This window comes from Chloroflexota bacterium (assembly GCA_026389585.1).
In the GTDB taxonomy this organism is placed as follows: domain Bacteria; phylum Chloroflexota; class Dehalococcoidia; order UBA2247; family RBG-13-53-26; genus JAPLHP01.
On sequence record JAPLHP010000036.1, the window covers coordinates 1 to 106,842 of the forward strand.

The 106,842-nt window shown below is 54.0% G+C and carries 105 protein-coding genes, 2 tRNA genes and 2 pseudogenes; 47 read left to right on the forward strand and 62 right to left on the reverse strand.

Annotated features, from left to right (window positions below; translation table 11 throughout):
* Nucleotides 1–141: 141 nt before the first annotated feature.
* From NTZ04_03095 to NTZ04_03130, 8 genes and pseudogenes are all read left to right on the forward strand, one after another.
* A pseudogene (locus tag NTZ04_03095) lies at nucleotides 142–444 on the forward strand (TIM barrel protein).
* Nucleotides 445–501: 57 nt separating this feature from the next.
* Nucleotides 502–1,269, forward strand: a complete 768-nt coding sequence (locus NTZ04_03100) for an SDR family oxidoreductase (protein MCX5991304.1) — start codon at nucleotides 502–504, stop codon at nucleotides 1,267–1,269.
* A gap of 29 nt (nucleotides 1,270–1,298) precedes the next feature.
* Nucleotides 1,299–2,930 carry an FGGY-family carbohydrate kinase gene (locus tag NTZ04_03105; GenBank protein ID MCX5991305.1) on the forward strand — a complete coding sequence of 544 codons (1,632 nt, stop codon included), beginning with the start codon at nucleotides 1,299–1,301 and terminating at the stop codon, nucleotides 2,928–2,930.
* 43 nt (nucleotides 2,931–2,973) lie between these two features.
* Nucleotides 2,974–3,393: a hypothetical protein gene (locus NTZ04_03110; protein MCX5991306.1), complete on the forward strand. Its 420-nt coding sequence runs from the start codon at nucleotides 2,974–2,976 to the stop codon at nucleotides 3,391–3,393.
* A complete protein-coding gene (locus NTZ04_03115; GenBank protein MCX5991307.1) occupies nucleotides 3,330–5,072 on the forward strand; it encodes a glycoside hydrolase family 3 C-terminal domain-containing protein in 1,743 nt (580 codons plus the stop codon). Before NTZ04_03110 ends, NTZ04_03115 begins: the two co-directional genes overlap by 64 nt.
* 183 nt (nucleotides 5,073–5,255) lie before the next feature.
* Nucleotides 5,256–5,645 carry a hypothetical protein gene (locus NTZ04_03120; protein ID MCX5991308.1) on the forward strand — a complete coding sequence of 130 codons (390 nt, stop codon included), beginning with the start codon at nucleotides 5,256–5,258 and terminating at the stop codon, nucleotides 5,643–5,645.
* 310 nt (nucleotides 5,646–5,955) lie between these two features.
* Complete coding sequence (locus NTZ04_03125) at nucleotides 5,956–6,228, forward strand: DUF4258 domain-containing protein (GenBank protein MCX5991309.1); 273 nt, start codon at nucleotides 5,956–5,958, stop codon at nucleotides 6,226–6,228.
* Complete coding sequence (locus NTZ04_03130; GenBank protein MCX5991310.1) at nucleotides 6,229–6,429, forward strand: DUF2283 domain-containing protein; 201 nt, start codon at nucleotides 6,229–6,231, stop codon at nucleotides 6,427–6,429.
* 112 nt (nucleotides 6,430–6,541) lie between these two features.
* Here the strand turns inward: NTZ04_03130 and NTZ04_03135 are convergent, their stop codons facing one another.
* A complete protein-coding gene (locus NTZ04_03135) occupies nucleotides 6,542–8,431 on the reverse strand; it encodes a GNAT family N-acetyltransferase (GenBank protein MCX5991311.1) in 1,890 nt (629 codons plus the stop codon).
* 856 nt (nucleotides 8,432–9,287) lie between these two features.
* On the opposite strand from NTZ04_03135, the gene NTZ04_03140 reads away from it, so the two are divergent.
* The 4 genes from NTZ04_03140 (at nucleotide 9,288) to rho (ending at nucleotide 14,340) form a co-directional block, all read left to right on the forward strand.
* A complete protein-coding gene (locus tag NTZ04_03140; GenBank protein MCX5991312.1) occupies nucleotides 9,288–10,550 on the forward strand; it encodes a pitrilysin family protein in 1,263 nt (420 codons plus the stop codon).
* Nucleotides 10,551–10,725: 175 nt separating this feature from the next.
* Nucleotides 10,726–12,411 carry a CTP synthase gene (locus tag NTZ04_03145; protein MCX5991313.1) on the forward strand — a complete coding sequence of 562 codons (1,686 nt, stop codon included), beginning with the start codon at nucleotides 10,726–10,728 and terminating at the stop codon, nucleotides 12,409–12,411.
* The gene (gene fsa, locus NTZ04_03150; GenBank protein MCX5991314.1) at nucleotides 12,411–13,064 is read left to right on the forward strand and encodes a fructose-6-phosphate aldolase; all 654 of its coding nucleotides are present in this window, start codon (nucleotides 12,411–12,413) and stop codon (nucleotides 13,062–13,064) included. The genes NTZ04_03145 and fsa overlap by 1 nt, the downstream gene beginning before the upstream one ends.
* A 13-nt stretch (nucleotides 13,065–13,077) precedes the next feature.
* Complete coding sequence (gene rho, locus NTZ04_03155; GenBank protein MCX5991315.1) at nucleotides 13,078–14,340, forward strand: transcription termination factor Rho; 1,263 nt, start codon at nucleotides 13,078–13,080, stop codon at nucleotides 14,338–14,340.
* Here the strand turns inward: rho and pyrE are convergent.
* Nucleotides 14,337–14,921, reverse strand: coding sequence for an orotate phosphoribosyltransferase (pyrE, locus tag NTZ04_03160; protein ID MCX5991316.1), 585 nt, complete (start codon nucleotides 14,919–14,921; stop codon nucleotides 14,337–14,339). The genes rho and pyrE overlap by 4 nt on opposite strands.
* Nucleotides 14,922–14,938: 17 nt before the next feature.
* Nucleotides 14,939–15,439: a signal peptidase I gene (gene lepB / locus NTZ04_03165; GenBank protein ID MCX5991317.1), complete on the reverse strand. Its 501-nt coding sequence runs from the start codon at nucleotides 15,437–15,439 to the stop codon at nucleotides 14,939–14,941.
* A 105-nt stretch (nucleotides 15,440–15,544) separates the two neighbouring features.
* Here lepB and NTZ04_03170 point away from each other — a divergent pair, with 105 nt between their 5' ends.
* The 6 genes from NTZ04_03170 to ribE all read left to right on the forward strand — a co-directional run bounded on the left by NTZ04_03170 (nucleotide 15,545) and on the right by ribE (nucleotide 20,457).
* Nucleotides 15,545–16,123 (forward strand): sigma-70 family RNA polymerase sigma factor, encoded by a 579-nt coding sequence (locus tag NTZ04_03170; GenBank protein ID MCX5991318.1) that lies wholly within the window; start codon nucleotides 15,545–15,547, stop codon nucleotides 16,121–16,123.
* A 12-nt stretch (nucleotides 16,124–16,135) separates the two neighbouring features.
* Nucleotides 16,136–16,771 (forward strand): zf-HC2 domain-containing protein, encoded by a 636-nt coding sequence (locus tag NTZ04_03175; protein ID MCX5991319.1) that lies wholly within the window; start codon nucleotides 16,136–16,138, stop codon nucleotides 16,769–16,771.
* A gap of 187 nt (nucleotides 16,772–16,958) precedes the next feature.
* On the forward strand, nucleotides 16,959–18,050 hold the full coding sequence (gene ribD / locus NTZ04_03180; GenBank protein MCX5991320.1) for a bifunctional diaminohydroxyphosphoribosylaminopyrimidine deaminase/5-amino-6-(5-phosphoribosylamino)uracil reductase RibD: 1,092 nt from the start codon (nucleotides 16,959–16,961) through the stop codon (nucleotides 18,048–18,050).
* Between the two features lie 58 nt (nucleotides 18,051–18,108).
* On the forward strand, nucleotides 18,109–18,747 hold the full coding sequence (locus tag NTZ04_03185) for a riboflavin synthase (GenBank protein ID MCX5991321.1): 639 nt from the start codon (nucleotides 18,109–18,111) through the stop codon (nucleotides 18,745–18,747).
* Nucleotides 18,748–18,768: 21 nt separating this feature from the next.
* Nucleotides 18,769–19,971: a bifunctional 3,4-dihydroxy-2-butanone-4-phosphate synthase/GTP cyclohydrolase II gene (locus NTZ04_03190; protein MCX5991322.1), complete on the forward strand. Its 1,203-nt coding sequence runs from the start codon at nucleotides 18,769–18,771 to the stop codon at nucleotides 19,969–19,971.
* Between the two features lie 15 nt (nucleotides 19,972–19,986).
* Complete coding sequence (gene ribE, locus NTZ04_03195) at nucleotides 19,987–20,457, forward strand: 6,7-dimethyl-8-ribityllumazine synthase (protein ID MCX5991323.1); 471 nt, start codon at nucleotides 19,987–19,989, stop codon at nucleotides 20,455–20,457.
* A gap of 5 nt (nucleotides 20,458–20,462) precedes the next feature.
* Here the strand turns inward: ribE and NTZ04_03200 are convergent, their stop codons facing one another.
* The 5 genes from NTZ04_03200 to NTZ04_03220 are packed head-to-tail and all read right to left on the reverse strand — an operon-like array spanning nucleotide 20,463 to nucleotide 23,296.
* The gene (locus NTZ04_03200) at nucleotides 20,463–20,720 is read right to left on the reverse strand and encodes a translation elongation factor-like protein (protein ID MCX5991324.1); all 258 of its coding nucleotides are present in this window, start codon (nucleotides 20,718–20,720) and stop codon (nucleotides 20,463–20,465) included.
* A gap of 27 nt (nucleotides 20,721–20,747) precedes the next feature.
* Nucleotides 20,748–20,939: a DUF951 domain-containing protein gene (locus NTZ04_03205; protein MCX5991325.1), complete on the reverse strand. Its 192-nt coding sequence runs from the start codon at nucleotides 20,937–20,939 to the stop codon at nucleotides 20,748–20,750.
* A 2-nt stretch (nucleotides 20,940–20,941) separates the two neighbouring features.
* On the reverse strand, nucleotides 20,942–21,772 hold the full coding sequence (gene pyrF / locus NTZ04_03210) for an orotidine-5'-phosphate decarboxylase (GenBank protein ID MCX5991326.1): 831 nt from the start codon (nucleotides 21,770–21,772) through the stop codon (nucleotides 20,942–20,944).
* A gap of 28 nt (nucleotides 21,773–21,800) precedes the next feature.
* Nucleotides 21,801–22,148, reverse strand: a complete 348-nt coding sequence (locus tag NTZ04_03215; GenBank protein ID MCX5991327.1) for a histidine triad nucleotide-binding protein — start codon at nucleotides 22,146–22,148, stop codon at nucleotides 21,801–21,803.
* A 17-nt stretch (nucleotides 22,149–22,165) separates the two neighbouring features.
* Nucleotides 22,166–23,296 (reverse strand): acyl-CoA/acyl-ACP dehydrogenase, encoded by a 1,131-nt coding sequence (locus NTZ04_03220; GenBank protein ID MCX5991328.1) that lies wholly within the window; start codon nucleotides 23,294–23,296, stop codon nucleotides 22,166–22,168.
* 635 nt (nucleotides 23,297–23,931) lie between these two features.
* On the opposite strand from NTZ04_03220, the gene hisS reads away from it, so the two are divergent.
* The 7 genes from hisS to NTZ04_03255 all read left to right on the forward strand — a co-directional run bounded on the left by hisS (nucleotide 23,932) and on the right by NTZ04_03255 (nucleotide 30,521).
* Complete coding sequence (gene hisS / locus NTZ04_03225) at nucleotides 23,932–25,188, forward strand: histidine--tRNA ligase (protein MCX5991329.1); 1,257 nt, start codon at nucleotides 23,932–23,934, stop codon at nucleotides 25,186–25,188.
* 303 nt (nucleotides 25,189–25,491) lie between these two features.
* Nucleotides 25,492–26,058: a bifunctional nuclease family protein gene (locus NTZ04_03230; GenBank protein ID MCX5991330.1), complete on the forward strand. Its 567-nt coding sequence runs from the start codon at nucleotides 25,492–25,494 to the stop codon at nucleotides 26,056–26,058.
* Nucleotides 26,051–26,371, forward strand: coding sequence for a hypothetical protein (locus tag NTZ04_03235; GenBank protein MCX5991331.1), 321 nt, complete (start codon nucleotides 26,051–26,053; stop codon nucleotides 26,369–26,371). The genes NTZ04_03230 and NTZ04_03235 overlap by 8 nt, the downstream gene beginning before the upstream one ends.
* Before the next feature lie 641 nt (nucleotides 26,372–27,012).
* Nucleotides 27,013–28,383 (forward strand): NAD(P)-binding protein, encoded by a 1,371-nt coding sequence (locus NTZ04_03240; protein MCX5991332.1) that lies wholly within the window; start codon nucleotides 27,013–27,015, stop codon nucleotides 28,381–28,383.
* 213 nt (nucleotides 28,384–28,596) lie between these two features.
* Nucleotides 28,597–29,310 (forward strand): restriction endonuclease, encoded by a 714-nt coding sequence (locus NTZ04_03245; GenBank protein MCX5991333.1) that lies wholly within the window; start codon nucleotides 28,597–28,599, stop codon nucleotides 29,308–29,310.
* A 4-nt stretch (nucleotides 29,311–29,314) separates the two neighbouring features.
* Entirely contained in the window at nucleotides 29,315–30,223 is a 909-nt protein-coding gene (locus tag NTZ04_03250) for a site-specific DNA-methyltransferase (GenBank protein ID MCX5991334.1), read from the forward strand.
* A gap of 52 nt (nucleotides 30,224–30,275) precedes the next feature.
* Nucleotides 30,276–30,521, forward strand: coding sequence for a ribbon-helix-helix domain-containing protein (locus NTZ04_03255; GenBank protein MCX5991335.1), 246 nt, complete (start codon nucleotides 30,276–30,278; stop codon nucleotides 30,519–30,521).
* A 56-nt stretch (nucleotides 30,522–30,577) separates the two neighbouring features.
* Here the strand turns inward: NTZ04_03255 and NTZ04_03260 are convergent, their stop codons facing one another.
* Nucleotides 30,578–31,336, reverse strand: a complete 759-nt coding sequence (locus tag NTZ04_03260; GenBank protein ID MCX5991336.1) for an SDR family oxidoreductase — start codon at nucleotides 31,334–31,336, stop codon at nucleotides 30,578–30,580.
* A gap of 249 nt (nucleotides 31,337–31,585) precedes the next feature.
* On the opposite strand from NTZ04_03260, the gene NTZ04_03265 reads away from it, so the two are divergent.
* From NTZ04_03265 to NTZ04_03295, 7 genes are all read left to right on the forward strand, one after another.
* On the forward strand, nucleotides 31,586–32,395 hold the full coding sequence (locus tag NTZ04_03265) for an SDR family NAD(P)-dependent oxidoreductase (protein MCX5991337.1): 810 nt from the start codon (nucleotides 31,586–31,588) through the stop codon (nucleotides 32,393–32,395).
* 71 nt (nucleotides 32,396–32,466) lie between these two features.
* Nucleotides 32,467–32,604 (forward strand): hypothetical protein, encoded by a 138-nt coding sequence (locus NTZ04_03270; protein MCX5991338.1) that lies wholly within the window; start codon nucleotides 32,467–32,469, stop codon nucleotides 32,602–32,604.
* 112 nt (nucleotides 32,605–32,716) lie between these two features.
* Complete coding sequence (locus tag NTZ04_03275; protein MCX5991339.1) at nucleotides 32,717–33,343, forward strand: TetR/AcrR family transcriptional regulator; 627 nt, start codon at nucleotides 32,717–32,719, stop codon at nucleotides 33,341–33,343.
* A 47-nt stretch (nucleotides 33,344–33,390) separates the two neighbouring features.
* Nucleotides 33,391–34,125, forward strand: a complete 735-nt coding sequence (locus NTZ04_03280) for an ABC transporter ATP-binding protein (GenBank protein ID MCX5991340.1) — start codon at nucleotides 33,391–33,393, stop codon at nucleotides 34,123–34,125.
* On the forward strand, nucleotides 34,122–35,264 hold the full coding sequence (locus tag NTZ04_03285) for an ABC transporter permease (GenBank protein MCX5991341.1): 1,143 nt from the start codon (nucleotides 34,122–34,124) through the stop codon (nucleotides 35,262–35,264). Before NTZ04_03280 ends, NTZ04_03285 begins: the two co-directional genes overlap by 4 nt.
* A gap of 383 nt (nucleotides 35,265–35,647) precedes the next feature.
* On the forward strand, nucleotides 35,648–37,222 hold the full coding sequence (locus NTZ04_03290; GenBank protein MCX5991342.1) for an MFS transporter: 1,575 nt from the start codon (nucleotides 35,648–35,650) through the stop codon (nucleotides 37,220–37,222).
* Nucleotides 37,223–37,260: 38 nt separating this feature from the next.
* Complete coding sequence (locus NTZ04_03295; protein MCX5991343.1) at nucleotides 37,261–37,785, forward strand: hypothetical protein; 525 nt, start codon at nucleotides 37,261–37,263, stop codon at nucleotides 37,783–37,785.
* Nucleotides 37,786–37,816: 31 nt separating this feature from the next.
* Here NTZ04_03295 and NTZ04_03300 read toward each other — a convergent pair whose 3' ends face one another.
* The 9 genes from NTZ04_03300 to NTZ04_03340 form a co-directional block, all read right to left on the reverse strand.
* A complete protein-coding gene (locus NTZ04_03300; GenBank protein ID MCX5991344.1) occupies nucleotides 37,817–38,671 on the reverse strand; it encodes a fumarate hydratase in 855 nt (284 codons plus the stop codon).
* 147 nt (nucleotides 38,672–38,818) lie between these two features.
* Nucleotides 38,819–40,378, reverse strand: a complete 1,560-nt coding sequence (locus NTZ04_03305; GenBank protein MCX5991345.1) for an acyl-CoA carboxylase subunit beta — start codon at nucleotides 40,376–40,378, stop codon at nucleotides 38,819–38,821.
* A gap of 48 nt (nucleotides 40,379–40,426) precedes the next feature.
* On the reverse strand, nucleotides 40,427–43,090 hold the full coding sequence (locus tag NTZ04_03310) for a valine--tRNA ligase (GenBank protein ID MCX5991346.1): 2,664 nt from the start codon (nucleotides 43,088–43,090) through the stop codon (nucleotides 40,427–40,429).
* A 245-nt stretch (nucleotides 43,091–43,335) separates the two neighbouring features.
* Complete coding sequence (locus NTZ04_03315) at nucleotides 43,336–43,821, reverse strand: transposase (protein MCX5991347.1); 486 nt, start codon at nucleotides 43,819–43,821, stop codon at nucleotides 43,336–43,338.
* A 138-nt stretch (nucleotides 43,822–43,959) separates the two neighbouring features.
* A complete protein-coding gene (gene coaBC / locus NTZ04_03320) occupies nucleotides 43,960–45,150 on the reverse strand; it encodes a bifunctional phosphopantothenoylcysteine decarboxylase/phosphopantothenate--cysteine ligase CoaBC (protein MCX5991348.1) in 1,191 nt (396 codons plus the stop codon).
* Between the two features lie 74 nt (nucleotides 45,151–45,224).
* Nucleotides 45,225–45,992 carry a type III pantothenate kinase gene (locus NTZ04_03325; protein MCX5991349.1) on the reverse strand — a complete coding sequence of 256 codons (768 nt, stop codon included), beginning with the start codon at nucleotides 45,990–45,992 and terminating at the stop codon, nucleotides 45,225–45,227.
* 25 nt (nucleotides 45,993–46,017) lie between these two features.
* Complete coding sequence (locus NTZ04_03330; GenBank protein ID MCX5991350.1) at nucleotides 46,018–47,577, reverse strand: NAD(P)H-hydrate dehydratase; 1,560 nt, start codon at nucleotides 47,575–47,577, stop codon at nucleotides 46,018–46,020.
* 166 nt (nucleotides 47,578–47,743) lie between these two features.
* Nucleotides 47,744–48,163 carry a DUF2283 domain-containing protein gene (locus NTZ04_03335; GenBank protein MCX5991351.1) on the reverse strand — a complete coding sequence of 140 codons (420 nt, stop codon included), beginning with the start codon at nucleotides 48,161–48,163 and terminating at the stop codon, nucleotides 47,744–47,746.
* Between the two features lie 8 nt (nucleotides 48,164–48,171).
* The gene (locus NTZ04_03340; GenBank protein MCX5991352.1) at nucleotides 48,172–48,372 is read right to left on the reverse strand and encodes a DUF4258 domain-containing protein; all 201 of its coding nucleotides are present in this window, start codon (nucleotides 48,370–48,372) and stop codon (nucleotides 48,172–48,174) included.
* A gap of 553 nt (nucleotides 48,373–48,925) precedes the next feature.
* Here NTZ04_03340 and NTZ04_03345 point away from each other — a divergent pair.
* Together NTZ04_03345 and metF are read left to right on the forward strand one after the other, a co-directional pair.
* Nucleotides 48,926–49,513 carry a hypothetical protein gene (locus NTZ04_03345; GenBank protein ID MCX5991353.1) on the forward strand — a complete coding sequence of 196 codons (588 nt, stop codon included), beginning with the start codon at nucleotides 48,926–48,928 and terminating at the stop codon, nucleotides 49,511–49,513.
* 166 nt (nucleotides 49,514–49,679) lie between these two features.
* Nucleotides 49,680–50,543 carry a methylenetetrahydrofolate reductase [NAD(P)H] gene (gene metF / locus NTZ04_03350; GenBank protein MCX5991354.1) on the forward strand — a complete coding sequence of 288 codons (864 nt, stop codon included), beginning with the start codon at nucleotides 49,680–49,682 and terminating at the stop codon, nucleotides 50,541–50,543.
* A gap of 29 nt (nucleotides 50,544–50,572) precedes the next feature.
* On the opposite strand, the gene NTZ04_03355 is transcribed toward metF, so the two are convergent.
* The 18 genes and pseudogenes from NTZ04_03355 to dnaA form a co-directional block, all read right to left on the reverse strand.
* A complete protein-coding gene (locus tag NTZ04_03355; GenBank protein ID MCX5991355.1) occupies nucleotides 50,573–51,418 on the reverse strand; it encodes a nitroreductase family protein in 846 nt (281 codons plus the stop codon).
* A 345-nt stretch (nucleotides 51,419–51,763) separates the two neighbouring features.
* Complete coding sequence (folE, locus tag NTZ04_03360; GenBank protein MCX5991356.1) at nucleotides 51,764–52,330, reverse strand: GTP cyclohydrolase I FolE; 567 nt, start codon at nucleotides 52,328–52,330, stop codon at nucleotides 51,764–51,766.
* A 17-nt stretch (nucleotides 52,331–52,347) separates the two neighbouring features.
* Nucleotides 52,348–53,022, reverse strand: coding sequence for an ABC transporter ATP-binding protein (locus NTZ04_03365; GenBank protein ID MCX5991357.1), 675 nt, complete (start codon nucleotides 53,020–53,022; stop codon nucleotides 52,348–52,350).
* Complete coding sequence (locus NTZ04_03370) at nucleotides 53,015–54,187, reverse strand: ABC transporter permease (GenBank protein MCX5991358.1); 1,173 nt, start codon at nucleotides 54,185–54,187, stop codon at nucleotides 53,015–53,017. Before NTZ04_03370 ends, NTZ04_03365 begins: the two co-directional genes overlap by 8 nt.
* A gap of 48 nt (nucleotides 54,188–54,235) precedes the next feature.
* Nucleotides 54,236–55,285: a threonine synthase gene (gene thrC / locus NTZ04_03375; GenBank protein MCX5991359.1), complete on the reverse strand. Its 1,050-nt coding sequence runs from the start codon at nucleotides 55,283–55,285 to the stop codon at nucleotides 54,236–54,238.
* A 12-nt stretch (nucleotides 55,286–55,297) separates the two neighbouring features.
* Nucleotides 55,298–55,504 carry a hypothetical protein gene (locus tag NTZ04_03380; protein ID MCX5991360.1) on the reverse strand — a complete coding sequence of 69 codons (207 nt, stop codon included), beginning with the start codon at nucleotides 55,502–55,504 and terminating at the stop codon, nucleotides 55,298–55,300.
* 11 nt (nucleotides 55,505–55,515) lie between these two features.
* The gene (locus NTZ04_03385; GenBank protein MCX5991361.1) at nucleotides 55,516–56,808 is read right to left on the reverse strand and encodes a homoserine dehydrogenase; all 1,293 of its coding nucleotides are present in this window, start codon (nucleotides 56,806–56,808) and stop codon (nucleotides 55,516–55,518) included.
* Between the two features lie 18 nt (nucleotides 56,809–56,826).
* Nucleotides 56,827–57,837 carry a hypothetical protein gene (locus tag NTZ04_03390; GenBank protein ID MCX5991362.1) on the reverse strand — a complete coding sequence of 337 codons (1,011 nt, stop codon included), beginning with the start codon at nucleotides 57,835–57,837 and terminating at the stop codon, nucleotides 56,827–56,829.
* A 94-nt stretch (nucleotides 57,838–57,931) separates the two neighbouring features.
* A pseudogene (gene rpsR / locus NTZ04_03395) lies at nucleotides 57,932–58,210 on the reverse strand (30S ribosomal protein S18).
* A 15-nt stretch (nucleotides 58,211–58,225) separates the two neighbouring features.
* Entirely contained in the window at nucleotides 58,226–58,639 is a 414-nt protein-coding gene (locus NTZ04_03400) for a single-stranded DNA-binding protein (GenBank protein ID MCX5991363.1), read from the reverse strand.
* A gap of 13 nt (nucleotides 58,640–58,652) precedes the next feature.
* The gene (gene rpsF, locus NTZ04_03405) at nucleotides 58,653–58,937 is read right to left on the reverse strand and encodes a 30S ribosomal protein S6 (GenBank protein ID MCX5991364.1); all 285 of its coding nucleotides are present in this window, start codon (nucleotides 58,935–58,937) and stop codon (nucleotides 58,653–58,655) included.
* Nucleotides 58,938–59,015: 78 nt separating this feature from the next.
* The gene (locus tag NTZ04_03410) at nucleotides 59,016–60,248 is read right to left on the reverse strand and encodes a serine hydroxymethyltransferase (protein MCX5991365.1); all 1,233 of its coding nucleotides are present in this window, start codon (nucleotides 60,246–60,248) and stop codon (nucleotides 59,016–59,018) included.
* 2 nt (nucleotides 60,249–60,250) lie between these two features.
* Nucleotides 60,251–60,973 carry a ComF family protein gene (locus NTZ04_03415; protein ID MCX5991366.1) on the reverse strand — a complete coding sequence of 241 codons (723 nt, stop codon included), beginning with the start codon at nucleotides 60,971–60,973 and terminating at the stop codon, nucleotides 60,251–60,253.
* Between the two features lie 6 nt (nucleotides 60,974–60,979).
* Nucleotides 60,980–61,192 (reverse strand): hypothetical protein, encoded by a 213-nt coding sequence (locus tag NTZ04_03420; GenBank protein ID MCX5991367.1) that lies wholly within the window; start codon nucleotides 61,190–61,192, stop codon nucleotides 60,980–60,982.
* 81 nt (nucleotides 61,193–61,273) lie between these two features.
* On the reverse strand, nucleotides 61,274–61,921 hold the full coding sequence (locus NTZ04_03425) for a thymidylate synthase (GenBank protein ID MCX5991368.1): 648 nt from the start codon (nucleotides 61,919–61,921) through the stop codon (nucleotides 61,274–61,276).
* Nucleotides 61,922–62,079: 158 nt separating this feature from the next.
* Nucleotides 62,080–62,535, reverse strand: a complete 456-nt coding sequence (dut, locus tag NTZ04_03430; protein ID MCX5991369.1) for a dUTP diphosphatase — start codon at nucleotides 62,533–62,535, stop codon at nucleotides 62,080–62,082.
* A 111-nt stretch (nucleotides 62,536–62,646) separates the two neighbouring features.
* Entirely contained in the window at nucleotides 62,647–63,261 is a 615-nt protein-coding gene (nadD, locus tag NTZ04_03435; protein ID MCX5991370.1) for a nicotinate-nucleotide adenylyltransferase, read from the reverse strand.
* A 197-nt stretch (nucleotides 63,262–63,458) separates the two neighbouring features.
* Entirely contained in the window at nucleotides 63,459–64,775 is a 1,317-nt protein-coding gene (gene dnaA / locus NTZ04_03440) for a chromosomal replication initiator protein DnaA (protein ID MCX5991371.1), read from the reverse strand.
* A gap of 631 nt (nucleotides 64,776–65,406) precedes the next feature.
* Between dnaA and NTZ04_03445 the strand changes: the two genes are divergently transcribed.
* The 3 genes from NTZ04_03445 to NTZ04_03455 are packed head-to-tail and all read left to right on the forward strand — an operon-like array spanning nucleotide 65,407 to nucleotide 67,677.
* A complete protein-coding gene (locus tag NTZ04_03445) occupies nucleotides 65,407–65,805 on the forward strand; it encodes a PadR family transcriptional regulator (GenBank protein MCX5991372.1) in 399 nt (132 codons plus the stop codon).
* On the forward strand, nucleotides 65,789–66,697 hold the full coding sequence (locus tag NTZ04_03450) for a sensor domain-containing protein (protein ID MCX5991373.1): 909 nt from the start codon (nucleotides 65,789–65,791) through the stop codon (nucleotides 66,695–66,697). The genes NTZ04_03445 and NTZ04_03450 overlap by 17 nt, the downstream gene beginning before the upstream one ends.
* A gap of 59 nt (nucleotides 66,698–66,756) precedes the next feature.
* The gene (locus NTZ04_03455) at nucleotides 66,757–67,677 is read left to right on the forward strand and encodes a DUF4097 family beta strand repeat-containing protein (protein MCX5991374.1); all 921 of its coding nucleotides are present in this window, start codon (nucleotides 66,757–66,759) and stop codon (nucleotides 67,675–67,677) included.
* Between the two features lie 736 nt (nucleotides 67,678–68,413).
* Here the strand turns inward: NTZ04_03455 and NTZ04_03460 are convergent.
* Nucleotides 68,414–68,490, reverse strand: a tRNA-Arg gene (locus tag NTZ04_03460).
* Nucleotides 68,491–68,567: transfer RNA gene (locus NTZ04_03465), tRNA-His, on the reverse strand.
* A 19-nt stretch (nucleotides 68,568–68,586) separates the two neighbouring features.
* On the opposite strand from NTZ04_03465, the gene ispD reads away from it, so the two are divergent.
* The 5 genes from ispD to NTZ04_03490 all read left to right on the forward strand — a co-directional run bounded on the left by ispD (nucleotide 68,587) and on the right by NTZ04_03490 (nucleotide 71,907).
* Complete coding sequence (gene ispD / locus NTZ04_03470) at nucleotides 68,587–69,315, forward strand: 2-C-methyl-D-erythritol 4-phosphate cytidylyltransferase (protein MCX5991375.1); 729 nt, start codon at nucleotides 68,587–68,589, stop codon at nucleotides 69,313–69,315.
* Complete coding sequence (ispF, locus tag NTZ04_03475) at nucleotides 69,293–69,784, forward strand: 2-C-methyl-D-erythritol 2,4-cyclodiphosphate synthase (protein MCX5991376.1); 492 nt, start codon at nucleotides 69,293–69,295, stop codon at nucleotides 69,782–69,784. Before ispD ends, ispF begins: the two co-directional genes overlap by 23 nt.
* A gap of 58 nt (nucleotides 69,785–69,842) precedes the next feature.
* Nucleotides 69,843–71,222, forward strand: coding sequence for a cysteine--tRNA ligase (gene cysS, locus NTZ04_03480; GenBank protein MCX5991377.1), 1,380 nt, complete (start codon nucleotides 69,843–69,845; stop codon nucleotides 71,220–71,222).
* 156 nt (nucleotides 71,223–71,378) lie between these two features.
* On the forward strand, nucleotides 71,379–71,522 hold the full coding sequence (locus tag NTZ04_03485) for a DUF5679 domain-containing protein (GenBank protein ID MCX5991378.1): 144 nt from the start codon (nucleotides 71,379–71,381) through the stop codon (nucleotides 71,520–71,522).
* A 202-nt stretch (nucleotides 71,523–71,724) separates the two neighbouring features.
* Nucleotides 71,725–71,907, forward strand: coding sequence for a hypothetical protein (locus tag NTZ04_03490; GenBank protein ID MCX5991379.1), 183 nt, complete (start codon nucleotides 71,725–71,727; stop codon nucleotides 71,905–71,907).
* Nucleotides 71,908–72,274: 367 nt separating this feature from the next.
* Here NTZ04_03490 and NTZ04_03495 read toward each other — a convergent pair whose 3' ends face one another.
* Nucleotides 72,275–73,657 (reverse strand): ATP-binding protein, encoded by a 1,383-nt coding sequence (locus NTZ04_03495; GenBank protein MCX5991380.1) that lies wholly within the window; start codon nucleotides 73,655–73,657, stop codon nucleotides 72,275–72,277.
* A gap of 4 nt (nucleotides 73,658–73,661) precedes the next feature.
* On the reverse strand, nucleotides 73,662–74,327 hold the full coding sequence (locus tag NTZ04_03500) for a response regulator transcription factor (GenBank protein MCX5991381.1): 666 nt from the start codon (nucleotides 74,325–74,327) through the stop codon (nucleotides 73,662–73,664).
* A 539-nt stretch (nucleotides 74,328–74,866) separates the two neighbouring features.
* Between NTZ04_03500 and NTZ04_03505 the strand changes: the two genes are divergently transcribed.
* Together NTZ04_03505 and NTZ04_03510 are read left to right on the forward strand one after the other, a co-directional pair.
* Complete coding sequence (locus tag NTZ04_03505) at nucleotides 74,867–75,124, forward strand: ribbon-helix-helix protein, CopG family (protein ID MCX5991382.1); 258 nt, start codon at nucleotides 74,867–74,869, stop codon at nucleotides 75,122–75,124.
* Nucleotides 75,121–75,435 carry a type II toxin-antitoxin system PemK/MazF family toxin gene (locus NTZ04_03510; protein ID MCX5991383.1) on the forward strand — a complete coding sequence of 105 codons (315 nt, stop codon included), beginning with the start codon at nucleotides 75,121–75,123 and terminating at the stop codon, nucleotides 75,433–75,435. Before NTZ04_03505 ends, NTZ04_03510 begins: the two co-directional genes overlap by 4 nt.
* Nucleotides 75,436–75,534: 99 nt before the next feature.
* Here NTZ04_03510 and NTZ04_03515 read toward each other — a convergent pair whose 3' ends face one another.
* The 8 genes from NTZ04_03515 to NTZ04_03550 form a co-directional block, all read right to left on the reverse strand.
* The gene (locus tag NTZ04_03515) at nucleotides 75,535–75,858 is read right to left on the reverse strand and encodes a hypothetical protein (protein MCX5991384.1); all 324 of its coding nucleotides are present in this window, start codon (nucleotides 75,856–75,858) and stop codon (nucleotides 75,535–75,537) included.
* Nucleotides 75,859–75,930: 72 nt separating this feature from the next.
* Nucleotides 75,931–76,551 carry a nucleotidyltransferase domain-containing protein gene (locus tag NTZ04_03520; GenBank protein ID MCX5991385.1) on the reverse strand — a complete coding sequence of 207 codons (621 nt, stop codon included), beginning with the start codon at nucleotides 76,549–76,551 and terminating at the stop codon, nucleotides 75,931–75,933.
* A gap of 887 nt (nucleotides 76,552–77,438) precedes the next feature.
* Entirely contained in the window at nucleotides 77,439–78,317 is an 879-nt protein-coding gene (locus NTZ04_03525; GenBank protein MCX5991386.1) for a hypothetical protein, read from the reverse strand.
* Nucleotides 78,307–80,223: a DUF262 domain-containing protein gene (locus tag NTZ04_03530; protein MCX5991387.1), complete on the reverse strand. Its 1,917-nt coding sequence runs from the start codon at nucleotides 80,221–80,223 to the stop codon at nucleotides 78,307–78,309. Before NTZ04_03530 ends, NTZ04_03525 begins: the two co-directional genes overlap by 11 nt.
* Before the next feature lie 352 nt (nucleotides 80,224–80,575).
* Entirely contained in the window at nucleotides 80,576–83,341 is a 2,766-nt protein-coding gene (locus NTZ04_03535) for a phospholipase D-like domain-containing protein (protein ID MCX5991388.1), read from the reverse strand.
* Nucleotides 83,342–83,348: 7 nt separating this feature from the next.
* The gene (locus tag NTZ04_03540; GenBank protein ID MCX5991389.1) at nucleotides 83,349–86,339 is read right to left on the reverse strand and encodes a DUF1156 domain-containing protein; all 2,991 of its coding nucleotides are present in this window, start codon (nucleotides 86,337–86,339) and stop codon (nucleotides 83,349–83,351) included.
* A 14-nt stretch (nucleotides 86,340–86,353) separates the two neighbouring features.
* The gene (locus tag NTZ04_03545) at nucleotides 86,354–87,097 is read right to left on the reverse strand and encodes a DUF3780 domain-containing protein (GenBank protein ID MCX5991390.1); all 744 of its coding nucleotides are present in this window, start codon (nucleotides 87,095–87,097) and stop codon (nucleotides 86,354–86,356) included.
* Complete coding sequence (locus NTZ04_03550) at nucleotides 87,097–90,192, reverse strand: DUF499 domain-containing protein (protein MCX5991391.1); 3,096 nt, start codon at nucleotides 90,190–90,192, stop codon at nucleotides 87,097–87,099. Before NTZ04_03550 ends, NTZ04_03545 begins: the two co-directional genes overlap by 1 nt.
* 420 nt (nucleotides 90,193–90,612) lie before the next feature.
* Between NTZ04_03550 and NTZ04_03555 the strand changes: the two genes are divergently transcribed.
* Nucleotides 90,613–91,965: an HD domain-containing protein gene (locus NTZ04_03555; protein ID MCX5991392.1), complete on the forward strand. Its 1,353-nt coding sequence runs from the start codon at nucleotides 90,613–90,615 to the stop codon at nucleotides 91,963–91,965.
* Nucleotides 91,962–92,561, forward strand: coding sequence for a hypothetical protein (locus NTZ04_03560; protein MCX5991393.1), 600 nt, complete (start codon nucleotides 91,962–91,964; stop codon nucleotides 92,559–92,561). The genes NTZ04_03555 and NTZ04_03560 overlap by 4 nt, the downstream gene beginning before the upstream one ends.
* A gap of 531 nt (nucleotides 92,562–93,092) precedes the next feature.
* On the opposite strand, the gene NTZ04_03565 is transcribed toward NTZ04_03560, so the two are convergent.
* The 14 genes from NTZ04_03565 to NTZ04_03630 all read right to left on the reverse strand — a co-directional run bounded on the left by NTZ04_03565 (nucleotide 93,093) and on the right by NTZ04_03630 (nucleotide 106,284).
* Nucleotides 93,093–93,593: a hypothetical protein gene (locus NTZ04_03565; GenBank protein ID MCX5991394.1), complete on the reverse strand. Its 501-nt coding sequence runs from the start codon at nucleotides 93,591–93,593 to the stop codon at nucleotides 93,093–93,095.
* Entirely contained in the window at nucleotides 93,594–94,742 is a 1,149-nt protein-coding gene (locus NTZ04_03570) for an XRE family transcriptional regulator (protein ID MCX5991395.1), read from the reverse strand.
* A gap of 126 nt (nucleotides 94,743–94,868) precedes the next feature.
* Entirely contained in the window at nucleotides 94,869–94,991 is a 123-nt protein-coding gene (locus NTZ04_03575) for a hypothetical protein (GenBank protein ID MCX5991396.1), read from the reverse strand.
* Between the two features lie 3 nt (nucleotides 94,992–94,994).
* On the reverse strand, nucleotides 94,995–95,888 hold the full coding sequence (locus NTZ04_03580; protein ID MCX5991397.1) for a hypothetical protein: 894 nt from the start codon (nucleotides 95,886–95,888) through the stop codon (nucleotides 94,995–94,997).
* Nucleotides 95,885–96,976, reverse strand: a complete 1,092-nt coding sequence (locus tag NTZ04_03585; protein MCX5991398.1) for a hypothetical protein — start codon at nucleotides 96,974–96,976, stop codon at nucleotides 95,885–95,887. The genes NTZ04_03580 and NTZ04_03585 overlap by 4 nt, the downstream gene beginning before the upstream one ends.
* A 380-nt stretch (nucleotides 96,977–97,356) precedes the next feature.
* A complete protein-coding gene (locus NTZ04_03590) occupies nucleotides 97,357–98,061 on the reverse strand; it encodes a hypothetical protein (GenBank protein MCX5991399.1) in 705 nt (234 codons plus the stop codon).
* A 185-nt stretch (nucleotides 98,062–98,246) separates the two neighbouring features.
* Nucleotides 98,247–99,389 (reverse strand): hypothetical protein, encoded by a 1,143-nt coding sequence (locus NTZ04_03595; protein ID MCX5991400.1) that lies wholly within the window; start codon nucleotides 99,387–99,389, stop codon nucleotides 98,247–98,249.
* Nucleotides 99,390–99,391: 2 nt separating this feature from the next.
* Nucleotides 99,392–100,024 carry a cobalamin-dependent protein gene (locus tag NTZ04_03600; GenBank protein ID MCX5991401.1) on the reverse strand — a complete coding sequence of 211 codons (633 nt, stop codon included), beginning with the start codon at nucleotides 100,022–100,024 and terminating at the stop codon, nucleotides 99,392–99,394.
* Nucleotides 100,025–100,058: 34 nt separating this feature from the next.
* Complete coding sequence (locus NTZ04_03605; protein MCX5991402.1) at nucleotides 100,059–100,601, reverse strand: AAA family ATPase; 543 nt, start codon at nucleotides 100,599–100,601, stop codon at nucleotides 100,059–100,061.
* A 3-nt stretch (nucleotides 100,602–100,604) separates the two neighbouring features.
* Nucleotides 100,605–101,171 carry a cytidine deaminase gene (locus tag NTZ04_03610; GenBank protein ID MCX5991403.1) on the reverse strand — a complete coding sequence of 189 codons (567 nt, stop codon included), beginning with the start codon at nucleotides 101,169–101,171 and terminating at the stop codon, nucleotides 100,605–100,607.
* 184 nt (nucleotides 101,172–101,355) lie between these two features.
* Complete coding sequence (locus NTZ04_03615; protein ID MCX5991404.1) at nucleotides 101,356–101,580, reverse strand: dodecin family protein; 225 nt, start codon at nucleotides 101,578–101,580, stop codon at nucleotides 101,356–101,358.
* A 100-nt stretch (nucleotides 101,581–101,680) separates the two neighbouring features.
* Nucleotides 101,681–102,166 (reverse strand): 4Fe-4S dicluster domain-containing protein, encoded by a 486-nt coding sequence (locus NTZ04_03620; GenBank protein MCX5991405.1) that lies wholly within the window; start codon nucleotides 102,164–102,166, stop codon nucleotides 101,681–101,683.
* A 116-nt stretch (nucleotides 102,167–102,282) separates the two neighbouring features.
* Nucleotides 102,283–104,166, reverse strand: coding sequence for an aldehyde ferredoxin oxidoreductase family protein (locus NTZ04_03625; protein ID MCX5991406.1), 1,884 nt, complete (start codon nucleotides 104,164–104,166; stop codon nucleotides 102,283–102,285).
* Nucleotides 104,167–104,259: 93 nt separating this feature from the next.
* Nucleotides 104,260–106,284 carry an anaerobic glycerol-3-phosphate dehydrogenase subunit C gene (locus tag NTZ04_03630; protein ID MCX5991407.1) on the reverse strand — a complete coding sequence of 675 codons (2,025 nt, stop codon included), beginning with the start codon at nucleotides 106,282–106,284 and terminating at the stop codon, nucleotides 104,260–104,262.
* Nucleotides 106,285–106,578: 294 nt separating this feature from the next.
* Between NTZ04_03630 and NTZ04_03635 the strand changes: the two genes are divergently transcribed.
* Nucleotides 106,579–106,842: CDGSH iron-sulfur domain-containing protein (locus NTZ04_03635; protein ID MCX5991408.1), on the forward strand; the 264-nt coding region annotated here is incomplete at its 3' end.

A 106,842-nucleotide genomic window follows, 5' to 3' on the forward strand; every position in this document is an offset into this window, starting at 1 on the left:
TGCCTTCCCCGGATCACCCTTGGAGGCATATGAGCTTGAGGTCTCTCAAACGCAAGGCTGCCTGGAACTATAGTTAGCAGGAACCAATATGGGACATTTCTAATGAGTCAAGAAAGAGGTCATTTCTAAAGAGTCTTGACAATACGAGAAGAGCAGAGCTTCACACAGGCGGTAGAAACGTGCGGAAATAAGTACCTGGGATACATCCATGCTTGCGAGAATAACCGTGGAATCCCCGGTACCGGACTCGTGCCGTGGGAGGAGTTCTTCGCAGCACTCAGGAAGATTGAGTACAAGGGCCCAATTGTCATTGAATCGTTCGACCCTGGTTTTGTGGAGTTGAACAGACTGTGCGCAATGTGGAGGAAGTTCGCTGAGACCGGAGAGGAGTTGGCACTCAAGGGACTGCAGAACTTGAAGGACATTGAGAAGAGACATACCTGATCAGCAGAAAGCCTGGAGTACCATTGAAGCCTGTATCACTGCAGAAAGGAGGGTATTGTGAGTTTGTTCAATCTCTTTGATGTGACAGGGCGCAAGGCGCTGGTGACCGGCGCTGGACGTGGTATTGGCCGAGTACTGGCATTGACTCTGGCTGAGGCTGGCTGTGATGTAGCTATCCTGGTGAGAAACATGAAGGAGGCTGAGTCCGTAGTCAAGGAAATTCAGCGGCTAGGCCGCAAAGGCATAGCAGTCCAGGCAGACGTGAGAAGGAAAGAACAGGTTGACAGAGCATTCGCTGAGACTGCGGAACAACTGGGTCGTCTGGACATCTGTGTGAACAACGCAGGAATCAGCATTCAGAAGCCAGCCGAGGAGATGCCAGAAGAGGACTGGAACAACATTCTGGACACCAACATGAAGGGCGTCTTTCTCTGTTGTCAAGCGGCGGCACGCATAATGATTCCCCGGCGGCAAGGGAGCATCATCAATATCGCTTCACTGTCAGGCAGTGCCGTGAATGTGCCCCAGAGACAAGCAGTCTACAACACCTCCAAGGCAGGTGTTGTCATGTTAACCAAGTCTCTGGCTGTAGAATGGGCACAGTATGGTATCCGAGTGAATTCGATCAGCCCGGGCTACATCAAGACAGAGATGACACTGTCAGCAATGAAACACCTGTTTCCAACATGGGAATCCCTGACTCCCATGGGGCGCCTGGGCGAGCCTGAAGAGCTACGGGGTGCGGTGTTGTATCTGGCATCAGACGCCTCGAGCTACATGACAGGGCATGACCTAGTGATAGACGGAGGGTATACGGCAAGGTAGCAGCCCGCCAATATGGAAGGGTTTAGGTAGTGGCAGCGAATCGAGCGGGGGAAGGCACCCTCTATGCCTTGGGGCTTGACTTCAGCACCCAGTCGGTCAAGGCCCTGGTCCTGGACGTCCGTGGCGCCAGGGTCGTGCATACGGACTCCTTCGACTACGACACCGCATTCCCGGACTACGGCACGACGGGTGGTGTGCTCCACAATGAGCGTCCGGCGATAAGACACACCTCGCCGTTCATGCTTCTCGAGGCGCTAGATCTGGTCTTCGGTAGACTGCAGAAGAGCGGTGTGGACCTGGGCCGCATTGGGGCGGTGAAGATCGATGCCATGCAGCATTGTACGGTGTATGCCGATGTGTTTCTTGAGGAACGGATGGCGTGTCTGGACGCCGGGCAGAACCTGATGCCCCAGCTTGGGCCGAGCATTACCAGGAGAACATCACCCATTTGGGAAGACCGGTCTCCCGTCAAAGAAGCGGAGTACCTGGCGAAGGAACTGGAGAAGCGTAGCTCCATACTGGCACTCACTGGAAACCAGGCGGAGCTGCGTTTCCCCGCAGCCCAGGTCCTGAAGTGGGCCAGCGAGTCCCCGGAGGAGAATGCCCGCACTGCCCACATATTCCTGTTGAGTGCCTTCTTGAGTTCCATCATGACCGGGAAGGTGGCCCCGGTGGATACCGGTGATGGCTGGGGCACCAACCTCAACACTCTGGATATCTGTCAGCCAGGCTGGAGTGATGCAGTGCTCAAGGTGGCAGATGAATACCTGGGAAACCCGAGTTCCGGCCTATCCTTGCGAGGCAGGCTGGGTGAAATGGTGCCCTACGATACGATGCTGGGGCCGATCGCCCCGTATTTCGTCCGGAGGTATGGGGTCAGTCCCAGCGCTGTGGTGCTCGCGGGGACTGGGGACAACCCGGCCACGCTGCTCGGGTGCGGGGGGCAGGCGGTGGTGTCTCTGGGTAGCAGCTACACCGTCAACGGCCAAATGAGAGAGATCGCCCCTTCTGCGAGCGGGCAATGCAACGTTTTCGGCTACACACCGGGCAACGCCATGGCTTTGACGGTCTTCACCAACGGGGCCAAGGTGCACGAGTTCTTCCTGGACAGATACGTTCCCGAAGGGACAACGGGCACTGAGGCTGATGACAGATGGGAAGCCTATGTCTCTGCGGCCGGGGAGGCCATCCTCCGAGAGGATGAGCCTCTTATGCTGCCCTATCTCAGGGATGAGTCGGTGCCTCTGAGGCCAGCCGGCATACTCCGTGATGGTTTCGATGATCGGGACGCGCGGGTGAACATTCGTTCCCTGCATGTCTCTCAGGTGCTCTCCTTGAAGTTCCACTCCGGCCATCTGAGCCGGACGGACGCGCTCTGTCTGGCAGGGGGTGCCAGCAGAAACCGTTTTCTCAGGCAACTGATCGCTGATGTCTTTGACTCAAACACATACAACATCCGACATGCCGCTTTCGCCGCAGCCCTGGGGTGTGCCATAAGTGGAGCCAGGGCAGTTCTCAACATATCCTATGAGGAAGCTGCCAGCAGATTCGTGCAAATCGACAAAGCTTCCTCTGCCAATCCCCTTGAGGTCAATCGTCACCCCGTTCGTACATTGCTGCGAAGATACGAAGCACTGGAAGAGATCACGGATACGCGATGAAGCCGAGAAAAGCGACTTTGCCGCCCAAAGGAGGACCGCGAAGATGGCACAACTCAAGGATTCGGGCGAGTCGGGAGGACTCAAGGAAAACGCGCCTCTCACGAAAGAGCAGGTTGATGAAAAGGCCAGACACCTGCTGAACCAGATGAGTCTCAGAGAAAAGATTCAGCAGATGTCCGGCAGTACGCCACTATTCCCCGGCCTATTTGAGGTTTGGTTGGCCTACAACATGCGCCCGTTGCCAGCAGGTGAAAATGTGCGGCTATCCGTCCCCGCGATCTGTTTCAGTGACGGCCCGAGGGGGGTGGTTATGAACCACTCCACCTGTTTCCCCGTCACTATGGCCCGCGGGGCTTCATGGGATACGGACCTTGAGGAGAGGAGCGGATCGGCGATGCCATGGGAGTCGAAGCCAAGTCCCTGGGGGGCAACTTCATGGGCAGCGTTTGCATCAACCTGCTGAGACACCCGGCCTGGGGCAGGGCTCAGGAGACATACGGAGAGGATCCCTGGCATCTGGGAGAAATGGGGGCAGCCCTGGTACGTGGTATTCAGCGCCATGCCATGGCCTGCGTCAAACACTTCGCCGCAAACAGCATCGAAAGCTCACGGTTCCACGTTGATGTGCGCATAAGCGAGAGGACGCTGCGTGAGATATACCTGCCGCACTTCAAACGCTGCGTCGACGAGGGTGTAGCCTCTGTCATGAGTGCCTACAACAAGGTGAACGGGCATTATTGCGGTCACAATTCCCATCTGCTGCGGGACATCCTCAAGAAAGAGTGGGGTTTTGATGGCCTAGTGATGTCTGATTTTGTTCTGGGCATCCGCAACGGAAGGGCGGCGAATGCTGGCATGGATGTCGAGATGCCCTTGACGATCCATTTCGGAAAGAGGCTGATGAGGCTGATACACAAAGGTGAGGTGTCAACGGAAGTAGTTGATGAAGCCGTGCTGCGCATACTGAGGCAGAAGATCAGATTCGCCCAGATCGGCCAGCCGGAACGCTACCGGCCGGAGGCAGTCGTCAGCTCGGAGCACAAGGCTCTGGCCCGCGAAGCGGCTCAGAAATCCGTGGTGCTGCTCAAGAATGAGCCTATTGGAGATGACCTTCACCGGGTACTGCCGGTTGACACAGCGCGGGTCAAGAGGATCGCGGTCATCGGCCGGCTTGCTGCTGTGGCAAACATCGGTGACAAAGGTAGCAGCATGGCCAGGCCACCCTACGTAGTCACCCCGCTTGAGGGAATCCGCGCGGCAGTGCCGCGGGACTGTGAGATCGTGTACAGTGACGGGAGAGCCGCCAACAAGGCCGTCGACATTGCGCGCACAGCAGACATGTCGGTCATAATTGTGGGATATACCCACAGGGACGAAGGCGAATACATGTTCACCAAGGGAGGTGACAGGGATTCCCTCACCCTCAAGGCCCATGATGAGACTCTGATCTTGAAGATTGTCGCGGTGAATCCAAATACGGCTGTGGTCCTCATAGGAGGCAGCGCCATAATCACCGAATCATGGCGTGAAAAGGTTCCGGCGCTCTTGATGGCCTGGTATCCCGGCATGGAAGGGGGGAATGCCTTGGCCGATGTCCTCTTCGGGAAAGCGAGCCCCTGTGCAAAGCTGCCATGTGTCTTCCCGAAATCCAAGAGCGAACTCCCATTCTTCGACAAACGAGCAAAATCTATCGAATACGGCTACTTTCACGGCTACCGGCTCATGGACAAGCAGGGGCAAGAGCCCGCCTTCCACTTCGGCTTTGGCCTCAGCTACACTACCTTTGCATATAAGAACCTTCAGATTGATCAGAGTGAAATCACTCCTGAAGGAGCCCTGAAGGTGAGTGTGGATGTCACCAATACGGGGAATGTCACTGGCGATGAGATAGTACAGCTCTACGCCGGATACGAATGTTCCCGTGTGGAGAGGCCAGCGAAAGAACTGAAGGGCTTCTCGAAGGTTCATCTCGAACCAGGACAAACGAAACGTGTTGATTTCTTGCTTGCGGCCAAACAGACGGCATACTATGACGAGCAGCAAGGTAAATGGATTGTGGAACCGCTCACTCACACCGTTTATGCAGGCCCATCTTCCAGGACAGAAGATTTGCTCAGCGTCAAATTCCGAATTCGCGCGTGACGTCCGGCTGACAGACCTCAGCGCAATAGTAGCAGTGACTTCCGACAAGGAGGCAGTCGATGGAAGAGAAGACCGGCCTGACGACCATCAGCAATGCCCGTGTGATGGTCAACATGATCAGGGAGTTCCTCCCGCATCCCTTTTCTGAAGGCCAGCGGTATGCTGGGGGAGGCCGAGCCCAATGTGTACTTCGGATACACGGATCATCCTCTGGACCAGGGATCGACGGCGCTTCTTACGCCCTACGGTTACCTGGGCAAACACTCTGGGAAGAAGGCTCAGTGCGTGCTACAGGTGACCTTCAGGGAACGGCAGGACAACTTCTTCGTCTTTGCGGCCCGGGGATATGACATCTACAAGATCGCCGATGTCATGGGAGACTACAGCCAGACCTACAGGATCACGCCGCAGACGCCGTATACCGAGATGACCCTGCGCCTGGACTTCCTTCGGGACGGCGTCTATCGGATCAGGTTAGCAGAAGGACCGGCCGTGCCCGAGAACAACACGCCGATGGTGGCCAAGGACATCCGCGACTCGGACCTCGCCGTGCAGATGCAGGAGTCGAACTAGGCCTTGTCAGACAGGCCGAAGACTAGCCGAAAAGTTCTGCCTATTGTAACCTCAGCCCCATTTTCTGCTTGAATCGACACACTGACTGGACATCTTCCCCCATCAGGGCTTGATACACCACACCGCTGGGGTAAGGGGGATTCACAGAGACCTACTGCTGTCTCTTCATGTTCCCATGACTTGTTCCGCCTACCCATGATTTGGCGAGGAGAACAGGAGTAGATGAGGGGCCTGATGCCTTTCTGACGTGCTATAATGTCGTCAGTACCAATCTATCGCACCCACGGACAGCGGAGGTGCCAGAGAGTTTATGACCCCATCCGTAATGACCGAACATGCTCGATTTGAAGCCCAACGCCGTGGGGTTGATCTGAAATTAGTGTTATCCACCATTGAAAATCCGCAGCAGAAAATAGCTTCCAAGAAGAACAGGTTCATCTTCCAGAGTAGATACTATGATAAGATTGAGAACAAGGAGATGCTCTTAAGAGTGATCACGGAGCCAGCGCAAGAAGCTCTCAAGGTGATTAGCGTGTATAAAACAAGTAAAATAGAGAAGTACTGGATAAGGGAGGTGGGTTAAATGAAAGTGATCTATGATCCGGAAACTAATACCATGGACCTTATCTTCAGGGAAGAGCCAGTGGCCGAAAGCGATGAAATCCGAGAGGGGATCATTATCGATTATGGTCGAGATGGCAGGCTCGTTTCCATCGAAGTGCTTGATGCCTCGGAGCATGTCCGTGAGCCTGGAACTATGGTCTACCAAGCCAAGAGTGTTTGAGCCTCTTTCCGAACAATATCTCCCTAATTGTATCATTCCCGCTTCTTACCCCATGTTACTGCTGCACGAGTGGTAATCCAAGCATCCCCTCTGGCAAAACGTCGTTCACGTCCTACCGGAACATCAGCTTCATTTCATAGACTCCGCCATCTTCGCTGATCGTTTGTATGTCGAAGCCCATTCTCTTGAAGAGCCTGATGATGGCGGTATTGGCGACCAGAACTTCTGCAGTGAAACCGACGAGACCATTCTTCTTGGCCAGGTAGGTGAGATATGAGAACAGCTCTCTACCTACTCCTTTGCTCTGATAATCATCCCTCACCACAATGGTTACCTCTGCAATGCGTTTATCAGGGGTTATGAAATATCGCGCCACCCCGATGATGTTCTGTTTTTCATCCTGTGATATGACAGCGACAAGCGCCATCTGTTGTGTATAGTCAATAGCCATCATCTCCTGCAAACGCTCGTGTGACATGTCCTTTCTTGCCGAGATAAAGCTGAGATACATGCTGCGGTCTGAGAGGTGGTACCAGAAGTCTTTGAGCAGCGGCTCGTCGCTAATCCTGATAGGCCTTATCAGCACTTCAACACCGCTTCCTGTGACTCTCTGTGTTTCCAGTTCTTCCGGATACTCTCCTGCTTTGCCATCCACGAAAACCTGGTCCTTGTATATCAGATTCATTTTCCTGGCTTCCTCAATGAGCCAGTTCCGGAATTTGGGGTGGGCTATCGATATCAGCTGCATCGCTCTGTGTCTGACACTCTGCCCGTGCAGATAAGCTATTCCATGCTCGGTAACGACATAATGAATATCACTCCGGCACAGAGTAACTCCGGCCCCTTCGCTGAGATAGGGCACAATCCGGGATATCGTGTCGTTTTGGGTGGTTGAATGGAGGGTGACAATCGTTCTTCCTCCGCGGGCCAGCATCGCACCTCTGGAGAAATCAGCCTGGCCGCCGATGCCCGCGTAGAATGTCTTTCCGATGGACTCGGCGGTCGCCTGACCGGTGAGGTCTACCTGTAGAGCGCTATTAATGGCGCTGATATTCTCGTGCTGGGCCACTACCAGGGGATTGTCCGTATAGTCGATGGTCCTGAAGTCTATTTTGGGATTATCATGAAGGTACTCATAGGTCTCCCTGCTGCCCATGCAGAAGCTGGCTACCGTCTTGCCGCGATTCAGGGTTTTCTTCGAGTTATTGACAGCGCCCTTCTTCATCAATTGGACGACACCATCAGTGAGGATTTCCGAATGCACGCCGAGGTCTTCTTTATCAGCCAGACTCTGTGCTACCGCGTTTGGTATTCTTCCGAATCCAACCTGAATGGTATCACCGTCGTGGACCAGACGTGCCACGTATTTCCCAATCCTCTGGGCAACCTCGTCGGCGGCCCGCGGCGTGATTTGCAGCAGGGGTTCATCATACGGAACTATGAAATCTAACTCTTCCAAGCTCAGGAAGCTGTCACCATGAACACGCGGCATGTTCTCGTTAACCTGGGCTATGACCGTTGAGGCGCACTCTGTTGCTGCCTTGGTGATGTCGACGTTTATGCCCAGGCTGACGTAGCCGTGCTCATCGGGGGTCGAAGTCTGTATCAGGGCTATGTCAACAGGAATCACTCCCCGGTAGAGCAGGCCCGGGAGTTGTGACAAGGCGATGGGGGTGTAGTCGGCCAGGCCTTCGTTCACGGCCTCCCTGGTACTATTCCCGACGAAGAAGGATGTATGCCGGAAGTTGCGCTTAAATCGCTCGTCGGTGTAGGGGGCAACCCCGACAGTCCACAGATGGATTACCTCGACATCAAAGAATGCATTGGGGTGGGACTCTACGTACTTCATGAGCGCCCGAATAAGATATTGAGGTTGTCCGCAGCCTGTGCCTATGAACAGCCTGTCACCCCGGTGGATATGGCTGAATATCTCCTCCTCCGAGGCGAACTTCTCAGGACACAGCGCTTTTACCTCAGCTAGTTTGCTATTGCTCTTCCGCATATCTGTCACCTCGCCGGAGCCACCAGTGGCTTTGGCACTAGGGAAGCAACTTCCAAAACTATTCGAGGAGCGGGAGTCCCGTTTATTTCCTAAGCGTCTCCCTGCTTCTTCTTCGGCTGGGGGGGAGCCAGGTCAGGAGGTACCGGGATCTTTCCCAGGCCACCACATATAGAGCAAACCTCGCCCGCTATATGGCCCTTACCCTTGCAACCATAGCAGGTCATGTAGGTAATTTCCTCCGTCATGATAGCATACCTAACAATGCGTTCTCTGAGATAAGAGAGTCCATTGCGACATTATATCACCCCGACCTCAGCCTGGATACAAACGAAGAAGGCCCATCCATGTGGATGGGCCTTCTCTTCAGCCAATAACCTCTTCTACCTCTTGGTTTTCTTGGTCTTTGTAGCGGTTGCCTTGGCAGCAACCTTGGGTTTTCCTACCTTTGCCTTAGTAGCCATAGACTCCACACCTCCTTCCGTTAGATGTGTTACACAACGGCTCAATTCTCCTCACTATCTCATGATTCGTAAAGCCCCAAATGGCCAAATATCATGAGCCAAAGCGCTCATATTCCAGGCTGATAACCTCATTGACTCTCACTGATACACCATTTATGGTCAGCGGTAGAGCGATTCTCATCTATTTGACTCGATACAATTGCTCTGCCATCAGAGTTCCGCCTCCTGATATCATGATCAAGGCTGAGTGTGGCCAAAACAGATGCGTCATCCCATTCACCAATGATGCAGCCGCCATAGCCACCTCTTGTCACCAGTCAAGCACTATCCGTGCGAGTAAGTCTATTTGACATGAGGCGCAGCCATCTTTAGAATGTGCTGAACAAGGAGGCCGTGTGTATCAGAAAAGCGTTCTTGACAACAAGTTGAGAGTGGTAACGTCTAGCATGCCTCACACGCGTTCTGTGTCTGTGGGCGTGTTTATCGGTGCTGGTTCCCGTTACGAGAAGGCTGAACAGGCAGGGATATCCCACTTCATTGAGCATCTCTGCTTCAAAGGCACCGAGCGCAGACGCACGGCCAAAGAGATATCGGAGTCAATTGAAGGTGTTGGCGGATTGCTTAACGGCGGTACTGACAAGGAACTGACCATCTACTGGTGCAAGGTTGCCCGTACACATTTTTCACTGGCTGTAGATATCCTGGCCGATATGCTGTCTTACTCCAGGTTTGATCCTGAAGAGATCGAGAAGGAGAGACAGGTAATTATCGAGGAGATCAACATGTGCCTCGATTCCCCTCAACAGCGGGTGGACTTGCTCATTGACGAAGTCATGTGGCCGAACCATCCCCTGGGGAGAGATATCGCTGGAACCAGGACCACGGTGGGCAAACTGATGCGGGAGGATATGCTCCGCCACTTTGACAGCCAGTATCTGGCCAACAATACAGTTGTGAGCGTTGCTGGTGACATCAGCCACCAGGAAGTGGTAGCCAGCATGGAAGAAACCTTTGGACATTGGAAAAAGGGCATACGGCAGGAGTGGTATGCGGCTGACAGCCCACAGCAGGAGCCACGATTGCGAGTCGAGCGGCGCGACACAGAGCAGGCTCATTTTTGCCTCGCCCTGCCGGGCCTGTCACTCCAACATCCCGACCGATTCGCCTTAGACCTGCTCAATGCTGTGCTCGGTGAGGGCATGAGCAGCCGCCTCTTTCTGGAGATCAGGGAGAATAGAGGGCTGGCCTATGCCATCCACAGCTATGCAGACCACTTCCTGGATACAGGCGCGCTGATCGTCTATGCCGGGATTGACCCCAGACAACTTCCGGGCTGTGTCGAAGCAGTACTGGCAGAACTGAATCAACTGAAAAGGGAGGAGGTGCCCAAAGACGAGTTGAAGAAGGCAAAGGAATTCTGTAAGGGACGCCTGTTGCTGCGTATGGAGGATACGCGGAGCGTGTCTGGCTGGTTGGGGGGACAGGAGTTTTTGCTAGGGAATATTCTCACCGTTGATGAGGTGGTATCCATAATCGACTCTATCCAGGTTGATGACATGATCCGGGTAGCCAGAGAACTGTTTGTGCCAGAGAGGCTTAACCTGGCGGTTGTTGGCCCTGTTGAAGAGAAGGACATCCAGGGGTTGCTCCACCTGTAGATGCCCCGTGACGCCATCAGGAGCTTTCCCGGCAAATGGTAGTCGGTGATCCTTCGCTTTGGACAGCGGACCGGCAAGGGGTCTTGCACCGCCACGTTGGCGCTTGATACTTTCCGCTTCTTGACAGACAGATCAAAGGTGTTATACTTATTTTCAGATCTAACTTTCCTCGCGAATTGTTTGTTTTCACCTTAAGGAGCCTACGGCGAAGTATATCTTTATTACTGGTGGTGTGGTCAGTTCTGTAGGGAAAGGGATCACTGCCGCTTCTATAGGCAGGCTAATTAAGAGTCGCAATATCGCCGTCACCATCCAAAAACTGGACCCCTATCTCAACGTCGATCCAGGGACTATGTCCCCATATCAACACGGTGAGGTCTTTGTCACCCGTGATGGTGCTGAAACAGACCTTGACCTGGGCCATTATGAGCGCTTTGTCGATATAGAGCTTACCACCGCGTCAAGCGTCACCACAGGCCAGATCTACAGCACAGTTATCGCCAAGGAAAGGCGAGGCGATTTCCTGGGCGGCACTATCCAGGTAGTGCCCCATGTTACCAATGAGATTAAAAGACGGATCCAAGAGGTGGGAGAGGAGAACGGGGCTTCAGTGGTAATCGTGGAGGTCGGTGGAACGGTGGGCGATATCGAGGGACTTCCATTCCTTGAAGCCATCCGCCAGATGCGTAGCGATGTAGGGCGAGACAATGTGCTCTATATCCATGTGACACTGCTGCCCTATATCTCATCAACCGGGGAGTTAAAGACCAAGCCCACACAACACAGCGTTAATGAGTTGCGTCGCATCGGTATCCAGCCCGATATTATTGTCTGCCGTAGCGACTACCCCGTACCTGAGGGAATGAAGGATAAGATATCCCTCTTCTGCAGCGTAGATAAGAGGGCAGTAATACCTCTCATGACTGTGCCAAATATTTATGAGGTTCCTATTATCCTTGAGGAGGCCGGGCTGGGTAACCTGATGATGGAAATGCTGGGGCTACCTTCCGGCGACGAGGATATGCGCGAATGGCGGGCCATGGTAGAAAAAATGAAGGCCCCCAAGCAACCACTGCCTATCGCCCTGGTGGGCAAATATGTGGAGCTTCGGGATGCGTATATGTCGGTGCGGGAGGCGCTTCGTCACGCTGCCACACGCCTCGATCAAGAGGTGGATATCCACTGGGTTCAATCTGAGGACATCGAAAAGGACGAGGGGTACCTGGACAGACTTCTCGGCTCTGTGCAGGGGATACTGATCCCTGGAGGCTTCGGCGACAGGGGTATAGAGGGCATGATCAAGGCAGCCAAGTATGCTCGGGAACACAAGGTGCCATACCTGGGCCTCTGCCTGGGGATGCAAGTCATGGTCGTAGAGTTTGCCCGCCATGTTTTCAATTCAGATGAGCCCAATTCTACTGAATTCTCTCCTCAGACTCCATACCCCGTTATCGATCTGCTGCCCGAACAGCGGGAGGTAAATGGGAAAGGGGGGACCATGAGGTTAGGGGCTTATCTCTGTTACCTCCAGAAAGGCAGCCGTGCCGCTGCTGCCTACGACGATCCGGTTGTCTACGAGCGTCACCGCCATCGATTTGAGTTTAATAACCAATTCCGCTATACTTTGGACGAGGCAGGGTTAACTGCCAGCGGTCTTTCCCCTGATGGCAAACTTGTCGAGATAGTTGAGCTCAGAGACCACCCCTGGATGATTGCTACTCAGTTTCATCCTGAATTCAAGTCAAGGCCTAATCGGCCTCATCCCCTTTTTAGTGACTTCATAAAAGCAGCAAAACAGACCATGCGAGAGGGAGCCCAGCATCCTCTGCCCTTGCGCCAGGGGGAGAAAGGGGAAATATAATGCGCCTTTTTCTGGACACGGCAGATATTGATCAAGTCCGCCAAGCAGTTAGACTGGGTGTTATAAGCGGGGTCACCACGAACCCCAGTCTGGTCTCAAAGGCAGGGTGGACCGATTATAAATCGGCTGTTCAGGAAATCTGCTCCCTGGTGAATGGCCCTGTTTCCGTGGAGGTTCTCAGTCAAGAAGCTAAATCCATGATTGAAGAGGCAAAGGCAATTGCTACCTGGTCGCCCCATGTGGTCATCAAAATCCCCGTCTGTGCTGCGGGCTTAGAGGCTACCTCCGTTCTATCAAAAGATAATGTCAGAGTAAATCTCACCCTCTGTTTCTCTCTTAACCAGGCACTCCTGGGGGCATTGTCAGGGGCCGCTTATGTCAGTCCTTTCGTGGGCAGGCTAGATGATGTAGGTCAGGATGGAATGGAGTTAGTAGCTGATATCGTGAAATGCTTTGATCACTATAAAAGGCCAACCCAGGTGATTGCTGCCAGCATTCGCCACCCGCTGCACTGTGTTGTTGCCGCTAAGGCAGGCGCACATATTGCGACAGTACCCTACAGTGTTTTGATGCAGATGATCAACCATCCGCTTACTACTACTGGTATCGCTCGATTCCTGGAAGACTCACAACGAGCTCTGGGCAAGGGTTAAGAGGAGAGGACATATGAATTTTGCCGAATTAGGTACCAAGAAGAGAGAAGACCTGCTGGAGATAGCCAAAGACCTGGGCATCTCCGGCTACAGCACTCTCAAGAAACACGAACTTATCGTTTCTCTTCTTCAAAATCAGGCAGAGAAGGAAGGCAATATCTTCGCCTGCGGCATATTGGAGATCACCTCCGAAGGTTACGGTTTTCTCCGGGGAGGGAATCTACTGCAGGGAGCCAACGACGTTTACGTTTCCTCGTCTCAAATTCGCCGCTTTGGCCTCCGCACTGGCGACTCCGTGACGGGACAGGCCAGGCCTCCTAAGGAGGGAGAGAGATATCAAAGCCTGCTCCGAGTGGAACTGGTCAATGACCAGGACCCTGAACAATCCAAAAGCCGACCTGCGTTCGAGTCTCTGACCCCCATCTTCCCGAATAAGATGTTCAATCTCGAGACCACCCCCGAGAACCTCGCTTGCAGGCTGATTAACCTTATTGCCCCCATTGGCAGGGGACAGCGCGGGTTGATTGTTTCCCCTCCCAAGGCAGGCAAGACGATCCTTCTCAAGCAGATCGCCAATGCCATCTCCACTAACTATGAAGATGTGCATATTATGATCTGTCTCATCGGTGAGAGACCTGAAGAGGTAACCGACATGAAACGTTCGGCCAGGGGTGAGGTGATCAGCGCCACATTTGACGAAATGGTGGAGAATCAGACCCATGTGGCTGAACTGGCCATGGAACGAGCGAAGCGTTTGGTTGAGGCAGGAACAGATGTCATCATCCTCCTGGACGGTATCACCCGCCTTACCAGGGCTTATAACCTGGGGGCTCCTTCCAGCGGAAGGACGCTCTCCGGTGGTATTGATCCGGCAGCCCTGTACCATCCAAAGCACTTCTTCGGCGCGGCTAGGAATATCGAGGAGGGCGGCAGTCTCACTATTCTGGCTACTTGCCTTATTGATACGGGCAGCCGTATGGACGACGTGATCTACGAAGAGTTCAAAGGCACCGGCAATATGGAGCTACACCTGGAGCGACGGCTCGCAGAGCGCCGCATCTTCCCTGCCATCGATATCCAGCGCAGTGGCACGAGACGCGAGGAACTGCTTGTAGATGAATTCACCTTGAAGCAGGCCTGGCTGCTGAGGCGCATGGCCCTCATGGTTTCGTCTGATTCATCCAGTTCGACAGATGCTACTCAACTTATTCTCGATCGCCTGGCAAAGACCAAGAACAATGCTGAGTTCCTGGCCACATTGAACAAAGAAATTTAAGCAGGCTGGCTTTCCCCGCTGCCGGGTTTTGACAAGGGTATTCCCTCCTTACACAAAGGACACTCATCCGGTTTGTAAGTGGGAACAAGCGTTCGATAGCAACAAAAAAGAGGGGCCCCAAACCCAAAATCCACCCCTTCCTGACTTCTGTCTATCAGAACCCCCACTCCTATCAACTGCCCACCCTTTCTCTTCACCTCGGCTATAACTTCACGGATAGAGCCCCCTGTGGTCAACACATCATCCACCACCAGAACTCTCTCCCCTGAAGTGATCTCAAACCCCCGGCGGAAGACCCGCGCAGTACCCTGCCTCTCAGCGAAGATATTGCGCACACCAAGCTGCCTCGCCACCTCATAAGCAATAATAACTCCTCCGGTCGTCGGCCCAGCCACCAGCCGGACCCCCTGACGTTGAAAATGACTCACAATCATCCCGCAGAGCCGCTCTGTGTAGCGGGGTTGTTCCAGCACCCGAAACTTCTCCCAATATATCGGCGAGTGCAGCCCTGAGGTGAGCTGGAAATGCCCCTCCATCACAGCACCTGCTTCCCTAAAGATTCTCTCTGCTTCGCTGGTCACAGATCTCCCTCCAGTTCCTATTTCGTCGTCGCGGCGTAGCTGGGCGAGAGCCCCCAATCACGCAGCGGCCAATAGGAAAGCCACGTCTTGCCCACTATGTTCTCGCGGGGCACGGGGCCAAAGATATGGGAACCACTAGTAGCCGTACGGTTATCTCCAACAACAAAATACTCACCCTGTGGAACCTCTTTCAGAAAATCGCGGTAAGGGATCCTGGCAAATTCAATTGGGGTCTCTTCCAGTTTATATCCATTTATGTAAATCTCGCCCCCCCTGATCTCCACCGTATCACCTGGCATCCCGACTATCCTTTTGATAAGAAGCCGGCTTGGAATCTCCGGGCTGTTCAAAACAACCACATCACCCCTATCCGGAGAGGTGAAGCGGTATGTCAGTTTATCTACTATAAGATACTCTCCATCGTCAAAGCTCGGCTCCATGCTCCATCCTTCAACCCTGAAACTTTGCATGCTGAATTGAACCGCAGCAAAGACGACCAGTATTATGAGAACAGTCAATATGACATGGGCGACATTGGTTTTCAGTCTTCAGCTCCTTCAGTAAACAGCAGATGTAGATTATAATCTATTCACCTCTTGTACTTCTACAGGAACCACAGAAAGATGAGCATGGACGACTCCGATCTTGCCCAGGGCAGTAAAGAGGGTAACCTCGACAGTTTTAACATGCTTGTCGAGCGTCACCAGAAGACAGTGTATAACGTTGCTTTGCGGATGTTAGGTGATCCCAGCGCTGCTGAAGATGCCGCCCAGGATGCCTTTTTCTCCGCCTGGAAGAACATCCGCAGCTTCAGGGGAGGCAATTTCAGGGCCTGGCTATTGTGCATCACCTCCAATGTCTGCCGAGACCAACTGCGCAAACGCAAGCGCCATCCTTCAATCTCACTGGAATCACTGCCATTTGAGCCCAAGGAATCGTCCTCCAGTGAATCTCCTGAGGATCACGTGCTGCGTCGGGAGATAAGAGATCAGATCCAGAACGGGCTGGCCAATCTCCCATCGGAGCAACGGCTGGCGGTCATTCTCTGCGATATCCAGGAGCTAAGCTACGAGGAGATCGCCCAGGTTATGAAGTGCTCCCTGGGAACAGTGAGATCACGCATCAGCCGAGGCAGAGCCCAGTTACGTGACTATCTTCTAAAGAGGGAACTTCTCCCTCCTGGATTTCGTTTAGATAAATAGAGGGATATAACTATGTGGCGAGGGTTTGGGCGATTCAAGAAAATTAATTTTGGGGAAACGAATAAAACGAATGAGAGGCTCTCTGCCTACATAGACGGGCGCTTGAACACTCAGGAGCGGATTCGTTTGGAGCAGCATCTCCAGACCTGTCAGCGCTGTCAGGACGAGCTTGATTCGTTTCGGGCCACGGTGGACCTGCTGCACCAGGTGCCCCAGGTATCACCCTCACGCAGCTTCAGGGTGGCCCAGGCTGAGCCAGCGCCGCGATGGGCAGCTTTGCCGGTGCTGCGGCTGGCTACAGGTGCAGCTGCTGTCTTGCTGGTGCTGGCGTTTACTGCCGATTTAACCAATCTCTTTGCAACAACCCCCCAACCAACAGAGCAAAGAGGCTCGTCATCCTCTCAATTGTCACCCGGAGAGAGCGATAATGAAAACTATTCATCCGATAAGGCAGGGCAGGACGACGGGGTAAACGGTGAAGGTGAGCTTAGCCTGTCAGCCGGGGAAGAGGGGCGCTGGCTGCGCCCGCTGGAGTACAGCCTGTCAGGAACAGTGGTTGTACTGGGAGGGGTGGCCATTATCATGTGGCAGAAGTCGAGGAGAGAAAGGGCAAGAGAGGTTTCCAGGAGCAGCGAGCTCATCAAATGATGGCTTGAGGGATGCGGCTCTGGAATGACTCCCGGTTGGAGAGCCTGGCCAAGGCTCTCTTTTGTTGGCTCCATTACGGGGCGTTATTTGCAGTTTGAATTACCAGGTGCTAGAATGGCGGCCAGGTGAAGCATTGCCAAGTTTGATGCTTGGATGACTGATGCTGTAACCCAGGAGTTATAATCCTATGGACTATATGGATCGTGCTCTTTCCCTGGCCAAGCTGGCTCTGGTACACGCCCGCCCCAACCCGTCCGTGGGGGCGGTGATAGTAAGGGATGGCGTGATAGTAGGAGAGGGTTGCACGCAACCACCGGGTTCAAGCCATGCTGAGGTGGTAGCCCTGCAGCAGGCAGGAGAAAAGGCCCGCGGAGCCACAATGTACGTTACCCTCGAGCCCTGCTGTCACCATGGCCGCACGCCTCCCTGCACCAAAGCTATCATTGAAGCCGGCATTGCCGAAGTCCACCTGTCTATAATCGATCCCAATCTTCAGGTCTGCGGCCGAGGAAAGGCTGAACTAGAGGCGGCGGGGATAAAAACACACGTCGGTGAACATGAGGAGGCCGCTCAGGAGCTTAACGAAGCCTATATCAAGTTTGTCGCCACAGGCTTGCCCTTTGTTCTTGCCAAATTCGCCATGAGCCTTGATGGGAAGATCGCTACCAAAACCGGCGATTCCAAATGGATAAGCGGGGAACAATCGAGGAGATATGTCCACAGCCTGCGAAGTCAGGTGGGTGCTATCATGGTGGGCGTCGATACTATCATTAAGGATGACCCCCAGCTGACAGCCCGGGCTGGTCTGGAAGGCGGGCAATTAGAGAAGCAGCCTTTGCGTGTGGTGGTGGACAGCACCGGTCGTACTCCGCCATCTGCGCGGGTGCTCCATCTACCCGGGAAGACCCTGATAGCAACAACCGAAGAGATAGAGCCAGCCAGGGCCAAGGTCCTTGCCCAGGCTGGTGCGGAGATTCTGAAACTGCCCTCAAAAGGTGGATTAGTAGACCTGCAAGAATTGCTGCAGGTCCTGGGCAAGAGGCAGGTCATCAGCCTGATGGTGGAGGGTGGCGCCGCTGTCTTTGGTTCACTGTTTGAACAAGGTCTGATAGACAAGGTACTTGCCTTTATCGCCCCTATCATTATCGGTGGAGAACAGGCAAAGAACCCGGTGGAAGGCAAGGGTGTCGAAAAGCTATCCCAGGCGACAAACCTGACCGGGATGAAGGTTGTGAAGGTGGGCAATGATATCCTGGTCAGCGGGTATGTTGCCCGGTAGATCGTCCCCGCGGCATGTTCCAGCACCATTTAATTGGGAGGGAGAGGGAAAGGACAATTTGTTTACCGGCATCGTTGAAGAAACAGGCACCTTAAAGGCAATGAGTTCGAGCAGGTTGACTATTTCTGCTGCCAGGGTGCTTGAGGGAACAAAGCCTGGTGACAGCATGGCCGTTAATGGAGCATGCCTCACAGTGAGTGCCATCGATGCTGCATCTTTCTCCGTGGACATCATGCCCGAGACCCTGAAGCGCACCAATCTGGGGTTGCTGCACCCCGGTTCCACGGTGAACCTGGAAAGGCCTCTATTGGTAGGCGGACGTCTGGGAGGACACCTGGTACAGGGGCATGTGGACGCAACAGGCAAGGTCATCTCACTAATACCGGAAGGAGGAGCTGTCATTGCCAGATTTGCCGTCCCTCCGGAGGTGTTGCGATACGTGGTGGAGAAGGGCTTTATTGCTGTTGATGGCGTCAGCCTTACAGTCACAGGTTACGACAAGACTTCATTAAGCGTTTCCCTGGTCGCTTATACACTCAAAAACACCATTATGGGCACCAAGCGCGTCGGAGACCTGGTGAATCTAGAGGTAGATATCATCGCCAAATATGTGGGAAAATGTGGAGAGGGACCTGGTGGGCTCACCCTGGATTTCCTCAACGAGCATGGTTTCTCAGCCACCGGGTCTCCTTCTTGAATTGAAGAGGTGATTTAGAATATGGGACTGGCCACGATTCCCGAGGCAATCGAGGATATTAAAGCTGGCAAGATACTCATCGTCGTTGATGATGAGAGCCGGGAGAACGAGGGCGATCTGGCTATAGCCGCAGAGAAGATTACCCCTGATGCCATCAATTTCATGTCCAAAGAGGCACGGGGGCTGATCTGCCTGCCCATTATGGGCGACAGGCTGGAAGAGCTCAGGATTCCCATGATGGTCCAAGACAACACATCCAGATTTTCCACTGCCTTCACGGTATCTATTGAGGCAAAACACGGCGTAACCACCGGCATCTCTGCCCAGGACCGGGCCACCACCATAAAAACGGTAATTAACCCGGCTACAAAGTCAGATGATATCGCCAGGCCGGGTCATGTTTTTCCGATAAAGGCCAGGCCGGGAGGGGTCTTAGTGCGCGCCGGCCATACGGAAGCCATAGTTGATCTGGCCAGATTAGCCGGGCTTTACCCCGCCGGGGTCATCTGTGAGATTATGAACGAGGATGGCTCCATGGCCCGTCTCCGTCAACTGGAGGAGATGGCTACCAAGTACAACATGAAGATGGTCAGTGTGGCCGACCTCATCACCTACCGCCGCCGTCACGAGAAGCTGGTGCATCGGGTAGCCGAGGCCAAGCTGCCCACAAAATACGGCGAGTTCACTATCATGGCCTACAGGAGCACTATCGATCCCGACGAGCATGTAGCCCTGGTTAAGGGCGATGTCTCCACTGAAGAACCGGTACTGGTGCGGGTGCACAGCGAGTGCCTCACCGGTGACGTTTTTGGCAGCCTCCGCTGCGACTGCGGCCAGCAGATGGCTATGGCGATGCAAGCCATGGCCAAGGAAGGGAGAGGGGTCTTTCTCTACATGCGGCAGGAAGGCAGGGGTATCGGACTCCACAACAAGCTGCGTGCCTATGCTCTCCAGGACCAGGGGGTAGACACTGTGGAAGCCAATGAGCTTCTGGGCTTCGCTGCCGACCTGCGTGATTATGGGATAGGAGCTCAGATTCTGACCGATATCGGCCTGGAACGCATTCGTTTGCTGACGAACAATCCCAGAAAGGTAGTGGGTTTGGAAGGGCACGGCCTCAAGGTAGTGGAAACGGTACCGATTGTGGTGCCACCAAATTCCTATAACGCCTCTTATCTGAAAACAAAGGGCGCGAAGCTGGGACATCATTTTGTGGCTGAATAAGAAGAGGAGGGCATGATGAAGAAGATTTATCAGGGGACACTGCTGGCACAGGGCCTGAAGTTCATGCTGATCAACTCACGGTTCAACGAGTTCATCTCGGTGAGGCTGCTCGAAGGAGCGCAGGATGCCTTGCTCCGCCACGGGGTCAAGGAAGAGGATATCGAGGTCGCCTGGACACCAGGTTCCTTTGAAATTCCGCTCATTGCCAAGAAAATGGCGGAGTCAAAAAGGTATAGCGCTGTTATCTGTCTCGGTGCCATCATTCGAGGGGGCACTCCTCACTTCGACTTCATTGCCGCCGAAGCGAGCAAGGGGATTGCCAAGGTGGCGCTGGACACCGGTGTCCCCGTTATTTTCGGGATAATCACTGCCGATACCCTGGAGCAGGCCATCGAGAGGGCCGGGGCAAAAGAGGGCAACATAGGCTTCAAAGCCGCTATGAGCGGCATCGAAATGGCGAACCTCATCAAGGCCATAGGGAAGTAGGGGCCCTACTCAACAACCTTATAGACCCTGTCTTCTCGCCGCACCCGATCAGGGACCTTGATCCCTATAGAATCTCCCGGCCTGGCCTCCGCCACGTCCTTGTTCTGAATCTGCATCGATTCAACAACAAGTTCAAGGTCCGTGGTATGTCCCTTGATATGGATCTTGTCACCACGCTTGAGGCCAGCCTTCAGATCAAGTCCTGCAACTACCGGCCGGGCAAAGAAGTCAGTCACCATGCCGATCTCTATTTCCTGTGTCATAGAAATCACCCCCCTAAGTAATCTTTCCTATTTTTCGGCTTTTGCCTTCTGAATTCCTCTTACCCGCCGCCTCAAAATCTCCCGCCCCACCCGGACTCTGCGATGGCACTTCAGGCACCGGATGCCGATATCAGCCCCCAGCCCCACCACCTCCCAATTGTTGCTGCCGCAAGGATGTGGTTTCTTTAGCTCCAGTGTATCGCCCAGATCAACTTCCATCACTACCCCGAGCAACCCGATGAACCCGGCAGAAGGGAATTGATCAGACGGCGCAGATCATCGGCTGCCTGCCGGGCCGCTCCGGCAAAATTATCTCCCTTCGAAGCATAGAGGATCTGCCTTGAGCTGCTGATGATGGCACTTCCCCCTTTGGAATCCGTTCCATAGCGGACTGCCCAATCAAGGCTGCCTCCCTGCGTTCCAATCCCCGGTATCAACAGCAGCATGTCCGGACAGAGCTGCCTGATCTCCCTCAGTTCCTCAGGATAAGTGGCCCCTACCACTAGGCCGACGTTGTTCCTCCTGTTCCACTCCCGGGCTTTACGGGCAACCAGCTGGTACAGGGGCTGCCGGGCCTTTTCTCCTTCGGGTGAGCAGGCCGCCTTCTGAAAGTCAACGGCCCCGGGATTTGAGGTGAGACACAGGATAAACACCGCCTTACCGGCATAGCTCATAAACGGCTCTATAGAGTCGTAGCCCAGATAGGGGTTGACAGTGACAGCATCAAAGCCAAGGACTTCAAATAGAGCTTTGGCGTAGGCCCGGGCCGTATGGCCGACGTCGCCACGTTTGGCATCCCCGATGATGGGGATATCTCCAGGGATATAATCTACAGTTCTCTGCAGTGCGGTCAGGCCTTCAGTGCCCAAAGCCTCGTAGAAAGCCAGGTTAGGTTTATAGGCGCAGACTATATCCGAGGTGGAATCAATGATGGCCTTGTTAAACTCAAAGATGCCTGTCTCAGGCATCAACGCGGGATCGGGGTCGAGCCCGAGACAGAGGAGGCTCTTGTTTTTGCGGACTGCCTGCAGCAGCTTCTCTGCGAAGTCCATTCAACACCAACCACAGCCGAGACCCATTCTAACCCATAACGCCGGATAATTCACGTCCTCCCAGGAGATGAAAATGAAGGTGAGGCACCAATTGCCCTCCGTCCCGGCCATAGTTCACCGTCACGCGATATCCCCTCTCGGCTAACCCCTCTTTCCCGGCCAGCTCATGAGCTACCTGAATCAGGTGACCGATGAGTTCCTTCTGTTCGGAACGAAGGTGAGCCAGCGAAGGGATATGCTCCCTGGGCATGATCAACAGATGCGTCGGCGCCTGGGGATTGATATCCCGTATAGCAATAACCCTGTCATCCTTATAGAGAATATCACCCGGTATCTGGCCGGCAATGATCTTGCAGAAGACGCAACCCTCTCCCATCTGGCACCCCTCGAAAACTAAAGACCCAACTGGCTGGCTATCTTTTCACGGTGGAAGCTGGCATCACCAAAGAGGGCCTGGGCCGCTTTCCCCCGCCTGTAATAGAGCTGGAGATCATGGTCCATGGTATAACCGACGCCGCCGTGGATCTGATGTCCCAGACGGACGACCCGGCCGATGGCTTCACTCACCCATGTCTTGGCCATGGCTATTTCGGTGGCAGCCGGAAGCCCTTGACTGAGCAGCCAGGCCGTTTCATAGGTAAGATACCTCATACCATCTATATCCAGCAGCATATTAGTGCAGTGATGCTGTATAGCCTGGAAACTGCCTATGGGGCGATCAAACTGCACTCTCTCCTTGGCATAGGCTACGCTCATCTCCAGAACCTGCTGGCCTGCGCCCACCATCTCGGCACACTTGGCTGTAGCTGCCAAACCCAGGGTCCTCTCGGCTATGGGCCATCCCTGATGAAGCTTACCGAGCAGGTTGCCCGCCGGCACTTTAACCTTATCAAAGGTGACCTCGAACTGCTTTTCGCTGGCAATGTTGCTCAGCGGCGTGCAGCTTATGCCGGGGCTTTTGGCATCCACTACGAAAAAGCTGAGTCCATCCTCCTTAGACGAGCCCGCTTTGGTCCTGACCAGGCACAAAATGCGGTCGGCAACATGAACATAGGGCACAAAAAGCTTGACGCCGTCGATGACATAGTCATCCCCATGACGAGCAGCCTTTGTCTGGATGGAAGCAGCACTATAGCTGCCATCCGCCTCCGTCAGGGCAAAGGTGAAGATATCTCCCCGGGATATCGCGGGCAGGAACTGCTGCTTCTGCTCCCCGGTACCCGCTTCCAGAATGGTCAAACCGCTGACTACCACACTGGGAAGGAATGGGCCCGGCAAGCAAGCCCGTCCCATCTCCTCCAGTAAAATCACGAGATCAAGGAAACTCCACCCGCCGCCGCCACAGCTTTCAGGGAAGGGCAGCCCCAGCCAGCCCAACTCAGCCATTTTGTGCCACAGATCCGGCGAGTAACCCTTCTCATCCCGCTCCATTTCCCGGACAAACTGCTTGGTGCACTCATTAGCCAGAAAGTCCCGGGCAGACTTCCGCAGCATTTTTTGGTCTTCAGAAAGATCAAGGTCCAACTTGCCCCCTTAACGCTTAGACAATTTTTGTGTTTCCCGTGTTTGGCGCCCGCCTTCACTTCAAACCGACTGCCACGGGGTTGGCGGGCCTCCCGATGGTGATAAAAGGATATCAGAACCAGGGAAGCAACGGCAACATTAGCTTTCAGTGTCACTATGGCAGGGAGATTGCTTCGCTACGCTCGCAATGACAATGGGGAGTAGAAGCCTCAATCCGTGTACCACTTCACGTTATTGTCATTCCCACGCCCTTCCTAAGAAGGGGGAATCCAGGTGGGGGACAGGGGAGGGAGAACGGCTGGGCCTCCGCCCCTACGACCCTGGATTCCCGCTTTCGCGGGAATGACATACGGGTCAGGTCATCCTTCTGCAGAAGGATGACACACACCTTTTCGCCTCCAGACCGAGAGTATCCGATTCACGGATTTCAGTGTCATGGTGAGGCACAAGGTGCCGAAGCAATCCCAAGAACAGTGTCACTATGGCAGGGGGATTGCTTCGCTACGCTCGCAATGACAAGAGGAAACAGCAACATTTGGAGCGCCGGGGGCCGCGACCATTTCAGGGGAGCAGCCGCCGCCCTGCTTGACTTACCGCTCTCACGAAGATATTCTACTTGACCAGGGAGCCATCGATTGTTCAAAGCACCGCGGGGCACCAAAGATATCCTGCCATCAGAGCAGCCCTACTGGAAACTGGTGACTGAAAAGGCCGGTGAAATCTGCCGGCTTTACGGATATCAACGCATAGACACGCCGGCCTTCGAGTCCACAGACCTGTTCCTCCACAGTGTTGGCGAAGAGACCGATATTGTAGAGAAGCAGATGTACACCTTCGATGACCGCGGTGGCGACAAGATCACCCTGCGCCCCGAGGGCACGGCGCCGGTATGCCGGGCCTACATCGAGCACGGGATGCATAACCTGCCTCAGCCGGTGAGACTGTACTACTTCGGCTCTATCTTCAGGTACGAAAGGCCTCAGGCCGGGAGATTCCGTCAGCATCAGCAATTCGGCTGTGAAGCCATCGGTGCGGCAGATCCTGCCCTGGATGCAGAGATTATTGATATGGCATGGCATCTTTACTCCTCACTGGGGCTGCGGGAACTGTCCCTTCAGCTCAACAGCATCGGGTGCCCTCTCTGCCACCGGGAGTACCTGCAGCGCCTGAAGCAATACTACTCAGATCACGGGCTGGCACTATGCGCAGATTGCAAGAGCCGGCTGTTGCGCAATCCTCTGCGCCTGCTGGACTGCAAGAATCCCGCCTGTCAGGAGATCGCCAGAGATGCCCCACATATACTGGAGTTCCTCTGCCCTGAATGCGGCAGCCACTTTGATGTACTGAAACGGTATCTGGAACACCTCCGTATACCTTACGAGGTAAATCCCTATCTGGTGCGCGGCCTGGACTACTATACCAAGACTGTATTTGAGATCCAGCCGCTTGACACGGGCGGGCAGAGCACGGTGGGGGGTGGAGGGCGCTACGACAACCTCATCGAGCTACTGGGGGGAAAACCCACGCCTGCAGTCGGTTTCGCCACGGGCATAGAACGGATCATCCTCAATCTGCAAAAGCAGGATATCAAGTTGCCGCAGACCGCTCCTACAAAGGTATACGTGGCCTGCCTGGGTGAAGAAGCCAGGGAGCCCGCCTTGAAGCTGTCAGCCAGGCTCCGCCAGGCGGGTATCGGAGTCACCCTGGCCATGGATGACAGGAGCCTGAAAGCCCAGTTGAGGCAGGCAAATACTCTGGGACTCTCTCAGGCCATCATCATTGGAGAAGAAGAGGTAAGAACGGGCAGCGTGATACTGAGAGACATGGTGAAGGGAGAGCAGATACAGCTTCCGCTGGAAGAGGCCATCCTTCAGCTAACCGGCGCAGCATGATGAGGGCTCATCACCTTTTCGCCGTCATCTAAGTTAGCACACACAATGACAGCCTGGCGTTCCAGGCACAACAATACCTATGCCGTGCGCCTGCCATTGGATGATCTTGCTCAGTAGTGTGGCACCGAGGCAGTGAAGAGGCAATACTACTTCTTCCCATAAATGATGCCAATTGAGCCGAGCATGAATGGGAGCTTCAAGGCTCTGGGCATGAGTCAATTCGGTAGTTTGACAAACCATATATGCGAGCATAGAATGAAACTCAGCCTCGTGCTGTACACGCTAGAGAGGTGGGGGGGGCGAATGATCGAAATGAGTGTTGATAGCATTCGCGTGAGCGTGATGAACTCTCAGCGAGTGGTGATATTGAAGGAGATGAAGGCAGACCGCTACCTGCCCATCTGGATTGGCCCTGCTGAGGCTGATGCCATAGCCATAAAGCTGCAGGGGGTCAATGTTCCCCGGCCGCTGACCCATGACCTGCTGTTTTCAGTGATTGGCGCCCTGGGTGCCAAGGTCAATCATATTGTAGTTAACAACCTTGAGAATGATACCTTCTATGCCAGGATCAATGTTGACGTTAATGGTAAAGCCATTGAGATTGATTCTCGTCCCAGCGATGCTATTGCTATTGCCGTACGGGCCAAATCGCGCATCTTTGTCAACGAAGATGTCCTGGAAAAAGCGGGTATCGTTTTCGACCAGGAAACAGGCAAGCCGGTTCCCAGCTCCCAGTCAGGCAAACCAGGTGAGAAGAGGGCCATAAGTGAAGAGGAACTGCGTAAGCTGTCCGCCTTCACTGATTTTATCGATACGCTCGATATGCATGATCTTGATAAGGACAAGGGAAAGAGCGAAGACAATGGATGAGAAACATGTGAAGAAGCTGCTCTCCAGTATGAAATGTGGGGTATGCGGCTGCCAATATGACTCGGGTAACATAAGGATACTGGGGCACAGAGAGGAACTGTGGTTCCTTTCCGTCTTCTGCCCTTCCTGCAAGAGCCAGGGATTGGTGGCGGCTGTGGTAAAAGGGGACGCCGCGTGCGAAGTGCTTACGGAGCTTACTCAAAAAGAGCTGGGGAGGCTTTCTGCCCCTGTAACCTCGGACGACTTGATAGATATGTACGCTTTTCTGCAGGATTTCGACGGAGACTTCCGCTCCCTGTTTACTAAGAAATAGACGTCCCATGGGGCTATTCCCCTCCTTTTCTGTCTAACCCCGCCGTCACGTTCTTCCTCTTAGATACCGAGGCTGTCCGAAATGTAAATGTCTCAGCTTCGAGCAGAAAAATGGCTAGCTTCAAAACAATCCAATTTTTAGAGTCCTCAGACAGCCTCGCACTCTGTCCATTGCCCCTGGTTCCCGACTTCGGACAGGCTCCGCTCAAGCGTCAAGACTGTCTAGTACCTGGTTGCACAAGTCAGCGTAACAATCAAGTTTCTTCACTGTGCCTTAATCCGTGGATTCAGAAGCATAGCGTTCTACGCCCCCCCTGAGATTGCTTCGCTACGCTCGCAATGACACGGCGGCCAACCAGAATGACACAGTGGGCAATATGTCACCCTGAGCGAAGGCGAAGAGTCTCCCGCTTGCAAAGCGAATAACGCCTATTCCTGCAACTAAGCACCAGATTCGGACTTCGGACAGACCTGAAGGTCTGTCCCTACAGGCTCCGCTCAAGCGTCAAGACTGCCTAGTGCTTAGCAGAATCCACGGATTATAGAACAGTGGCGTCCCCCGCCTTTTTGACACAGTAAGGCGAAGAATGGTAACCCTATGATATAAATCAGGGCAATTCTGCCAAATCTGGAGGTACTAAGTTGAGAGAAGAAAAGTACGATGTGGTCGTTGTGGGTGCCGGGATGGGGGGAATGTGCGCCGGTGCCCTGGCGGTTAAGGAGGGATATAAGACCCTTGTGGTTGAAAAACGGGAGCACATAGGAGGCAGGTTCTCCACCGAGGAGGTCGAGGGCTTCAAGCTGATGACCGGGGCGCCTTTTATCCATCAATCGGGGTGGGTGCCGAAGGTGTGCAAGGAGGTGGGGGTGGAGTTCGACCGTACCCCCTGTCTGGAGGTGCTCTACTGGGTGAAGGGCGTGGAGTACAAGTTGCCCCTGCAGCACCGCATGAATGCCCTCTTTGAGATCTGCAACAGGATAGCCTCCAACAAGGCAAAGCTGATGGGCAATATCGTGAAGGAGATTGCCGGCCAGAAGATCATGACGAGCATCCACAGCGCGGTAACTGAACCTGAGAAGTTGGGCTCTATCACGATCAAGGATTGGCTGCTCCGTTACACGGACAACGAGGACGTCCACGGGATATTCGACGCTATCTCTGTTGGCATGCTGATGGCGCACTCGTATGAAATACCGGTGTATAACTTTTTCCATTTCATGGCGACTCAGAAGGGATTCAATGACGTTGACCTCTCCACCTACGGTAACCTTGCCAACGTGGAGAAGCTGGCCGGTGTGGTGAAGGCCAAGGGAGATGTGTGGACCAACTGCTCGGTGAAGAAAATACTGGTCAGCAAAGGGACGGCCGCGGCTGTAGTCGTGGAGAAGGATGGTAAAGAGTTGGAGATACTCTGCAAAGTAGCCATCAGCAATATCGGCATCAGAGAGACGGTGCATCTCTCTGGAGAAGAGAATTTCACCGAAGACTACCTGGCCGATATGAGGGTGAAGATGAGGCCTGCCCCTATCACCATCATTCATATTGCCAGCGAGCAGCCTCTTTGCATGGCTGGTGGAGAGGCCGGGGCCATGCTGGTGGCCAATGCCAGGAGGATTACCGACGCTATCCCGCTGACTAATGCCTGTCCGGGGATGGCGCCGAAGGGTCAGCATTTAACCTGGGCCTGCGCTTCACCGCCGTCTGTCCTTTTCCCCATCGATCCTGAGGAGGAAGAGCGGCAGTGCCTGAAGGACATCGATATGGTTTTCCCCGACTGGAAGAAGAAGGGCGGGCGCATCCTCAAAATGGAGGTCCGCAATATTGACCACGATCTGCCCGAAGGGCGTACCTGGCTGGGGCCGGCGTACAATATGCAGCGTGAGACGCCGGTGAAGAACCTGTACAACGTGGGGGATGCCGTGTGTTCTCCGGGCATCGGCGGGACTTCTGGATGCGCGGAAGGGGCCAGGCGGGTAGTGGAATCAGTGAAAAAACACGTCAAGCCAGGGTAGTCATCCCATCTCTCGTTTCGTAAGGTTGAATTGCAGGGGCAAGCACAAAATATGATTTGACTAAAGTAGATCGTCGATCGTTACCTTGACATCCTGCCCAAATCCACTCTACGATTTGCAGGGCCATTACAGTAGCAGAGAAGAGGATGTTGGCCCCTAGAATAAAATGGACGAATCTGCTAGTCTTCTTGCAGCATGAATGCTCGCGGATTCATGAAAGACATAACGGATCACACATCCAAAGCGGTTGCACACTACTGGCAAACGAGGGCTACCCAGCGGAAAAGACAGGAAGCAGGTGGCAAGACTGATCAGGGTCTTCGCAGTGCCGTCACCGGTGGTGCTCAGATGGATGGTTTCATTGATCTTTTCTCAGGCCTTATCACACAGGTAGGGATACCTGCACGCTACATCTTCAGAAAGAAGGCCGTAGAACTTCCTGGTTTCTTCAGACCAACCAAAGAATGGGATCTCCTTGTTGTCCGTCAGCGGACACTGATTGCCGCCATTGAAACCAAATCCCAAGTAGGCCCCTCCTTTGGCAACAATTTCAATAACCGGACAGAAGAGGCGATCGGTAGTGCCCTTGATGTCTGGACGGCCTTCCGAGAAAAGGCGTACCTTGAAAGCCCACAGCCTTTCCTTGGTTACCTCTTCATGCTTGAGGACTGCGACGCATCAAATCGCCCCGTGGTCGTCCAAGAGCCGCATTTTAAGGTTTTCCCGGAGTTTGTAGGCGCATCATACATGCGCCGTTATGAATTGTTCTGCCGAAAGCTTGTGTCAGAGAGGCACTATTCGGCTTCTGCCTTTATCACATCATCAAGCCTTACCGGTCTTAACGGCTACTACAAAACACCGGCGGACGATCTGTCCATAGAGCGATTCGCAAAGATACTAGTTGCTCATATGACAACCTTTGTGTGAAACCATGTCGCCTACCATCCATAGACTAATCAACGGTGATGCACGAGATCTATCCTTTCTAGATGATGAGTCGGTGCATCTCGTCATCACGTCGCCGCCATATTGGAATCTCAAGCGCTACAATGAAAATCCTGACCAGATGGGACATATTCAGGACTATGAAACGTTCTTAACGGAACTGGAGAAGGTCTGGAGGCATGTTTTCCGGGTACTTGTCCCTGGAGGCCGGATGGTGTGCGTGGTCGGTGATGTCTGCGTAGCGAGACGGAGCTTTGGACGTCATCTTGTGTTTCCCCTACATGCAGATATCTGCGTTATCTGCCGACGGATCGGCTTTGACAACCTGAATCCAATTATCTGGCACAAAATCGCAAATGCTTCCTATGAGGTATCAAATGGGTCCAAATTCCTTGGCAAGCCGTATGAACCGAACGCGATTATTAAGAACGATGTAGAATTTATCCTTATGCAGCGCAAGCCTGGAGGATATCGGAAACCATCTGATGTACAACGCAATGCCAGCAGGATTTCAAAGGGTGAATTTGGCCTTTGGTTTCAACAGATATGGACCATCCCAGGAGCGTCAACTAAGCAGCACCCCGCCCCATTCCCATTAGGGTTGGCTACCCGTCTCGTCCGAATGTTCTCATTTGTGGACGATACAGTGCTCGACCCATTCTGTGGGTCTGGTACAAGCATGATTGCCGCCCTTCGGGCAGAGCGGAACAGCATCGGTATTGAGATCGATCCCGAGTATTGCCGGCTGACTGCACGATACTTGAAAGCCGAGTCTGCCAACCTCTTTTCAAATGAAAGGTTGATCTTTGAGAAGGCAACTGCGGAATGTGCATGCCTTGTCAAAGAAGATCAGGAACTTTATCAAGTCCGACCTGCACGGAAGAAATTGGATTAGGCCAACACTGACTCTTTATCTGGTATGATACATAGTAACACCGAGGTGAGCGATGCAGACTTCCAAAGTTGCCGTCAGGATAAACAAGAAGACCCTGGAGCGCCTCGATCGTCTGGTGAAGAATCAGGTTTTTCCCAACCGGAGCAGGGCAATTCAGGAAGCCATTGAAGACAAACTCAGTCGGCTGGGGCGCACGCGCCTTGCAGAGGAGTGCGCGAAGCTCGATCCTATCGCCGAGCAGGCAATGGCGGAGGAAGGATTGTCCGATCCAGTCCGACCTGCCGCAGCGGATGGCTGAGCTTCGCCGTTGGAAGCATGAGAGATGATTGCCCAACTCGGAGCCTTCGGAAGGTGTTACCTGGCGACCAGGCCACCGTCCACGGCTAGCGGATATCCAGTGACGAAAGACGCTTCATCCGAGCAAAGCCATAGCACTGCCGGAGCGATTTCTTCAGGTTTCCCGAGTCGTCCCACAGGTTCCATGGCTATGTAGTTGGCCATTATCTTCGGTTTCTCATCCAGCTTACTGCCGAGTATGGGTGTGCGGATTATTCCAGGGCAGAGGGCATTGACCCGGATACCAGAGGTAGCATAGTCAAGCGCCGCTGACTTCGTAATGCCCACGACACCGTGTTTGCTGGCGCAGTAGGAGGCCTGAGCAGGAAAACCAGTCAGTCCTGCCACCGATGCCATGTTGACAATGGCGCCCTTGCCCTGCTTGAGCATCTGGGGGATCTCGTATTTCATGCAGAGATATACGCCCTTGAGATTGACTGCGATTACATGGTCCCAATGCTCTTCTGAGCTGTTGGCGATGAATGCTATGCCTCCGGCAATGCCAGCGTTGTTGAAGGCGCAGTCCAGACGGCCGTAAGCATCAATAGTCTTTTGGACCATGGCCTCAACTTCTGCTGCCTTCGATACATCGGCCTTGATGAAGATGCCCTCACCGCCAGCGTCCTGGATCATCTTTAGTGTTTCCTCGCCGCCTTCAACTGCTATGTCGCCGATGGCAACCCTGGCGCCTTCCTTGGCAAATGCTACCGCAGTGACCCGGCCAATTCCGGAGCTGCCACCGGTTACCAGGGTGACCTTGCCGTCGAATCGTCTCACTTCATGACCTCCATGTAGCTTCTTCTGATCGGCAGTATATGGCCTGGCCTGATCGTGCGTCAATTCGGAGACTGTTTAGCAAGCGGGGAGTGCAGAGGGCAGAAGTCCCTCTGCCTCTCAAATTCGTGCAGTTGACAGGATTGTTGCGGAAGGGCAAACTCTCAGTGCGGACTCCTGAGGAGTTGGTTCGAAGTCATCTGCTGAAGGCAGTCTTTGGGGGATAGACTCGCGGGTAAAAGGAGGGGAGAAATGTCATCGTCGCAGACCTTCAAGTCTAAATACGGTCCCTGGGCGCTGGTAACGGGCGCGGCCCGGGGGATGGGCACGGAGTTTTCTTGCCAGATTGCAGCGTTGGGACTCAACCTGGTGCTGGTCGACATGCTTGCAGATGAGCTGGCAAAGGTGGCGGAAGAAATCCGGGGGAAGAGCACCGTGGAGATCAGGACTGTAGTGGTGGACCTCTCGCGGCCGGATTTCATCGAGACGGTGCGGCGGCAGACCGATGACATAGAGGTGGGACTGCTGGTGAGCAACGCAGCGTATCCGCCGGTGGGACTCTTCTTTGACCAGAGCCTGGAAGACAAGTTGAGGATGGTAGATGTGAATGTGCGGGCACCACTTATATTGGTGCAGGAGTTCGGGTCGAAGATGCTGGCACGTAAGCGCGGAGGGATCATCATGGTTGCGTCAGCGTCCGCCCTGCAGGGGGTGGCTTATGTAGCGAGCTATGCCGCGACGAAAGCCTACAACCTGATTCTGGCGGAGAGCCTTTGGGACGAGTTGCGTGAGCATGGCGTGGATGTGCTGGGGTTCATGCCGGGAGCGACACGCACGACCGGTTTCGTGCTTTCGAAACCGAATATAGGGCGCACGGTAGCGCCGATAATGGAGCCGAAGCCGACAGTCACCGAGGCATTGAAAGCACTGGGCAAGGCACCGAGCCGCATCCCGGGAAGAAGGAACCGCTGGACCCTTCTCCTGGCGCAGAAGATATTGCCGCGAAAGCAGATGATTAAGCTGGTGGGGAGTAACATGCGCCAATGGTATGGAAAGAAATAGAAGATGTTGGAGTATTCAATTAAAAAGAAGCAAATGAAGAAAATTTACGGCATCGATATCGGGGAGGTGTAATGAGAGCTGAGAAAGACAACCCCGAGCAAAAGTATAATGATTTTTGGGACTGGTTACGGACTGACTGGCATCCTATCTGGATCCTAAGTATCGTCATTGCCTATATGTACTATCTTAACACTACCGAGGAGATGTAAATGGGCAAGTCTTGGCTATGCTTAGCCCGATTTGTCATGGAGATATTGACATAGGCGCAATGGTGCGATAATATAATGAATGAACATTCAGTCATTATACTGGAGATGAGGAATGGGAAGCCGGAACCAGAAGAAAGAGCTTATCACAGAGTACCGCAGAAAGCAGATACTCGATGCTGCGCTGGCTGTTTTCTCCAGGAAGGGTTACGGCGAGGCTACCATACCAGATATCGCACGGGAGGCAGGGATCGCCGTCGGCACCATCTATAACTACTATCCGGGCAAGCGAGACCTGCTGGTGTCTGTTCTCGCCAGCCGTGTCCTCAGCGAGCCTTTTTTGATGCTCATGAAGCAGCCGCCTGAAGCGGATGACAGGACGTTCTTCAGATCGCTGATTGAGGACCGCTTGACTCTACTCAATGAGAACGCAGACAAATTTCTCTTTATGCTCGGCGAGGCCTACCGCGATCAGGAATTCCGGCGGCAGTGGACGCAGGGAGTGATTCAACCGGCCCTGAAGCGAGCGGAGAAATTCATGACCTCGAAGATGGATTCGGGCGCCTTTCGCCCCATGAATGCCAGCGTTATGGTGCGGGCACTGGCGGGGATGGCCATCGGCTTCGCAGTGCTGGCCATGGTAGAGGGAGAAGCGAGCCCCTGCCGGGGTATTCCCATCAAAAAAATCGCGCCGCTGCTGGCAGACATCGTCCTGACTGGAGTTCGAGCAAGGAAGAGCTGATCCCCCCCGAGAAATCGGGGGTGGAAGACCGGAAACGGAGGGATGATATGCAGTCTTTTGCCATCGAAACAAGGAGCCTCACCAAGAGATTCGGTTCGTTTGTGGCGCTGAGCAATCTGAATCTGAGTATTGAGAAAGGGGCTATCCACGGGCTGCTGGGCCCGAACGGCGCCGGCAAGACCACCGCTATCAAGATACTGTGCGGCTTGCTGAAGCCGAGCGGCGGCGAAGCATACATCTTCGGCAGGAAGGTACCGGATAGAAGCATTCTGTCCGAAATAGGATATATGCCGCAGGAAACCGCCCTCTATCTGGACCTGACTGTGCATGACAACATGGCGTTGTACGGTGAGCTCTTCGGCCTGTCGAAAACCAGGATCGCCGAGAGGGAGAAGGAATTGCTTGCCTTCATTGCCCTGGAGAAATGGAGGGACGTGCTGGTGTCGAAACTGAGCGGCGGCATGAAACACAGAGTGTCGCTGGCGTGCACCATGATACATGAGCCGAAGCTCCTTTTCCTGGACGAGCCTACTGTTGGCGTCGACCCGGAGTTAAGGGCTTCATTTTGGGAGTACTTCGACCTGCTGAAGAGGAAAGGCGTTACGATTGTGCTGACAACGCACTACATGGACGAGGCCCAACATTGCGACATGATAGGGCTGCTGAGGCAGGGACTGCTTCTGGCGGAAGGCACACCCGGTGAGGTTGTCCGGTCTGTCAATGCAACAAGCCTTGAAGAAGCCTTTCTGGCACTGGCAAGGCGTGAGGATGTCAGAGCATGAATATTCGCAGGGCCTTCACCATCACCAAACGGATTTTCAGGGGTCTAAGAAACGATAGGCGCACAGTCGCTTTGATGTTCTTAGCTCCGGTTGTTGCCGTGTTAGTGTTTGGCGTGGCATTCAGCGGCGACATAAAAGACGTGGCTGTGGTTGTGGTCAACCAGGACGCGGGGGCAAGTGCCCCCGGCTCCAATGTCACCGTATCATTTGCGGAGAAGATCGTAGCCAACTTCGATGGGGAAGTCCTCAAAGTGGAAAGCATTGCTGGTATTGAGGAAGGTGTCCGCCGTGTGGAAGAAGGTGGAGCCTACGCAGTGATCATCTTCCCGGAGGATTTCTCCCAAAACATCATGAGAATGCAAAACCCGTCCTCTTCGGCCAGCACCACGATTCAGGTGAGAGAGGACAGGAGCAATGTCAATGTGGCTAATGCCATAACCAAGGGCGTCAGTGATGCTGTTCTCAAGACAATGCAGGAGGCCGGCCAGGAGTCTCCTGTAACGGTGGACACAGAGAATGCTATCTATGGTAAGGGCGCTAAGTTCATCGATTTCTTCGTCCCCGGTATCATGACTTTTATAGTCTTTCTTCTTACTACCCTCCTCACTCTCGTATCCTTTGTCGGAGAGCGGACCTCGGGAACACTGGAAAGGTTGCAGGCTACACCGCTGAGAGAGAGCGAGGTGGTCGCAGGATATACCATCGCTTTCGGCGTAATAGGCATGTTGCAGGCTATTGTACTCCTGACCATAGGTGTCGCGGTTTTCCACATAATGATAGTGGGGAACATAATACTGGCGTTTGTGGTCATCGCCGTGCTGGCTGTGGTCAGCCTCAGTCTGGGGATACTGCTCTCCAGTCTAGCGAAGAGAGAGTCCCAGGCCGTCCAGTTCTTCCCTCTCATAGCGCTGCCCACGTTCTTGCTGGCGGGGATTTTCTGGCCTGTCGAGGCGATACCTCAATGGTTGAGGCCGCTCTCGTATGCGATTCCTCCGACATATGCTGTGGATGCCACACGCGGGGTCATGTTGAGGGGCTGGGGGTTCAGCGGCATCTGGGTGGACATCGTGGCCCTGTGCGGATTCGCGGCTGCTTTCCTGGGGCTGGCCATCCTGTCCCTGAAAAGAGGCCGGCAGTAGATCGAGGGAGTCCGCCCCGCCGTCTCCACAGATTCAATTCAAGGGGTTTTCTAGCAACTGGGTAGTGCAGAGGGGCAGAAGCCCCTTTGCCAGGGTTTGGGGGTGTCCCCCACCTTCAAAAGTCCCCCAAGACTGGGGGACTACAGGGGGTTGAAAGAGCTAATAGACGACCTCAATTCAATTTATTTGACTATCCTGCATTCTTGGACTAGCATTCTAATATCAGCGGTGATTCCATAGGCCTGATTCTCTGAGCACAGGAAAATCCACTATCTGAAGTGGATTTTTTCTGTATTTTGCACTTGGTTTGATGATAGAGAAGGCAGTCCTGCCAATGAGTGGATCAGGTACCGGCCGCTGCATATAGAAAGGAGCTTCACGTGATGGAGCAAACAAGGTGGTACAAGAGGCGGTGGGTTGCCCTGGGGTTCCTGAGTTTCTCTCTGTTGGTTATTGCCTTGGATAATACTGTGCTGAACCTGGCTATGCCAACCATATCCACCAAGCTGGGCTCTACTCTCAGTGGAATGCAGTGGATCGTTGACGCCTATGTACTGGTTTTCGCAGCATTGCTGCTGACGATGGGTTCTATCGGCGACCGTATAGGTCGGAAGAGAACGCTGCAAGCGGGCCTGATAGTCTTCGGTTGTTTCTCCCTGGGTGCAGCGCTTTCCAGGTCTACGGGAATGCTTATTGCCATGCGCGCCATAATGGGTATCGGCGGTGCCATGATCATGCCCTCCACCCTCTCGATTCTGACGGCCACCTTCCGCGATCCCAAGGAGCGCGGCCAGGCCATTGCCCTCTGGGCCGCGGTTTTTGCGCTGGGGTTGGGCATTGGGCCTCTTGTGGGAGGATGGCTTCTGGCACACTTCAGTTGGAGCTCTGTGTTTTACATCAATCTGCCTATTGTAGTAGTTGCCTTGATCGGCGGATACATCTTCCTCCATGATTCCAGGGATGAGCATCCCAGCAAGATTGACCTTCCTGGATCTGTACTCTCGATTGCCGGACTCTTCGCGTTGGTATATGGCATCATTGAGGCCGGGCAGAGTAGCTGGACGGCTCACAATGTGCTCTATGCTTTCGGTGCCGCGGCGGTCCTCCTGGGCGCATTCGCCTATTGGGAATGGCGTTCGCCGAATGCCGTGTTGCCAATAGCCTTCTTCAAGAACATGTCCTTCACCGGAGCCAATATCGCCCTCACGCTAGTTGCCTTTGCTCTGATGGGGTCCATGTTCTTCATGGGCCAGTATCTTCAGACTGTACAGGGCTACACCCCGCTAAAAACCGGGGTACTGATGTTGCCTTTTGCCTTTACGTCCTTTGCTGCAGCAGCAATGTCGGCCCGGGTTGCCCAGCGCATCGGCACCAAGTTCACAGTCGCCTTAGGTATTCTCATATCAGCTGCTGGCCTCTTCTACCTCTCCCGGGTGGTCGAAGTAAACACGAGTTACCCGACGATCCTGCTTGGCATGGTTATTATGTCCCTCGGCATAGGTTCGACCATGAGTCCGGCCACGAACTCCATCATGGGGTCGATTCCTGTGAGGAAAGCCGGGGTTGGTTCTGCCATGAACGATACCACGCGCCAGGTGGGGGCGGCTCTGGGAGTGGCAGTGCTCGGCGCACTCATGAATTCCGTCTACATCAGCAAGATCAATGCCATGAAGGATACTTTCTCCTCAACTCCACAGGTTTTCGAGCTCATTCGCAGCAGCATACAGCGCGCACATTTCGTCGCCCAGAATATGATACCCGACCCGCAGCTATCTCAGATGATTGTCAATAAAGCCGACGAAGCGTTTGTCTCCGGCATGGTCCGTGGTACGCTGATCGCTTCCATCGTTATGGCTGTCGCCTCTGTCGTTACCCTGATCATTTTGCCCTCGCGGGTCCGCCCTGCCAAGGAAGAGGACCATGCACCGGGTATTCCGGATTCCAGCAAGGTTGAGTGACGCTTTCGGCGTGAGAAAGCTGTGGTTGGTGGGCCAGTATGCTAGCGGACAAATATCAGAACTACATGTACAACCTCATTAAGCAGGCGATCGATGAGGCCGGCCCACGGCCGGCCTGCAGTGAGGAGGAAAAGAGGCTGGGGCGCCTTCTGGTCAGGGAATGGACACCCATCTGTAATGTGGTTACTGCCGAGTCTTTTATCTGCAGCCCCCGCGCCTATCTGGGCCATCTGCGCTTGTCAGTATTTTCATACTTCGTAGCGGTCATCTTATACTGGTTCTACCCGCCGGTCTCCTTTGCCCTGGCTACCCTCAGCTTCGCTATACCGCTTTTCGAGCTGAGGGGATACCGTGAAGTCGTCGACTTTCTGTTCGCGCGGAAACGCGGCGAGAACATCATAGGAGTGATTCAACCCCGTGGCGAAGTCAAACAGAGGGTTATTGTCAGCGCCCACCAGGATTCAGCCAACGAGTTCTATCTCCTGTATCGCCTGGGGAGTGCTGCTATTCTGCTTATGGCGATCCCTTTTGTAGGCGTCCTTCAATCCTCGGCGGCAGCCTAGTGCAAAAATGAGCCAACAGCCTATAGTTAACTTAACCCAGCACGGCTTCCTTGTGCCGTGCACTATGGCACTGGATGTTCACTGCCACTGGTAAACTGGCAATGTGGCCGGGGAAGACCTCGGCATGAACCGCCAGGGCTGTGGTCCTCCCTCCGAACCCCTGAGGGCCAATGCCCAGGGCATTGATCCGCCGCAAGAGCTCCTTTTCCAGGTCAGCCACTTCAGAGTCCGGGTTTGCTTCGCCGAGGGGACGCAGCAGGGCTTCTTTGGACAGCAACACCGCTTTATCTGCCGTGCCGCCGATGCCGACTCCTACGATCACAGGGGGACAGGGATTGCTGCCAGCCTCCTCTACCGCCCTGACTACAAAGTCGGCCACCCCCTGCTTACCTTGCGCCGGTAACAGCATCCCCAAACGAGTCATATTCTCTGATCCCCCGCCTTTGGGCATCACCGTAATCCTGAGCCGGTCACCAGGTACTACCCTGGTATGGATGATGGGGGGGCAATTATCCCTGGTATTAATTCTTGTCGAGAAAAGATGCTGTACCATCGATTTGCGCAGGTATCCATTCTTATAGCCCTGGCGCACCCCTTCCTCCACAGCAGCATCGAGTTCCCCCCCGCGAATATGAACCTCTTGGCCTAACTCCAGCAAGATCACCGTGCTGCCGCAATCCTGACACAAAGGAAGGCCCTCCCTGGCAGCAATATCGGCATTCTCCAGTATCTGGTGCAGGGTCTCTCTCCCCAGCGGGGATTCCTCAGTATCCTCTGCATCCCTGAGGGCTTTGACGACATCTTCAGGCAGGAAGAAATTCGCCTCCTGGCACAGGCGGGCTACAGTCTGAGCAATATCACCAGCGTCGATTTCCTTCTGAGGCATAGTCATCCTCCTTCAGCTTTTACGTCACGAAATCCCACTATGCGTGCCCGCTGCAGCAAGCGCTCCGGCTGCAGCTAGTGCCTGGTGGCACAAGGCAGCGTAACAATCGAGATTGCTTCGCTGCGCTCGCAATGACACGGTTAAGCGCTAGAGAGGGATATTCCCATGCTTTTTGGCAGGGAGGGTATCCACCTTGTTCCTCAGCATTTCCAGCGCCCTTATCAGTTTGGGCCGTGTTTCTCGCGGGTCGATGACGTCGTCAATATAACCTCTGGACGCAGCTATAAATGGGTTGGCAAACTTGTCTCTATATTCCTCAATGAGTTTGCGCCGTGCCTCTTCCGGCTTCTCTGCCCTGGCAATTTCGCTGCGGAAGACGATGTTCACTGCTCCCTCGGGGCCCATCACTGCAATCTCAGCCGTAGGCCAGGCATAGTTTATATCGCCCCCCAAGCCCTTGCTGCTCATTACTACATAGGCCCCACCATAGGCTTTGCGGGTAATCACGCTGATTTTAGGGACGGTCGCTTCGGCATACGCATAAAGGAACTTGGCCCCGTGCCTGATAATACCTCCGAACTCCTGGTCGGTGCCCGGCATATACCCCGGAACGTCGACAAAGGTAATCAGCGGGATACTGAAGCAATCACAAAAGCGGACAAACCTCGCCCCCTTGTCCGAGGCATTGATATCAATAGACCCGGCCAGATGCGAAGGCTGCTGAGCCACAATTCCCACGCTCTGCCCACTGAGCCTGGCAAAGCCGACGATAAGATTGGGGGCAAAGTGTTGATGCACCTCCATGAAATCACCTTTGTCCACCACCCTGGTGATAACCTCCTTCATGTTGTACGCCTTGGTCGGATCCACGGGAACAATGGAGAGCAGCTCCTCGTCCCTCCGGTCAGGATCATCTTTTGGCTCCACCCGGGGTGTCTCCTCCATGTTATTTTGAGGAAGGAAGCTTATGAGGCGGCGCACCTTCTGGAGAACTTCTTGCTCGCTATCCGCAATAAAGTGGCAATTGCCACTCCTCTGAGCATGAACCATGGCCCCACCCAGATCCTCGTGGGAAACCTCCTCTCCACAGACGGTCTTGATGACATCGGGACCAGTGATATACATCTGCCCCAGGCCCTTTACCATGAAGATAAAATCGGTGATTGCCGGAGAATAGACAGCACCTCCAGCAGTGGGCCCCATTATCACCGAAATCTGAGGAACCACTCCCGAGTAGAGGGTATTTCGAGCAAAGATCTCACCGTAGCCCTTAAGGCTGTCCACCCCCTCCTGAATTCGCGCTCCGCCCGAATCAAGCAAGCCAACGCAGGGAGCCCCATTCTTAGCTGCCAGGTCCATCACCTTGCAGATTTTCTCTGACGCTACCAGTGACAGCGTGCCACCAATCACCGTGAAATCCTGGGAATAGACATAGGCCATCCTGCCATCAATCTTGCCGTAGCCGGTAACTACGGAATCCCCCAGGAATCTTTGTTCATCCAGGCCGAATTCGCTCGAACGATGAGTAACGAAGCAATCCAACTCCTCAAAGGTACCGCGATCGAAAAGGAGGTTGATCCTCTCCCTGGCGGTAAGTTTACCCTTAGCGTGCTGGGCTTCGATGCGCTTGACACCCCCGCCCTGCTTTGCCTGTTCCCTGAGCTTGGCAAGGTTTTCTACTTTCTTTTCAATTGGTTCAATAGCCATTTCTGATCCAAAACCCCCTTCCCCATCAGATTTCCCAGAAGCCTCTGCTCAGGACAGTTGAGACAGCCTTTGCTTTATCTTTTCCAGCCTGCCCTCAGAATCGAGGAGCTTCTCTCGCTCTTTTTCTATTACCGAAGACGGCGCTTTACTCATGAAAGAATCATCACCAAGTCTAGCCTTAAGGCCGGTTATCCTGGCCTGCAGAGACTCCTTTTCCTTTTCCAGGCGCCGCCTTTCTGATTCCAGGTCAACCATCATGGGCAGGATGATTTCAACATCCTTCAACACCAGTACTGTAGCACCTTGCGGACTCCCTCCACTCTTTTCCTGATAACCCAGAATAGCCAGGGGTTGTACTCGAGCCAGGGTTTCAATGGCCTGGCGGTGGGGCTCGATGGCTGACTTATTCACGGCATAGATCTGGGCTGCGATCCATCGAGCGGACTCAACCCTGGACTCGGCCCGTGCATTGCGAATACTGTGGATCACATCAATAACCGTCCCCATCTCCTCCTCTGCCTGGGTATCGATGGCCCCTCGGGCAGCAGGATAGGCAGCGATCATAATAGAATCAGGCCTGGCTTCATCCTGCGGAAGGTGTGAAACCAGCGTCTGCCATATCTCTTCAGTAATGAAGGGCATAAAGGGATGGGCCAGCCTCAGAGAGGTTTCCAGGGTGTCAAACAAGACGGGGATGGGTGACGGCAAACTCCCATCGCGAAGGCGGATCTTCGCCAGCTCGATATACCAATCACAGAATTCTCCCCACAGAAAGTCATGGACCTGTGTTTCGGCCTCACCAAACTGGAAGTCTTCCAGCAGCTTGTTCACTTTGGCTACCAGCCGATCCAGGCGGCTCAGAATCCATCGGTCTTCTACCGGCAGTCCGGGTTGCAGTGTCACCTCTTCCATCTGTGGCGGCAGGCTCCTTATTACAAATCTGGCTGCATTCCACAGTTTGTTGGCGAAGTTGCGAGATGACTCCAGCTTCTGGCTGCTTATCTGGACGTCGTTCCCCGGCGCAGTGCCGGTCGTAACCGCGAAGCGCAGGGCATCAGCACCATAAGCATCAATTGCCGTCACAGGGTTGATGACATTCCCTTTCATCTTGCTCATCTTCTCCCCTTTCTCGTCCCTCACCAGGCCATGAAGGTAGACCCAGCGAAAGGGGATATCGCCCGTATTCTCAATACCCATCATGATCATCCTGGCTACCCAGAAGAAAAGGATATCATAACCTGTTTCCATCACAGTGGTAGGATAAAAATATCGGAAGTCCTCCGTATCCTCAGGCCAGCCCAGGGTGGAGTGAGGCCAGAGTCCGGAACTGAACCAGGTATCAAGAATATCCGACTCCTGATAGATATTGGTTGAGCCACAATGAGCGCATTCCCCGGGCTGATCGACAGTAACCGTGGGTTGGCCGCAGGCTTCACAATACCATACCGGGATCCGGTGACCCCACCAAAGCTGGCGGCTGATGCACCAATCACGGATACTCTCCATCCAGTGCAAATAGACCTTGGTGAATTGCTCAGGGATGATGGTTATCCGTCCTTCCCTCACAGCCTTAACAGCCGGTTCGGCTAAGGGCTGAGTTTTGACGAACCACTGCCGACTGGCCCAGGGTTCAACGATGGTGCCGCACCGGGTACAGTGCCCTACGGACTGAAGATGTGGTTCAATCTTCAGCAGGAGCCCGTCCTTCTCCAGCCGGGCCAGCAAGGCTTTGCGGCAATCGAAACGGTCGTATCCATCATAAGGCCCTGCTTCCTTATTCAGGGTAGCATCGGCGTTTAATATGTTTACCGAAGGCAGTTTATGCCGCTGGGCCATCTCAAAATCCACGGGGTCATGAGAGGGAGTAACCTTCAGTGCGCCTGTACCAAAGGCCGTGTCCACAGCTTCATCAGCGATAACCGGTATGGGGCGGGAGATCACGGGAATGGCCACACTCTTGCCTACCAGGCTGCTGAAACGCTTGTCGGCAGGATTGACCGCCACAGCAGTATCGCCGAACATGGTCTCGGGACGAGTGGTGGCTACAGTGACGTGGCCCGGCTCACCAACCACGGGGTAGTTGATGTAATAAAGATGCCCTTCTATCTCTCGATGTTCCGTTTCCAGGTCGGAGAGCGCCGTCCGGCAGCGGGGACACCAGTTGATAATCCGCTCCCCTCGATAGATAAGTCCCTTCTCGTATAGACGAACAAAAGTGGTGGCCACCGCACGGCTGGGCTTCTCATCCATAGTGAACATCTCCCTGGTCCAATCGCAGGAGGCGCCCATTCTTCTATGTTGCTCTCTGACAGTCTCCCGGCATTTGTTGGCCCATTGCCATGCCCTTTGCAAGAACTTCTCTCTCCCCAGGTCGAACCGGGTTGATCCCTCCGCAGCCAGTTGCCGCTCCAGTACCACGTGAACCGCAATGCTGGCATGGTCAACCCCCGGGAGCCAGAGAGCCTCCTCCCCTTTCATGCGATGCCAGCGGACCATGATGTCCTCGATGGTAGCTACCAAAGCATGCCCCAGATGCAATTCACCGGTAACATTGGGTGGGGGCATGATAATGGTGAAGGGTTTCCTGTTGCGGTCTATCCTGGGGGTGAAGTAGCCTTTCCTGGACCAGAATTCGTAGATCCTACCCTCAACCTGACCAGGTTCGTAGGCTTTAGGTAGCTGTTCTGCCTGGTCTATTCCCTTAACACTCATCCCTTTTTGTCCACGCCTTTCGCAGCATGCCTATCCACTTTCGAGGCCACTTCCCTTCAGTAGGGACAGACCTTCAGGTCTGTCCACTAATCTCCGGCTTCAGACCTCGGACAGCATTAGCAGACTCCGGACAGAGCTAAAGCTCTGTCCCTACAAGACCATACCGCATTACAGGCCCCATACAGGCTATAGGCAGCATGGCCATCCAGGGTTGCACCTGCAAACCTGAATATCCCATATTGTAACTAACCTAATCCTCCAGCATCAGGGACAAACGATCCTAAAAGTGAATAGTCCTCGTAACTGTCTACCAATCCCTTCCGCACTGGATTATTGAAGATGTACAGGGCTACATCCTGTAGTGCTTCTTCCTTCCTCAGAATATGGTCATAGTAACTTCTCTGCCATAGAGAATCACCATAAGCTTTCTTGAAGGCTACCCCACTCCTCTGCTTAAAGAGCTTCATGAATTTAGGTAAGGAGGAATCTTCCTTGCCAACGATTAGAAGATGAAGGTGATCGGGCATAAAGCAGTAGGCATAAACACTGAACCCAGCTCGTCTGGATGTCTCTTCAAGAGCAGGGAGGAGGCTATTGACAATGTTCTTGTGTTTGAAGTAGGGCTTCCCCTGTTCTGTAGAGCAAGTTATAAAATAGGCATAAGAACCGGCGTAGTCAAAGCTTCTAAGCCTCGGTGAGGAATTTCGTCGTCTCAAGTGATCTTTGATCATTTCCCTTCAGTAGGGACAGACCTGAAGGTCTGTCCACTAATCTCCGGCTTCAGGATTCGGACAGCATTAGCAGACTTCGGACAGAGCTTCGGACAGACCTAAAGGTCTGTCCCTACAACTCCAGACCCCTACAGGCTGCTAGGCTGCCAATAAACTGACAACCTTGTCCAGAATCCTGTGAGCCACCTCCGATTTTGGCATCAGGGGCAGCTCATCCACATTACCTTGAGCATCGATCAGGGCCACCTTATTGGTATCAGCTCCAAAGCCGCTGCCCGCCTCAGTGATATTGTTAGCCACGATAAGGTGGAGCCCCTTGTTCTTCAGCTTAACAGTCGCGTTTTGCACCGCGTTCTCGCTTTCAGCAGCAAACCCCACCTTGATGAGATTTCCCTTTACTTCGCTGATGATATCGGGATTCCTGATCAAATCCAACTGCATCAGGGGGAACTCCTCTTTTTTCAGCTTGCTCTTAGCGGCGGTCGCCGGGCGATAATCGGCCACAGCTGCCGCCATGATCAGGGCATCTGTCCCAGGAACAACCTTCAGGACCGCTTCCCGCATCTGGAGCGCTGTTTGAACCTGGACCATCTCCACCCCGTCAGGAGCAGGGAGTGTGGTAGGAGCACTGATCAAGGTTACCTTTGCCCCCCGTTCCCGGGCAGCCTCGGCCAGAGCGTAACCCATCTTGCCCGAGCTCCTGTTGCAGATAAGACGAACCGGATCAATAGGCTCCTGGGTACCGCCTGCAGTAACAACGACATGCTTCCCCGCCAGATCGCTCTTCCTATCGAGAATCCGGCGAATGGCCGCCAGAATATCTTCAACATCGGCCAGACGCCCCTTGCCCGTCTCCCCGCAAGCCAAAGCGCCATAGCCCGGTTCCACGATCTTGAATCCCCTGTTGCGGAGCTTGGTCAAGTTCTCCTGGGTAATCGCATTTTCCCACATATGCACGTTCATCGCCGGCGCCAGGACAACAGGCGCCTTTGTGGCCAGTACCGTACAGCAGAGCATATCGTCGGCGATACCTGCCGCCAGCTTGGCCATGATATTAGCCGTAGCCGGGGCGATGACCACCACCTCAGCCCGTTCAGCCAGGGCAATGTGTTCGATATCGTATTCGTCGGGGTTGGCAAACATGTCGGTAGCCACCGGCCGGTGAGTGATGCTGCGAAAGGTCAGCGGAGTGACGAACTCGGTGGCACATTTGGTCATGACCACGTCCACTTTGGCCCCGGCCTGCGTCAGCTTGCTGGCCAGTTCTGCCGCCTTATAGGCAGCAATACTGCCAGTCACACCCAGAACTACCGTCTTATCCTTTACCATACCGGACTCCATATTAACCTAATGATTCTGAAAACGCCATACTTTTGGCCTCTGAATCCCCTGGTGCGACAGGGTCAGGATCGATTCAAGTCGTAAATCAACTGCAGCCCGAGCAGGGTCAGGTGGCGGTTTACCACCTCTATTACCTTCGTCTCCCTGGCAATGACCTCCGCATAGCCGCCAGTGGCAATCACTTTGGCCTTTCCCCCCAACTCCCGGCTGAGGCGACCCACCAGACCTTCAACCATCCCAACGTAGCCAAAAATGACCCCTGACTGCATGGCAGCAACGGTGCTCTTGCCAATGGCATTTGGGGGACGGATCAGTTCTATTCGAGGCAACCTGGCCGTGCGGGTAAATAGCGCTTCCGTAGCTGTCTCCATACCAGGCGCTATAGCTCCGCCAAGATAAGTACCGTCCTCAGAAATGACGTCGAAGGTGGTGGCAGTGCCCATATCAATGACGATCGCCGGCCCACCGTAGAGTCGATACGCAGCGGCCGCGTTGACTATCCGATCGCCACCAACCTCCCGGGGATTGTCCATATTGATGCGCACTCCAGTCTTTAGCCCCGGCTCCACTACCAGCAACTTTACCCCGAGATAACGCTGGCAGAGCTCCTCAAACACAGTAGCCAGGGGAGGCACCACACTGCACATAATGGCCTCTTTTATGTCATCCTTGGCCACACCGTGGTGCGGCAACAGATTGATCAACAAAGAGGCGTATTCGTCCGACGAGCGGTGAATACCGGTGGCTATAGAGAGGTGGGTCTTCAGTTCCCCGCCATCGAAGATACCGTAGGCAACCTTGGAGTTTCCGACGTCAATAGCTAGTAGCATCTGTTACCCTCCGATTAGCCCCACTTCATAGAGAATCATCCTTGAGCCTGCTGATAACTACTGGCAGAACAGGCAAAAGGTCGCTGGCCAGCATTCCCGCATCCCCCAGATCCTTTCTCACCAGCTCCCCGGCCTGGCTGTGAAGGAATACCCCTGCAACAGCAGCATCGAAGAGGCTGAGCCCCTGAGCTACCAATCCGGCGATCGCTCCGGCGAGCACATCTCCCGTCCCTGCTGAAGCCAGCCCCGGGTTCGCTGTGGGGTTGATCACCATCCTGCCATCCGGAGCAGCCACTATAGTATAGGCTCCTTTGAGCACAATAGTTTTCTGCCATGAAACGGCTGCCTCCCTGGCCACGCTCAGCCGCCTGGACTGGATTTCATCCACAGAGCGTCCAGTGAGCCTCGACATTTCCCCAGGATGCGGGGTGAGTACAGCATCGCAAGGCAGCTTTTGCCACCATTGGGATATCCCGGCCAATGTGTTGAGAGCATCCGCATCAAGAACCAGGGCAGGCAAGTCGGCCGAAGAAAAAAAGATTGTTTTCATAAACTCAACCACAGAAGGACTTTGGCCAGAGCCACACCCCAGGAGAAGGACATTATAGTTAGCCAGTGACGGCCGAATGGTCTCAAACGCATCAGCCGTCACAATTCCCGGCTCTGATTCCGGCAATGGAGCATAGATCACCTCTGTCAACTTCGAAGCCAGGATAGGCTGAAGGCTGCGAGCAGTGGCGAGCGTCACCAGTCCCGCCCCCACCCTGGCAGCGGCGGTGCAGGCAAGATAGACTGCGCCTATGTAATTGATTGAGCCGCCGACTACAAGAACCCTGCCAAAGGTACCCTTATTGGCATCCGGCAGGCGCTCTGGAAGCAACCCCCTTACCTTCTCGCGGGTAACCACCTCTGTGGGAATATCCTCTGCCAGCTTTGACGGTATGCCAATATCAGCCACAACAAGCCTGCCAACCTTACCCGCACCGGGGAAAGCAAACAACCCATGCTTGGGATAACCAAGCGTCACAGTAAAATCAGCGGCAGGGCAAGCAGCATCAACAGCCCCTGTATCTGCATTAAGTCCTGAAGGAAGGTCAACAGCGACAAGCCGGAGATTTCTATTCTTCTCCTTCGCCTCCATCACCTTCAACAATGCCTGTTTGAAAACACCCTCTATGGGTCTCGTCTTGCCAGTACCGAAGAGGGCATCGACAACTACCTCTATTGATGGCAGCAGACTATCGAGGGCAGCCAGACTATCATGCTTGATAGCAGCTATGGTAGGAATGCTCCTCCTCTGAATAAGCTGATAATTGATATCGGGATCCGCACGCTTTCCCGGGAAGTAGACATAAACGTCGGCCCCCCAATCGTGCAGGTGCCGGGCAGCTACCAACCCATCACCACCGTTATTCCCCGGGCCTACCAGAACCAGGATACGGCGTCCGGCAACACCACCCAGCCACCCTCTCACCTCCCGTGCCACAGCCAACCCGGCCTTTTCCATCAGCACTTCCGAGGGCAGACCTATTGCAGCAGCACGCTGCTCGATCTCTCGCATCTGCTCGCTGGTAACAACTTTCAAAATATTTCTCCTGAGCGACACAATTATATCAGATGGCTTTTCCCCGGGACAACGCACATGTGCGCAGTGTCCAGGGCATACTATGCAGTTTTTGGGCTATTCGTGGCTGGTCGTAACAGCGAGGCGTGTGGGGATGAGCCCGGGGATTTATCCCTTGCTCTGGGTTTCAGGCTAACTTTATCTTCTTCCTGGCACGGCTATCCAGGTAATGCTGCAGACGTTCCTTCGTAGTTACCCACCTGCCACCGAGCCTCATCGCCCATAGCCTTCCCTTCTCTGCCTGTGCCCTCAAGGTAACTGATGCAAGGCCCGAGAGCCGCGATGCTGCCCTCAAATCAATGAGCTCATCGATGCTGCAGGCAGCCAATTGCCCCGCAGGAAAGCGCTTGCTAGCATCCATGATCTCTACCGAAGAAAGGCTGTCATCTTTGGTGTAGTTCAGGATCACCCCCGGCTCTGCCTCTCTGCTATAGTTCAATGCCATCTCGCGATCCCTAAGATAAACTGTAAGCATATCAACCTCAGGCTCATACTCAATATTCAGGGTGCTCTTCGCCCTTGCTTCAGCCTTTGCCTGTTTCATCATGTGCCCCCCTATCTCATCTTGATCACAGTCACCACGAAGGTATACGAGCCTATCATCAGCCAGATGACTTTCAACTTCCCGTGACGGGATTCCCACTTGTCGCCTTTGGGCAACCGTTCTCCTGCCTTAACAGCTTCCTCAACCTCATCTAGAGTCAGCTTGTACAGCCGCATCTTGTTCTTAGCATGGCGGCTGAATTGCACCTCCATCAGGGTTATTATAAGCGCAATCGCTTATGACTGTCAACGCCTGCGCTCAGTAGCCAGGATAATATCGTGGTTTGTGCAATTTAATACTAGGAGTGTGTCCGAGTAATACCTATGCTGAGCGTGGGCGACCTTGATTTTTGACTTCTTCTAGGCACGGCCAACCTATTACTCAGACAGGCTCCTAGTGCCTGGTTGCACAAGTAAGCGTAGCAATCGAGATTCTTCGCTGCGCTCAGAATGACACAATGGCCAAGCAGAATGCCACCTAAGAGCCTGTCATCATGACAGTGGGCGACATGTTACCATGACGGTGGGCAATATGTCAGAATGACATGTGGTAGTTCTAAGATAATGACACCCATCAATGGTTCTGTGAAAATGTCACCCTGAGCCGAAGCCGAAGGGTCTCCCCTCACAAAGCGAATGACGCTTATTCTTGCAACTAAGCACTAGGCCCACAGAGTGTCATGGTCATGCCCCAGCGCAGCACTCTCACGGAAACTGGTATAATATCAAGCACTACACAAAGAAATCTGACTGGCCGGAGGACACCATGGATGACATCAAGAGCGCATTTGAGAGAGCAATGGAGAGAATAGCGAACCTCGAAGAGCCATCAAAAGATGAGGTTATGCAATGGAAGTATACGCCTGAGGGGCAAAAACTGGCGGTAAAGTATTTCAAAGAGGACATCAACCTGATCGCCGAGCTAGGAAAATTCAAGGAAGAAGAGAAACGCTTTGTTGCCAAAGGAGCAGAGGAGGTTCTGCTGAGAAATATAACCCTCCCCGCTAATGAGCCTGCCAAGAAAACCACGAAGAAAGCCATGGAGGCCCTTAAGGCCATTAAAAGGGATAAGGGCGCCCTGGAGAACGTTTACAGCAAAATGAGGCGCGTTTTTGATCACTATGCGCAAGAGGGAGAGCAGCAGAGAAGGCAGGCTTATGAGATGCTAAAACAGGACTTTCAGATGAGGATGCAGCAAGCCTTACAGCAGCAGGGCCTGCCGCCCGGATCAAAGATCAACATAGAGAGCCAGCCGCAATTCCAGGAGGAGTGGCACAGAACCATGGCCCACCTGGACTCTCAATATAGCCAACTACTCGATGAATACAAGCAGGAGGTAGAGGGTTTACGCTAAGGAACCGACCATCTCCCCGAAGCTCCCTGGCATCGCCAGCAAGATCCGAGAGGCCTATCTCTCGGGTTCTGTCTATGGACCAAAATGGTTCACCAGACTTAACCCATCCACACCAAAAAGTCGGGGCATTCCTTGAGGTTGCCATAACACACACTGCGGGCTGGACATGAGAATAAGGGATATTATTAAGCATAAGCAGAAGGGTATTTCGTTTGAGTTTTTCCCACCGAAGACGGAAGCGGGTGAGAAGCAGCTTTTTGATACTATTCGAAGGTTGCAGGCCTTCGAGCCCGGTTTCGTTTCCGTAACCTACGGAGCCGGGGGTAGTACTCGCAAGAATACCCGACATGTGATTGAACGGATCGTGCAGGAAACCGCCCTCAGCCCGATGCCACACGTGACCTGTATCGGTGAAAGCGATGAGGGCTTGAGGGGTATGCTACGAGACTATCAGGAATTGGGCGTGGAGAATATTCTCGCGCTCAGAGGGGATCTCCCGGAGGGGGAGACGGGGTTGACCGCCGATGCCACCAGCCGCCACGGCATTGACGTGGTGAAGCTGGCAGCATCGTTCAAGGCATTCTCCATAGGGGTCGCTGTGTATCCTGAAGGGCACGCCGAGGCCTCCAGTCTTGAGAGTGACCTGCTCTACACCAAGCAGAAGATCGAAGCAGGAGCCGACTTTGCCATCACTCAGATGTTCTTCGACAACCGCTTCTTCTACGATCTTGTGGAAAAGGCAGGGGCAGTCGGGATTCGGATTCCGATTATCCCAGGCATTATGCCCATAACAGATGTGGCAAAGATAAAGCGGTTTACCCAGACCTGCGGGGCGACGCTGCCGACTACGCTCATCCACCGGATGGAGAACGCTGGTTCCCCGGATGAAGTGGAGAGAATGGGCATAGAATTCGCCACCAGGCAGTGTGAAGATCTATGGCAAAACGGAGTCCGCTTCTTCCATTTCTATACGCTTAACCGCGGTGAGGCAATCACCCGGATTCTTCACAACCTCTCTTTGAATACATGAGGTGGGCACCGCAACTCGAACGACATCGGTCATGATTCCGTCCAGCTCAGGATATACCCGGTATCCCCCACGTCCAGATCAGGTTTCGCCACCGCCCATCTCCCGGTGAGGCCCGTCTCCCTGGCCGCAAGCTCGAATTGACACATGGCAATCCCCATATCCACACGTTGAAGGTCTAAGCCCCTCAAGAGCTTATCGTAACCCCTCGTCCGTTTCAGATAGAAGTGAAGGGCAGCCCGGTCTTTCTGTTTGACAATTCGCCAAGGCTGGTTGTTTGATGCGGAAGGGCCCAGCCTCACGCAATCAAGCACCAGGGCATATTTGCCTGCTGAGTCTCTCGCCAGAGGGGTATTCATATCTCCATCAAAGAACAGTTGCTCCCAGGGCTTTCGCTGGTCGGATCCGGCAAAGCGCCTGAGTACCCTTTCTCTGGCAGTCCTTTTCTCACGTGCATACCCAATCGGGCTAATCGCAGGGACAACTTCGTCATCTGAGACGTTTATCCTCGAAGCGAAATTGGCTCGCTTGAATGTGCCGCCCAGCCAGCAGGTTCCTAAACCTAGAGAGGTCGCCACCAGTATCACTCTCTCGAAGCAATACCCCAGATCCTCCATTGCTCCCACATCTTCCTTGATGGCCCCCACGATGAATGATCTCGCCCCTCTGATAAACCCATAGGTTCCAAGCGTCTTGATCTCACTCCTCTCCATCTCCGAGAAATCAACGAGATCAAATCTCACTCCGTGACCGAACGGACCTTTGTGGCCTGAGTGGAGCAAATCGATTATCCTTCGCTTCTTTTCCGCTTCGATCGGCTGATCTGTGTATGTTCTTACAGAGACACGGTTGTTGATGGCTTCAATCATGGAGTCCATCTGATTCCTCCTTTTTCCGCTTCGGGGTAAATGCCCACACCCATACTAGATACTATCACGTCACTCCATGGTATGCCACCGAGTTCTACTGACCCAAATCCGTGGATTCCTCCCAAAGTGGGTGTCATCCTTCTGCGGAAGGACGACCTGACCACGTCATTCCTGCGTAGGCAGGAATCCAGAGAGTACCATACCCCTTGGCCTCCCCCTGGATTCCCACGTTCGTGGGAATGACATTAATGTGAAGTAGTCCACGGATTAGGGACTGACAAGAAGATAAGCAGTGCCAGGCCAGTTGTGAGATATGGCGTCGTGCTGAGAGGCCAACCTTCTCAGCCGAGATACCTACTTCCGCGCTATCAGCGAGAGGAATTCGGCCCTGGTGGCTGCTTTGCGCCTAAAGACTCCTCGATTGGCCGAGGTGACGATGTTGCTCCCAGGCTTCTTTATCCCGCGCATAATCATACAGAGGTGCTCCGCCTCGATGACCACTGCCACCCCATCAGGTTGGAGAGCCTCGACAATGGCCTCAGCGATTTGGGTAGTCATGCGCTCCTGTATCTGAGGGCGGTGGGCTACTATCTCCACCACCCTGGCCAGCTTGCTGGCACCAACGACCCGACCATTGACATTGGGAATGTAACCAACATGGGCCGAGCCATAGAAGGGCAGAAGGTGGTGCTCACAGAGGGAATAGAAGGGGATGTCTTTTACTATCACCATTTCCCGATGTCCCTCGCCAAAGCCGGTCGCCAGTTCCTGCTTGGGGTCTTTGTCGATGCCACTGAAGAGCTCGGCATACATTTCCGCAACGCGCTGCGGCGTACCCGCCAGACCCTCCCGCTTCGGGTTCTCGCCGATGGCCTCGATAATAGAGATAACTGCCCGCTCAATTTTGGCTTGGTCAAGCATATCGCCCTCCCTGCACTTTAGATTATCCGCCCATCCCTCATCTTGAGAGACCGGCTGGCTACCTCAGCCACTGCCTCATTATGGGTGATCAGCATAATAGACATGCCGTATTCACTGTTCACACGCCTGAACAAAAGGCCAACCTCTTTCGTGGTCTTGGAGTCAAGATTCCCGGTTGGCTCGTCAGCGAGCAATATTGCCGGGTTATTGGCCAGAGCCCGGGCTATGCCAACCCGCTGATTCTCCCCGGCGCTCAGTTCCCGCGGCTTGTGGTGCAGCCTTTTGGGCAATCCAACCCACTCCAGCAACTCGATGGCGCGCTTGATCTGCTCCTTTTTGGGAACCCCGGCCATCTCCATGGGAAACATCACGTTCTCCAGCGCTGTCAGTATGGGCATAAGGTTGAATCCCTGAAAGACAAACCCGATCTTCCTCATCCGCAGACGGTCCAAACTGGTCTCCTTCAACTCCGATACGTCCTGGCCTTCAAAGCGTATTGCCCCGCCCGTGGGATGATCTATGCAGCCAATGAGGTTGAGGAGGGTCGTCTTGCCGGAGCCAGAGGGGCCCATGACGCTGACAAAGTCCCCCTTGTCTATCACCAGGTCAATGTTGTCAACAGCCCTGATCTCCTCGCCACCCATCATATACACCTTTGACAGGTGGGTGACCTCTACTATCGCATCACTCATATCTGAGGGCCTCCACTATGTTTATCTTAGAGATCCTCCAGGCAGGATAAAGGCCAGCCAGGACTCCGATGAGCACGGCGATCAACAGCCCCGCACCAAAGATACCGGGGCTGACCACAGCCTGGAGGAAGGCCACACCGGCAAACCGATGTATGGCCCAGGTTATCACCTTGGACAGGCCAACGCCTCCCAGGCAGCCCAACCCCCCCGCTATGAGGCAGGTAATCAGCGATTCAGTAATAATGAGCCGGAATATGGTCGCCCGGCGCACACCCATTGCCCTCATGGTGCCTATTTCCTTCGTCCGCTCGCTTACGGCCATCAGCATAGTAGAGAGGATAAACAGAACGCCTATAAGTAAGGCGATAGAGGCCACACTGAGGTGGATGGCACGGGCCATGGACAGGAGATTCCTCACCACCCCCGCCAGTTCCTCGGTTGTCCGACCCACAATGTCCTCTGGATGAAGAGCAGTGATAGCGACGGCTGTCTCCTCAGTCTTGTTGCGGTCCTTTACAGTCACTGCGGCGCTGGTGATGCGGCCCAGCTCATTTAGTGCCAATTGCACATCTTGAAGGGGTGCATAGGCAATCATATCCTCAAAGCCGCCGGTGGACTTGAGAATGCCGACTATCTTGATTTCGCGGCCTTCCACCCCAAGAGGAAAAGTATCCCCCACTTCCAGACCCTGAGCCTTAGCCACCGCCGCTCCAACCACAATGGTACCTTCGTCCCCTTCTTTGAAGAGTTCTCCGTCCTCAAGTTCCAAGGAAGGCCTGAGGTCGGGCAGGAACTGCGGAGTTACCCCATTCAGCACAACAAAATTCCCCATCATAGAGTCGGGGGCATCTCCGAGGTAGATGGTGCGGGTATATATGGGGTAGACAGCCTTCACATTATCGATATTCAGAATATCGTTGACGTAGGCTTGAGAAAATGCAGCCCCAGTGGACTCAAGCAGAGGGCTGGTACTGCCTCCTGCCTGCCTGGGCAGGACATAGATATCCTCTTTCCGTTCCCTGGTTGTTTGATTAAAGCTGTTCATAAAGCCTTCAGTGATGCTCAGCAGGCCGACGGTGAAGGTGATGGCAACAGCTACCCCCAGAATGGTAAGCAGGGTTCGGGTGCGCCGCCTAGTGAGGTTCCTCAGCGCCAGCTTAATCATGGCAGTTCCTCACGCAGAAATGACTGAAGAGAGAATAGTGGATACGCTTCAACCCCAGCCGAGAGCCTTCTCTATCTTGTCAAGTTCAGGGGGCAGTTCCATAAAAGAGGGAGCGCCTTTCATGGCAGTGTCCGGGTCTTTCAGGCCACTGCCGGTCACTACGCAGACCACCCTTTTCCCCGATAAATCCAGGCGGGGGGCCCACTTAATGAGACCGGCGACAGAAGCTGCCGACGCCGGTTCACCAAAGACACCTTCTCTGGTGGCCATGCGGCGATATGCTGCCAGAATCTCGTTATCGCTCACGCAGTCAATAATGCCCCCGGACTCATCCCGGGCTGCCACCGCACCCTTCCAACTGGCCGGATTGCCGATGCGTATCGCTGTGGCCACCGTCTCAGGGTGGGCAATCTTCTCGCCTCTGACTATGGGCGCCGCTCCTTCCGCTTCGAATCCCATCATCTTCGGAGTCTGTCTGGCTTTGCCCGCCCGGTGATATTCTACAAATCCCTTCCAATAGGCGGTGATATTGCCGGCATTGCCCACCGGGATAAACAGGTAATCAGGAGCCTCACCCAGGACATCGACGACTTCAAACGCAGCCGTCTTCTGTCCCTCAATACGATAAGGGTTAACTGAATTGACCAGAGTGACAGGGTGCTTCTCCACTAATGTGCGCACTATATCGAGGGCCTGGTCAAAGTTGCCGCCGATGGTCACTATTCTGGCACCATACACTATGGCCTGGGCCAGTTTACCCAAAGCGATATTCCCTTTGGGAACCACAATGATGGTGTTGAGCCCGCACCGCGCTCCGTAGGCTGCTGCCGAGGCGCTGGTGTTTCCGGTGGAAGCACAGATAATGGCCGAACTCTTCGCCTCCAGCGCTTTGGCCACTGCCACCACCATACCACGATCCTTGAAGGAGCCGGTGGGGTTGCACCCTTCCAGTTTGAAATATAGCTCCCCGCAGCCTATCTCCTTCTCCAGGTTCTGGGACCTGACCAGGGGAGTATCCCCTTCACCCAGGCTAATACGAGGAGTAGCAGGAGTAACAGGGAGCAAATGACTGTACTTTACTAATACACCAACGCCCATTGTCTCCATCCATCAGAGAAACGTCTCTATCTCGCGCCCCTTCTCATCCTTTCTCTGCTTCAAATATCCCCTGGCCCAGGAACACTTTTCGCACAGACGTAATACCGGTTTCTCGTCCTCAGAGACATAGGCATACCTCTCAGGGTGTCTCATAACCCTGCCACATCCATCACACTCTATCTCACCAGTGACAATGACTCCCGAAGTCCAAGCCGTCATTCGATAACCACCTACCCTTCAACTCTGATAAGATTACATATTTCCTTAACAGCGGGAAGCTTCCCCATGTCGTTTAAGGATTGCTGCATGAACCGCTCTCGAGCCGGATGAGTCATGATCACTATCTCCGCCGTTTGAGTGGCAGCATTCGCCTCTTTCTGTATGACGGAAGCAATGCTGATAGAGCGATCACCGAGTATTTTGGCTATCTGGGCAAGAACGCCGGGGCGATCAGCAATGCTCATCCTGAGATAGTAGCGGGTCTCCAGTTCTGAAATGGGCTTGATGGCCTTCGGCCGGAGTGGCCTCGGCTGTACAGAGCCCTTCTTCGCTGAACTTACGGCCTGTCCAATAGCGATGACATCTGAAATGACTGCACTGGCCGTGGGCTGGGCGCCAGCTCCCCTGCCGTAGAAAATCACCTTGCCTACCAAGTCCCCCTCTATCTGCACAGCATTATAGACTCCGCCCACCTTAGCCAGTAGAAATTCGGCCGGAATGAAGACGGGGTGTACTCTAACCTCAACCACCCCACCCCCCTGCTTTGCAATGGCCAGGAGCTTTATCTCGTAACCCAGTTCCTTGGCATAACGAAAGTCTGACTCGCGCAGGCAGGCAATACCCTGGCAGTAAACATCCTCAGGGCGAACATCAGTATGAAAGACAACGGTAGCCAGGATAGCCAGCTTATAGGCAGCATCTCTCCCCTCAATATCGTTAGAGGCATCTGCCTCGGCATAACCCAGCTCCTGAGCCTTCTTCAGTGCAGTGTTGAAGTCTACCCCTTCACTGGACATCCTGGTAATAATATAGTTGGTAGTTCCATTGATGATGGCATATATCGTGGTTATCTCATTGGCCAGCAGGCCGTGCTGGAGAGGAAGCAACAACGGAATGCCTCCACCCACGCTCGCCTCGTAGAGGAGGGATAATCCCTTCTCTTGGGCAATTCCCAGAAGCTCCATCCCATGCTTGGCAATTACTTCCTTGTTCGCAGTCACCACGTGCTTGCCATTCAGCAGTGCTTCCCTAATGTACTCCAACGCCGGGTGCTCGCCCCCGATAACCTCGATCACAATATCTATCTCCGGGTCAGCCAGGATCTCCCGCGGGTCAACGGTGAGAAGACGAGGGTCCACCTGCGCTGAACGTGACTTTACCAGATCGCGGACCAAGACTTTCCTCAGCACGAGCGGGCGGCCCACCTCCTCAGTTATAGTCCTGTCCTTTTCCAAGAGGGCCCTGACTACCCCTCCGCCTACCACCCCAAGCCCCAGCAACCCGATGCCGATGCTTTTCTTCACTCTTCGCTCAATCTCTCCCTATGTCTGGATATGGTCCAGAGCCCAGGAGATCTTCGGGTCATCCAGATAGCTCACCATGTTATTGGCTTCGGCACTCTTCGCATCCGTAAGCCACTTGCCAAACACGTCGCCGATCAACGTATCTCTGTCACCCGCACTGAGCAGCCTCAACCCCTTTTCCAACACCTTTATAACCCAGTAGCTCTCCGAGCCTTCGCTCTCAAGAATCGGCTCACTCACTGTGCTGTTCTCAGACCCCTCGGCAAAGGCATAGTCATCAAAGGCAGTACTCTCAATGCCCCGGGGTATCCATTCTACCGTAGTGTTATCCGAGGAAGTATTCGGGTAATACTTGGACGGCGAGTAGTCGGTGACCAGTGTATTGAAATCCTCGTCCGCTAGCCATCTATCTCTCACTGCAGTGGCATTATCTGCACCTACTACAAGCATGGCTTGAACCCTGACGTGCTCAAACTCCCGATCCGCGGGGTAATCCCGGTCACCAATTCCCTGCCGCAGACCAGACTGCACCAGGGATGGCTTTATGTACATTTGTTTGAAATCCTCCACCGAAATCCCTGCCGTGGCGAGATTCGTCTTGAGCTTTTCAACAGTCATACTGGACGAACTCAATATCTCCTGTAACTTCTCTTCGATAGCCCCGTCACTGATGACAACGCCAAAATCCTTCTTCAGCCCCTGCTTCATCAATTCATTATCCTGGATATACGTCGCTATTGATTCAACATCGCTAGCAGTTGAAGTGGAGCTCATCCCCTGCAGGCGAAGCATCTTCACCAAATAGCCCATATCAAACACAGTATCATTTACTCTCACTATGGGCTGGCGCCAGGGTTTGATCCGGGTGTCATAATAGCCATAACCAACTATCGCCGGAACGGCAATAATAGTCAGTACGATTATGGCCTCGATGGTGTACAGCCACCTCTTCTCCCTCCCCCACCTGGAACGCCCGCGCGCAGGCGCTCCCTTACGAGTCAAACCTTCAGTCTTTGGTTTCTTGTCCAAGTCTTACCTCTGCAAAAGACTAGAACTCTGATGAGCGAGAGAATGGATTGGGTACACGCAGGTAGGAAAGCAGCTACCCTCGTAGACTGGCAACCCCCATTTTACGCATATGCGCTGGCGTGAAGGGTAGCAGTGCTAGATGACGCGCCCTCTTAATTGCCAGGGCCAGAGCTCGCTGATGTTTAGCGCAATTGCCAGTCCTGCGTCGCGGCTCAATCTTGCATCGATCCGAGACGTAACGACGTAGCAGAGCCGGGTCTTTATAGTTTATGTCATCTATCTTATCAGCACAGAAAATACATGCCCTCCGTTTGGGGAGATACTTCGGCCGAACTGGCCTTCTAGTTGTCCTCGCTCCTCTCATGTCTGCCATTTTTGCCACCTTTCCCTAGAATGGGAGATCCTCTTCCACCACCGCCTCATCAACCTTATCAACCTTCGCTTCGCCTTCCGGGAGTGGGGCAGCAGCAGCCTGCCTGTCAAGGGAGAGTACCCTATCTGCCACTATCTCCACACGGCTCCGCTTCTGTCCATCCTGTCCTTGCCAACTGCTCGTTCGCAGCCTGCCCTCTACGTAAGCCAGCTTACCCTTAGTCAAGAACTGGTTACAGCTCTCAGCCAACTTATTCCAGGTAACTACGGTAAACCACTCCGTCTCTTGTTTCCGTTCACCTTCGGGACTATTGAATATTCTGTTGGTAGCAATACGAAAGCTGGTCACCGCGCTTCCATTGGGAGTAAATCGCATCTCTGGATCAGCCCCCACGTTGCCAATAATCATCACCTTGTTCAAATTAGCCATCGGCTCTTCCCTCTTACTCCAATCTCACTAACAAGAACCGCAATATCTGCTCTGAAGTCCGCAAGTTCCTCTCCAGCTCCAATGCCATTTCGGGCTGAAGTTTGAACGGGGTCAGCACATAATTCCCCTCTCTGTATTTCTTTATCGGATACGCCAGTTTCCTTCTGCCCCATCGATTAACTTCACCAACAACACCACCTTTTTGAGTGATGAACTGCTTCACCTTCTCGATTTCGGCAGGCAGAGCCTCCTCAGTAATCTCAGGACTGAAAATCACTGTCACTTCGTAATCGTGCAACTTCTCTACTCCCTCCACTGCCAATGAAATGCAGGTTGTCGGACAAACTATAACACACAAATGGCTGAATCCACAAGCTCAGGGCAGCGGAAAGCGTCGGGTGATCCCATCCACTTCCTGAGAGGCCTCAAGTTTTATCTTCTCATTCCCGAGATTGGTCAACACTCTATGGATTAGCGAGGCTATTTGTCTCATCTCCTGCGGACCGAGTCCCCTTGTAGTCACCGCAGGAGTCCCAAGCCTCAATCCGCTAGTGGTTTGCGGTGGAAGAGGATCAAAGGGGATGCCATTCCGGTTGGTAGAGATGCCAACACTATCAAGGGCTTCCTCCGCTACCCTCCCCGTTATCCCTGCCCCACGAAGATCAATAAGGAGGAGGTGGTTATCTGTGCCTCCGCTAACGATCCGGAAACCCAACTTCTGTAATTCATCAGCCAAAGCCTTGGCATTCTCCACGATATTTTGCTGGTAAGTAACAAACTCGGGTTGCATTGCCTCATGGAAACAAACTGCTTTCGCTGCAATGACGTGCATTAGAGGGCCACCCTGCGTGCCAGGGAAAACAGCAGAGTCCAGGATTTTGCCCAACCCCTGCTTAGCGAGAAGAAAGCCACCCCGGGGGCCACGCAGGGTCTTGTGTGTGGTCGCAGTGACTACCTGCGCCCAGGGTACCGGTGAAGGATGTACTCCAGCAGCCACCAGGCCAGCTATATGAGCCATATCGACCATAAGCTGTGCCCCCACCTCTTCAGCAATATGATGAAACCTCTCAAAGTCAATAATTCTGGGATAGGAACTGGCTCCCGCCACAATCAGCTTTGGTCTATGTTCTTTGGCCAGGCGCTCCACCTCGTCATAGTCAAGCCGCTCCGTTTCCCGGTTTACTTCATAATGAATGAATCTATATAACTTTCCAGAGAAACTGACCGGACTTCCGTGGGTGAGGTGTCCCCCATGAGCCAGGCTCATGCTCATTACCTTATCCCCAGGGTTGAGCAAGGCAAGGTAAACCGCCGCATTGGCCTGACTTCCACTGTGAGGCTGAACATTGGCGTACTCAGCATGAAAGAGCTCCTTCGCCCTGAGAACTGCTGTTCTCTCCACTTCATCTACTTCCTGGCAACCACTGTAGTAGCGGCGCCCCGGGTAGCCTTCGGCGTACTTGTTGGTAAGGACAGAGCCCTGTGCCTCCAGTACCGCCCGAGTGGTGTGGTTCTCAGCAGCGATGAACACCAGCTTGCGTTGCTGCCGTTCCTCTTCTCTCTTAATTAGTGAGGCAATCTCTGGATCTTTCTTCGGCAACTCTTTCATATTCATACTTCCCTGGCTAAGGCCAAACCCCAAACAGAGCTGGCGCCAGATCCCTTCAAGGCGATGGCACAGGAATTCAACGTGGCCCCTGTGGTACACACATCATCAACGAGAAGGACCCGTCTCCCTTTCAAGCTCTCATTTTGGCAGCCAAAGGCCCCCAGTACATTACCTCGACGCTCTTCGGCGTCGGGAGTCCTGGCTTGAGCCCGCGTGTCCCGAAGCCTGACCAGCGAATCCTCTACGACTGGAAGGCCAAGCAGTTTCCCGAGTTCCCGAGACAAGAGCCCGGATTGATTATACCCTCGCTCACGCAACCGACGGGAATGAAGCGGGACCGGTACAAGAACATCCCCAGGCAGGGGCTTGGTTCCCAAATACTGAGCCAGCAACTGCGAGAGTGGAAGAGCCAGCGCCCTAAAGTTCCTGTACTTGAACTGATGAATGGCCCGACGCACCATGCCCTGAAAAACGAAGGGTGAACGGATACCATCGATCTCCAGTCTCAACCTCCGGCAAGAGGGACAATAATCTTCCTGAAGTAATGGCTTGCTGCACATGGGACAGAGCGGGGGCGTAAGGCGAGCGATAGTCCCGCAACAGGGCGAGCAGATGAAAGCACCATCCTTCCCGCAGCCAACACAACGAGGTGGAAAGACTAGATCGATAAACTTGCCCTTAAACTCGCCTACCCGGGCCCACCAGATCACATTCTGAAAGATCAATATAGTCTAACGTGCTCGGGGATTATGCATTGCCCCACTGATAACCGGCTCGTTTATATAAACGTCACCATTCCTTATCTTCAAGTTGAACCCACAATCGGGATTGGTACATACCCATGCCTTGTAATGGATCGGCGCGCCCTGGCTACCGAAATCAGATAGAGGCACCAGATCGCCACTACTGCACTTCTGACATTTGGGCAGCACTAAATGCTCCACAAAACCACCTCCCAAACGAAAATCAAGATTAGTATATCCCATTACGTGTCAGTTTACAATTTGGGGATGTTCAGGCTACTCTTAATCTATACGTGCCGCGAGCTTTGCCAAGTCCCAACTATGTTCATACAGATGCATCCCACTGCTGATGCAGATCAACTCACCGTCAGGAACCCCGATCTCGGTCGCCATATACTCCTTCATAAGTTGCAGCGCGGCAAGATTGGACGGGAAGCCTCCCCATAGGTCCCAGGATCTGAAGTAAACGACAAAGTGGAAACGACCATAACGGATTCTGGTGTGTATGCCTCTCAGGCATTGTGGATCCCCCAGATAGATAGATTCCCGGCTGCCCACCGCCATGTACGCCTGATTAGTATTGTGGCCGCCCTCCTTATACATCCGGATTACTTCAGGAATCTGCGACTCAAGATCCTCTCCGTAAGTGTACTGCTCGCCTTTTTCTTTGCAGGAAGTCATGAGGTAGGGTAAGTAGGTCTCGACATACTCCATAGTCGTTGGCGGGGGAACACCCTGCGGTACATCAGGTACCAGCGGCCGTATACCCGGTTGTCGTATCTGAACTACAGCCAAGTCAAGTTCCCTTCTGCGCTGCCCCTCAAAACTCCCTCGATCTATACGGTACTCATAACCCTCCGCGAGAACGCTGCGCAAACAGAGAAACCAGGCTTCCGGCAGGTCCCTAGCTTCAATCAAGGTTACACGCATAGACTTCTCAGTCATAGTCATAAGCCTTTCAAGACCCGGCTTTCGGTTCGCCTCCACTTTTCAGTAGCTTCTGACCCAGGGCTCCCAATCAGAAACGAGGGGAGCTAACAATCGGTCTTCACCAACAAGAATAAAACTTGGAACGATATACCTAGAACCTAGTGGCCAGTCGAACCAAACCCTGATGACCCTCGCGCCGTTTCTCTAATATCAGTCACTACACTTACTTCAACGTCCACAACCGGTAGTACCATTAATTGAGCGATACGGTCTCCCTGGTTGATGCGGTAGGGATTCGAACCGAAGTTCTTCAATTCCACCATAACCGTTCCGCGGTAGTCACTGTCGATCCACCCGGCTCCCACCTCTATATTCGCCCTAACTGACAGCCCAGACCGGGATGCTATCCTGCCAACCGTTCCATGAGGCAATTCTATAACAATTCCTGTCGATACAAGGGATCTGCCAACTTCAGCGCGCCCATCGGGCTCGCAATGAGTAGGCGGAACCTCCATACTTTCCGCTGCATAAAGGTCAAAGCCGGCACTCCCTGGAGTCATCTTCCCGGGTGGCTTCGCGGCCGGATGAACCAACTTGACTGCAAGCGTAGGCATAGTGATTAACTAGAGTAGTCTAACTTAGATGGAGTTCGATTCCCTAATACTCCCGGTTAAACCAGCCAGTAGATTATAGGGTTCAGGGCAGGCTTCATCAACTTGATCAGCCTACACAACCCCGGGGGATATATATAATCTATGGTCCAGGATATACTTTTCCACAGCTCCAGGTACCATCCGGCGAATGGAAGCCCCCTGTGCTACCCGGCGTCGAATATCAGAGGCGCTGACATTTACTTGCGGCACCTCTACGAAGGTAACATGCCTGGAAACACCCGTGATACATGATTCGAGCCACTCCAGTGGAGGAGGGGCAAAACCCGGTCTGGTGAATGCTACCAACTGGCAAATCTGTATGAGGCGGGACGGCTCCTTCCATCGCGGCAGGTCTGAAAGCACGTCACTCCCTAAAATGAAACTCAGTTTTGCTCCAGCGCCCAGCTGCCTTTGCAGTATATCAATGGTATCAACAGTAAAGGAGGGGCCAGGTCTATCGACCTCAGTAGTAGATACCTGGAAGTATCTCTTCCCAGCAATGGCAAGGCGTACCATCTCCACTCGGTGTCTCGCCGAGGAAATAGGAACATCTGCCTTGAGCCAAGGCTGCCCTGCCGGGACAAAAAAAATCGTCTCTAAGCCAAGAACACTTTTCACCTTTTGCGCCGCAGCAATATGCCCACGGTGGACGGGGTCAAAGGTGCCTCCAAACACACCTATATTCATGTCAGTCCTACTGCTTTACAGGCCATCTGCACAATTTCCGCATAATACCGACCTTCCTACCAACTCTCAAAGTAGTAGCCTGTAGCACATGAACTACACGTGACTGCACTTATTGGATGCAGGGAATCTTATTGTGTATTAGTAGTCTAGTAGAGTAGATGATGTTTGGATAATAGATAGTAATAATAGTAGTAGGCCTATGTGGGAAGATTAGCCACAATCTGGTGGATGTTTCTCTGCATTGCGGGATCAGTAGAAACTACGCCGGCTATTCTATGATAGCCCCTGAGAATGGTGGAGTGGTCTCTGCCGCCAAGCAACTTGCCGATATCCTGCAGGGGGCAATTTGTCTTCTCTCGTACAAGGTAGATGGCAATCTGGCGCGCCATGGCTAATCGATTGTCTCTCTTACGGCCTTTCAGGGATTCTAAACTTATCTGGAAGTGGTCGGCCACTGCCTTCAATATCGATGCTGGGGTGGTAGCATATGAGCCTAAATTATCCGAAGGCATATCGCGCAGAGCCTGCTGCGCCAACTCCAGTGTAGGATGCTGCTGTGCCATCTTTGCATCGGCGATAAGCGCAGTCAGGGCTCCCTCTAGTTCCCTGATATTTCGCTGGCAGCGCTGGGCGATGAAATCAAATACAGCTTCGTCGATGACAACCTGCTGTTTCTCGGCTCTTGCGTGAAGGATGGCCAAACGTGTTTCCAGGTCTGGTGCTTCAACCTGGGCAATAAGCCCGCATTCGAGGCGGGAACACAAGCTGCTCTCCAAGGTAGTCATCGCCTTTGGAGGGCGATCGCTGGTGATAACCAACTGGCGGTCAGTGTCCTGCAGTTCATTGAAGGTGTGAAACAGTGTTTCCTGTGTCTGCGGTTTGCCAACCAAGAACTGGATGTCCTCTATGACGAGAATGTCAGCGTTCCTGAATTTGCTGCGAAACTCCTCTGTCTTTCTCTCCCTGATTGAACTTATGAACTCATTGGTAAATTGCTCACTGCCAGTATAAACGACCTTGAATCCGTTTTCGGAAGCTTCATTCCCTATCGCGTGTGAAAGATGGGTCTTTCCCAGACCAGATCCACCGTGGATGAAAAGCGGATTGTACTGCCGCCCTGGCTCCTCAGATATTCCCAAGGCAGCAGCGTAGGCAAGACGGTTTGAACTCCCAACGACGAAGTTTTCGAAGGTATACCTCGGGTTGCCCACTGGTGGTGGCAGCTTCGATTGTGAGTGGTTCTGGCCCTGCCAGACAGAGTCCTGGTCCGGGCAGACCTGGAACAGAACCTCAACCTCATGCCCTACAAGGCTGATGAGCACCTTTATTACCAAAGAATGAAGACGCTTTTCCAGCCATTCCTTGGCGAAAGCGCTGGGAGTTCCAATTACAAATTGATTTCCTTGGTGACTGATCCCTACAGTGTCCTTTAGCCAGGTTTCGAAGTTGGCTTTGCTAACCTGAACCTGAAGGGCACCTTTGGCAGTCTCCCAAGTCTCTTTAGCTGTTTTCATACCCCCCTTTATGGGCTAAAAAGTCTTGTTCTGCGACGTGAGGATTCGGAATTATTTAAGAAGCGAGAAATTACTGAACAAAGCCTTCTCCCCGAGGATGTGGCTGGATAAGTATAGAACTGCCCTCCTTGGGCTGGTCAAGGGCTTAACTTTATGTTGCGTTGCTCTTGAGGATTGGCCCCACTTATATTTAGAAGGGTTGCCCCCGAAAAGCCTTTTATGAGTTTACAACCGTCCCTGTTTCCCAGGTCAAGGGGTTTACTTTATGTCTTGTTGGCTGATGTGAGATTCTCCCTGTAGTGACACACTCGATCTGTAAAATACCAACCAATGCCGTTTCATGTGTCAGCAAGTTGTTAGCAGCCTTGCTGCTAACAACGTTCCTGAGACCTCTGCCTCGTCTATGCGTATCTTTGTGTGCTTGCACAGATATTTCACAAGGTTATTTGCGGTACCGGCATCAGCCTAGACTCCGCAATCCCGAGGTAACGTGCCGACAACTTCCGGGTACCACTTGACAACCCCGTTTTCCCATGGTATTATGCAGTGCATAGTAGTATCAGCATAACAATACCCCTTCCCGGAGTCGCTGAGAGGAACGAGAAAGCAGACGAAATCGAGGTCAGTGAGCATGTGGGGAAACAAGAAGAACGTTGATGAGACAGAATCGGCTGACAAGAAGTTTCAGAAGGAGCTCGTTTCGGGTGTGGCTGCGCTGGTTCTCCTGAGCATCCTCAACGAGGCGAAGGAGCCCATGTACGGCTATCAGATTGCCAAGGTCATCGACGGACAGGCAGAAGACGCGGCCGTGCTGAAGCAGGGAGCTCTCTATCCGGTCCTTCGATCACTGGAGAGCAGCGGGCTACTGGAAAGCCGCGTCGAACCGTCCGTCTCCGGGCCCCCGCGGCGGTACTACCAGATCACGGAGTTGGGTCGGGGCACACTGGCGCGCTGGCGGGAGATGTGGAACCAAATGAGAACCTTCGTGGACACCGTGATGAAAGGAGAGGGCAATGATAAAGAGCGTTGATGAGTATTTGAGTCTGCTCAGGAAGGAATTAGCTGGAAGCGACGCTGCTGTGGTCCAAGATGCCCTCGCCGATGCTGAAGAGCATCTCCGAACGGCACTGGCCCAGGCCATCAATGGCAATCCCAACGCCTCAGAGGCAGAAGCCCTCCCGGCGATCGCCGAGAAGTATGGATCACCGCAAGAGATTGCGGCAGCCTACAGGCAAATGGAGGCCCGCCTTCCTGCCGGCCTGGGCAGGTACACATACGCGGGGCATCGATCAGTCTTCTCCCGCTTCTTTGGTGTGTTGGCTGATCCCAGGGCCTGGGGTGCACTCCTCTATCTCCTTCTCTCCCTGGCCATCGGCATTGTGTTTTTCACGTGGGCAGTCGTCGGTGTGTCTCTATCGCTCGGGCTGTCGGTTCTCATCGTCGGGCTGCCGTTTGCCGTTCTCTTTCTCCTGTCCATCCGCGGCATCGCCTTCATCGAAGGCCGCATGGTTGAGGCCTTACTCGGAGTCCGTATGCCCCGCAGGCGGATGTTCTCCGATGACAGAACCGGATTCTGGAAGAGAATCAAGGACTTGTTCACACAAAGGATCACCTGGACAGCACTGGCATACTGCATATTGCGGCTAGGTCTCGGCATTGTCTACTTCGCCGTCTTCGCCGTTCTGGTTGGCCTCTCAATCTACCTCATCGCGATGCCAATTACCGTGGGTATTCTGGACATGCCGGCCTACATCATTCTGGGAAACACTGAGTATCTGGCCACTACTTGGTCCATACCCTTCTTCTTCCTGTTGGGCATGCTCCTGCTCACGGCCACCATGCACTTGACAAAGTTGGTGGGTAGGGTGCACGGGGCGCTGGCCAAGTTCATGCTGGTGTCGAAGAAGGACTGGGAGGATTAAAGGTTGTCGCGCGTCGTGAGCAAAGACAGAGGAGCATCGGATCAAAGAGGAGGAGACAGATGAGGAAGTCACTGACTGGCCATCTTGCAGGAAGGCAACAGAAGCCCTGGGTGCATCGCATAGGGCAGCCATTGAGCCCCATCCCCATCATGCTCATCGTTACCCTCGCCTCCCTGGTCGGCTTGATGGTGCTGGCTTCCTCCGCATGTACGACGCAGTCAGCCGTAAGCACCAAGACCAATAACTTCAACGTCGGTGACTCTCTCACCCTCAATGTAACCACGCTGGGCGGGCGGATCGAGGTCAGTGCCGGCTCAGACAACGTTGTCACGGTGAGGGCCGAACTAAGAGACATCCGCCGGATCAAGTACCTAGCCATTCAGAGTGGCAATGAGGTCACCATTACGGCTGAAAAGACAGGGAAGTGGTGGTTCCCTGCCGGCAATACCAGGGCAGACATCTATGTGACTGTGCCCCCTCACACGGCCCTGAAGCTGAGTACCAGCAACAGCAAGATCGAGGTCCAGGGAACAACCGCCGGTGGTATCCTCGAGACATCGAACGAATCCATAGTCCTCGACAATGTCAAAGGTGACTATGTTGCCACAACCAGCAATGGCGACGTTGCGATCTATACCATAGAAGGCAGTGCCTACGTCAAGACATCCAACGGCGAGGTAGGATTGAACGAAGCCAAAGGGGAATTCAACGCCACAACCAGCGGCGGAAACGTGTCCTTCAGCGGCCAGATGACGCCCGGAGGAAGCAACCGTCTGGTCACCAGCAACGGGTTCATTGAGGTAGCGTTGGCCGGAACGCCCAGTGTCCAGCTTGACGCCTCCACCACCAACGCAAAGGTCGAGTGTGCGTTGCCGATACTGGCCACGAAGACCGATACACACCACCTCGTAGGAACAATCGGTGCCGGAGAAGCGAATCTTTACATCGAGACTTACAACGGGAACGTGACCATCAAGTAGCCACCCAGCAGATATCCCAAGAGGCAAGACAGCCTCGACAGCAGGGTCCACGACCAAACCCTCAGAGTCGAAGAACAGGAGCAGCAGACGACATGCACAGACCACGCGCCTGAGCATCAATAGACCACAGCCCTATGAGGACCATGGTGCATCTAGCTAGAGTTCTTCATGGCGTTGCCTAATGCATGAGGCTTCACTCTGAGGCTTAAAGACAGCACACCCTGTTGTGGCGTCCATCAATCCTGCAGGGGGTGTTTCTGGCGTCAACGTAGCCTGGTCAAGGCAACCCCCTCGCAAGCAAGGCGTCTCGGGCGCTTTTTTGTAGGACATAGTGGTAGGCACCCTTCGACGGCCTTGACCAGGCGGGGCGTTGGAACAAGCGTCGAACCAAGAGGGCTTCGCCCTCTTGCCTGGAACCGCGCACCCCCATCGTCCCTCGTATCCCTCTCTCGATCTTGGGCCTGGTAGAGCAGTGCACCTTAGTGGTGTCATGAGTATCACTACACCTTGTCTTTTCATTCCGTAGATCAAGAAAAAACTATTTAGTGGTAATAGTACGGCAGATGCTATTGTGCAACAGCGATGGCTGATAGGGGTGGCCCAAAGCTACGGGAAGGTGTGCAAAAGAGGTGCATAGAATCGGCGGGCTGTGCATGGTGGTTAGCAAATTGTTAGCAAAAGTGTCAGAATATGCTGAGGGTTGACATGGATCAGGGGGCATTTTGTGAGGGGAAAGTGGCGCGCCTAGAGGGATTCGAACCCTCGACCCTCGGTTCCGAAGACCGATGCTCTGATCCGCTGAGCTATAGGCGCTGGGGTGGACGGAGGGATTCGAACCCTCGATCTCCAGGGCCACAACCTGGCGCCTTAAACCACTGGGCTACGCCCACCACGAGGCCATTTTAGCATTTGCAGGAGGCGATTATCAAGCTGAGAAAGCTACCCCGGGAGAAGGTGGGGGCTGTTGTTGCTGCCGCTGGCAATAGCCGGCGGATGGGTGGAGTGGACAAGATTTTTGCGGACCTCGCTGGCAAACCGGTCCTGGCTCATGTGCTTGAAGTGTTTGAGAAATGTGGTGCAGTGGATCAGGTGGTGGTCGTGCTGAATGAGGTGAGCCTGGAGCGAGGGCGAGAGGTGGTAAAGGAAGGAAGGTTTCACAAGGTGGCGCAGGTATGCGGCGGTGGAGAACGGCGCCAGGATTCGGTAGCCGAGGGGCTGAAAGGGCTGGGAGGGTGCCACTGGGTGGTGATTCATGATGGGGCGCGTCCTTGCATCACTCCTGATCTGATAGAGCAGGGGTTAGAGGAGGCCTCTCAGACTGGGGCGGCTATTGCCGCGGTACCTGTGAAGGAAACCGTAAAAATAGTTGAAGCCGAGGGGACAATTCGGAATACCCCTCAGCGAGAAAACCTCTGGATGGCACAGACCCCGCAGGTGTTTCGCTTCGATATAATAATGGAGGCATACAGGCAGGCTAAAGGGGAAGTGACGGATGATGCTGCTCTGGTGGAGGCACTTGGGTATAAGGTCAGAGTCTACATGGGCTCCTATGATAATATTAAGATTACCACGCTAGAGGACTTAGCCCTGGCAGAGATCATTTTGAGGAGGAGACATGAGGGTTGGCATCGGCTATGATGTTCATCCTTTAGTGCAGGGAAGAAGGCTTCGGTTAGGGGGTATAGAGATACCCTTTGACAAGGGGCTTGATGGCCATAGCGATGCCGATGTTCTGGTGCATGCCATTATCGATGCTTTGTTAGGCGCGGCTGGTTTAGGGGATATAGGTATTCACTTTCCCTCCTCTGATCCGAGGTATAAGGACATCTACAGTATCACGCTTCTTCGCCAGGTAGCCACGCTGCTCCAAACGGAAGGATGGCAGGTGTGTAATATTGATGCTACCATAGTGGCGGAAAAGCCTCACCTGTCCCCCTTTGTCCCTCAGATGCGGAAATTGATCGGCCAGACCCTGGGTATCGGCATAGAGCAAGTGGGGGTAAAAAGCACTACTTCTAAAGGGCTCGGCTTTTTGGGGGAAGAGAAGGCGATAGCTGTATATGCTGTGGCCTTAGTGGACAAGGTCGCACATGAGGTCAAAACCTGAGAACACTGAGAGTCTATTCGGGCTATTGATATTAAACAGTCCAGGTTAGGGAGCGATCGTGAAGATATATAACACTCTTTCAGGGCGGGAAGAAGAGTTCGTGCCTCAGGGTGAGGTGGTGAGGATGTATGTCTGTGGTGTTACTCCTTACGCTGAGTGCCATCTTGGCCATGCCATGAGCTATGTAGTCTTCGACGTGGTGCGACGCTACCTGGAGTTTAAGGGATACAAGGTGAAGCATGTGCAAAACTTTACCGATATTGACGACAAGATTATCGATCGAGCGCACAAATCGGGCACTTCTCCTGCCGAGTTGGCTGAAAAGTTTATTTCCCAATACTTTGTTGATATGGATAAGCTGAATATTAAGAGGGCTCACGTGTATCCTAGAGCTACTGAAGAGATACCCAAAATCATTGAAGTAGTTCAGGGCCTGGTTGACAGGGGGCATGCCTACCAGGCAGGTGGCGATGTCTACTTCAGGGTGAGCAGTGCTCCGGATTATGGAAAGCTCAGCCACCAGGGCCTTGAAGCCCTGCAAGCGGGGGCGCGTGTAGAAGTAGGAGCCGGCAAGGAATATCCTCTTGATTTTGCCTTGTGGAAGGCGGCGAAGCCCGGTGAGCCGTGGTGGGAAAGCCCTTGGGGCAGGGGGAGACCTGGCTGGCACATTGAATGCAGCGCCATGTCCCTGAGACACCTGGGTGAGACCTTAGACATACATGGCGGAGGACAGGACCTGATCTTTCCGCATCATGAGAATGAGATAGCCCAATCGGAAAGCTTTACTGAGGTCACCCCCTTCGTCAAGTACTGGATGCATAATGGTTTCGTGCAACTGGGTGGAGAGAAGATGAGCAAGTCCCTGGGGATTCTTGTTACCATCAAGGAGGTCTTGGAACGCTTTACTCCTGATGCAATACGGTTCTTCATCCTGAGCTCCCACTATCGTAGCCCGATCAGCTTCAGCGAGGAGAACCTGGCGGCTGCGGAAAAGGGTGTGGAAAGACTGCGGCAGTCAGCCCTTGACAATGGTCAGTGTGAGGTGAAAGGATCGACAGGGGCAATTGACGCCGAATTGTTTCGGCAGAGGTTCATCGATGCCATGGATGATGACTTCAATACAGCTCAGGCCGTGGCGGCCTTGTTCGACCTGGCCAGGGAGATTAACCGGGCTACAAGTCAAGGTGCTGATGTGCGGCAGGCTCGAGAGAATTTGATTGAACTGGGAAACGTTCTGGGGTTTACCTTTCAAGAGAAGGAAATCAAGTTGGCTGCCGAGCCCTTCATTGACTTGCTGATTTCGATTCGTGCTGAGCTGAGGAACGAGAAGCAATGGCGGATGGCTGACAGAGTCCGCTCGTGCTTGAAGGATCTGGGGATAGTTCTCGAGGACACGCCTCAAGGAACTATTTGGAAGTATGAGAAACCGATGGGGTGAGGGGTGGTTGCGGATTCAGGCTTCATTCTCGCCGTGACCCTGATTTCTCTATAATGTCTGTAGCCATTGCAGACATGCTGTTGCAGATGTGCTTGACGAACACTCAAGTATGTGCTAGTCTCAGCACAAATCTAGCTGAAAAGGAGGGTTTAGACTATGTCACAGGCTTACTGCGTGAAGTGCAAGAAAAAGGTGGAGATCCTGACCCCAAAGCAGATCATCATGAAGAACAAGCGTCCTGCGATCCAAGGTTTGTGCCCGAAATGCAAGACCAAGGTATTCCGCATAGGTAAGGGCTAATCTCAGTACTACGGGGGTCACTTGAGGTGGCCCCCGTACTTCACCTGCCACCATAGCCTGCTTGGCGGCCTCTATAGGCGTTGCGGAAAGCCTCATGGCTGTCCCTGGCTGTAGAACGAGGGCTCTCGCATAGAGCACACCCCTCGTTTTTCTGGTCTGTGCGCTGTAGAATGCAGACACTCTACTGGACGGGAGGTTATTCGTGAAGAATGTTCAGCTTTCCGTAGACGGCAACACCCTCACTATCACGGTGGACTTGACCAAGGAGTTTGGGCCATCGTCCTCTGGTAAAACCATCATCATTGCCTCAACCGAAGGGAATTTCCCGCTGCTCGGGCGCACTGAAGTAATTGGCCTGAACGTCTATCGCAAGAAGCAGCGGTAATCCACGGATTGGGGTCTATTGCCCTCCAACACGGTTGGCCGCCCGTCACCGCTTCCTGGGATGTAGTTTGTCAGCACACCAATCTTCTATGATACTTATGCCGCATATACGTCATCTAAAACACAGGTCTACACCCTGCTAACCCTATTTCCGGTGCGCAGTATTGAAGATGGGTCCATACCAGTAACATGTGGGTTGAGGACAGATCAGAGTTCTACAAGACGCTGGTGGGGTGAGAGGACAAACAAGAAAGCCCACCTGATGCAGGTGGGCCTCTGTTGCCTTAGAAAGGGGGGTAACCTCTCATGAGCACCTTCAGTATAGCGGGCGAAGCTTAGGCCTGGATGGGAAAATGCTTATAAGATGATTAGAGTTTCAGCCAGATGGTGAATATGCTGCCTTCGCCTGGCTCACTGGTCACAGTAACCCTTCCCCCGTGCTGCTCAACAATTCCCTTGACAATAGCCAGCCCCAGACCTGTCCCCCCGCTGGCTCTGGAGCGGGCCTTGTCGGCCCGATAGAAACGGTCGAAGATATGCGGCAGGTGCTCAGGAGATATTCCTATTCCGGTATCAGCCACCTTCAAGAGCGCCCAATCACCGTTCTGAAACAGTGCCAGGGTGATGGTGCCTCCCTCCGGGGTATACCTGATGGCATTGTCTACCAGATTCCTCAAGACCTGCCCCAGTCTGTCTACATCTCCCTTTACCCACAGGTCCTCCTGACGTTCTATCACAATCCGCCGGTCTCCGGCCAGGTGCGTTGCCCGTTCCCCGGCATCAAGAAGCATTTCCTTCAGTGAGACCATTTCTTGCCGTTCTGACTGACCTGACTCAAGTTCGGCCAGAACGAGAAGGTTGCTCATTATCTTGGTCATTCTCGTTGTCTCTGCCTCAAGAGCCCTCACCGATTCCCGGCGGTCTTCCTCACTGAGGTTACGTTTCAGCAAATCCAGATTGCCCTGAATGACAGTCAGTGGACCTCTCAGCTCATGGGAAGCATCGGCCACGAAGTCCTTCTGAGATTGAAAGGCTCTATCCAGGCGCTCGATCATGTGGTCGAAGGTAGTGGCGAGTTGTCCAATCTCATCTGCCGGGCCGCGGTAGCCAACCCGGCGGCTGAGATCAGAGCTTGAGGAGATACCCTGAGCCGTGGTGGTGATACGTCTTACGGGAGAAAGCGCCCGGCGAACCAGAATCGCCCCCGATATCAATGCCAGTGTCAGAATCACCACCATACTAACCAAAACAGCCAGTCCGATACGTCCAATAGCGGCATCTGTGGAGGCCAGGGACTGCGCTACCTCCAGAACAAGAATCTGGTCCTTCAGATACAAAGGCGAAACCATAGTACGGATCCTGGTATTGCCAGAAGAAACCGTTTGAATAGCCTCCTGTCCACTCAATCCCGTTGCTATCAACGACGAGGCAGCTGGCAGCTCCTGATCCTGAAGGTTGTCCGATTTCACCACCACATTGCCATTGCTGTCTATAATCTGGACAAAAATCCCTGGAGAAACGATCTCATTTATGGGAGGCAAACTAGAGTGGATAACGTCGTAATCGAGAGGCCCGGTGGTTTCATCGGAGTGCAATGTACTGTGCACTTGTGTTGCATAGACCCTCAGGTTGCCATCTACCTGTGTAATAAGCCAGTTCTGCAGCGCGGCGTAGAAAAAAGCCCCGAAGAGCAGAATGATAACGCCCAGTATGAGGGTAAACCACAGAGTCAATCGCCAGCGAATTGACATGCCCCTATTCCTTTAGAACGTAGCCAACGCCGCGAACCGTATAAATCAACCTGGGCTGGCCTCCGGCCTCCAGTTTTGAACGCAGGTAGCGCATATAGACCTCTATGACATTGGATTCGCCGCCAAAGTCATATCCCCACACCTTCTCATAGATCATGTCCCTCTTAAGCACCTGCCGCGGATGGCGCAGGAAAAGATCGAGCAGCTCGAACTCCTGGGCAGTAAGGTGTATCAAGTCATTTCCGCGCCTTACCTCTCTGGTGGCGGTGTTCAATGAAAGATCCATGAACCGAAGGACTTCTCCTTCTGTGGGCCGGCCGCGCCTGAGCAAAGCCCTTAACCTTGCCAGCAGTTCATCAAAGGCAAAAGGCTTGACCAGGTAGTCATCCGCGCCGCTGTCGAGCCCGGCCACCCTGTCAGTGACGGTGCTCTTCGCGGTAAGCATCAGGATGGGTATCTCACCTGCCTGACGGAGTCGCTTGCTCACTTCTATGCCATCAATCCCGGGCATCATGACATCCAGGATGACAAGGTCAGGTTCTCTCTCAAGGACTTTGGCTAACGCCTCGGTACCGTCACCGGCTGTGTCGACGGTATAGCCCTCGTACGTCAGGCCCCGTCTGAGGAAGCTCACGATTTCAGGATCGTCGTCGACAACTAGAATACGCATGTTATCCCCCACGCTGACTGCGCATGTATTCTGTGCTCCGCCCCGTTGGGGGCAATGATAGACCACGGCAATATCCAGGTCAAACAACCTGCAATGGGCCACGCCCGGCATGCACGGTGCTGATGCAGAGGCTGGACACAAAATGGCCTCGCAGGGACCACTCGAGGGGCATGAGCTTCCATCACATCCTCCATTTCCACAAGTCCCCGCCGGGATGATTGCTTTATAGACAAGAAGAAAGCCCAGCTTTTCGGATGGGCTTTTCTTATCTTAGAGTGGGGGGGGTGTCCTCTCTAAGACATCCTCAGTATAGGGAACGAAACTCCACCTTGCATTGGAAACAGATTAGAGAATGCTTAGAAAATGATTAGAAATTTTAGCTCACGAGGTCCGTCATGTTCAGGGATAGGGTGAAGGCGGGTATCCCTGCTTGTCTATGAGGGGTTACCTGACAGAATGGCATCACCTATTTGCCAACTTGACAGACAGGACGATGTTATTCATACTATGGTATGAAACTGGTATGAAGAGGTGATGTCATGTCCAAGACAACCAAGATTGCCATCAGCCTTCCGGAGGAATTGCTCGATGCTGTGGAGAGAGAGAGAGAGGAAAGCGGTGAGAGCCGCAGCCAGTTCTTCCGCCGTGCCGTAGAGATAATACTCCGTCATCGGCGGGAGCAGGAAATGAGCGAGCAGTACATCCGCGCCTACCAACAGGCACCTGAAACCAGAGAAGAGGTTACAGCCGCACGTCGATCCGCCAGTAGCATTCTGGGTGAGGAGCCCTGGCAGTGAGAAGAGGTGAGATATGGTGGGCAGAACTGGAACCGCCGGCCGGGCGGCGGCCCGTGGTGCTCCTGTCCCGTGATGAAGCATATGTCGTTCGCTCTCTGGTTATTGTGGCGCCAATCACTACCCGCATCCGCTACATACCTTCCGAAGTGCTTTTGGGAGTTGGTGATGGGATGCCCCAGGAATGTGCAGCCAATCTGGATACCATTACCACTATCCCCAAAGACTGCCTCCGTAGCCGGCTGGCCACCATAAGTGTGAAGAGGCTGAAGGAGATTGAGGCGGCTATTCACTTCGCTCTTGGTCTGGAATAGGTGAAGGGGGGCAGACACAGCTTCCGCTGGGGAAGGCCATCCTTCAGCCAACCGACGCAGCGTGCTGCTGCCGTCGATGATATCATGAGTGGGCACTGGTCACTCCTTCAGAAGCTCCGGGTGATTCTGACGCAGCCATCTTTCCACAGACTGACGGAGGGTCTTGGCCAGACCTAGCATCTCCCCTACTTCTTGTTCAGAAACCATACCGATCATCTCATAATCACTGATATTGCGTTTCTTGCGAAGCTTATCCAGTTTCTCAATTGTTGCACCATCGAGATGCATGGTGAAGGCCAGGGACTGGATAGTCCAGTAATGGTGACCTTCTTGTGGTGCCCTGTAGCCGCTGGCAGCCAGAGCCGCCGTAGCAGACTGGAGGGCAGCGTTATACGCGGTAGCAAACCTCCTGTCTGCGCTCAAGTCGTGTATCTGGGCATCCGCCAGATCGCGATCAGCTACCGCCAGAGTCGGACGATCTCGCGACTACCTGTTTTATGTGTTCTTAACCGCCCGTTTTTCAACCAGTCTTGCAAGCTCACCTTCATCACCTATGAGAAAAATCTTATCACCCTCGAGTACTATCTTCAGGAAGTGATGGTTCTCCCGCATTTTCTGCTTGAATTCGGAGGTAGGGTAGACAACCGGATTTACCTCTCTTCCCAGCGTCTTTTGAGACGGACTGATGAGTGAGACGATTTCCGAAAAGGTTGTCTTGCCTATTACCATCATATCTATATCACTTGTTCTTTGTTCCGCTCCGCTGGCGATGGAACCGAAGATAAAGGCAACCTGTATCTTTCGCGCCGCCGGTCCTAAACTTTGCCGTAGCACGTCCGCCACTCCGAACGTCTTGGTTACAATACTCTTAAGCTCTGCGTAAATGGGACAACTCTTGTTTGCCCGGTAATAAACTTGCCTTCCCTGCACCTCGCGGCTGATGATGCCGGTGTCCGTCAGGTTTTTCAGCTCCCGCTGTACCGTTCCGCGACCAGTTTTAACGGCATCCAGTATTTGTTTCGTATAGAAGGAGCTATCTGTTTGGCCGTAAAGAAATGCCAGGACTGCCTGCCGGGTTTTGCCGAAAAGGCCGCTGCATAATGAACTATCAGTCATATTCTTACCCATTCAGGGTATTATCTTACCCATTTTGGGTAACAAGGTCAAGTATTAGACACCCCCTGCTTTTTTCAGCCGCGCCGATGTAGGACTTCCCCAGGCCTACCACATCAGCAATGAAGGCTCCGCCAGGCTGGTATCGGGGCCATCCTGGCCATGGATGATAGGAGCCTGAAAGCCCGGTTGAGGCAGGCAAACGCCCTGGGACTGCCTCAGGCTATCATTTTGGCAAAGAAGAGGTAAGATCAGGCAGCGATACTGAGAGGCATGGGGAGGGGGCAGACATAGCTTCCGCTGGAAAAGGACATCCTTCAGCTAACCGACGCAGGATGATGAGCAAACTCGGATTTCGCACCATGTGAATAGGCTAAAACTGAGTCCGGTCCGCGATAGTGAGCCACGCGGTTCAATATATAGAACTCCAGAACTGACCTTCAAGGCCGCTTTCGCTTTCCCCCTGAAGGCTCGGGCATTGTCCCAACGATATGCCTCCAGATAACAGAGCAAGCCCAGAGGCTTTGCCGCTTTCCTGGTGGAGACGGGGAAGAGTCGAAATCACATCTTCAATATTTGCAGCGGGGCTCTATCCCGTATGTGTCTAGTCGGACCTCATCCAGATGGATCATACATTTCAAGCTTCTGTGTGATGCAACAATCTGGACTTTTGTTACCGCCTCTATTAAGTTCCACATCTCAGCCACCAACTGCCTTCTGAATGGTGGTGACGTGCTCTCTTTGCAGCAGATACTCGGGCACTCAAGCCTGGAGATGGTGCGGAGGTATGTGACGTTAGCGTCAGCCCGGGTCATGGTGCAACACAGGAAGTTCTCGCCGATGGACAGAATGAATCTTGGCAGAATGTGGCTGACTCGAGTGCCTCGCAACTAGGGCAGGGACGCACGCAGAGCGGCAATGATTCGTTCTCCCTTGTTGGGGTCTTCACCAGCCGCACGCTTCTTGGCGACATATTCTTCGAGAATGCCCAGCGCTGCAACGTTTGAAACGTAGCGGAACAGGCCCGTTGCCCAAGCTGTCGAGCCTGGATTATGTGGATTCGTGTGATATTTCCAGAAATCGATCTCGTATCCTAGCATATCGTCCAGTGCACTGCTCTTGTCTCCAAAGATCTTGGTTTCTCTGCCAGGGTCTTCAACAAGCTTGGTGATTGCGAAAGCGCCCACCACAAAGCGGTCTCTGCGGTCTGGAGGCTCGGTGGTGAGAAGGGCTATCTTGCCTACTCTCGCGCCCCTGATCTTTCTGGGGCGGATCATCGTGCCATGTTCATCGGAGTCCCATCCCGCTGCGAAGTAGAAATCAATCAACGCTGTCGACTCATAGCATGGACTCCGTAGAGCTAGGTCCTGACCAACAAAATCTCTGCATCTGCTGAGTAGGCAGTACGGTCCTCCGAATCTTAAATTGTGGACGTATGCTTTGTCACTGCATATGCCCTTGTATCCCTTATCATTCCAGTTGCACTTGAAGGCAATATTGCCATCCTCTTTCTTGCCAACTTCGCGGCGCTGCAATCCATCCTCGATTTCTCGCGCCAGAGTCTCGATCCTACAGCGCCGGTTCTCAACTATTGTCCGATGTATCTCATTACTGGGATTGGCTGCTTCCTGGAGGCGTTGGAACGTCTCCTCCGCCGTTGAAAGGTGTTCTGCTGCCTGTTGGTAGACGAGACCATGGATCAGAGCCCCAATGTTGTTTAGTTGCTGATCCAGGGACTCGCGGATAGTGCGTAGATCGTCATTGCCCATTAGTTCGTTCCGGATATGCCCACAACCTAACCGCCAAGTCGGCCAGTCTCTCGCTACGCGTCCTGATCGTAGTCTCGTTCCACACATCGTCATCGGAAAACTGCTGAAAATAGGAGTTGAGGATCAGCAGGCTCTGTTTTGTGATTTCCGCGCGCTTTGCCCTGAAGGGGCCGTTGCTGACTTCAGAATTGAGCGGTTGGGTCAGCAGTGTCAGGTTGCCGAGGCTGTGAATGGAAGACCAACGCCTCGATTCCATCTCCTTTTTTTCAGCCGCCTGATGTTCTGGGTAGGGCCATTCTTCTGGCTTGAACTTCTGGGGCATTATGTGCTCAATCGTCAGATTGTTGTTGATCGGCACAGGTGAAAGCTGCGATTCCTGACTTGGGGTCCGGTTGGCCAATTCGAGGGCAGTGAGAACCATGCGCATCCTCTTGGGGCCGAGGGAATCGTACAACGGTTCGTACATAAGGCTCTTTAGGAACGCCTCGTTGCCTGGCCAAACAGAGCTATCCCCCTCCAATGAAAGCAATTCGCGACGCACAGACACATGACTCGGCATTCCTTCTCTGCTCAGCTTGGTAAGAAGACCAAGAAAAATGCGGTTGTAATTCTTGGGCGTCAGCCTGCATATGGCCCTTCGAACAATGTAGGACTCAATGTCAGCCAGTATGCGGGCAAACTCCTCTGCTGCTATCTGGTCTCGGTCTTCACACAGCCAGAGCATGAACGGGTAGACGGTTGTCGTGTCCAGTGCCCGAAGTCTCTGGGCCAGTATTCCTAGCCGACTGGTGTCATCTGCCTCCAGAAGTGAGCGGAATACTGAGCTCGACCGCTTGGCTGTTTCCAGCTCCAGTTCTAGGGAGCGCTCGGTCAACTCACCGTCCCACCACTCTTTGAATTCCTGGTAAAGATGTCCCATCTTGATCTCGTGACCTGCACGATACGTGAGATAGTGAAAGAAGAACAAGTCCAGCCGACTGCGGAACAACCTCCCTTGCCTTTCCTTTTCCTTCCAGAACTTGCCTGTCGACCCACCCGCTTCGTCATAATCCTTCCACCATTGGTTGTATAGGGCATTCACATCCTTGTTCTGCCTACTGGCATACAGGAAGATGAAGTTCCTGATCAAGTCGGAGGGTTCGAGTGGGACACCTCTATAGTTGAGGGTCTCGAATATCACCTGTGGATCGTCCTCCACGTCAAGTTGTATCTCGACGATTTGCACATAACGCATTACCGCTTCAAAGAGTAAGTTAGCGAGTTCTCTCATCGACTCTTGGCTAGACGTTTGGCTCGGTAGCGCCTCCTCCTCATCAATGCCACTTAGGAATCTCTTGATGACATCGTGGAAGTAGAAATAGGCTTCGACCAAGGCCGGGCGCGGGGGAACTAGCTTCTTCCGATGGAGCTTCTGCGGATATTTGGCTGCAAGTGCTTCGGCGGATCCTGCCTTCATCACATTCTTGACATCTTCTTGATAGGCATTCGTGGGCCACACCTTGAATTGCTCATCGGCGTTGTAGAATGGGCCGGGATTACCAGTTAGGCGGCCGAGCTGCATCTTGAGGTAGTCATCGCCCGACTCGACCACTGCATCTCTAAAGGCAGCCAGGAAGACTTGTAGGGTGAGCAATCGCTGTTGCCCATCTATGATTTCAGAAGCAGGCATTTGCCTGATCACGGTGGGCACCTGGCTCAGAACAATGGCACCAAGGAAATGCTTGCGAATTGTGTTCCTTGAAGCTCCCTTATGAACCTGCACCAACCTGGCCTGTTCCGCTATGTCACCCCAAAGCGGTTGCCATTGCTGGTCTTGTGTCCAAACATACCCACGCTGAAAAATCGGCACCAGGTAGCGCCGCTGCCTTTCAAATAGATCGAATACGGTGATCTTATCTGTCTTCATGAGTCATACACCAAGAAAATACTATGCAGAGAACAGCGTCGGCTGAGCCCGTCTACTTGCGCTTCGGAATCGTGTACGTTCCCTTTGCACCTTGATAGACGTTGAACTTCGACTTGCAGCTTTCGCACTCATAGCGCTTAACATCAGAGCTCCCGTACTTCCACGACCGAATGGGCTTGGTCGAGACAGGTCGACTACATATGGGGCAGTTTGTTGCAGTTACCATACAGACACCTCCTTGCCTGGTCCCTTATGGGTTGTCTACGTGACATATGGATGTATATTACTCTTCCTAAGAACAATTCTGCCAGTACCGCTCTGTAGGCCCGGATCGCGTTCTTGAATTCACTCGCTACCATGGCCGCATCAATGCTTCCCTCTTCGCAGCTCCGCTCAAGACCTGGGCACAGGACTCCCAGTCTGTGCGCTCGATTTTCTGATAACGGATCTCGAACGGGTGCTTCTCAGGAACGGCATCAATGATGCGCTTGGCTTGCTCCTCCTCACCGATAGCAACGTCAATCCAGACATCTTCAAGTACGTCAGGAATCTGCCCAAACAGGCTAAATATACTCTGAAGCCTAATGGACAATAATTGGTGAACGCGATCCTCGACAGATCCCAAGTAGCGCATGTTGTAGACGTATACAATATCGTTGAGCTGCCCGATACGCTGTATCCTACCTTTGCGTTGTTCGAGACGCGTGGGATTCCATGGAAGGTCCAGGTTGATGAGCGTGCCGAGTCTCTGAAGGTTCAGCCCCTCAGATGCGGCGTCAGTCCCGAGCAGGAGGCGGATCTGCCCATTACGCACGCCAGCCTTAATCTCCTCCCGGTCGACCGGCGTGAATGAGCCGTCCTTCCACATGCCGGATTTACCGCTGCCTGCGTAAATAGCGATTGGCTCGTCGGGGAAGTCAAGGACGAGTTCTTTGGCCAGCCACTGCACTGAATCATAGTACTGGCTGAAGACGATGCACCCCTTATCGAGCCAGCTTCGCCCCCGGAGGCAATCAAGGACTACGGAGTACTTGGGGTCTCGCTCCTGATTGGCTTCAAGCGCCTTGACGAATCTTTCGAGCAATACCCGCTCCTCATCGGTCAGAGTCTTTAACGTGCTCAGGGATGCGGCAGGATTCTCATCCTCGCTCTCCGCGTCCGAATCCAAGGTGAACGAGCCGAGGTCTCGCCACGACGCCAGCATGGTCTCGGCTGTGGCTTTGCCTGCCGCGATACTGCTGCCCACCCGGCGCAGGAGGAGCGTGCGAAGAAAACCTGAGCCCTTCATGCGGGCACCAAGCTGCCGACAGAACTCCTCAGCCAGTTGGTATGCATCTCTGAGGAAGAGGGGTAAGCGGATGGCATCCTCGTCGCGATCCCCTAGAAGTTCGACACGGATCGGTTTTAGGTACGGCTCGCCGGTTTCAGGGTCGATTGTCTCCTCAAGATACTTGCGGCTCCGCCGTACGATATGGCGGATGAACGGATTATGCTGGTCAACAAAACGAGGGAACATGGCGTGCACACGGGCCTTGTCGGGAGGATTAAGACGGTCCCAATCGCTGCCGCCGGCAGACACTTCCATGTCGGTCATTCCCAGCGACCGACGCAGGATCTCGAAATCTCGATGCTCGGAGGATGGGGGTAATGGTGTGCGGACCCATTGCCACATGTCCAGTTCATCCTCCAGCTGTCTCGCCGTGCCCAGTACCAGCGGCAGGGCTCTTTCGGCATGGTGCCACTCACTCCATGCGCCACCAAGGACAGCCTCGCTACCACGGCTCAGGATGTCAAGGAGATCCCAAGCCTCCACAGGGCGGATCTGAACGGGTGTCGCAGTCGCCAGGAGCATGCTCTTGGTGTGCTTTGACAGTTCATAGAGGAATTGAAGCAAGTTGTTCGGATCAGGTTTCTCCCCGTCACGACCTTCGCCCAAGTTTCGACGGCGGGCGTTGTGTGCCTCGTCAACGATGATGCATTCATAGTCAAGGTGTTTGAGGTGCTCAGAATCCTCGCACTGAAAGACGGCCCTTGAAGTAGGAACAATGCCAACGCGCCGCGGACAATTGCGTATTGCCTGGGGACCAACAGAAGGGTACTCGACACCGCGCTCATCCACCCATTGCTTCCCTGTCCATACGGCGGAGGGCATGTCAAGCAGGTCGTTGAGCTCATCCCGCCACTGCCAGACAAGCGCTTTCGGTGCGAGCACCAGGATTGGTTTGGTGCTGCATAGGGCCATCAGCTCAGCCGCCATGGCGAGCTGAATGGTCTTGCCAAGGCCGACCTGGTCGGCGAGAACAAATCGCGCTCCTCCGGGGCTATTGAGATGTGCATCGAACGCCAGCTTCACGAAGAACTTCTGGTGCTCCCAGAGACCCGCCTGCTGACGATAGACCGATGCCTCGATAAAGACCGATGCAGGTGTTGGAGCCACTGGCAACGTGCCTGAGGGCCTCGCCCAGTCCTCCACCGAACTTATGACAGAGCGTTTGCTGAGGCGAGCGACATCTTCGATGACAAATTCCGCAAGCGGCACCGCGGCATGGTGAGTCCATAGGGCATCAAACTCTTCTTGGACCCAGGCCACAGCCTCCGGCGATGAGTCTTCCCACAGAAGTTCGTAATTCAGTGTCCATGCTGACCGTGATTCATTGACGCTGCCCAAGAAGGCAGTGCGACTCCCATCAGCAAGCATGATTACCCCGGCCTTGCCGTGAACGAGCCCGAAGTACTCATCCGGGAGCACTCTCACTTGTAGCTTCCCGCTGCGCAGGAACTCGTGAAGACGCGAAAAGCGGTTACGAGTTGCCTCTCCCCCAGATTCGACCAGCGTCTCGGGACGCGAGCTACACCACTCCTGTCGAACGGCTGCAGCGGCGGCTCGAGCTGTGGCAACGTCTTGAGGTCGCAGCCCCGAGTTGCACACGATGCGTACAAGTCCGGTCACGCTCTCAATGGCTTCGCCAGCCACCTCAAGGATAGATCCGGAGAAGTATCCGGCGATGCGGTCATAAGCTTGCGCACCATGCAGGCGGTCTGTGAAGAATGACCGGTCCAGTCGTTGCCGCCTGGAGGAAAAACGCCGAATTTGGCTGTGGGCAACAGGGTCGTTCATGGTCTCCTCATACGTTGTCCTGCCGGTTCCGTAACGCACCAGCTAGCAACGCCGCCGCCTCGGCATCCTTGTGCCAGTGAACCAACGAAGTGTGATGGCGCAGCGCTGCGAGAAACTCCAGTATGTCGATCAGGCGGGCTCGGTTGCTGGCGTAGTCTTTGATCTCCGTGGTGAACCATGTGATGGCTTCGCGTGTGCTGTCCATTTCTGTGGTCATGAAGACTCCGAACAATGCGTGGCGCACTAATGTGTCGCCGAAGCCATCTCCACCAAGATCCTTACGGCCGAATTCGCTGGCGGTTTTGAGGCGAGTCTGGTTGGCCTTCGTGCTGGCCAGAAGCGGTTTGTACTCCCTGACGCCGAAGCCGCGGGCGAGTTCTTGATATACCCCATTTCGATACTCACCGTGGCTCTCCATCTCCAAACCCTTGAGGTAAAGCCGCTCAACAGCGGCCAAAGATTTCCACAAATGCCTATCAATGCCACGTGGCACCAAGTGGTCGCAGGCGATGGCCACAGCCTTGCGGATGACATCTTCTACTGGCGATACTTCTCCGCGGGCGCGAGTGCGGGTAAGCTCGTAGTTGACATCTATCTCTTCGATATTCTTGGAGGTGAGCACGCGTAGGGCAGCAGCATAGGCGGCAAGCTGGTAGTCTGTGTCGGCAAAGCTGGGGTCTCTCTCGTCGTCCATGGCGAGCATCGAGTCGAGCTGGTGTCGGACCTCTGTTTCGACCTCAGGGTACACTTCGTCAAGGAAAGATGCCCCCTGCGGGCTCTGCTTGCGGAGGATCAGCAGCACAGTGCCTTGCACATAGTTGCCTTCCTTAAGAGGTGAGGATGTCTCGGTGGCGATGCACCAAGCTGCGGTTACGCGCAGTCCTGCGGCCCACAGGATGAGAGCCAGATCAGCCCACACGCCAGCGTCCTGATGGGTGAACATAACAACCTGCAGGCCGTTGTCAGGCATGTGCTGAGCCATGTTGCGGTAGCAGTCGACCATCGCCTTGCGAAAGCTGTCGTCACTGCCCTTCACCGCCAGAGCTCGTTTAGAATCTGCATACCATTCTGGAAAGAGTTTGACAAGGTGAGTCTCGTACCAAGCAAGGAAGTATTCGGAGAGTTCATCATATTGAATGGCATCACCGTACGGGGGATCGGTGATCCACAGATCAGATACGTAGCCGCACTGACGAGCGTCAAGTGCCAGCACTTTGCCGCTGCCCACCACTTGCGCCCGGTTGATTAGGGCCATCCAAGTTGTTTGGAGGGCTGGCAAAGGCCTGACCCCAAAGTTGGATAGAGTGTTCAAAGCTTGGTTGCTGAAAGTCTGTTCAGTCTTCTCATTTGCTGCATTGGAGTGCCAACGGCAAAGCCGTGAGTTCCAGTCACTGCACCGGCCTATTGCCAAGACAAGAGCTGCTTCTTCCGCCGGAGAAGCTCCGGCATCGGCCGCAGCAGCGGCAAGCAAGCCGTTGACGAGAAGTTGCCTCGGTGTGAAGAGGTGGTGCCAGTGTGTCCAGCCACGCGTCCGAATGGGCTCGTCTGTCTTCACGCCCGGCTCGATCCGGCGACTTGGGATGAAGCCCTTCTGCTGCCAGTCCGTAAAATGCTCCATCAGGAGATCCAATACACGCTGCTCACGCGCAAGGTCCTTAGCTGTCGGTGAGCGATAGTACCGCGCGCTGTGCTCCTTCCCTCCCACGTCGGTCCAGGTGTCAACCCAGCGGATGCAGTATAGGCGCTCGCCGAAAACATCACCATCGCGTGGAACGATATCGCCATTCTCCCAGCCTCTGAGCAAGCTTCTACTCTCGCTGAAGGTTCCGCGTCCATCTCCCCGTATCGCGCGAATCGGGGTGGGGTGAGCTTTGCACTGCGGGCAAATCAGTTCTGATTCCTTGGCTGTACCTGCTCGGTGTGCGGCTTCCAGCGCCTCATCCAAGACGCCTTGGACTATCTCGAAATCATAGCAGCAACGCTTGTCATTTGGCACAAGGCGTGCAATCGTTCTGCTGCCCCTTCCAATAACCCAGGAGGATGCAAGCGGTATGCGCCAGTTGCACTCGGGACACGTGACCTCGACACAATACAAGTAGGCATCGGCCCGCCAGCGTCGGCCCGTTTTGGGATCAGGCTCGCTGTGTTCAATGCCCCATGCGGTCACTTGGCGATCAACTTGTTCGAAAACAGTTCGCTGGATTCTCTGGACTCCTTCTGCTACCTTTGGCACACCCCCCACGATCTTCAACGCGGCCCACGTAAGCAGTGCCGCCACCGGGTTCAAGTCGCTGCCATAGGCCTCACAGCCAATGCGGGCCGCCTCAAAGGGAACCGACCCGCCACCACAAAAGCAGTCGCCCACCCGAGGGACATGGCCAAAGCGGTTCTGGCCAAGCTCGGCAACTAAGTCAGCAAGCGAGGCGGCATGGGTACCAAGATGGGCATTGATAATCCGCCACGATTCGGCAGATGGTCCATCAACTTGCTCCGGGCGGACGCAGTATTCCTGCTGTTCGTCGTACGATAGGCCGAGGAAAACTCGATGCTGCAGCTCATCCTTCTCGTGGCTTGTAATGCCTTTCTTGAGTTTGGGTTCCGTATCCGTAGAGCCAAGGTCGAAGTAGCGGCTTTGATCTGTGGGCCCAAGACATCGAAACAACTTGGCCGCCGGTATGTTCTTTGACTTGCGGCCGAGCATTCCGTCTTCATCCATAGTCATCAGTCGTAGGAAGACTTCTCGGTCTCGGGCTGCGTCAGTAGTTGCGGGCAAGAGCAGACCCAGGATTGTGGCTCGGCAGAGCACAAGGGGTTTACGCCCCCACCACTTCCCCAGGCCGGTCAAAGTCTGGCTCTGTTTTGCGGTCCGCTCAGCATAACTCTCCTTCGAGAGCTTCGAGACGGGAAACTGAGTCTCAATTAGGCATAGCTCGGAACGCTGGAGCGATGCCGTGTGTTGTGCCGTTTCTGTGACTGTGGTCGGCATGTCTCTATTCATGGTTCATCCCGAGTCTATTGAGAGCGGCTCGAATCTGACCCAAAGCCCAGCTGATTCGCCGCTTTTGCTCGCCGCGTTTTCCGTGACTTCCTGGCACTCCCTGTTGAGCTATGGGCTGTGCCCTCTTGAGCTGTAAGCTGGTCGGATTCGCTCATTGACTGGCTCACTAAGCGGAAGAACTCTGGCACAATCGGCTGATCGGGAGGACGGTCAGAGACCGGGTTCTCAGTCAGGGCAAATCGCACTGCCTTGCGCCAACCTCGCCCTCGGCCATCGGCGTAGCTGCCGGTAGCCGCCGCCGTCATGGTGTATAGCCACCAGCGCTCCTCGGGTGTCAGTCCCCGCCAGTTGGCGACCGCCGTAGGTATGAGGGCAGGGTCAGCATCTTCAAGAGCCCAGGTGAGGAGGGTCAGTTCTTTACCCAGCATGCGGCTAACCGTATTGTAACCAGCTTTCCAGCGCCCCGGACGTTTGCCCTCTCTCTTGAGGCGCAAGTTGAACTCCGCGCGCACCAAGTCGGCGACTGCGTTCCATTTCGGCCGATCAAGTTGGCTTTTCACCTGGCCATCAAGACGCTCACCGTAGTGAACCGAATCGGCGATGCGATCGGGATCCCACGACAGATGTTCACTGATTGTGATGGGTTGCGTCGTGCCAGCAGGAATGTGAACCAGGAAATGGGAAACTGACTGGTTGGGGTCAAAGCCGAAAGTGTCGACAAGCACGTCCGGACTAGGTTTCTGGTTACGTTCAGCCACTATTGCCTCACCTCTGAAGCCTGATAGTCGGTCTTGTTCTCATTGATCCAGTCGAGGAACCCCTGCCCGCGCTCAAAGTGGAGGGCCGATACCTCGATACCGAGTTGACCTTCGTTGGTGAGCTTGCGGACGGCATCGGCGGCCTCCCGCAGGGCATCCGCACCAAGTTGGATCTTCTCATGCAGAGTGAGCTCAGCCCAACGGTTGCCCGTCACGCTGACCTTGATTCCACTCATGGACATGGGATGAGCCTTCAGTCTCTCCAGGAAACCATACGACTCGAGCGTGGTGTTAAACTCATGACGCCTGGTCCACGTCAGGGGTCTATCGGGGTCAATTTGCTTGTCCGTGTCGGGTCTGTCCCAAAGTATCTCGGCAGTCAACACTTCCGAGACGACGTCGCCGTGCATCGCTACCGCCAGGACGAACCGCGTGCCACGATGGACCTCGAAAGGCTCCTCGTAAGTACCACCGGAAACCTTGGGGTCTGAGCCATCCGTGGTGTACTTGATCTCGGTGCGCCCGTCCTTGTTGGGGGCAGCTCGGAGCTCAACAATCTTGTTCCCTCTCTTGCCCGCGTAGGTCTTGTATTTCAAAGTCAGGCGGTTGCGCCACTTGTGATCCGGGCCAGAAGCATGCGTTCGCGTAGAATCCACGGCCAGAAACGAGACCTCCATTTCGCTCGTTCGATAAAGACCCTGCTCGACCTTCTGGGAGGCTTCCGTCGCATCAGCGCCGACTTCGGCGTACACAGTGTCGCCGTGCACAGGCGTAACCTTCAACTCCACCTCTCCAGTATCTTCATGGCGTGAGCGCTCCTGTATCTGCACCGAAGTGGTCTTGGGTGGTGGTGGGTTCCGGTCAACGTAGCCCGCCGGATCCTCGCGCCAGACCTCACGGTATACAAGATCATCCTTGATAGCATCGAGCGCCTCGCGACGGTGCCACTGCCACTGAGGGTTCATGGCAGCACGTCGCTTGACTTCGCTCCACAACATAACGGGTGTCGTAAACAGACGCGCTTCAATCTTCTTGCGGAATGTATCGCTCGTAACGTCTTCGGTGTACTTCTGCTTGTCCTTCAAGACCTGGATGACCTGGTCCTCGCCGTTGTACTTGTTCCCCTCGTACTTCATCAGGAAGTCAGCAGAAAGGAAGACATCCGTATCATTTTGACGGAAGGGGTAGTACAGAGTCGAGAATGTCTCTTTGACCGCTGAGAGGAACTGGCCCAGAATGCGATCCCGGAGTTCATCTGCCTGCTTGAACTGAGGGTCCGTCTGAGGAGTCTTGTCCGCCTCCATTTCGTCGAGAATATGTTGGATAGCCTTGAGCCGCTTGGCGCTGTCGATTAGTGTGTCGAAGGTATTGCGCGAACCCGTCAAGACGGCGATACGATTCTTGAAGGGAGTCTGCCCGTAGAATTGGACGAGTTGGGGGTTCAGACCCTGGCCAACGTAGGGCTCGGAGATGACGAGAGAGATGCGATCCTGGAACACTTGAATCTCGTCGATGGACGGCAGCACCAGTACTTCCTGATAGCACCAGCCCATCGGCGGTTTGAAAAGGGTCTTGAGGCGCTCTCTGAGTTCTTTCAATGCCTGTTCTCGGACATATGCAGTGGACAGCGACTCCAGCTTCGCGACGAGGTTCTGGACGTTCTTGAAGAACAGCCTGCCGTCACGATTGGAGTGGAGGTACCAGGCTGCAGTGGCAAGCTTCTCGAGAATATCGCTCTTGAGACGGGCCAGATTCCTACCGGGCGCGCAGAGGTAGCCCACCACTTCCGGGATGGTTAGGCCGACAACAGCATTCGGGACATTGGCCAGCGAAGACATGAAGATGAGCCGACATGCGTCCTGCGTGTCATTCGTGCCCAGGTTCTGATCCATGACTTCGGCGACTGCTTTCCCCTGAGATGCAATATCGTGGGCCACGGCGTTGTCCAGTGTGGGGTTGATCTGGCGGATTTCCGACAGGGTCTCGGGGTCGTTCAAGTCTATGTTGTGCACGCCAATGAGATACACCTTCTCCGCTTCCCCCGATTGCCACAGTCGCGAGGTGATGATGCGCATCAGGCGGATCAGTGCACGGGTCTGCTGGAATCCGGGATTTTCACGAAAGCGTGCATACAGGTCTTTGATCGAAGGGTGGAACGGGTAACTGTCTTGGATGAACTGCGCAAACTTCTCTGGCGACTGGGCCGTAATGTCCATCTGTCGCGCCTCGCGGATGGCCTTGGCATATGCTTGGGCGACCTCTGTCACCTCCTCGTTTGGTGGCAGGTCCTTGAACAGGCGCTTCCGCAGGATGTGATAGAACTCATCTGTGTTGATTTGAACCGGCGTCAGGTTCATCGAGTGCCTTTGGGCCTCGCTCTGAAGCTGCTTCAGCAGGTCGGCGATCTGGGCACTAGCTTCGGCATAAGTGCCGACAAGGTCAGTCAGCACGATGCACACGTTGGCTAGCTCTTTCTCTGCGACTGCTTCGAAAAGGTTGGTCAGTGCTGTGGCCGTGACGTGCGAAAGATCTGAGTTGCCGACGGCGATTGACTTGGCGTTATCGAGGTAAGGTGGCAGTTCGTCGAGGAGTATCAGGGTAGGCTTGCCTTTGAGCAGGTTTATCCAGGCTGAGCGGCCCGGAGCCTTCAGCGGCGAATAGTAGTCCTTGAAGTCGGCATGTCTACCTATCTGACGCGCTATCTCTCCCCAGATACCGTGTGGAACGTCGGTTTCGCGGCCTGAGAAGGCAATGACTCGCACGGGTGGCAGCGCCTTCGCGCTTGGCAGTCCGGGCAGAACAGCTGCACGGAGTTCCGGATGCTTCGCCAACAGGCCAAGAGTGATGAGGTTATGTGTCTTGCCCCCACCCATCGCCTGGGTGAGTTTGAATACTGCCTGCTCCGAACGACCCTCAAGTCGCCGGAGGGCCTCCATAAGCAGAGTTCGCATCCCGTCCGTGACATAGTTCTCTTCGAGGAAGGCCCTAGTGTCGATCTTGTCTTCGGCCAGATGCATCAGGTTGAGAACGGTGTCGCGACGAGCCGCGTCGAAGACGCTCTCGCGTGGTGTGCATAGGGTCTTGATCGATTTCATTTGCACATCCCTCCTGCCCCGGTCCCATCAGATTGCTCTGGCTGGGCGACCGCGGGCCGATTGTCAATTGTATGCCTGATCACGAAATCCTGGCGAAAGCGGCAACATAGCGAAAACAAGGCCTTCTGACAATGCGAATTCTACGACTACCCTTGCTATTGTGCAAGGGATACCCTTTTTGGAGCGTGCTCTCCAGGACGCAGATGAAGGGAGTTTGCAGGTAACGAAACAGCGAATTGTTGGATCACAATCTGGACTATTGTTCAACGTTCCAGCGCTCCGAAACGGCAGCTCTTCTCTTGAACTTGGCAATGATGTAGTATGCATGTAGAATTGGCCAGCACTAAGACGATTGCATTGAAGAGAAGATCGTAAACAGCGCCGTAATCTTCAGGGAAGATCGGAGGCAGCTAGTAGAATATGGAAGTGAGAGATCCTCTGTACGGTTTGGTGGAGTATGGGACAGATGAAGAGAAGATAATAAACAGCATCGTACTTCAGAGGTTGCGAAACATAAAGCAGCTTGCATTGGCTAGCGCTGTCTATCCTGGTGCACATCACTCGAGGTTTGAACATAGTATTGGCACCATGCATTTGGCTGGGATGGTAGCGAAGAGGCTGGGGCTAGAAGCGGAAAGGCCTGTTCTGCGACTCGCTGGACTGCTGCATGATGTTGGGCATGGGCCGTTCTCTCATGTCTCTGAACAAGTTATGGAGGGATATGCAAGTGACATCATGGCCAAATATCATGCAGATGGCGTACACGAATTGATCAGTATGATGCTTATTGAGAGGCTTGGCAGCTTGGCAGGAGTGACACTCGAAAGCGGTGTTACATCCGGGATATGCGAGCTTCTCAAGAAACAACCTAGAAGGTCTTTGCAGCAAGGCATCATCTCGGGTCCGTTGGATGTCGACAAACTTGACTATCTTCGGAGGGATAGCTACTTCGCCGGGGTTCAGTACGGAGCCTTTGATCTCGATAAGGTGATTCATAGCCTCACCAGGATAAGGATCAGTAGTGAAGAAGAACAACTAGGTTTTCATGAGGAGGGTGTCCATGCAGTTGAACAGCTCCTACTTGCAAAGTACCACATGAATGTGCAGGTCTATCAGCATAGGATTAGGCGCATAACTGATGCAATGCTGGTTAGTGGCATTAGGTTTGCCTTAGAGGAAGGAGTTGGTGAAGTCCAAAGGCTTTTCACTGTGGAGGATTCTGATGCTTACCTGCAGTACTATATCTCGAACAATGATAATACTCTCATGGACACAGTCCTACAGAAAGGCAAGGAAGGGTCGAGAGAGCTGTTTCAGCGCATAAAGGAGCGCAAACTTCTGAAACAAGTGTTTTCACTCGAGATAAGCAGAGACAACTTTCCAGACGCAGTTCAGATGGACAACATATTGCGCTTGTCTGATGCACAATTGCACCAGATAGCACAACGGGCAGTGGAACTCTATTCTGCAACAGATAGCAGGCTGGATCCAAACCTGGTCATAGTGGACAAACAGACCATCTCTAATCCAACCTTCAAATCACCTCAGACCAGCATTGATCAAGGCACGATAATGGTAAAGACGAAGTCTGGACAGAGAAAGGCTTTCCCAGACATATCCACTATCTTTCGGAACCCTAGCATAGATCCCAAAGTCGAGGTTCTCTACGTCTACTTGCCTCTGGATTGGCTCGGAAGCAAGGGGGACAGGGATGCGTTCATCAACCAAAGATATGATACAATGGCTGAACAAGTGATGGAGGTGGTCAAATGAGATTGGACGATCTCGTCATACTGACGCTGCATTTCAGCGACAACAAGATGATTGCTGGTCGGACCCTCCTACAAAAGACCCTCTACTTCCTTAACGCAAAGCTTAATCTGGGCGTGGAATTTGCGTCTCACTACTATGGTCCCTATTCCTCCGACGTTGCTGAGTCAATTGCCCGTCTGAATTCTGCTGGTATTCTGGAGGAAAGCATTGAGTACCTCCAACCGCTGAGTTTTGGAGTGACTTTCGAGCCCAGAAGGTTTACATACAGGCTTACAGACACTGGAAAGAGCATAGCAGAGATTGCCGAAAGACGGAATGAGACCGAAGCCGAAGCGATCAAGGGAATCCTTGATCGCATGAAGAATCTAGGCGTTGTGGATGACTACAAGAGCCTGTCTATTGCAGCAAAGATGCACCGTATATTGAAGATCGAGAAGAAACCTATGACAGCCTCGCAGGTTCTGGAAGAGGCCAAAGCCTTAGATTGGAGAATAGAAAAGGGAGATGCTGATGGAGCAGTGGTTTTTCTCAAGGGGATGGACTTAGTCATGGAATTCGAGCATCCTGCTGCAGCGAATACAGCAACCACGGCTTGAGTTGCAAGTAAGCCTCCAGTTGAAATTGTGTTGATCTTGAACTAGTGATGACCTGTGTTAGGGGTCGGTTGCGCCTACACGCAGGACATTGAAGTCCATCCTCGGGCTTCTATGAGTTGACAAGACCACCCCACCAAGTGCATCCATTAGGAAGTCCTTGTATATTGGCATGCCATATTCCACATCGTCACGCGCTGTCTCTCAAGAGATGCTCCTTTCGGAGCAGCGACAGGGTCATTGGGTAATGCCAGTCTTTGGATGAAACAGGCTTCCGCAGGCTGGGTGTTGACCAGAAGGAGACAGATTTGATCCTAGAAGAGATTACTGGGTAAGCCGAAATACGTGGATTCAGAAGCATAACGTTCTACATCCCCCACTGAGATTGCTTCGCTGCGCTCGCAATGACACCGGCGGCTAACCCGCAATGACACCAGCGGCCAACCGGAATGACACGGCACACAAACCCCTGAGCCATAAGCGAGAAGAAATACGATATGTTCGGAGATGTTTCCTAGCCATGGGTCAGCCCCATTAGTCATGGGCCAGGCGGCGTATCGTTGCGTTTATGGAGTTGCTCTCACCTTGGGTGATCAAGCCGTCACGGACCGCCAGCTTCAACAGGTCTCCTGTACCAAAGACAGCAATAGATAAACTCACAGCCTTACATGCTTCGCGTGCAAGGCCATCATCTGTCGCTATATCGTAGCCCCTGTTGCAGGCGATGGCTATTGACGCGGATTCGCCCAGCCCCAGCCTCCTTCCAAGGAGCAGGTTAGCATATATCGAGATTTCTTCCCCGGAGGATTCATCAAGAGTAACCACGCAGATGGTACCGTCAACCTGCATCTGTGTTAGAAGAGCTATGAGATATTGCCCTCTACCGGGCCAGCGTGAGGCTTCCTGAAGGACCTGGCCGGTGATGCAGAAAGTGCCCTTTGGCCAGATTCCCAGCACTCGAGCTAGAGCTCCGGCAGAATACAGTCTTGAGACAACGTCGTTATCGAGGACAACAGGTCTGTTGAAAGGCGACATTCAGGCATCGCCTTCCTTACTTTCTCCACTAAGCTCGTCTCTGAGTTCGTAGTAGTTCCTCCTCAGGAGTTCGGCCAGCTTCTCAAATGAGACAAGTTTCGCCTTGTAAGCCTCGTATGCCAGATATTTGTAATGACGAGGAAGCATGTCAGGGGGATCCTCTCTGTCACAATATCCCAGCAGGATGGCGATAGGTGATGTGGTGACTCGTTGAGTCATAATGCCTTGCCATCTGGAAAGCGAGAGCTTCCTGAGAGATACCAACCTCCAGCCGGTTGCTTCAAAGCTGGTGCCGAAATAAGTCGCTAGATGAAAGACGACCTCAGCCGTTGGGGCAGTTGTCTGTTTGGATACAAACTGGCTCAACATCTCATTCATGGCGCGTCTGGGCATCAGGAAAGCAGCGGCAAATGCATTGGCGAAACGTTCGTGAGGACGCCGTGTCACAAATCCAGTGTCGGTGTCAATGTGAGCATGGGCTAACTGATTCCGATGGGCAATGCAGTGCCCATACTCGTGTGCCACAGTAAATGTGCGCCTCCGCTGAGGATGAAGTGAGTTGATTAGCAAGCAGGCGCCAAGGTCCTTGTCACACGCAAAAGCGCCGGAGAACCCTTGTGATTCCTCCGGCAGGTGAAATATCTTCACCCCCCTCTTCTTTTCCAGTAAGTCGCAAATATCCTTTATGGGCTGACTATCAAGGCCCATTGAGCTTCGCTCAGCCACTGCCAGGTCTTCGGCCTGTTCCAGTGTTGTTGGAGAAGCACTTGAGTAGTCAGGCGGCCCCGGCATCTCTGGCGCTCCCACGAGCTGCATCAGGTCTCGGTAGTCTTTGCATAAGTCTTGAAATCCGATGATTGTCTCCCGGGGAACAGCTGCTGCTGAAGCAGCTCGGAGTAGAACGGAGAAGCAGGCACTGGACTCGTCCTGGTCAAAGAAGAAGGTCAGGGGACGATGATATAACTTGGCGAACTTGTATAACTCTACGGCCGAGACACGTCGCTTCTGACTCTCAATGTCTGAGACGGTGGATGTTGCGAGGCCCATACTCTCGCCGACCTGGCTGAGAGTGAGTCCCAAGGCTGTTCTGGCTTGCCTCAGCATACGGCCGACTGCGACAGGCAAATCCGTCGTTGCACTAACAACCATGTTTGCCCTCCTTCAGCCGACTTCGGAAAAGTACAACATTATTGGATTCGAGAGCATTTTATCACACGAATTTTCGGAGGTCAACATTTGTTGCATTGCGCCAGAGGCACATAGCAGCCGTTCCTGTCACTTCAGGGCGGCGACGACTTTATTGGTTTGTCTTTCTAAGGCTTCCAAGGAAGACTCGTTGGTGATAGTGAAGTCTGCCATGGCGATGGGCCCACCTTTGTTGAGCTCCTGTATCTCCATCGCTCAATTTCCTTCTGAATCGGTTTCGGCTCTTGCGGGAAAGAGTTCCTTCAGGGCTGACATAAATTCATCAAGCTGCAAACCGGGGCGATAATAAGGGCTTTCCCTCAATCGGATCATGCCCGGATGGTCGAGGGCGGAGAAGTGTTTCAAGACCAGACGTCCTGCCTCCATAATGTATGGATCGTCTCCGTACTGATGGCGCAATTCAAGGGCATGTTTCCACTCCGTCTCCATGGTCGTCGCCAGGATGGTGTACATATCCAGGGCATGGTAGCGACCGAATTCCTTGTTGGCATCGTTGAGCCGGTCCTTGAAGGCGAATAGTTTCATCATCAGGAACGTGTAGGGTTGCGGAAGAAAGACCTCAGCTTGCCAGGGCTCGCCTGAACTGAGTTTCCCATTCAGCGTTTCCGGCAACAGCCCTTCTTCCAACGTCGGAACTTCGTCGACGGGATGGGCGTGAATGCCAACGGAAGGATCGGGCCGGGCACGGCGGGTGTCCGTTTTCACCCGTGTGCCCTCAAAACGGCTTTGCGGACCGGTAAGGATGTCTATCTTGACGCTGCCTGCCTGAGCGCCTCCAGGACCGAGCTTCATAAACTGGTATTTCTCTGCGCCGCGAACAACCTTATAGCCCAGCCTGGCAATGGCCTCTGCCAGTGGTTTCAATTTTGCTGACTGGATGAGCAGTTCCGGACGTAGAAACAAATCAAGGTCGTTGGTGGAACGTGCTTCAGGCCATTCACGGAAGAGTGTTGGCGCACCGAGGCGGCGCACGTAATCGGCCTTGAGGTAGATGCCAAAACCGCCGCCAATGATGAGTCTGATATCCGCGCCTTGCACTTCGTAGAGCAGATCGAGCAACGCCGTTTGAAGGTCGGGGATCGTGATCATTGCTGCTCTCGGTGAAGATTCACCAAGAGGAACGACTTCACCTGTTCGGCAGTCTCCCGGTCACGCTTGTCGCCGGCCATCAACTCCAAATACACCTGCACAGGGGAGGCCCACCAGAAGTTTCCCTCCTGCCGGGCATCGAAGTAGACCGTTTCATCCTCTGTCTCGACGACTTCAAGGTTCGGGAAGCGATCCGACTGACTCCCAGACAGCCGCTCCAGCAGCATCTCCAAACGCGGGCAGTAGACAGAGAACAGATCCCCTCGCTGCATCACGGCATATTGCGCCACCGATGATGTCCCTGCAGCCACAAGGGGCAGGCCCAATTCCAGCGACTGCTTTTGCAGCGATTCCCGGATCGTTCCGTTCCCTTCCGAGACTTTGAGGCGGACTCGCTCCCTGATTTTCGGAGGGACATAGTTGTCACTCAGTTTTTCCAGAAGTTTGTCGGGTTGCAGCAGGCAAATGGTACTCTTGCGCTCGACGACCAAATCCTCCCCCAACGTCTTCAACACTTTCGACACCGTCGACAGGCTCATGGGCCTCGTAGCCCAACGGTTCACCAGCATGTTTCGCCGGTTGATCTCGGCGCAAATCTCTTGAACGGTGTCGTAGCTGGAACGGGCGAGGAAGACCCTGCCAACCATGGAACTGTTCTTCCGATAGATGTTCTTGATCGGTGCTGAGGAGGAAAAACAGTTCTTCTCGCCGCTGCGGAACAGGGCAAACATGCCCGGCACAACCACCACGCCGTTACCGCACAGGTCTATGCCGCTGATGCCTTCCCGCTCCAGCTCCTGCAGTTGCCGTTCACTGAGGAAAGGCATGATAAGCATAGGCCGGTAGCTCTTCGGGAGCGACAATAGTTTCAGCAGGTTGAGCCCATCCTGAAACGCCTTGGGCGTCGATAGGGATTTGCATTCGACGGCGAACTTTGCCGTGCTCTCACGCCATGATACCTCAATCAATGCATCGAGGCGACGGTTTCCGCCTGCTTCAGGCTGACTCTCCAGGAAGCGAAAAGACAGCGGAGGCAGTGAGACTTTACCTCTCCGAAGCTGTTCAATCATCTCCCTCTCTGTTGTCATTTTCCTGATGCTTTTCATTTTCCTAAACAAGAAAATAGCAGTTTTTAGGAAAACATGCAAGTCTTATCTTACGGGTTACGGCTCAGGGCTGCGATGACTTTATTGGTTTGCCTTTCCAGGGCTTCTAGAGAGGATTCGTTGGTGATAGTCGAGATTGCTTCGCTGCGCTCACAATGACACCAGCGGCTAACTGCAATGACACTGCGGCTAACCAGCAATGACACCGGCGGCCAACCAGCATGACACGGTGACCAACCGGAATGACACAGTGGGCAATATGCCACCATGACACTCATGCAGTTTGTCACCCTGAGCGAAGGCGAAGGGTCTCCCCTCACAAAGCGAATGACGCCTATTCCTGCATCCAGGCACCAGGCGTCCTACTGTTTCGCTGCCTGCGCGGGTATTCTGTAGGGACAGGTTGCCCTGAGGTTGCAGTGAGCACACACGTCGGCCTGTGTCCAGGTCGACATCCGTGGGCCTATGCCAATGACCATGGAGAGGGACTTCAGCGGAATCATCATCCCTGTGGAGGTCAGACTGACTCCGATTTCGTTAGCAGGCACCAGCCCGAACAATTGCTGCTGTTCCGAAAGGGGAAACCCAGGCATGCCCGGGTTGAGAGGACTGCTGGCCTGGCAATTGCGGAATGATGCCTCACGAGTCACGATACGGCACACCTCCAGGTTCAAAGCATCCACAGCAGCACTTCCGATGCCATCAAGCAGCAGCCCCCGCAAGGGTTCACTCTTGCTGAAGCACATCTTTGACTCCTGCTCCAACCTCGGACCAATAGTGCAGACCGCGACAGCAAGCTCCCGAGCCTCCGGAAAAAATGAAGGAACCAGCGGCCCATGAACGACTGTGCTCCCCTGCAGTGTCAACTGGTCATGGGTTTTCTCAGTTATGGGGTGGATTTCATAGGCGACGGCTGGCTCTAACAGATGCTCACAGTCTACTTTGGCCAGCAGCTCATTGACTAACTTGCCAATCTCAGGCCTCAGCCGAGAGTATTCGCTCACTCCTTCCCGACGAAACACTGCCTGGGTTGTCAGGCTCAGGGTGATATCACGTACTACAGTCATCCCTTTACCCTTCCATTGGCTGAGGGGCAGTCCACGAGAAGCATTCCTGCGAGGATACCTCTCGTGGCAGACACGAACCGGAATCAGGCACGAAAGCCATCCTGACAGTACGGCCTTTCCAACACAATCGAACCGGTGGCGCTCTCTGGCATCGAAGACCTTTCACTGCTCACGCAGTGAGGAAGCTATCTTCCAGACAATTCGTAGCTCTTAGCAGTCTCAATCATAGCCCTGAAGTTTTCCGGCTTGCAGTTGGGTGGTGTAGCGCAACCGGTCCCGAGGATGAACCCTCCCCCTTTGCCAACTTCATCAATGAGCTTCCGGCAATAGGCTGCCACCTCCTCCGGCTTGCCCAGGGACAGCAGCGACGCCGGAACGTCACCGTAAATGCAGAGGTGGTCCCGCAGGATTTCCTTGGCCAAGAAGATGTTGGTGGTACTGTCGAGCCCCACCACCGCGGACCCCTTCGGAAGCTTCCGCAAGTAGGGAAGGTTCTTGTTCCAGCATGTATCCAAGTGAAAGATGGTAGTGATCCCCTCGGACCAGAAAGCGCCAATGATCTCCTGCGTGTAAGGCCACCAGAACCGCTCGAAGACGGACAAAGGGTAGTTTAAGCCGGAGGCTCGCTCATCAACGAACAGCCATGACTTCATGCCAAACGCTTTACAGACACCGATCTGCTTCGGAATCAGTTCGGCCGTCATCTTCTTCATGGCTCTTTCCACCGGCGCGGGATTGTAATAGATGTCTTTGGTAAACGGGATCATAGAGCGCATAAGCGACAGCCTGAAGAATGGGTGAAACTCATGGGCAGCAAGGAACGGTTCGATCCGCCTCTTCTTCAGTTCCTCGGTGTATGTACCCCAGTTTGTCAGCGTTTCCCACAGGTGAGTCTGCAGCTCGTCGGGCCGGAAGCTGGCGATCCGCCACAGATAGTCCTTGTAGTAGAACGCGTCAGCCCCCATTTCACAAAGCTTCTCGTAGTCCTCAGGTTTCATAACTTCTTCTTCCAGGAGCTGGAACATATAGTCGTCGGGCAGGTCCTTTCCTGGAATCCGCATCTTCATCGGATATATGTTGGCTGCCTGCGATTGAACCGGTGTGATCGGTCCGCCATAAGCACAGTCCCAACCTCCACAATCATCGAACACTTTGAAGAACGCCGCCTGTGCCATCTTGGCGTCATTGCTGACCTGAGCCATGGTCATGCCTGCAAGATGCGCTGCGGGCTCCGGGCTGAGGAATGGGACTATGGGGACGCGGTCCGTTTTCTCCAGTCTGGTGGCCGCCCACGTTCTCTCGGTGGAGGTCATGGTTTCCCTGGCCATCTTCACTTCCCTCCTATCACATTCAGGCAGTAGGCTACGCCTTCCATGGCGTCCAGAGTCTGGAAGTCAGCTCCGACGTAGTCCCTCGTCATGGGGGTGGTCACTCCCCCTCCGATCATCAGTTTCGTATTTTTCCTCAGCCCGGCTTCTTGAAGCATCCGGGCAGCCTCCTTCATGCTGGGGAAAGCCGTGGTGATGAGCGCTGAGAACCCGACAAACCGAGGCTTGACCTTCTTCACCTCCACCAGCACGCGGGACGGCGGCACGTCCACGCCCAGATCGTGCACTTCAAAGCCGTGAGCCTGCAGCAGGGTAGCCACGATATCCTTGCCCAGGTTGTGGATGTCGCCCTGCAGCGTAGCCAGCACGACCCTGGCCAGGGGCTTTTCAGGACGCAACCTGGCCAGGTGCGGTTGCAGTATATTCATCGCTTCTTTGAAGATTTCGGCGGAAAGCATCAGTTCGGCCAGAAAGTAATCGCCTTTCTGAAAGCGCTCGCCAACAGTGCTCATGCCATGACGGCATTCTTCCAGGATCCGGAGGGGTTCCTCGCCTTTCTCCAGCCTGGATCTGACAGCCTGCACCGCCTCATCACGCTTCAACTCGACAATAGCCATGCTAAGTTCTTCAGACATTTGGCCTCCTTGTTTCCTCAGGCAGCCGTTCCTGTCACTTCAGGGCTGCAACGACTTCTCTGGTCTGTCTTTCCAGGGCTTCTAAAGAAGATTCGTTGGTGATGGTGAAGTCTGCCATGGCGATGGGCCCACCTTTGCTGAGCTCTTCGATCTCCGCCATGTCCCGGCCGGCAGCTTCATCAAGCGTCAGGGGGCGGATGGGCCTTTTCGTCAACCTCTGATATCGTGTCTGGGGAGAGGCCCAAACTGCCACCACGGTAAAACGGCCGCCGTAGCGGTCCTTCAACAGAGTGTATTCTTCCCATGAGTAGAGGCCGTCCACAACGACATCAGCCGATTTGAGGAGGCGATCAATCCTGGGCAGGCTGAGCCTGGCATAAGCTGACATTCCATGCTCTTTTCTGAGTTGTCCCCTGACATACCGTTCGTTTTTCTCGTTCAGCTCGAGCCCTCTTTCCCTGACCTCTTCATCGGTAATATCGCCGAACCTGACTCTCACAAAGCCGCTATTTTCAAATACTCTGGCTACCTCTGATTTGCCCGAGCCTGCCATACCAACAATCGATACCACTTTCATGGTTTACTTCTTCTCTTTAGTTTTGGGCTGAAGACTCCTTTTTATCTCCTCTTCCTCCTGAGCAAGCAGCTCCTTCAACTCTGCGACATCATAGCTCTTTACCCCGACACCCCGCTCTCTCATGTGCACCCTGGTGATCCCGGCGTTAATGATCAGTTTCTTGCAGATCAGACAGGGCCCGTAGATTCGATCATTTTCTCCCCGGCTGGCATCATAGGCATCCTTATTTCTTTCACTGGAAATATACATTTCCCCACCGACTATGCTGATGCCCGTCCTGGCGGCATTGATTATGGCGTTTTGTTCTGCATGGACACTGCGGCACAATTCGTACCGTTGACCGGGCGGAATATTGAGTTCCCTCCTGAGACATATTCCGGTGTCAATACAATGGGCTGTCGTTCTGGGAGACCCCACATAGCCTGAGCTAAGCTCTACACCATCCTGGCCGACAATAATCGCCCCTATCTTTCTTCTGAGACAGGTACTCATTTCCGATACAACCTCTGCCCGGTTCAAGAAGTGCTCAAACTTGTCAGGTCTTTTCACCTTAGGCCAGCGAGTAGTCACGAATCACCCCCTTAATTTCAGGAACTGCTTACAGCAGTCGCGGACATGGCTGGGATAGCTGTGCGAATCGTACATGGGAGGTGGGGAGGGTGTCAAGAAGGTGGGGGACACCCCCAAGCCCCCGACAAAGGGGCTTCTGCCCCTCTGCACTCCCCAAGGATACGTCAAGGGCTGAACCTGAGAGTTACCTTTCCGGGTGGTACTTGAAGGAGAGCTTCAGCTTGGTGCGGTAGGCACGGACCTTCCCGTTGTCGATCTGCATATCCATCTCGACGACCTCAGCAATGCGGAGGTCCTCCAATGTCTTAGCAGCCGTCTCCACTGCTACTGCAGCAGCCTTCTCCCATGATTGGGTACTGGTGCCAATGACCTCGATTACGTCGTATACGCTGCCTGCTCCATCCGTCATGTCCCCTCCCTTTCTCCTCGTGGACTCTGGTACGCTCCCCGAAGATCAATCGTGCTCTGCATCTTACAGGATATGTTCTGAATATGTCAAGGAAGCCGCTTCACCTGGCGCCAGCCTTCCTGATCAGGTCCGACAGCACCTCCGCTGCCTGTCTCCGCTTTTCTCTGTTGGCAGTGGTAACGTCGATGTACTGGAGGGCTTTTGTTTCACAGAACTTCGCGCACGCCGGTTCACCATCACAGAGGTCACATTTGATGATTTTTCTGGCAGCAGGATCGAAACCCATAGCGCCGAAGGGGCAGACTGCCACGCAGAACCTGCAGCCGATGCAGAGATCATAATTTACCGCCACCCTGCCAACGTCTTCGTCCCTGGCGAGAGCCTTCACCGGACACACCGCCATGCAGGGGGCCGACTCACACTGCTGGCAGAGCATGGGGATGGCGATGCAGTCCTGGTCCCACTTGACGACGGCGACCATGGCCCTGCCTGGATTCACCGTCCCATTCTTGTTGACAGAGCAGACCACCTCACAGAGCCTGCAGCCGGTACATTTCGAATGGTCTACGATCAGCATTTTCTTCATCGTTCGCGCCCTCCCTGCTGAAGTATTGACATGACCGGTGCAACCAGGCACCAGTCAGCGTAACAACCGAGATTCTTCGCTGCGCTCAGAATGACACCCATTTCTGCCACCAAGCACTAGATAATATGCGAAGGTTCCTGGTCCAGGCCTAACCTTACCAGGGTCTCTGATTTGGGTACTCCATTCCTGTCCCAGCCATACACCTCATAGTATTCATCGAGCAACCCTTCAAACTTTTCTCTGTCTATCGTCCTGTCCTTGAACCCGGGCGGGCCGAGAGGAGTCGGTTCCACAAAGTAGCGCTCGGGCAGAGTATCATCTTTCCTCTTTGCTCCCTCACGATTGTTGAACATCCTCTCCAGGGTACAGATTCGTTCGGCTATTTCCATCATCCCCGATGGTGACAGATCAAGGCCCGCGATGTAGTGAACCAGCTTGCAGTAATCCTCGTAGCCAATGCTGGAGGGGCTCATGAAGAGGGGGTAGAATTTGCATGTCCCCAGAGCATCGGGAATAGCATATAGAAGCTCATGCCACCGGATTAACCTGCCGCTCCCCTCATAGGCATTCATCTCCGGTACCGGGAAACCGAACAGCTTGTCTCTGATCTCCGGGGGCAGCAGGTGGGCATCCAGGCCAGGGCGGTTTCTCAGGTGGTCAGCACCCCTCGTGGCCACAGCTATGCCTAATGAATGGCTGGGTGTGGCCCTTTCGTCCGTGTGGAGGCAGCTCATGCCCTTGATGTGAACATTGTAGTAGCGGGACTTTTCTCCCAGCTTCTCTATGGCTCTGAGGGGGCCCTCAGCCAGAATGTCTCCCAGTCCCTGCCTTTTGGCAATCCGGTGCACCATTTCGTACAGCACCTGCTCGTTGCCCCACTCCAGCTTCAGACCATCAGTAACCCTGTCATCAATGATGCCTTTCTCATACAGCTCTATCGCCCAGGAGACCATGCTGCCAAGCTCCAGGGAGTCAACGCCGTACTTGTTGACCAGGTAATTGCCAACAAGAGCAACTTCCATTCTTTTACAGTCGACCTCTGCAGTGAGGGCCGCCAGCGTACTCCATTCCGGCCCTTCCATGTATTTCCCTTTATCAGGGCCTTCCGGGACCATATATCTGTGGCGACAGTGAACCGGGCAGCCGAAACAGGCAGCCATCCCTATCGAGAATTTGAGCATGTTCTCGGCATACAGACTCCCCCCATCCGGAACCTGATTGCGTTGGAAGTTCCTGTTCCTGACGCGGCCGATCATGTCCGAGGTATCGTGCCACGCAGGAGTGCCCAGTCTGGAGAACTCTTTCATCGCCGGGCTGTTCCTTAACAGCCCCATAATATGCTCCAGATACCCCATAGCCTCCTTGGTATAGGAAATGCCCAGATCCTGAGTACCCCTCACCGCGATGGCCTTCAGCTTCTTCGAGCCCATGACGCAGCCCATTCCCGTCCGGCCGGCGGCGTTCTTCAACCCTCCCAGAACGCAGGCATACCGGACCAGGTTTTCCCCGGCCAGACCAATGCAGGCCACCTTTATCTCGTCATCCTGATGGCCCTTTCTGATAATGGCCGGCGTCTCGAATGTGTCTTTGCCCCACAGATGGGCGGCATCCCGGATCTCAATGTCTCCGTCATGGACCCAGAGGTAGACCGGCTTCTCCGCTTTTCCCTTGATCACCAGATGGTCAAATCCGGCGAACCTGAGCTCGGGAGCAAAGAAGCCCCCCATGTTGGAGCTTCCTATGAAGCCTGTCAGCGGAGACTTCGCCCCTATGTGACATCTGCCGCTGGATGGAGCCAGAGTTCCTCCCAGCAGGCCGGCGCTGAAGGTCAGGACGTTTTCCGGGCCCATGGGGTCGCTGCCGGGAGGGATGTGGTTGTACATCAGATACACATCGATACCCCTGCCGCCGAGATACATCCGGCGCATTTTCTCCGGAATGGGCTGTTTCTGGATATGGCCGCTCGATAGATCGATATACGCTATCTTCTGTTCCTGCATTTCAGCCTCCTCGTGCCCCAGACCGAATCGAGAGCACAATCATTTCCGGCAGTGAAACTGCTGCCCCATATCGTTTCTGCAGCCGATCAACGGTTACGCTTTAAGGCCATAGGCTTCCTCCAGCATCTGAACAGGGTGTGTGGCCTTGATCCCGGTGCCCGCCTCTATCTGCAACTGGCAGGCGGCGCAACTGGTGATGACCCTGTCCGCCCTGGCCATCCTGATCTCGGTGAAGAGCTTGCCACCGATCTCCATAGCCAGGTCCGAATATTCCTTCTTGTAGCCGTGATAGCCGGCCATGCCGCAGCAGTTGGCGTTCACACGGCTGATAGATAACCCCGGGATGAGGTGCATCAGCTCGAGTGAGTCCCCGGCGCTGTCTTGAACCTTGAGGTGACAGGGAAGGTGATAGAAGGCCGACTGTGCTATCTCGGCCATATCGCTGTTGAGGTGGCCTTCACGCTTTAAGTGCATGAGGTATTCGTCCACATAGTAAGTATGACTGGAGACCAGCCTGGCCATATCGCTGTCACAGAGACCCGGATACTCCCGTTTGATCATGAGGGCGCAACTGGGACAGGTGGCCACGATATCGCAACCGTCGGCGATCATGGCAGCCAGGGAGTGGATATTATACTCCGCATTTCTGTGAAAGGCACGCCTGTTCTTGTTGGCCATCATGGGCATGCCGCAGCACTTCTGGCGGGGAATCAGTACCTCAACGCCGTTTCTTTCCAGGACCCTGACCATGGCCTGGGCCACCTCCGGGCGGTAATAGTTGGCAAAACAGCCGACGTAGCAGGCCACTTTTCTATGGGCTGCTGTCTTCGGGCTGCGTCCACTTTGCCTGGCAAACCAGTGCTGGAACGTCTCACGGCCAAACCGGGGCAACTGCCTCCTCGCATCGAGGCTGAGGCCCGCCTTGATTATGGTTCTCCCCGGGTCAACGTTGATCACAGCATTGGAAACGGGTGCAGCGACGGACCCCACCCTGGCAAGAGCCTCCGGGTTCCCCAGGATGCGGTCACGCAGGCTCCGCCCGTGTTTGGCAGCCCAATCTGCCTGAGCTTGCCACATCAATGACGGAAGGTCAATCGATAGAGGACATTCCACACGGCACGTTTCGCAGTGAAGGCACGTGTCCATTAATGGATTCTGGCCCAGGAGGAACGTGAAGAGGTGATCCCGGGGACTCCAGACAGCCCCATCCCGGGTCATGGAATGGTTAATGGGACACTGCCTCACGCAGGCCTTACAGCCTATACAGAGAAGCAGTTCCCTGAAGGTACTGGACAGCATCCGGCTTCTGCCGTTGTCGAGCAGGACAACGTGCACTGCTCTGTCCGGATGTCCGAGGTAGTCCGGCAGGCTGTCCATGCCGTCGCCGTTTCTCTGGCCGGGCTTGAGGTTCAGGAGCATGCTTTCCAGGCCGAATATCCCCATACACCCGGTTTGAAAGACAGCATCTTCCCTGCTCTTTACGATCTTGTCCAGCCCCACGATGAGGATGACGTGTCTGGCCTGTTCCAGGCTCTTCGATATATTGGAGGAATGCTGGAGGAAGAAGATCGAGCTGTCCTCCGCTGAGGCGGCGCTGACCCCCAGCAGAGCAACGCAGTCCTTCGTTGTTCCTTCGCCCTGGGATGTTGTCGGCCCGTTTGAGATTTCAAAGTTCCCCATGAGCCCTCTAGCCAGCAGATGAGGAAGGTCCCAATAATCTTCAATCCTGTTATCGAAGGAACCCAACCCGGCGTAGTAGGGCTCGCCGATTCGGAAACCAAGTTTCTCTAATCCTGGCTGCAACTCGTTGATGACGAGACTCGACCTGTTTATTACTATGTCCTTTGTTCCGGGGGCAATCCGGCTGATGTAGTTCACCGCTTCCGCACCATCACGCGCCCAGCGGCAGTCTGCGCCTTGAAACTTCGCGACGGCATCCTTGAACTGCTCCACGATGGACGCTTGTTCCATCAGGGAACTCTCGCGGATCTCTCTCAGGCGCGATTTGATGGATTTCAGGTCAAGCTCAGTGGTGTGACCCAGAAGGGCTTTCGAGAACTGGCGTCTCGCTCCCTTGCCAGATGGCTCCATCACCCGGATAGGTGGAATTCCGTCCATTGCAGATCTACCTCAAAGAGGGAGGAGGGGTTTGTGGTTTCGCCGTGCAGTCCGGCCCATTATACCACGCCGTCAACTGCATGTCTGAGAATGCCACCAAGCCGCTCAACGCTCCTGCAACCCGGTGCTGGACCGATCCCCCTGAAGAAGTTCCTCCGGCGTGGAGGATAGCGCGGTATGCCAATAGGTCTAACTCTAGAGGTGGCACAGCGATCTGAGCCAGGGCAGTTGAGGTGCTATAATCTCAGGGAGGTTTTCGAGGTACGAAGAAGTCCCGGCTGTTTGGAGGGCAATATGGCTGAAGACGAAAAGAGAGGGAAAAGGCCTTTGATTACAGTAACCAGGGGCGGCCCGTACAGAGTAACGAATCTGAAGCACTTTAGGGACTCCGCAGGGAATGACCTGCCGGTGAAGCCGGTTGTCCTGCTCTGCCGTTGTGGTGCTTCAAAGAACAAACCCTACTGCGACGGGTCTCATTCCAAGATCGGCTTTGTGGGGGAGAGAAACCCCGATAGAGTATGCGGCCAGGTAAACGAGTATGTGGGGAAGGACATCACT

Bases quoted from the DNA above. Each gene is read 5' to 3' on its own strand.
- NTZ04_03110 (MCX5991306.1), top strand. From the start codon at position 2,974: ATGGCACAACTCAAGGATTCGGGCGAGTCGGGAGGACTCAAGGAAAAC.
- NTZ04_03115 (MCX5991307.1), top strand. From the start codon at position 3,330: ATGGGAGTCGAAGCCAAGTCCCTGGGGGGCAACTTCATGGGCAGCGTT.
- NTZ04_03125 (MCX5991309.1), top strand. From the start codon at position 5,956: ATGACCCCATCCGTAATGACCGAACATGCTCGATTTGAAGCCCAACGC.
- NTZ04_03130 (MCX5991310.1), top strand. From the start codon at position 6,229: ATGAAAGTGATCTATGATCCGGAAACTAATACCATGGACCTTATCTTC.
- NTZ04_03135 (MCX5991311.1), bottom strand. From the start codon at position 8,431: ATGCGGAAGAGCAATAGCAAACTAGCTGAGGTAAAAGCGCTGTGTCCT.
- fsa (MCX5991314.1), top strand. From the start codon at position 12,411: ATGCGCCTTTTTCTGGACACGGCAGATATTGATCAAGTCCGCCAAGCA.
- rho (MCX5991315.1), top strand. From the start codon at position 13,078: ATGAATTTTGCCGAATTAGGTACCAAGAAGAGAGAAGACCTGCTGGAG.
- NTZ04_03170 (MCX5991318.1), top strand. From the start codon at position 15,545: ATGAGCATGGACGACTCCGATCTTGCCCAGGGCAGTAAAGAGGGTAAC.
- NTZ04_03175 (MCX5991319.1), top strand. From the start codon at position 16,136: ATGTGGCGAGGGTTTGGGCGATTCAAGAAAATTAATTTTGGGGAAACG.
- ribD (MCX5991320.1), top strand. From the start codon at position 16,959: ATGGACTATATGGATCGTGCTCTTTCCCTGGCCAAGCTGGCTCTGGTA.
- NTZ04_03190 (MCX5991322.1), top strand. From the start codon at position 18,769: ATGGGACTGGCCACGATTCCCGAGGCAATCGAGGATATTAAAGCTGGC.
- ribE (MCX5991323.1), top strand. From the start codon at position 19,987: ATGAAGAAGATTTATCAGGGGACACTGCTGGCACAGGGCCTGAAGTTC.
- NTZ04_03200 (MCX5991324.1), bottom strand. From the start codon at position 20,720: ATGACACAGGAAATAGAGATCGGCATGGTGACTGACTTCTTTGCCCGG.
- NTZ04_03205 (MCX5991325.1), bottom strand. From the start codon at position 20,939: ATGGAAGTTGATCTGGGCGATACACTGGAGCTAAAGAAACCACATCCT.
- pyrF (MCX5991326.1), bottom strand. From the start codon at position 21,772: ATGGACTTCGCAGAGAAGCTGCTGCAGGCAGTCCGCAAAAACAAGAGC.
- NTZ04_03215 (MCX5991327.1), bottom strand. From the start codon at position 22,148: ATGGGAGAGGGTTGCGTCTTCTGCAAGATCATTGCCGGCCAGATACCG.
- NTZ04_03230 (MCX5991330.1), top strand. From the start codon at position 25,492: ATGATCGAAATGAGTGTTGATAGCATTCGCGTGAGCGTGATGAACTCT.
- NTZ04_03235 (MCX5991331.1), top strand. From the start codon at position 26,051: ATGGATGAGAAACATGTGAAGAAGCTGCTCTCCAGTATGAAATGTGGG.
- NTZ04_03245 (MCX5991333.1), top strand. From the start codon at position 28,597: ATGAAAGACATAACGGATCACACATCCAAAGCGGTTGCACACTACTGG.
- NTZ04_03250 (MCX5991334.1), top strand. From the start codon at position 29,315: ATGTCGCCTACCATCCATAGACTAATCAACGGTGATGCACGAGATCTA.
- NTZ04_03255 (MCX5991335.1), top strand. From the start codon at position 30,276: ATGCAGACTTCCAAAGTTGCCGTCAGGATAAACAAGAAGACCCTGGAG.
- NTZ04_03265 (MCX5991337.1), top strand. From the start codon at position 31,586: ATGTCATCGTCGCAGACCTTCAAGTCTAAATACGGTCCCTGGGCGCTG.
- NTZ04_03270 (MCX5991338.1), top strand. From the start codon at position 32,467: ATGAGAGCTGAGAAAGACAACCCCGAGCAAAAGTATAATGATTTTTGG.
- NTZ04_03275 (MCX5991339.1), top strand. From the start codon at position 32,717: ATGGGAAGCCGGAACCAGAAGAAAGAGCTTATCACAGAGTACCGCAGA.
- NTZ04_03280 (MCX5991340.1), top strand. From the start codon at position 33,391: ATGCAGTCTTTTGCCATCGAAACAAGGAGCCTCACCAAGAGATTCGGT.
- NTZ04_03285 (MCX5991341.1), top strand. From the start codon at position 34,122: ATGAATATTCGCAGGGCCTTCACCATCACCAAACGGATTTTCAGGGGT.
- NTZ04_03290 (MCX5991342.1), top strand. From the start codon at position 35,648: ATGGAGCAAACAAGGTGGTACAAGAGGCGGTGGGTTGCCCTGGGGTTC.
- NTZ04_03295 (MCX5991343.1), top strand. From the start codon at position 37,261: ATGCTAGCGGACAAATATCAGAACTACATGTACAACCTCATTAAGCAG.
- NTZ04_03300 (MCX5991344.1), bottom strand. From the start codon at position 38,671: ATGCCTCAGAAGGAAATCGACGCTGGTGATATTGCTCAGACTGTAGCC.
- NTZ04_03305 (MCX5991345.1), bottom strand. From the start codon at position 40,378: ATGGCTATTGAACCAATTGAAAAGAAAGTAGAAAACCTTGCCAAGCTC.
- NTZ04_03310 (MCX5991346.1), bottom strand. From the start codon at position 43,090: ATGAGTGTTAAGGGAATAGACCAGGCAGAACAGCTACCTAAAGCCTAC.
- NTZ04_03315 (MCX5991347.1), bottom strand. From the start codon at position 43,821: ATGATCAAAGATCACTTGAGACGACGAAATTCCTCACCGAGGCTTAGA.
- coaBC (MCX5991348.1), bottom strand. From the start codon at position 45,150: ATGGTAAAGGATAAGACGGTAGTTCTGGGTGTGACTGGCAGTATTGCT.
- NTZ04_03325 (MCX5991349.1), bottom strand. From the start codon at position 45,992: ATGCTACTAGCTATTGACGTCGGAAACTCCAAGGTTGCCTACGGTATC.
- NTZ04_03335 (MCX5991351.1), bottom strand. From the start codon at position 48,163: ATGATGAAACAGGCAAAGGCTGAAGCAAGGGCGAAGAGCACCCTGAAT.
- NTZ04_03340 (MCX5991352.1), bottom strand. From the start codon at position 48,372: ATGGAGGTGCAATTCAGCCGCCATGCTAAGAACAAGATGCGGCTGTAC.
- NTZ04_03345 (MCX5991353.1), top strand. From the start codon at position 48,926: ATGGATGACATCAAGAGCGCATTTGAGAGAGCAATGGAGAGAATAGCG.
- metF (MCX5991354.1), top strand. From the start codon at position 49,680: ATGAGAATAAGGGATATTATTAAGCATAAGCAGAAGGGTATTTCGTTT.
- NTZ04_03355 (MCX5991355.1), bottom strand. From the start codon at position 51,418: ATGGACTCCATGATTGAAGCCATCAACAACCGTGTCTCTGTAAGAACA.
- folE (MCX5991356.1), bottom strand. From the start codon at position 52,330: ATGCTTGACCAAGCCAAAATTGAGCGGGCAGTTATCTCTATTATCGAG.
- NTZ04_03365 (MCX5991357.1), bottom strand. From the start codon at position 53,022: ATGAGTGATGCGATAGTAGAGGTCACCCACCTGTCAAAGGTGTATATG.
- NTZ04_03370 (MCX5991358.1), bottom strand. From the start codon at position 54,187: ATGATTAAGCTGGCGCTGAGGAACCTCACTAGGCGGCGCACCCGAACC.
- thrC (MCX5991359.1), bottom strand. From the start codon at position 55,285: ATGGGCGTTGGTGTATTAGTAAAGTACAGTCATTTGCTCCCTGTTACT.
- NTZ04_03380 (MCX5991360.1), bottom strand. From the start codon at position 55,504: ATGACGGCTTGGACTTCGGGAGTCATTGTCACTGGTGAGATAGAGTGT.
- NTZ04_03400 (MCX5991363.1), bottom strand. From the start codon at position 58,639: ATGGCTAATTTGAACAAGGTGATGATTATTGGCAACGTGGGGGCTGAT.
- NTZ04_03410 (MCX5991365.1), bottom strand. From the start codon at position 60,248: ATGAAAGAGTTGCCGAAGAAAGATCCAGAGATTGCCTCACTAATTAAG.
- NTZ04_03425 (MCX5991368.1), bottom strand. From the start codon at position 61,921: ATGCGTGTAACCTTGATTGAAGCTAGGGACCTGCCGGAAGCCTGGTTT.
- dut (MCX5991369.1), bottom strand. From the start codon at position 62,535: ATGCCTACGCTTGCAGTCAAGTTGGTTCATCCGGCCGCGAAGCCACCC.
- nadD (MCX5991370.1), bottom strand. From the start codon at position 63,261: ATGAATATAGGTGTGTTTGGAGGCACCTTTGACCCCGTCCACCGTGGG.
- dnaA (MCX5991371.1), bottom strand. From the start codon at position 64,775: ATGAAAACAGCTAAAGAGACTTGGGAGACTGCCAAAGGTGCCCTTCAG.
- NTZ04_03445 (MCX5991372.1), top strand. From the start codon at position 65,407: ATGTGGGGAAACAAGAAGAACGTTGATGAGACAGAATCGGCTGACAAG.
- NTZ04_03450 (MCX5991373.1), top strand. From the start codon at position 65,789: ATGATAAAGAGCGTTGATGAGTATTTGAGTCTGCTCAGGAAGGAATTA.
- NTZ04_03455 (MCX5991374.1), top strand. From the start codon at position 66,757: ATGAGGAAGTCACTGACTGGCCATCTTGCAGGAAGGCAACAGAAGCCC.
- ispF (MCX5991376.1), top strand. From the start codon at position 69,293: ATGAGGGTTGGCATCGGCTATGATGTTCATCCTTTAGTGCAGGGAAGA.
- NTZ04_03485 (MCX5991378.1), top strand. From the start codon at position 71,379: ATGTCACAGGCTTACTGCGTGAAGTGCAAGAAAAAGGTGGAGATCCTG.
- NTZ04_03495 (MCX5991380.1), bottom strand. From the start codon at position 73,657: ATGTCAATTCGCTGGCGATTGACTCTGTGGTTTACCCTCATACTGGGC.
- NTZ04_03500 (MCX5991381.1), bottom strand. From the start codon at position 74,327: ATGCGTATTCTAGTTGTCGACGACGATCCTGAAATCGTGAGCTTCCTC.
- NTZ04_03505 (MCX5991382.1), top strand. From the start codon at position 74,867: ATGTCCAAGACAACCAAGATTGCCATCAGCCTTCCGGAGGAATTGCTC.
- NTZ04_03520 (MCX5991385.1), bottom strand. From the start codon at position 76,551: ATGACTGATAGTTCATTATGCAGCGGCCTTTTCGGCAAAACCCGGCAG.
- NTZ04_03525 (MCX5991386.1), bottom strand. From the start codon at position 78,317: ATGGGCAATGACGATCTACGCACTATCCGCGAGTCCCTGGATCAGCAA.
- NTZ04_03530 (MCX5991387.1), bottom strand. From the start codon at position 80,223: ATGAAGACAGATAAGATCACCGTATTCGATCTATTTGAAAGGCAGCGG.
- NTZ04_03535 (MCX5991388.1), bottom strand. From the start codon at position 83,341: ATGAACGACCCTGTTGCCCACAGCCAAATTCGGCGTTTTTCCTCCAGG.
- NTZ04_03540 (MCX5991389.1), bottom strand. From the start codon at position 86,339: ATGAATAGAGACATGCCGACCACAGTCACAGAAACGGCACAACACACG.
- NTZ04_03550 (MCX5991391.1), bottom strand. From the start codon at position 90,192: ATGAAATCGATCAAGACCCTATGCACACCACGCGAGAGCGTCTTCGAC.
- NTZ04_03555 (MCX5991392.1), top strand. From the start codon at position 90,613: ATGGAAGTGAGAGATCCTCTGTACGGTTTGGTGGAGTATGGGACAGAT.
- NTZ04_03560 (MCX5991393.1), top strand. From the start codon at position 91,962: ATGAGATTGGACGATCTCGTCATACTGACGCTGCATTTCAGCGACAAC.
- NTZ04_03565 (MCX5991394.1), bottom strand. From the start codon at position 93,593: ATGTCGCCTTTCAACAGACCTGTTGTCCTCGATAACGACGTTGTCTCA.
- NTZ04_03570 (MCX5991395.1), bottom strand. From the start codon at position 94,742: ATGGTTGTTAGTGCAACGACGGATTTGCCTGTCGCAGTCGGCCGTATG.
- NTZ04_03575 (MCX5991396.1), bottom strand. From the start codon at position 94,991: ATGGAGATACAGGAGCTCAACAAAGGTGGGCCCATCGCCATGGCAGAC.
- NTZ04_03580 (MCX5991397.1), bottom strand. From the start codon at position 95,888: ATGATCACGATCCCCGACCTTCAAACGGCGTTGCTCGATCTGCTCTAC.
- NTZ04_03585 (MCX5991398.1), bottom strand. From the start codon at position 96,976: ATGACAACAGAGAGGGAGATGATTGAACAGCTTCGGAGAGGTAAAGTC.
- NTZ04_03590 (MCX5991399.1), bottom strand. From the start codon at position 98,061: ATGACTGTAGTACGTGATATCACCCTGAGCCTGACAACCCAGGCAGTG.
- NTZ04_03595 (MCX5991400.1), bottom strand. From the start codon at position 99,389: ATGGCCAGGGAAACCATGACCTCCACCGAGAGAACGTGGGCGGCCACC.
- NTZ04_03600 (MCX5991401.1), bottom strand. From the start codon at position 100,024: ATGTCTGAAGAACTTAGCATGGCTATTGTCGAGTTGAAGCGTGATGAG.
- NTZ04_03605 (MCX5991402.1), bottom strand. From the start codon at position 100,601: ATGAAAGTGGTATCGATTGTTGGTATGGCAGGCTCGGGCAAATCAGAG.
- NTZ04_03615 (MCX5991404.1), bottom strand. From the start codon at position 101,580: ATGACGGATGGAGCAGGCAGCGTATACGACGTAATCGAGGTCATTGGC.
- NTZ04_03620 (MCX5991405.1), bottom strand. From the start codon at position 102,166: ATGAAGAAAATGCTGATCGTAGACCATTCGAAATGTACCGGCTGCAGG.
- NTZ04_03625 (MCX5991406.1), bottom strand. From the start codon at position 104,166: ATGCAGGAACAGAAGATAGCGTATATCGATCTATCGAGCGGCCATATC.
- NTZ04_03630 (MCX5991407.1), bottom strand. From the start codon at position 106,284: ATGGACGGAATTCCACCTATCCGGGTGATGGAGCCATCTGGCAAGGGA.